Annotated in this window: 93 protein-coding genes and 1 pseudogene (1 of these 94 running past the window's edge); 66 read left to right on the top strand and 28 right to left on the bottom strand. The window is 46.9% G+C overall.

Features of this window, described 5'->3' with window-relative positions:
* Together AC58PV_RS05510 and AC58PV_RS05505 are read left to right on the top strand one after the other, a co-directional pair.
* Positions 1–1,646: the 3' portion of a 3-oxoacyl-[acyl-carrier-protein] synthase III C-terminal domain-containing protein gene (locus AC58PV_RS05510; protein ID WP_497431265.1), read on the top strand. 223 nt of this gene lie to the left of the window's left edge; only the last 1,646 of its 1,869 coding nucleotides appear in the window; its start codon lies off the left edge, out of view; it ends in the stop codon at positions 1,644–1,646.
* A complete protein-coding gene (locus tag AC58PV_RS05505; protein WP_497431264.1) occupies positions 1,643–2,518 on the top strand; it encodes a DUF6999 family protein in 876 nt (291 codons plus the stop codon). The genes AC58PV_RS05510 and AC58PV_RS05505 overlap by 4 nt, the downstream gene beginning before the upstream one ends.
* 79 nt (positions 2,519–2,597) lie before the next feature.
* Here the strand turns inward: AC58PV_RS05505 and AC58PV_RS05500 are convergent, their stop codons facing one another.
* The 3 genes from AC58PV_RS05500 to AC58PV_RS05490 all read right to left on the bottom strand — a co-directional run bounded on the left by AC58PV_RS05500 (position 2,598) and on the right by AC58PV_RS05490 (position 5,347).
* Entirely contained in the window at positions 2,598–3,620 is a 1,023-nt protein-coding gene (locus tag AC58PV_RS05500) for an aliphatic sulfonate ABC transporter substrate-binding protein (RefSeq protein WP_497431263.1), read from the bottom strand.
* A 22-nt stretch (positions 3,621–3,642) separates the two neighbouring features.
* Positions 3,643–4,566, bottom strand: coding sequence for a TauD/TfdA dioxygenase family protein (locus AC58PV_RS05495; protein ID WP_497431262.1), 924 nt, complete (start codon positions 4,564–4,566; stop codon positions 3,643–3,645).
* Between the two features lie 178 nt (positions 4,567–4,744).
* Complete coding sequence (locus tag AC58PV_RS05490) at positions 4,745–5,347, bottom strand: TetR/AcrR family transcriptional regulator (RefSeq protein WP_497431261.1); 603 nt, start codon at positions 5,345–5,347, stop codon at positions 4,745–4,747.
* A 300-nt stretch (positions 5,348–5,647) separates the two neighbouring features.
* On the opposite strand from AC58PV_RS05490, the gene AC58PV_RS05485 reads away from it, so the two are divergent.
* Together AC58PV_RS05485 and AC58PV_RS05480 are read left to right on the top strand one after the other, a co-directional pair.
* Entirely contained in the window at positions 5,648–6,418 is a 771-nt protein-coding gene (locus AC58PV_RS05485; protein WP_497431260.1) for an ABC transporter ATP-binding protein, read from the top strand.
* Positions 6,419–6,448: 30 nt separating this feature from the next.
* Positions 6,449–7,300 carry an ABC transporter permease gene (locus tag AC58PV_RS05480; RefSeq protein ID WP_497431259.1) on the top strand — a complete coding sequence of 284 codons (852 nt, stop codon included), beginning with the start codon at positions 6,449–6,451 and terminating at the stop codon, positions 7,298–7,300.
* An 82-nt stretch (positions 7,301–7,382) separates the two neighbouring features.
* On the opposite strand, the gene AC58PV_RS05475 is transcribed toward AC58PV_RS05480, so the two are convergent.
* The 3 genes from AC58PV_RS05475 to AC58PV_RS05465 all read right to left on the bottom strand — a co-directional run bounded on the left by AC58PV_RS05475 (position 7,383) and on the right by AC58PV_RS05465 (position 12,697).
* Positions 7,383–10,538: a S8 family peptidase gene (locus tag AC58PV_RS05475; RefSeq protein ID WP_497431258.1), complete on the bottom strand. Its 3,156-nt coding sequence runs from the start codon at positions 10,536–10,538 to the stop codon at positions 7,383–7,385.
* A 103-nt stretch (positions 10,539–10,641) separates the two neighbouring features.
* Positions 10,642–12,042 (bottom strand): MFS transporter, encoded by a 1,401-nt coding sequence (locus AC58PV_RS05470; protein WP_497431257.1) that lies wholly within the window; start codon positions 12,040–12,042, stop codon positions 10,642–10,644.
* A 64-nt stretch (positions 12,043–12,106) separates the two neighbouring features.
* A complete protein-coding gene (locus AC58PV_RS05465) occupies positions 12,107–12,697 on the bottom strand; it encodes a TetR/AcrR family transcriptional regulator (protein WP_497431256.1) in 591 nt (196 codons plus the stop codon).
* Positions 12,698–13,071: 374 nt separating this feature from the next.
* Here AC58PV_RS05465 and AC58PV_RS05460 point away from each other — a divergent pair, with 374 nt between their 5' ends.
* The 8 genes from AC58PV_RS05460 (at position 13,072) to AC58PV_RS05425 (ending at position 26,078) form a co-directional block, all read left to right on the top strand.
* Positions 13,072–16,761 carry a polysaccharide lyase family 8 super-sandwich domain-containing protein gene (locus AC58PV_RS05460; RefSeq protein WP_497431255.1) on the top strand — a complete coding sequence of 1,230 codons (3,690 nt, stop codon included), beginning with the start codon at positions 13,072–13,074 and terminating at the stop codon, positions 16,759–16,761.
* Between the two features lie 146 nt (positions 16,762–16,907).
* Entirely contained in the window at positions 16,908–19,205 is a 2,298-nt protein-coding gene (locus AC58PV_RS05455; protein ID WP_497431254.1) for an AraC family transcriptional regulator, read from the top strand.
* A gap of 202 nt (positions 19,206–19,407) precedes the next feature.
* Positions 19,408–20,400 carry an ABC transporter permease gene (locus AC58PV_RS05450; protein ID WP_497431253.1) on the top strand — a complete coding sequence of 331 codons (993 nt, stop codon included), beginning with the start codon at positions 19,408–19,410 and terminating at the stop codon, positions 20,398–20,400.
* Between the two features lies 1 nt (position 20,401).
* Positions 20,402–21,280 carry a carbohydrate ABC transporter permease gene (locus AC58PV_RS05445; RefSeq protein WP_497431252.1) on the top strand — a complete coding sequence of 293 codons (879 nt, stop codon included), beginning with the start codon at positions 20,402–20,404 and terminating at the stop codon, positions 21,278–21,280.
* 95 nt (positions 21,281–21,375) lie between these two features.
* Positions 21,376–22,923 (top strand): type 2 periplasmic-binding domain-containing protein, encoded by a 1,548-nt coding sequence (locus tag AC58PV_RS05440; RefSeq protein WP_497431251.1) that lies wholly within the window; start codon positions 21,376–21,378, stop codon positions 22,921–22,923.
* 81 nt (positions 22,924–23,004) lie between these two features.
* The gene (locus tag AC58PV_RS05435) at positions 23,005–23,409 is read left to right on the top strand and encodes a glycoside hydrolase family 95-like protein (RefSeq protein WP_497431250.1); all 405 of its coding nucleotides are present in this window, start codon (positions 23,005–23,007) and stop codon (positions 23,407–23,409) included.
* 12 nt (positions 23,410–23,421) lie between these two features.
* Complete coding sequence (locus tag AC58PV_RS05430) at positions 23,422–24,603, top strand: metallophosphoesterase family protein (RefSeq protein ID WP_497431249.1); 1,182 nt, start codon at positions 23,422–23,424, stop codon at positions 24,601–24,603.
* 41 nt (positions 24,604–24,644) lie between these two features.
* A complete protein-coding gene (locus tag AC58PV_RS05425) occupies positions 24,645–26,078 on the top strand; it encodes an alpha-L-fucosidase (RefSeq protein WP_497431248.1) in 1,434 nt (477 codons plus the stop codon).
* 70 nt (positions 26,079–26,148) lie between these two features.
* Here AC58PV_RS05425 and AC58PV_RS05420 read toward each other — a convergent pair whose 3' ends face one another.
* From AC58PV_RS05420 to AC58PV_RS05410, 3 genes are read right to left on the bottom strand one after another with little or no spacing between them, the layout of a single operon-like run.
* Positions 26,149–26,982, bottom strand: a complete 834-nt coding sequence (locus AC58PV_RS05420; RefSeq protein WP_497431247.1) for an alkaline phosphatase family protein — start codon at positions 26,980–26,982, stop codon at positions 26,149–26,151.
* A gap of 18 nt (positions 26,983–27,000) precedes the next feature.
* Entirely contained in the window at positions 27,001–27,864 is an 864-nt protein-coding gene (locus AC58PV_RS05415) for an EamA family transporter (RefSeq protein WP_497431246.1), read from the bottom strand.
* 26 nt (positions 27,865–27,890) lie between these two features.
* Positions 27,891–28,832 carry a metallophosphoesterase family protein gene (locus AC58PV_RS05410; protein WP_497431245.1) on the bottom strand — a complete coding sequence of 314 codons (942 nt, stop codon included), beginning with the start codon at positions 28,830–28,832 and terminating at the stop codon, positions 27,891–27,893.
* 243 nt (positions 28,833–29,075) lie between these two features.
* Here AC58PV_RS05410 and AC58PV_RS05405 point away from each other — a divergent pair, with 243 nt between their 5' ends.
* Positions 29,076–29,846: a DeoR/GlpR family DNA-binding transcription regulator gene (locus AC58PV_RS05405; RefSeq protein WP_497431244.1), complete on the top strand. Its 771-nt coding sequence runs from the start codon at positions 29,076–29,078 to the stop codon at positions 29,844–29,846.
* A gap of 152 nt (positions 29,847–29,998) precedes the next feature.
* Here the strand turns inward: AC58PV_RS05405 and AC58PV_RS05400 are convergent, their stop codons facing one another.
* On the bottom strand, positions 29,999–30,928 hold the full coding sequence (locus AC58PV_RS05400) for an AraC family transcriptional regulator (RefSeq protein ID WP_497431243.1): 930 nt from the start codon (positions 30,926–30,928) through the stop codon (positions 29,999–30,001).
* Positions 30,929–31,093: 165 nt separating this feature from the next.
* On the opposite strand from AC58PV_RS05400, the gene AC58PV_RS05395 reads away from it, so the two are divergent.
* The 11 genes and pseudogenes from AC58PV_RS05395 to AC58PV_RS05345 all read left to right on the top strand — a co-directional run bounded on the left by AC58PV_RS05395 (position 31,094) and on the right by AC58PV_RS05345 (position 42,721).
* Positions 31,094–32,857 carry a glycoside hydrolase family 35 protein gene (locus AC58PV_RS05395; RefSeq protein ID WP_497431242.1) on the top strand — a complete coding sequence of 588 codons (1,764 nt, stop codon included), beginning with the start codon at positions 31,094–31,096 and terminating at the stop codon, positions 32,855–32,857.
* Between the two features lie 426 nt (positions 32,858–33,283).
* Positions 33,284–34,711: a spore germination protein gene (locus tag AC58PV_RS05390; RefSeq protein ID WP_497431241.1), complete on the top strand. Its 1,428-nt coding sequence runs from the start codon at positions 33,284–33,286 to the stop codon at positions 34,709–34,711.
* On the top strand, positions 34,708–35,778 hold the full coding sequence (locus tag AC58PV_RS05385; protein WP_497431240.1) for a GerAB/ArcD/ProY family transporter: 1,071 nt from the start codon (positions 34,708–34,710) through the stop codon (positions 35,776–35,778). The genes AC58PV_RS05390 and AC58PV_RS05385 overlap by 4 nt, the downstream gene beginning before the upstream one ends.
* Entirely contained in the window at positions 35,775–36,887 is a 1,113-nt protein-coding gene (locus tag AC58PV_RS05380) for a Ger(x)C family spore germination protein (protein WP_497431239.1), read from the top strand. The genes AC58PV_RS05385 and AC58PV_RS05380 overlap by 4 nt, the downstream gene beginning before the upstream one ends.
* 148 nt (positions 36,888–37,035) lie before the next feature.
* On the top strand, positions 37,036–37,584 hold the full coding sequence (locus AC58PV_RS05375; protein WP_497431238.1) for an NADPH-dependent FMN reductase: 549 nt from the start codon (positions 37,036–37,038) through the stop codon (positions 37,582–37,584).
* A gap of 423 nt (positions 37,585–38,007) precedes the next feature.
* Positions 38,008–38,151: pseudogene (locus AC58PV_RS05370) on the top strand (iron chelate uptake ABC transporter family permease subunit); the annotation flags it as partial.
* Positions 38,152–38,283: 132 nt separating this feature from the next.
* Positions 38,284–38,829 carry a nucleoside/nucleotide kinase family protein gene (locus tag AC58PV_RS05365; RefSeq protein ID WP_497431237.1) on the top strand — a complete coding sequence of 182 codons (546 nt, stop codon included), beginning with the start codon at positions 38,284–38,286 and terminating at the stop codon, positions 38,827–38,829.
* A gap of 109 nt (positions 38,830–38,938) precedes the next feature.
* On the top strand, positions 38,939–39,700 hold the full coding sequence (locus AC58PV_RS05360; protein ID WP_497431236.1) for a sulfite exporter TauE/SafE family protein: 762 nt from the start codon (positions 38,939–38,941) through the stop codon (positions 39,698–39,700).
* 96 nt (positions 39,701–39,796) lie between these two features.
* Entirely contained in the window at positions 39,797–39,940 is a 144-nt protein-coding gene (locus tag AC58PV_RS05355; RefSeq protein WP_497431235.1) for an RAxF-45 family protein, read from the top strand.
* Between the two features lie 110 nt (positions 39,941–40,050).
* Positions 40,051–41,955 (top strand): ribosomal protection-like ABC-F family protein, encoded by a 1,905-nt coding sequence (abc-f, locus tag AC58PV_RS05350; protein ID WP_497431234.1) that lies wholly within the window; start codon positions 40,051–40,053, stop codon positions 41,953–41,955.
* 403 nt (positions 41,956–42,358) lie between these two features.
* Positions 42,359–42,721: a response regulator gene (locus AC58PV_RS05345; protein ID WP_497431233.1), complete on the top strand. Its 363-nt coding sequence runs from the start codon at positions 42,359–42,361 to the stop codon at positions 42,719–42,721.
* An 8-nt stretch (positions 42,722–42,729) separates the two neighbouring features.
* Here AC58PV_RS05345 and AC58PV_RS05340 read toward each other — a convergent pair whose 3' ends face one another.
* Complete coding sequence (locus AC58PV_RS05340) at positions 42,730–43,392, bottom strand: response regulator transcription factor (RefSeq protein WP_497431232.1); 663 nt, start codon at positions 43,390–43,392, stop codon at positions 42,730–42,732.
* Positions 43,393–43,500: 108 nt separating this feature from the next.
* Between AC58PV_RS05340 and AC58PV_RS05335 the strand changes: the two genes are divergently transcribed.
* The 9 genes from AC58PV_RS05335 (at position 43,501) to AC58PV_RS05295 (ending at position 54,626) form a co-directional block, all read left to right on the top strand.
* The gene (locus AC58PV_RS05335; protein ID WP_497431231.1) at positions 43,501–45,579 is read left to right on the top strand and encodes a sensor histidine kinase; all 2,079 of its coding nucleotides are present in this window, start codon (positions 43,501–43,503) and stop codon (positions 45,577–45,579) included.
* A 104-nt stretch (positions 45,580–45,683) separates the two neighbouring features.
* Positions 45,684–46,382, top strand: a complete 699-nt coding sequence (locus AC58PV_RS05330; protein ID WP_497431230.1) for a pirin family protein — start codon at positions 45,684–45,686, stop codon at positions 46,380–46,382.
* Between the two features lie 34 nt (positions 46,383–46,416).
* On the top strand, positions 46,417–46,746 hold the full coding sequence (locus AC58PV_RS05325; RefSeq protein WP_497431229.1) for a hypothetical protein: 330 nt from the start codon (positions 46,417–46,419) through the stop codon (positions 46,744–46,746).
* Positions 46,747–46,759: 13 nt separating this feature from the next.
* Positions 46,760–47,860 carry a nitric oxide synthase oxygenase gene (locus AC58PV_RS05320; RefSeq protein WP_497431228.1) on the top strand — a complete coding sequence of 367 codons (1,101 nt, stop codon included), beginning with the start codon at positions 46,760–46,762 and terminating at the stop codon, positions 47,858–47,860.
* A gap of 803 nt (positions 47,861–48,663) precedes the next feature.
* A complete protein-coding gene (locus AC58PV_RS05315; RefSeq protein WP_497431227.1) occupies positions 48,664–50,454 on the top strand; it encodes a sensor histidine kinase in 1,791 nt (596 codons plus the stop codon).
* Positions 50,455–50,471: 17 nt separating this feature from the next.
* On the top strand, positions 50,472–51,281 hold the full coding sequence (locus AC58PV_RS05310; protein WP_497431226.1) for a response regulator transcription factor: 810 nt from the start codon (positions 50,472–50,474) through the stop codon (positions 51,279–51,281).
* Between the two features lie 94 nt (positions 51,282–51,375).
* Positions 51,376–52,740 (top strand): extracellular solute-binding protein, encoded by a 1,365-nt coding sequence (locus tag AC58PV_RS05305; protein WP_497431225.1) that lies wholly within the window; start codon positions 51,376–51,378, stop codon positions 52,738–52,740.
* Between the two features lie 100 nt (positions 52,741–52,840).
* Complete coding sequence (locus AC58PV_RS05300) at positions 52,841–53,722, top strand: carbohydrate ABC transporter permease (protein ID WP_497431224.1); 882 nt, start codon at positions 52,841–52,843, stop codon at positions 53,720–53,722.
* Positions 53,723–53,744: 22 nt separating this feature from the next.
* Positions 53,745–54,626, top strand: a complete 882-nt coding sequence (locus AC58PV_RS05295) for a carbohydrate ABC transporter permease (RefSeq protein WP_497431223.1) — start codon at positions 53,745–53,747, stop codon at positions 54,624–54,626.
* A gap of 89 nt (positions 54,627–54,715) precedes the next feature.
* On the opposite strand, the gene AC58PV_RS05290 is transcribed toward AC58PV_RS05295, so the two are convergent.
* From AC58PV_RS05290 to AC58PV_RS05270, 5 genes are read right to left on the bottom strand one after another with little or no spacing between them, the layout of a single operon-like run.
* Complete coding sequence (locus AC58PV_RS05290; protein ID WP_497431222.1) at positions 54,716–55,840, bottom strand: Ger(x)C family spore germination protein; 1,125 nt, start codon at positions 55,838–55,840, stop codon at positions 54,716–54,718.
* Positions 55,837–56,937, bottom strand: coding sequence for a GerAB/ArcD/ProY family transporter (locus tag AC58PV_RS05285; RefSeq protein WP_497431221.1), 1,101 nt, complete (start codon positions 56,935–56,937; stop codon positions 55,837–55,839). The genes AC58PV_RS05290 and AC58PV_RS05285 overlap by 4 nt, the downstream gene beginning before the upstream one ends.
* 22 nt (positions 56,938–56,959) lie before the next feature.
* The gene (locus AC58PV_RS05280; protein ID WP_497431220.1) at positions 56,960–58,081 is read right to left on the bottom strand and encodes a Ger(x)C family spore germination C-terminal domain-containing protein; all 1,122 of its coding nucleotides are present in this window, start codon (positions 58,079–58,081) and stop codon (positions 56,960–56,962) included.
* Positions 58,078–59,178, bottom strand: a complete 1,101-nt coding sequence (locus AC58PV_RS05275) for a GerAB/ArcD/ProY family transporter (protein ID WP_497431219.1) — start codon at positions 59,176–59,178, stop codon at positions 58,078–58,080. Before AC58PV_RS05275 ends, AC58PV_RS05280 begins: the two co-directional genes overlap by 4 nt.
* Complete coding sequence (locus AC58PV_RS05270; protein ID WP_497431218.1) at positions 59,175–60,713, bottom strand: spore germination protein; 1,539 nt, start codon at positions 60,711–60,713, stop codon at positions 59,175–59,177. Before AC58PV_RS05270 ends, AC58PV_RS05275 begins: the two co-directional genes overlap by 4 nt.
* Positions 60,714–60,914: 201 nt before the next feature.
* Here AC58PV_RS05270 and rarD point away from each other — a divergent pair, with 201 nt between their 5' ends.
* The 14 genes from rarD to AC58PV_RS05200 all read left to right on the top strand — a co-directional run bounded on the left by rarD (position 60,915) and on the right by AC58PV_RS05200 (position 77,067).
* Positions 60,915–61,799 (top strand): EamA family transporter RarD, encoded by an 885-nt coding sequence (rarD, locus tag AC58PV_RS05265; RefSeq protein ID WP_497431217.1) that lies wholly within the window; start codon positions 60,915–60,917, stop codon positions 61,797–61,799.
* 527 nt (positions 61,800–62,326) lie between these two features.
* Positions 62,327–63,193, top strand: a complete 867-nt coding sequence (locus AC58PV_RS05260) for a MurR/RpiR family transcriptional regulator (protein ID WP_497431216.1) — start codon at positions 62,327–62,329, stop codon at positions 63,191–63,193.
* A gap of 178 nt (positions 63,194–63,371) precedes the next feature.
* Positions 63,372–64,286, top strand: a complete 915-nt coding sequence (gene murQ, locus AC58PV_RS05255) for an N-acetylmuramic acid 6-phosphate etherase (RefSeq protein WP_068663318.1) — start codon at positions 63,372–63,374, stop codon at positions 64,284–64,286.
* A gap of 67 nt (positions 64,287–64,353) precedes the next feature.
* Complete coding sequence (locus AC58PV_RS05250; RefSeq protein ID WP_497431215.1) at positions 64,354–65,790, top strand: ABC transporter substrate-binding protein; 1,437 nt, start codon at positions 64,354–64,356, stop codon at positions 65,788–65,790.
* Between the two features lie 90 nt (positions 65,791–65,880).
* Positions 65,881–66,783 (top strand): carbohydrate ABC transporter permease, encoded by a 903-nt coding sequence (locus tag AC58PV_RS05245; RefSeq protein ID WP_497431214.1) that lies wholly within the window; start codon positions 65,881–65,883, stop codon positions 66,781–66,783.
* Between the two features lie 18 nt (positions 66,784–66,801).
* Positions 66,802–67,662, top strand: coding sequence for a carbohydrate ABC transporter permease (locus AC58PV_RS05240; protein WP_497431213.1), 861 nt, complete (start codon positions 66,802–66,804; stop codon positions 67,660–67,662).
* A gap of 25 nt (positions 67,663–67,687) precedes the next feature.
* A complete protein-coding gene (locus tag AC58PV_RS05235) occupies positions 67,688–68,656 on the top strand; it encodes a GNAT family N-acetyltransferase (protein WP_497431212.1) in 969 nt (322 codons plus the stop codon).
* Positions 68,656–69,360, top strand: coding sequence for a PIG-L deacetylase family protein (locus tag AC58PV_RS05230; RefSeq protein ID WP_497431211.1), 705 nt, complete (start codon positions 68,656–68,658; stop codon positions 69,358–69,360). Before AC58PV_RS05235 ends, AC58PV_RS05230 begins: the two co-directional genes overlap by 1 nt.
* A 106-nt stretch (positions 69,361–69,466) precedes the next feature.
* A complete protein-coding gene (locus AC58PV_RS05225; RefSeq protein WP_497431210.1) occupies positions 69,467–70,606 on the top strand; it encodes an exo-beta-N-acetylmuramidase NamZ family protein in 1,140 nt (379 codons plus the stop codon).
* Between the two features lie 34 nt (positions 70,607–70,640).
* A complete protein-coding gene (locus AC58PV_RS05220; RefSeq protein WP_497431209.1) occupies positions 70,641–71,555 on the top strand; it encodes an N-acetylglucosamine kinase in 915 nt (304 codons plus the stop codon).
* 26 nt (positions 71,556–71,581) lie between these two features.
* Complete coding sequence (gene nagZ / locus AC58PV_RS05215) at positions 71,582–73,204, top strand: beta-N-acetylhexosaminidase (protein WP_497431208.1); 1,623 nt, start codon at positions 71,582–71,584, stop codon at positions 73,202–73,204.
* Positions 73,205–73,549: 345 nt separating this feature from the next.
* Positions 73,550–74,620 (top strand): serine hydrolase domain-containing protein, encoded by a 1,071-nt coding sequence (locus AC58PV_RS05210; protein WP_497431207.1) that lies wholly within the window; start codon positions 73,550–73,552, stop codon positions 74,618–74,620.
* A gap of 245 nt (positions 74,621–74,865) precedes the next feature.
* Positions 74,866–76,053, top strand: a complete 1,188-nt coding sequence (locus AC58PV_RS05205) for an anhydro-N-acetylmuramic acid kinase (RefSeq protein ID WP_497431206.1) — start codon at positions 74,866–74,868, stop codon at positions 76,051–76,053.
* Between the two features lie 177 nt (positions 76,054–76,230).
* Positions 76,231–77,067 carry a tetratricopeptide repeat protein gene (locus AC58PV_RS05200; RefSeq protein ID WP_497431205.1) on the top strand — a complete coding sequence of 279 codons (837 nt, stop codon included), beginning with the start codon at positions 76,231–76,233 and terminating at the stop codon, positions 77,065–77,067.
* A gap of 115 nt (positions 77,068–77,182) precedes the next feature.
* Here AC58PV_RS05200 and AC58PV_RS05195 read toward each other — a convergent pair whose 3' ends face one another.
* The gene (locus AC58PV_RS05195; protein ID WP_497431204.1) at positions 77,183–77,761 is read right to left on the bottom strand and encodes a hypothetical protein; all 579 of its coding nucleotides are present in this window, start codon (positions 77,759–77,761) and stop codon (positions 77,183–77,185) included.
* A gap of 236 nt (positions 77,762–77,997) precedes the next feature.
* Between AC58PV_RS05195 and AC58PV_RS05190 the strand changes: the two genes are divergently transcribed.
* Together AC58PV_RS05190 and AC58PV_RS05185 are read left to right on the top strand one after the other, a co-directional pair.
* Positions 77,998–80,157, top strand: coding sequence for a GAF domain-containing sensor histidine kinase (locus tag AC58PV_RS05190; protein WP_497431203.1), 2,160 nt, complete (start codon positions 77,998–78,000; stop codon positions 80,155–80,157).
* Between the two features lie 33 nt (positions 80,158–80,190).
* Positions 80,191–80,835, top strand: a complete 645-nt coding sequence (locus tag AC58PV_RS05185; RefSeq protein WP_497431202.1) for a response regulator — start codon at positions 80,191–80,193, stop codon at positions 80,833–80,835.
* 352 nt (positions 80,836–81,187) lie between these two features.
* On the opposite strand, the gene AC58PV_RS05180 is transcribed toward AC58PV_RS05185, so the two are convergent.
* Complete coding sequence (locus AC58PV_RS05180) at positions 81,188–82,831, bottom strand: hypothetical protein (protein WP_497431201.1); 1,644 nt, start codon at positions 82,829–82,831, stop codon at positions 81,188–81,190.
* 34 nt (positions 82,832–82,865) lie between these two features.
* Positions 82,866–83,252, bottom strand: a complete 387-nt coding sequence (locus tag AC58PV_RS05175; RefSeq protein WP_436240786.1) for a DUF4280 domain-containing protein — start codon at positions 83,250–83,252, stop codon at positions 82,866–82,868.
* 222 nt (positions 83,253–83,474) lie between these two features.
* Here AC58PV_RS05175 and AC58PV_RS05170 point away from each other — a divergent pair, with 222 nt between their 5' ends.
* From AC58PV_RS05170 to AC58PV_RS05125, 10 genes are all read left to right on the top strand, one after another.
* On the top strand, positions 83,475–86,891 hold the full coding sequence (locus AC58PV_RS05170; protein WP_497431385.1) for a stalk domain-containing protein: 3,417 nt from the start codon (positions 83,475–83,477) through the stop codon (positions 86,889–86,891).
* Positions 86,892–86,906: 15 nt separating this feature from the next.
* Positions 86,907–89,675: an adenylate/guanylate cyclase domain-containing protein gene (locus AC58PV_RS05165; RefSeq protein WP_497431200.1), complete on the top strand. Its 2,769-nt coding sequence runs from the start codon at positions 86,907–86,909 to the stop codon at positions 89,673–89,675.
* 54 nt (positions 89,676–89,729) lie between these two features.
* Positions 89,730–90,233: a GNAT family N-acetyltransferase gene (locus AC58PV_RS05160; RefSeq protein ID WP_497431199.1), complete on the top strand. Its 504-nt coding sequence runs from the start codon at positions 89,730–89,732 to the stop codon at positions 90,231–90,233.
* Between the two features lie 30 nt (positions 90,234–90,263).
* Positions 90,264–93,323 (top strand): MFS transporter, encoded by a 3,060-nt coding sequence (locus tag AC58PV_RS05155; RefSeq protein WP_497431198.1) that lies wholly within the window; start codon positions 90,264–90,266, stop codon positions 93,321–93,323.
* A gap of 17 nt (positions 93,324–93,340) precedes the next feature.
* Positions 93,341–93,772: an ATP-binding protein gene (locus tag AC58PV_RS05150; RefSeq protein WP_497431197.1), complete on the top strand. Its 432-nt coding sequence runs from the start codon at positions 93,341–93,343 to the stop codon at positions 93,770–93,772.
* Positions 93,769–94,104 (top strand): STAS domain-containing protein, encoded by a 336-nt coding sequence (locus AC58PV_RS05145; protein WP_497431196.1) that lies wholly within the window; start codon positions 93,769–93,771, stop codon positions 94,102–94,104. Before AC58PV_RS05150 ends, AC58PV_RS05145 begins: the two co-directional genes overlap by 4 nt.
* Before the next feature lie 48 nt (positions 94,105–94,152).
* Positions 94,153–95,586: a PP2C family protein-serine/threonine phosphatase gene (locus AC58PV_RS05140; RefSeq protein ID WP_497431195.1), complete on the top strand. Its 1,434-nt coding sequence runs from the start codon at positions 94,153–94,155 to the stop codon at positions 95,584–95,586.
* A 129-nt stretch (positions 95,587–95,715) separates the two neighbouring features.
* Positions 95,716–96,810 (top strand): eCIS core domain-containing protein, encoded by a 1,095-nt coding sequence (locus AC58PV_RS05135; protein WP_497431194.1) that lies wholly within the window; start codon positions 95,716–95,718, stop codon positions 96,808–96,810.
* Between the two features lie 43 nt (positions 96,811–96,853).
* Positions 96,854–98,884, top strand: coding sequence for a hypothetical protein (locus AC58PV_RS05130; RefSeq protein ID WP_497431193.1), 2,031 nt, complete (start codon positions 96,854–96,856; stop codon positions 98,882–98,884).
* A gap of 14 nt (positions 98,885–98,898) precedes the next feature.
* Complete coding sequence (locus AC58PV_RS05125) at positions 98,899–99,420, top strand: YbjN domain-containing protein (RefSeq protein WP_497431192.1); 522 nt, start codon at positions 98,899–98,901, stop codon at positions 99,418–99,420.
* A 70-nt stretch (positions 99,421–99,490) separates the two neighbouring features.
* Here AC58PV_RS05125 and AC58PV_RS05120 read toward each other — a convergent pair whose 3' ends face one another.
* The 3 genes from AC58PV_RS05120 to AC58PV_RS05110 all read right to left on the bottom strand — a co-directional run bounded on the left by AC58PV_RS05120 (position 99,491) and on the right by AC58PV_RS05110 (position 102,284).
* Complete coding sequence (locus AC58PV_RS05120) at positions 99,491–100,069, bottom strand: hypothetical protein (RefSeq protein WP_497431191.1); 579 nt, start codon at positions 100,067–100,069, stop codon at positions 99,491–99,493.
* Between the two features lie 216 nt (positions 100,070–100,285).
* Complete coding sequence (locus tag AC58PV_RS05115) at positions 100,286–101,014, bottom strand: hypothetical protein (protein ID WP_497431190.1); 729 nt, start codon at positions 101,012–101,014, stop codon at positions 100,286–100,288.
* A 397-nt stretch (positions 101,015–101,411) separates the two neighbouring features.
* A complete protein-coding gene (locus AC58PV_RS05110; protein ID WP_497431189.1) occupies positions 101,412–102,284 on the bottom strand; it encodes a pentapeptide repeat-containing protein in 873 nt (290 codons plus the stop codon).
* An 85-nt stretch (positions 102,285–102,369) separates the two neighbouring features.
* On the opposite strand from AC58PV_RS05110, the gene AC58PV_RS05105 reads away from it, so the two are divergent.
* The 4 genes from AC58PV_RS05105 to AC58PV_RS05090 all read left to right on the top strand — a co-directional run bounded on the left by AC58PV_RS05105 (position 102,370) and on the right by AC58PV_RS05090 (position 106,028).
* Positions 102,370–102,795, top strand: a complete 426-nt coding sequence (locus AC58PV_RS05105; protein ID WP_497431188.1) for a GTP pyrophosphokinase — start codon at positions 102,370–102,372, stop codon at positions 102,793–102,795.
* 114 nt (positions 102,796–102,909) lie between these two features.
* Positions 102,910–104,130, top strand: a complete 1,221-nt coding sequence (locus tag AC58PV_RS05100) for an ATP-binding protein (protein WP_497431187.1) — start codon at positions 102,910–102,912, stop codon at positions 104,128–104,130.
* Between the two features lie 241 nt (positions 104,131–104,371).
* Positions 104,372–105,460 carry a low temperature requirement protein A gene (locus tag AC58PV_RS05095; RefSeq protein ID WP_497431384.1) on the top strand — a complete coding sequence of 363 codons (1,089 nt, stop codon included), beginning with the start codon at positions 104,372–104,374 and terminating at the stop codon, positions 105,458–105,460.
* A gap of 25 nt (positions 105,461–105,485) precedes the next feature.
* The gene (locus AC58PV_RS05090; RefSeq protein ID WP_497431186.1) at positions 105,486–106,028 is read left to right on the top strand and encodes a GNAT family N-acetyltransferase; all 543 of its coding nucleotides are present in this window, start codon (positions 105,486–105,488) and stop codon (positions 106,026–106,028) included.
* 54 nt (positions 106,029–106,082) lie between these two features.
* Here the strand turns inward: AC58PV_RS05090 and AC58PV_RS05085 are convergent, their stop codons facing one another.
* Together AC58PV_RS05085 and AC58PV_RS05080 are read right to left on the bottom strand one after the other, a co-directional pair.
* The gene (locus AC58PV_RS05085; protein ID WP_497431185.1) at positions 106,083–108,083 is read right to left on the bottom strand and encodes a hypothetical protein; all 2,001 of its coding nucleotides are present in this window, start codon (positions 108,081–108,083) and stop codon (positions 106,083–106,085) included.
* Between the two features lie 309 nt (positions 108,084–108,392).
* On the bottom strand, positions 108,393–109,733 hold the full coding sequence (locus tag AC58PV_RS05080; RefSeq protein WP_497431184.1) for an MFS transporter: 1,341 nt from the start codon (positions 109,731–109,733) through the stop codon (positions 108,393–108,395).
* Between the two features lie 168 nt (positions 109,734–109,901).
* On the opposite strand from AC58PV_RS05080, the gene AC58PV_RS05075 reads away from it, so the two are divergent.
* Positions 109,902–110,180 carry an autorepressor SdpR family transcription factor gene (locus tag AC58PV_RS05075; RefSeq protein WP_497431183.1) on the top strand — a complete coding sequence of 93 codons (279 nt, stop codon included), beginning with the start codon at positions 109,902–109,904 and terminating at the stop codon, positions 110,178–110,180.
* Entirely contained in the window at positions 110,177–110,815 is a 639-nt protein-coding gene (locus tag AC58PV_RS05070) for an SdpI family protein (protein ID WP_497431182.1), read from the top strand. The genes AC58PV_RS05075 and AC58PV_RS05070 overlap by 4 nt, the downstream gene beginning before the upstream one ends.
* Before the next feature lie 49 nt (positions 110,816–110,864).
* Here the strand turns inward: AC58PV_RS05070 and AC58PV_RS05065 are convergent, their stop codons facing one another.
* A complete protein-coding gene (locus AC58PV_RS05065) occupies positions 110,865–111,848 on the bottom strand; it encodes a bile acid:sodium symporter family protein (RefSeq protein WP_497431181.1) in 984 nt (327 codons plus the stop codon).
* Between the two features lie 54 nt (positions 111,849–111,902).
* Positions 111,903–112,334 (bottom strand): Lrp/AsnC family transcriptional regulator, encoded by a 432-nt coding sequence (locus AC58PV_RS05060; protein ID WP_497431180.1) that lies wholly within the window; start codon positions 112,332–112,334, stop codon positions 111,903–111,905.
* A 128-nt stretch (positions 112,335–112,462) separates the two neighbouring features.
* Between AC58PV_RS05060 and AC58PV_RS05055 the strand changes: the two genes are divergently transcribed.
* A complete protein-coding gene (locus AC58PV_RS05055; RefSeq protein ID WP_497431179.1) occupies positions 112,463–113,209 on the top strand; it encodes an MBL fold metallo-hydrolase in 747 nt (248 codons plus the stop codon).
* A 98-nt stretch (positions 113,210–113,307) separates the two neighbouring features.
* Here the strand turns inward: AC58PV_RS05055 and hflC are convergent, their stop codons facing one another.
* The gene (hflC, locus tag AC58PV_RS05050) at positions 113,308–114,180 is read right to left on the bottom strand and encodes a protease modulator HflC (RefSeq protein WP_497431178.1); all 873 of its coding nucleotides are present in this window, start codon (positions 114,178–114,180) and stop codon (positions 113,308–113,310) included.
* Entirely contained in the window at positions 114,177–115,184 is a 1,008-nt protein-coding gene (hflK, locus tag AC58PV_RS05045; RefSeq protein ID WP_497431177.1) for an FtsH protease activity modulator HflK, read from the bottom strand. The genes hflC and hflK overlap by 4 nt, the downstream gene beginning before the upstream one ends.
* Between the last annotated feature and the right edge of the window lie 159 nt (positions 115,185–115,343).

Raw genomic sequence — 115,343 nt, 5'->3', positions numbered from 1 at the left:
CGCTCGAGCGGAATCACGACGATTTATTTAACCAAGTAGACTTTCTAGCTGTTGGTACGACGCAGGGCGACTTATTGGTGCCTGGTTTTGCCAGCATGGTTCATGCCGAAACCGGTCTGCCTGTTATGGAAATTGCGTCACAACATGGCGTCTGCGGCAGTGGGATGCAAGCTATCAAAAATGCGTACCTGCAGGTGCAGACAGGTGAGAAGAAAGCCGCGATCTCTTGTGCCAGCGAGTTTCCAAGCCGCGTTTTTAAACATACGCGCTTTGAAGCGCAGGCCAAATTCATGGATCGACCGATTCCATTTGATACGGATTTCCTTCGTTTCATGTTGTCTGATGGCGCGGGTGCCGCCGTGCTGCAGCCGAAGCCAAGCGATCAGGGTTTATCCCTCAAAATTGAATGGATCGACAATAAATCGTACGCCAATCTCTACGATACTTGTATGTATGCAGGCATGAACAAAGAGGATACGAAGGAAAATCAACTAGGTTGGCTTGATTATGCTTCTATTCACGAGGCGGCAAATGATGGGGCTATTAATTTGAAACAAGATATTCGCCTAGTTAATGAAATGCCGAAGGTGGGGGTGAAACGGTTTTTTGAACTCGTCGAAGAGGGGAAAGTAGATCCTTCCTCCATTGATTGGATGGTTTGTCACTACTCTTCCCATTATTTCCGTGACGAAATTTTCCGTCTTATGCAGCTTGGCGGCATGACCATTCCGGCAGACAAGTGGTTTACGAACCTATATACGAAAGGCAATACAGGGGCCGCCTCTATCTATATTATGTTGGAGGAACTGCTCAACGAAGGCCATCTGAAACCAGGCGAAAAAGTGCTGTGCATGGTACCGGAGAGCGGGAGATTTCAGACTTCGTATATGCTATTAACGGTAGTCGGTACAGGTAATGAGACGGCTACTGAGTCCATGGAGAGACAGCCAGAAGCGCCACATTTGGAATATGATCATGCGAATCTAGTACAGTCTCATTTGGTCCGGCAGTTAGTCAACATTTGGATTGATTTTGAACAAAAGCTTGCTCACGTTCCCATTATTCATAAATTGTACAGGGGCAAATTTACACTGGAAGATTACATGCTGCTCATGGAAAATATTCGTCAACAAGTGATTGACGGGTCACAGTGGATCGCACGTGCAGCTTCGTACATCACGATAGATAACATTGATCTGCGCTCTATGTTTATTGCCCATGCCCGCGACGAGCATCGCGACTTTCAAATACTAGAACGCAATTACGTGGCCGTCGGAGGAAATCTTGCGGATATTCAATCCGGTGAGAAAAATATTGGCAGCGAAGCACTATCCGCCTATTTGTTTCAGCGGGCAAGCCGCGAGAATCCTGTGGATCTGATGGGGGCGATGTGGATTATTGAAGGCTTGGGATGTCGAATGGCGAGGTACTGGGGAGAAGCTATTCGTGATCAACTCGGCTTAAACGATGATCAAGTATCATTTCTACTCTATCATAGCGACTCTGACGAGAAGCATTTCGAGCGCCTAGAAGCAGGGATTCAGCATCCGATGCTCACAATGGAAATTGCTGAACGGATTATAAAAACGGCGAAAACGACAGCACGATTGTATCTATTACAATTAGAGGAGCTGGGGAACATATGAGTAAGGCCGATTATTTTAATCATATGCCGCATGATAAGCAAGATCCGAATCCATTCCTTGCGATCTACCTTGATCAAAGCATTCCCTTTAACGAAGAAGCGAAAGCCTCCTATTTAAAGGATTGCTCGAGTCGATCCAGGCAATTCCTGCTTCCTGTTCTAAGACCGCTTTCTCGGCTATTGATTATACTTTTCCAACTATACAAGATCATTTTCCCAAAAGCCTTTACGTCATCTAAAATGCTGCATCGTTTCTTGTACTGGGGCATGAAAACATTCGTGAGTCCAGACGCCAATTATATGATTCTACGTCATTTTTATCTGGGATCTGAAGTACTGCAATTTATCCGTGATAACATTCCAGGTGTTCAAGTAGAGATGAATCCACTGAAGCCGACGAATCTTGAACCGATCAAAGACGATTTGTTTCTCATTCATGATCTCAATTTATACAATTTTGTCATCAATCTTAATAAACAATTACGCGAGAAACATATTGAGGTGATGAAGCAGGAGCGGCTTAATTTCGATGCGATTACGTCAAGTCGCATTCCTATTGAAGAGATGCCTAATAGACGGTCCAATTTTCTCGATCTCATGACTGCTATCGAGTGCTTTACGCCTGTCTACCAGTTTTTTCTGACAGATAACGATTTCTGGCGAGCAACGAATTCGTTACAACTCGATGAGACGATTGGGATATTAGCCTCCAAAGTGATCGGTAGTAATGACAGGCTGGCTTTGATCAACAATAAGCACCCGATGGTTCCGCTCTCGACGCTTCGAGCCGGTTTTCGATTAGTGCTTCATGGGCTTGCGACAGAACAACTTCATGCCTTACTCGTGGAGTTAAAGCACAAACAGGCAGCCTAAATTGGGAGCCTGCACATAGATTAGGAATAGAGGCCGATGCGATTACGCAAAGGCCTCTATTCATTTACTCTTGGGAGTGCTATTTCAGCGCGTCTTGGACAAGCTTGTTGTTTACGAAGTTTTTGAAATCGACAGATTTCTTAATGAACCCATTGGAAAGCAGTAATTCAGCTGTTTCTTGCTGCGCTTTCTCTGTTTTGTCTGAATAAGGCTGAAGATCAAGAGTAGAGTTGTTTAATAGTGTTTTCATCGTATCTACAGGAACTTTCTTCAGGTCGGAGAAAAGTTTGGCCGCATCATTCTGGCTGTCTTTCATCCAGCTCGCTGCTTTCTTGTACTCCTTGAGATACGCAGTGACAAGGTTCGGATGCTTGGATAAGAAGTCGTTTTGTGCGATTAAGGATACTGGCGATAGAATGCCTTCATTATCCCATGCAATAGATCGCGCCTTGCCGCTGCCTAGTTGAATAGTGGTGTTCGGATCCCATGCCACCCAAGCATCCAATTGTCCGCTTGTGAAAGCAGCAGCTGCGTCGTCTGGTTGTAAATTAACGATCTCTACGTTATTCGGTTGTAATCCATGTGCTTTCAGTAACTTTAGCAAGTAAACGTGAGCAGTCGTGCCTTTCGCTAGAGCGACTTTCTTTCCTTTCAAATCTTCCACACTCTTAATTGGGCTATTCGTAGGTACAATAAGGGCATTACTCTTGCTGCCTTCCGAAGTTAAACCAATGATTTGGAAAGGTAGACCAGAGGACAACCCACTGAGCGTAGCTCCATCACCTAAGAAAGACACATCAACGCGTCCCGCAACTAGCGCTTCTAGAAGAGGCGGACCGCTTGGAAATTCACTCCAAACTACTTCGGCATTCTCCTTCTTGAAAGCCTCTTGTAACCAACCTTTTTCTTTCAATACGATGAGTGGAGAAATGCCTGCATTAATCGCAACATTGACTTTTATTGGATCCTTAGCCGCTGCTGTTGCAGCAGCGGATGCTTCCTTCGCATCACTGCTTTTTGAAGCGCAGCCTGCCAGTAAGGAGAGTGAAAGAAGAGCAGCAGCAGCTAGATGAATTGGTTTACGAAATGGAAATGTGGACATAGATGAACCCCCCGTTATTTGTCTAAAATGGTGCGTCGCCAACGATAGATACACGTTCGACAACACGGCGACTTGGGAAATAATCCGAAACGGCATAATGCTGTGTTGCACGGTTATCCCAGAAGGCGATGCTGTCTTTCTCCCAACGGAAGCGAACTTGATACTCGGGCACATGCGCTTGGGCAAATAGATAAGTCAGTAATTTTTCACTCTCTTCCGCTTCTAAACCTACGATTCGAATGGTGAATGCGGCATTGACGAATAGTGTTTTGCGTCCTGTCTCCGGATGGATACGAACGATGGGATGTTCCGCAGGCGGCAATTCAATCTGCCGTGCTGCTAATATTTCTGGCGAAAGTCTACGTCCGAAGGTTGGTGTAAAATCATGAATTGCAGTAAGTCCATCAATTCTGGCTTTCACATCATCCGGCAAATTATCGTAAGCGGCAGCCATATCTGCCCAGATGGTATCACCGCCATGGGGAGGCACTTCAATCAACCGTAACACGGCGCCATGGGCAGGATTTAATCGCCAAGTGACATCGGTGTGCCAAATATTTTCCATACCCACAACTTTCTCGTCTTTAGCAAAGCGCGTGATCTCCTCTTGGTTGCCTTGTGGCAAGAACGGATGCGTCTCTAGTTCACCCCACTGTTTAGCAAATGTAAGATGTTGTTCACTTGTTATGGCTTGATTACGGAAGAACAACACTTTCCATTCGAGTAATGCACGATTGATTTCTTCTTTCAAATCAGCGCTAATGGGTTGGCTCAAATCTACGCCTTCAATTTCAGCCCCAATCAGCGGCCCAAGCGGGTTTACTTGAAATAAGGTATAAGGAAGTGTCGATGCACCTTCGGGCAAACGATTTAAAGTACGAGCACCACTGCGAACGCCTCTGTTCGGGAAATAATCGCGGGAAACATAGTCAATTGTTGTAGTCATGAGTCATCTCTCCTTGGCATAAATGATTTGGATAAAGCAAAAAGAGATTCAACACAAGGAATACATCCTTGCATTGAATCTCTGGTGGTCCAGTCGATTCTGCTTATCATTCACTGACTAACAGGCCTGTTAGTTTGTCATGAGCAGATCTTACCAATCCCGAGTTCCTTTGTCAACATTAATTTATAACATGGTTTGTTCGGATCATTCGCAGTGCCACTTCAATGTCCTCATCCTGTAAAGCGGTGAATCCTCTTAACGGCAGTAAGGATAAATTTTGCATGAGGGTTAGGAACAACGTTGTTAAGAGTTGCGGGTCTTCCAGGCGAATATCACCTTCCTGCTGTCCTTGTTCGATGATGGTGGTGAGGATGGCAAGATTGCTTCTGGCTTTTACACGCATGTTCTCTATGGCTTCCTGCGGGAGCAGATCGGTTGCCTGAGCTTGCAACATAACTAGATAAATCTCAGCTCTATGGTCAGCCAAAATATATTTGCGCAATAAAATGCGCAACTTATCTAATGCGTTCGTAGGAAGCTCGTTCGTAGCATGCAAGAGATGCTCATAAAGCGTCTGCCCATTATCGATAATCTTCAGGAGAATTTCTTCCTTGGATGCAAAATAGTTATAAATATGGCCATGGCTAAGCCCGGCTTCTTCTGCGATATCTTGAATCTTCGTCAGCAATCCCCTTCTAGCCAGTACGTGCTGTGCAGCCTTCAAAATCTGTGCTGTTCGCTCCTCGCGATTCTGCTGATCTTTCTCTATATTCCTTGGCATGTGAGCCTCCTCTTGGTTGTGGATTGTTGATATAATATGCCCCTTATTGTACACAGCAAAGAAAGAATAATCTACCTATTTCCGATGAATTTACTTTGATATTGACAGGAGGGAGGAAGCGATGGTACGATACCGATCAAACAGACTGACTACTTAGTCATTGTGAATGAAATGAACGATAGATGGAATCGACTAGACGACTAGAGATTCAACAAGATTAGCCTATGCTACTAGCAGCAGGTTGTCTATGTTGGTCTCTTTTTTTGATATTAGCTTATATGACCAAAGGATGTGAGCGAAATGACCACGGCAATTCTAGCCATTGAATCACTGCACAAAACCTTTCATTCGCAAGAACGCGACACGCATGTACTTAACGAAATTAACCTGCAAATTCATAAAGGAGAGTTCGTGACAATCATTGGTCCCAGTGGATGCGGAAAAAGTACATTGCTCAAGATTATTGCAGGATTAGATACAGATTACGCCGGCATTGTTTCACTTAGTGGTGAACGTATCGAGAAACCGTCGAGGGATAAGGGTTTTATTTTCCAAGAACATCGATTATTCCCATGGTTAACGGTCGAAAAGAACATAGCAGCAGAACAATCTCTGAAGGATCCAGAAGTTCGCAAACGTGTTAATGAATTAATACAACTCGTCAAACTGCAAGGTTTTGAAAAGTCCTATCCCAAACAGCTTTCCGGTGGTATGTCACAACGGGTAGCGATAGCTAGAGCGCTGCTACGGAAACCAAAGGTGCTTCTACTAGATGAACCATTTGGTGCTTTGGATGCGTTCACTCGAACGCATATGCAGGATGCGCTGCTTGAGATCTGGCAAAATAATCAAACGACGATGGTATTCGTGACCCATGATATTGATGAAGCTCTATTCTTATCGAACCGAGTTATCGTGATGGATGCGAAACCAGGTAGAGTGAAGGCGAATATCACGATTGACTTACCCTATCCTCGCAAACGTTCAGGACGTTCCTTCCAAGAACTTCGCGGGAAGTTGTTGGGTTTACTTGAGCATGATGCGCCTGATCAGGAAGAATGGCATATTTAGCTACATTTGAGAACATGGAAGGTGATGAAAATGAGTCAATCTATCAATACGTTACCGACACCTGCGGTAAATGCTCTTCCAGAGGTAAAAGCTCCGATTCCCCGCAAAGCCAAAGCGAGAAGATCACGTGGTGCCATATGGAGAGCCTTTGTGCTTCCAGCGATTATCATTATTGCTTGGCAATTCTTAAGCGGCACTGAGTTGATTAATCCGAGGCTGTTTCCGTCGCCATTGTATATCTTAGAAACATTTTTCTCCATGCTAGCATCCGGAGAATTGCTGCATCATTTGCGTATAAGTGTGGTTCGTGCTTCTCTGGGCTTTGTGATCGGCGGGGGAAGTGGACTCCTCATCGGATTACTTGTCGGTATGTTCCGACGTGCAGAAGAGTATCTGAATCCAACTGTACAAATGCTCAGGACAATCCCATTACTTGCGATTACACCACTATTCATCTTGTGGTTCGGTTTCGGCGAGTTGTCCAAAGTGTTGCTCATTTCGATGGGTGCCTTCTTTCCGATGTACGTGAATACGTTTCTCGGCGTGAGGAATGTCGACATCAAGTTATTCGATGTGGCCCATGTCTTGGAATTTAACCGTGTTCAACAGGTAACCAAACTTATTCTGCCCGCGGCTTTGCCTAATGTGCTATTAGGTCTGAGACTCTCGCTCAGTGTGGCATGGCTGGTCCTAGTTGTCGCTGAATTAATGGGAGCTGATGCTGGTGTAGGTTACCTTATTCAAGATGCACGCTCTTTCATGCGAACAGAGGTTGTTTTCCTCGGAATTGTCATCTTCGCTGCAGTGGGTAAGCTTTCAGACTCACTCGTCCGTATATTGGAGAGTCGCTTCCTTCGGTGGCAAGATAGTTACCGTGGTTAAATACTTATGCAAATCGCCCTGTCTCTTCATCCAATGGATGGAGGGACAGGGCGATTATCGTTTACATATAAGAGTGCTTAACTTATTGTACTTTGTCCAACAGTCGGTAAATCACAACCGCCGCCTGTGCTCTAGAAGCGTTATCCGCAGGAGCGAATTGCCCTCCCGTTGTACCGCTGAGTAGACCTAAGGCAGAAGCGATTCGTACATAGGACCTCGCCCAAGTACTAATCGAGCCTTCGTCAACATATTTGACTTCTTGTGTGGTGACGATGTCTTCAAGCTTTTTACCTGTTGCATGCAAATAGGCATTGACCATGGTGAGGGCCATTTGTTCCCGCGTTATAGGCGCATCCGGAACAAAGGTTTGCTCGCTCATACCGCTAATAATGCCCGCAGAATAGGCAGCGTAGACGGAATTGCGGTACCAAGCATCCGCGGATACGTCTTGGAATATGGCAGCATCGCTACTTTGTTGTAATTGTAACGCCTTAGCGATGATGGTGACGAACTGTGCTCTTGTTAATGTTGCATCAGGTTGGAAGGAGTCTTGATCGATACCATCGATAATGCCTTGGCCAGCTAAGTCCTCAATTTCTTTTTGTGCCCAATGATCTTTAATGTCCTTAAGTGTCGTATCGTTTTGCTTCTCGAGAACTGCATATTTGGAGAAGTGGTCAAGTGAAGCTGTCATGGTGCCATTCGAATTGAGCGTGCCGCCGATTGGCGTCCATGCACCTTGCGCTTCATCATAGAAATAAACGCTTAGTTTATGGACATCTTTGACTTTGGAAGTATCATAAGGAATGGACACCTTCACAGGTGAAGCGAATGAACTGAGTTTCGTCCCATCCTCGGTGACAGAGAAGTCATAAATAGCGGAAGCTGATGTGAAATTCGGAATGGCTGTAGTTGATTTGCTCGATGTAAACAGGATTTTACTAGTCGAAAGCTTGATCGGCCAAGCATTCGGTGGAATCTGCATGTTAATATCATTAGCCGCGATCACAATCGGTCTGTTCATTTGCGAAGCTTTTTGAACAATATCAGCCTCCATCTCGACAGAAAGGATATCCACGTTTTCCTTCGTTGTAGCATCCAAGGTTAAGTCGGACAAAGCTTTATTTAATAGGATTAATAAATCAACGCGTGCGGGTTTGAATTCATAGACCATTTTTCCATCGGCATTGCGAGATGGAGGTTGTTGGGAGCTGCCGCCGCCGCCTCCGCCACCACCACCGCCGCCACCGACTCGGGGTGCTGTAATCGTATATTGATAGACAGCATCTTCACTGAAAACATTGTTATGCAAAGTAGCAACGGTTAACTGAGTATTCGTGCTTATCTTCAGCGAGACACCTGAGTAATTGAAATAAGCGTATTTGGATTCATCTTTCGTAGTAAGTTCGACATAGATGGAACCTTCCTGATAAGGAGATGTGATTGTCACATTTTGTTCACCCACATAGGTGCCCGAAGAAAGGTTAACAACAGGTTTAGACGGTAGACCCAGGAATGTATAAGAATTGGAGTGGTGATGATAATATGTGCCTCCTGGAACAGGCTCACTCCATAATCCACGAATATTAATATGATGGACAGGATTACTAGTGTTAAAAGCAGCTGTTAATCTGGCTTTACCATCTTGCAATTGACCTGATGAAAGTGCGCCAAGGGAATAACTTCCATCACCAACCCTATCATAGGAAGTCTCATTATAAGCTTTGGCTTCAAGTGCAACATTATAAGTAGCGGTTACTACTGAATTATGGATGTCTAATAAGGATAAATCATAAGTTACATTTGGATTCGCTGGATAATTCACCCCATCAGGTGTAGGAGTTATTTTCAATCTAGGAATTTGAAAAGCTCGACTTCCATCGATTAAACCATCACCATATGCAGCGGAGTAGGAAACATGTGCACTTGTAAAAATGGTATAGGGAATGGAATTATTTATGGTTCCATTTAGTTTTAATGAAAGCAGGCTACTTTGATATTTAGAAGATGAGGTTTGAAGAATATTTCGAATATCTTCTTCATCTAATTCTTTATTGGTTGCTTTCAATAAAGCGGAAAGTCCTGTAACAAACGGAGTCGCTTGAGACGTCCCAGACATGTACATATAGTTGCCACCCATGGCAGTGCTGTAAATATTGACACCAGGCGCAACTACATCTACCTTCCCTACATTAGAAAAATCTGCAATCGCAAAGCTTTTATCTGGGAGTTGTCCGATAGCTCCCACACTAATAACTTCATCATAAGCAGCGGGATAATCAGTGTATCTAGCATATCGAATGGTGTCACTTGCAGTAGGTATGTCCCATTGGCCTGGCTCTGTACTAATCCAATGATTACTCTCGTTCCCAGCAGCGGAGACAAGCACAATATGCTGAGCGTGTGCTTTTTTAATGATCTCGTGCAGCGCTTTGCTATTACCACTTGAGCCCAAGCTCATATTAATAAGATCAACATGATTATCGATCGCGTATTGAATGGCATCAATTAAAAGGGATGTATCTCCCTTGCCTTTATTATCAAGAACTTTAAGTGGCATGATCTTGACGCCTGGAGCGACAGCGATTTGTAGGCTGCCTTGAGATTGTGCGGCTATAATGCCAGATACATGGGTTCCATGGCCATGATCATCTTGGGGTGCAATTTGAGTGTTAACAAAGTTGCGTCCCGTAACAAGGGCATTTTGAAGATCTGGGTGAGTCATATCCACACCTGTATCCAAGACAGCTACCGTGACTTCCTTATTCTTATTGGGATCCGAGTAAATCCCCATCTCGTCAATATGTGCCGCGATTTGTCCCCAATGCTGCATGTAGGACTCATCACCGGAATAGATGGTGGTAGTAACCGAGGCTGTACGGGGTGCTACATCCGTCGCAATCAAATGCACCTTATAAACCGGCTCGGCATATTCCACATTCGGATCTTTCTGCAATTCAGCAAGCTTATCCGAGACAGCAAGATCGTTGTTGAAATTAAGCGTTGTCCATGAAGAAGCGGAGCGCGCGGACAATGCCTGCATGTCGTCAGAGCCGGGTTGTTTGTATTTCACGAGCACCTTCCCCGGAACAATGTCGTTCTCATTGAAGGAAGGCACTGTAGATGTATTGGCTCCATCATTCGGCTCCTGAGCGAAGCCCAAAGTTCCAAGGGAAAGATTAAAGACGGTAAAGAGTGAAACGAGAACAACAAGTAACTTTCTTTTATGCAAAACCATTTGCTTCCCCCTACTAAAATGTAATATAAATACGAAAATACAGATGCATTTCATATTTTACATGCTGAGAGAGTGTATTTATGTCGAATTATGTCGATGAGTTCTAAATATTCGATAAAACACTAGGTTGAGTCGCGTTTAATCGACGTTGTCGTCTTCCGAAAGACATGTAATATAGACCCAGAATGATAAGCTGTGAACCTACTAACACGACATAGATATTGCTAAAAATAACGCCAGATCCCTGGCTGAATAGTGGATTCCAGCTCGAAATCGAAGCCGATCCGAGATCGACGGCCTTGCTGTACAAACCGATGGCGATCCCTTGCCCAATGAAATTGGCCATCGACAACATCCCCATACCTACGCCGACCTGATCCGCCGGAAGTGTGCGAGAAACCGAATTATTCACCGCAATGACGATGAAGGACTGGCCCACATTGCCTAGAACAAGGAATACGGCAATGAGCAGCGGTGAACTGCCAGTAAACGTGGCGAGCAGAACGAAACAAGCCAGCAATAAGCTGGAAGCGATGTAGGCAACATAGGCGTTGCCTTTGGCATCAGCGAGCTTGCCGCCTCTGCGGCCAAATAGGGCCGAAGCAGCAGCGGCAGGAACCAAGACAAAGCCAATCCAGACGGAAGGCAGCTGCTGAACATCCGTTAACAGCAAGGGACTGAGGACATAGAGTGAGCAGCAGCTTCCGCTAATGAGGAACGAGAGGGTAAGCCCGAACGTGTATTTCCGATTGTGAAATAGCTTCGGTGCAATGAATGGCTCGCCTGCGGTGCGAATCCGCACGATGAATAAGCCAAGAACGAGCAGTGCGCTGAGTAAAAGCCAGACGCCATTCGTCACGCTGAGCAGCAGCAAAGCAATGGTGACACCTAACAAACCGCCGCCAATCCAGTCGAACTTGCTTGAACTTACTGGCTGTTCATTGCCTAGATATTTGCGGTAGAAGGGAAGCGCGGCCAGTACGATGAGAGATACAGCGAAGAGCCAACGCCATTGAAGTGTACTAATAAGTAAAGCCGCGACAACGGGGCCCAATGCGTTACCGAAGGCTAGACCGACAGCTGTCATCCCGAGGGCAGCCCCTCGTCGTTCTAATGGGAAGAACCGTAAGGGTACAATCATCGACATTGCCGGTATGACTGCGGCGCCAGAAGCTTGCAAGCATCGGCCGACGAGCGCCATGGCGAACGTTTGTGAAGTTAAACCGATAACTGAGCCTAGCGCAAACACAAGGAGACCGAAGGTGACTAAATCTTTTAACCTGTAACGATCTGCGAGCTTGCCATACGTGACTGCGCCGATCGCATATATCAAGATATAAGCGGAAGAAAGCCAGCTTACCTGAGAAATCGTTAGATGAAATTCAGTGCTAATTTTGGGGAGGGCTAGGTTGAACATCACGCCGCTCATCATGGATAAGGTCATGGTGAACATGAGCACGCGCATTAATTTGTCAGCGGTTTGCAGTGGTGCTTTGGTGGTCATAAAAAGGGCACTTCCTTTCTAGGAAAGACTGTCAGTACTTACTGTCATATAGGTGAGAAAAAAACTAGGGCCGTAAAGCCCTAGCAAATAACTGGATACTCTCTTGCACGAAGGGGGCTAAAGTAATGCCTGGATAGCTCTTCTGACTATCTAGATCGTTCATGAAGGCTCCGAAATGCATAATAATGAAGGTGAAAGCATGCATTTCGGGATTCGTTGCGATGATTTTCCCTTTTGCGGCCATTTCAGTGAAATAATGGGTCAATATCTCAAGCAACTGTTGCGGATGCTTCTGGGTACGAGCGCGAAAGCCGGGCAATTGGCCCTCATCTTCTTTGAGGGAGATTTGAATCATTTTACGATTCCTATTCATGATCTCATGATAGGTCGTGCTCACGAGAAGCAGATCCTTCTCCAGATCCCAGACGAGCTTCTCGGCGAACAGCTTCTTCATCTCTTCCGCATAATGATAGCGGTCGAAAGCCGCTTCAAGAAGTTTCTGTTTGGTGCCGAAATGGCGAAATAGCGTCTTCTCGCTGAGGCCAGCCGCGGTGGCGATTTCCAGCGTCGTTACCCCGTTGTATCCCTTTTCCGCGATTAAATGGAGTGCTGCTAATAGTAGTTTATCGCTGCTTCCCATCTTGCTGTTGCCCATAGCGTATCCCTCTTCCGATCGAAATGTCAGTACTCACTGACATTTATTTTAAACCGGTTAGTCATTATAGTCAATGATGATTTCAGATTAGGCTTGCTGCCGTGTATCCGTCGCAGAAGAGAATGCTCATAAATGGATATGAAGGATCCTCGTAGGTTAAAAAAAGGGCATAGAATCGACGGAGAAACCAGTAACAACGGGCTTCTCTTTTTTGTGTCACTCCTTAGAAACGAAGCAATAATTGGTCATTGTCACGGAAGAAGCGGTCAGGTACGATCGGAGTTGTGCAAGGCCACTAGACGTAACCTACATAAGGAAAGTAAGTTGTTCCATAGTCATGATGATCGATAGAATGTGATCGGGAGGATGAATTCATGAAGAAGGTCAAAAAGAAAGTGAGCATGCTATTAGCTGCTAATTTGCTTTGGAGTGTGGCTGCCTCATCTGTTCCATTTTTTGAAAGCGCAACCAATCGGGTAGAAGCTGCCGCGGTGAATATGATGACGAACGGAAGCTTCGAACAGGCGACAACGGCCACCGATGCGAATTGGAGCAGCGTAAATGCACCCGTGGGCTGGGGGTTATGGATTCCTACTGGAAGCGGGAAGGCTCCCAACAAAACCGTCAATGTCACGCTGGATACGGCGATAGCCCATGAAGGAAATAAGTCCGTATTGATAGATGCATTTGCAACAAGCAGAGTCTCGATTAATCAGACGGTAACACCAGTGACCGCGGGGAAATCCTATCGATTGAAAATGTGGTTGAAAACAGAGAATGTGACGGGTACGGGAGCATACTTCAGAACCCAATTTTATAACGCAAGTAAAGTTGGAGATGGACCCTCAACCTCCAAATTGGTAGGTACGAACGATTGGACGATGCAGCAAGTTTTTATGACGATCCCAGCGAATGCGACCAAGTTGGTCATCGAACCTTTTCTGGAGACTGGCATGGGGAAAGTGTGGTTCGATGAAGTAAGTCTAGAGGAATATAACGGAGTCACAGGCATAGCTTTGGATCCAAGCGCGATATCCCTGACTGAGGGTACAACGTCGACGCTTACTGCGGTACTCACTCCGACGAATGCTGTAGATAAAACTGTGATATGGACATCAAGCAATCCGAATGCAGTCACCGTGGATAGCAATGGAAAAGTGACGGCTGTAGGGGTGGGGATGGCAACGATTACCGTTGCGACACCGGATGGGACAATTTCAGCCCAATGTACAATCAACGTGGAAACAGCAGAAATGGCAGCAGCGTACAGTGCGCTTCGTCAGAAATGGAGTGATAAATTAACTGGCGGTGCCCTGTTCAATCCTGCTGATCCCGATATGGCTGCTAACCTCACGGCATTGGCCGATAGTGTATCCAATGCAGCTCACACAGGATTGTGGGATCGCGTGAACAAAGCTAGCAATCGGACCAATGTCTGGAGCGATATGACGAGCACAACCGATTCGAGCCAGATCAGCACCGCCTACGCTCGCTTAAAAACAATGGCATTGGCCTACAACATGCAAGGGACGCCCTTGTATCACAACACAGCGCTGCGCGACGATATCGTAAGTGCGATGGAATGGATGTATACGAATCGATACAACGAAAACAAGAGTCCCTACGGGAACTGGTTTGACTGGGAGATCGGTGTCCCGCAAGCCTTAAATGATCTCATTGTGCTTATGTATGGGCAATTGACGCAGGGGCAAATTACCAAGTTCATCAAGCCGATTGATAAATTTTGTCCAGATCCGAAGGCAGGTTCCGTTCTTGGCGTCAAAGGAGTCAAGATGACGGGGGCTAATCTGCTGGATAAAGCGTTGGTTGCTACGGTCCGAGGTGTGATCGGAAATAATAGTGCAAAGATCATACAAGGACGCGATGCAATCGGTCCGGAATTTGCTTATGCCGATCATGGAGATGGCGTGTATCGAGATGGTTCTCTTGTTCAACACACGAATATCGCCTATACAGCGGGATACGGAGCCGTGTGGCTAAGCCGAGCCGCGGATATGACATTCTTGTTGAAGGGCTCCCCTTGGCCCGTAACAGATCCCAATGTCAATAACGTCTACCAATGGGTGTCAGATACGTTTGAGCCGGTCATCTACAAAGGTCTCTATATGGATATGGTCAATGGCAGAGGCATGTCTAGGCAAACTGCAGGCAGTGCCAGGGGAACGATTACAACCTTGCTTCGCTTAGCTGAAGGAGCTTCAGCAGATGAGGCCTTATCCATTAAACAGATGGCGAAGGCGTGGATTCTATCCGATACGACGTATACCAATTATTTCGATGGTCTATCGGTCTATGATTTGAGTCTTGTGAAAAATCTCTTAAACGATGCATCGATTCAACCAAGAGGGGAATTGATTAAGAACCAGATGTTTGCAGGTATGGACCGAGTAGTCCATCTACGTGAGGGATATGGTTTCGGCATTAGTATGTTCTCCAATCGTATCTCTGCGTTCGAAAAGGGCAATACCGAGAATTTAAAAGGTTGGTATACGGGAATCGGTATGACCTACCTTTACGATCAGGATCTGGGCCAATATCGCAATGATTTCTGGCCAACGGTTGATTCATTCCGTCTACCAGGCACGACAACGAACGGTTCTGGCAAAGGTGTAACACCCGGTGATTGGACCTCCTATATGAACGCTAAGGAATGGGTGGGGGGATCGACGATCGACGGGCTTTACGGCGCGGCCGGGATGGATTTTTCTTTGAGCAAAGTGACCGGAAGCGACCTGCAAGGCAAAAAATCATGGTTTATGTTCGATGATGAAATTGTCGCATTGGGCGCAGACATTTCGAGCAGTAACGCGGGACCGCAGCCTGTAGAAACGATTATCGATAATCGTAAGCTGAGTGATGCGGGTAATAATGTGCTCACCGTGAATGGCGCTGTCAAACCGAGCCAACTCGGTTGGTCGGAAAACATGGCGAACGTCAAGTGGGCTCATCTGGCTGGAAATATGCCGGGAACGGACATCGGTTATTATTTCCCAGAGGCGACAAACGTGTATGGGCTGCGTGAGGCTAGAACAGGCAAATGGAGCGACATTAACGGCGGCCAATCGGCGACGCCAATCACGCGGAATTACATGAGTCTGGCTTTTGAACACGGGGCAACGCCTTCCAATGTTGCATATTCCTATGTATTATTGCCACATAAAGACACCGTGGCTACGGAGCTTTACAGCCAATCACCGGATGTTCAAGTACTAAGCAATACAGCGGATGTCCATGCGGTTAGGGAGAAGAAGCTCGGTATTACGGCTGCGAATTTCTGGAATCCGGGGACAGCTGATTTCATCACCGCGCACAATCCTTCTTCCGTCATGGTGAAGGAATCCCAATCCGAATTAACCATTGCCGTATCCGATCCCACCCAGAAGCAAAGCACGATTACGCTTGAATTGAATAAGGCGGCATTATCGCTTGTACGCAGTGATGATACGATTACGATTGTCCAAACGTTGCCGACGTTAAAACTGCAGATCAACGTAGCAGGTTCCGTAGGCAAAACGCACGTCGTAACGTTCAAGAAGGATACGACAGCACCCGTTATCACGCCAACCGTATCGATGGCTGTCTATTGGACAACGGGCGGCAGCTTGAATTTCGACATTTCGGATTCTGAAAGCGGAGTGGCAGCCCAGTCGGTAGAGCTGAATGGCCAAACAGTAAGCCTCCCCTACACGTTCAGTCCTTTAAGTCTGTCAATTGGCGATCATCCCGTAGTCGTGACGGCAAGGGATACAGCGGGGAACGAAACCAGATCCGCGTACACGTTAAAAGTAGTGATGGATGTAGGTCACTTGGACGAATTAGTAAGGTATGCCTCCGGGCAAGGTTGGATTACCAACGGAGGCATAACTAACAGCTTGCTAGTCATGATCGATGTTCTTCAAAAGCATATGAATCAGACACAAGTTCAACAAGCATTCAACGCGTTAGAAAATCATATTCGTGCGCAATCAGGTAAAAAGATCGAAGCGGCATTTGCGGAGAAGCTGTTAAACGCTATTGCCTTTATTAAGTCATCAGATAGCTAAGATCATCAGAAACACATACAACCCGACTTCGTCTCTTTGATGAAGTCGGGTCATCCTTATTTCTCGAGGAACTTGATTTTATACGACGAACCGATTAGAATGCTCAGTATTCAGTCAGCGAGGTGATTGCTCTGCGCAAATTATTCATGAATGTATGGAAGCGTTTTTTCCGAGGCAAAACGATTTTTCGCAATATGGTGACCCTATCCTTGTTTGCTGCCATTATTCCTGTTCTTGTCGTTGGGATAGGTAGTTACTTATATTCAGCCTCCGCTGTACAAAGTGAAGTGAATCAATCCAATGTTCGGATCCTAAATAACGTATCCTCAACCATCGATTCTACGTTAGATCGGCTGCAGAACAATGCCATCCAAATGTTGCTGGGTACTTTTTTTAGCTCTAATTTGGTGGAATTAAAGAGCACGAATTACGCCGGTTTCTACTCCGGGATTTCACGCGAATTATCTGCGCTCATGAATGGGAATAAAGAAGCTAGCGATGTAGCTGTGTACATACCGGATGAAGGCTATTTGATATCTCCGATCTATGGGGGGAGACGCATTGAGGGCAGCGTGGAACGTGAGTCGCTTCTGAAAGAGCTTGCCTCCAATGATCAGCTTAGGTGGGTCAGCGGGCCATACCCTTTAATACCTGGCTACAACGATAATGGCATTACGTTAATTGCCAAATTGCCACTGCTGGGTAAACAGCCGATCGGGCTCATGTTTATTCGGATTAATGAAGAGCTGTTCCAGAATATTATGAAACGCTTTATAAGCTATCAAGGTGAACAAATGTTCATCCTGGACGAAAAGGGCGTGCTCGTTACCTCCATGGGTGGGACTGAGGTTCCACAAGGTCTATTTGATCGGGTAGCTCAAAAGGGTTCCGAACAGAGGTTCCAATTCGTCTTCCATGGCACTGAATATATGGTGACCCCGATTACGTCATCTCTGAATCAATGGCAATACATTAACATGGTTCCCATCGATCAATTGAATGCGAAGTCCAACGGGATCAAATTAATTACACTGATCATTGTTCTCATCTGCTTAGTATTGGGGGCACTCATAACGCTGTGGGGCACACGTCGTGTGTATCGTCCCATTCAGAATCTTGTCGCTTATGTGAAAGAGGGGCAAACGGATGAAGTGGAAACCGACGAAGTGGGCTTCGTGCACAAGCGTTGGGCGGAGCTCAGTAGCACGGCGAACGACATGCAGCAGCAGCTGAGTGACCAGTTGCCGATGATTCGTGAAATTTTTGCGCTGCAACTCTTGCAGGGTCGGTTCCTTTATTATTCCGAGGATCAGCTAGCGGCCATGCTGCGTAGATATAACGTGCCTGCCCATAAAGAGAGTATCGTCATGGTTATCGCTTTTGAATTGCAGTCGGAAGGCAAGGTGCGTTTTCAAGAGAATGATCGTGAGCTAATCGTATTTGCCGTGAAAAATATTGCGAGTGAACTATTACAAACCCATGCAATGGAAGGAATCGGCATTAATCTGCTGAATGATCAGGTAGCTGTATGGCTGTATAGGGATCCGCTGCAATCCGATGACGAAGAATCCGACATCAAACAATTCGCTGAGCGGCTGCGGCTGCTAGTATCTGACTATTTACGCCTTCAAGTGACGATTGGATTAAGTGGCAAGAGCGAGCAAATTAGCGAGCTGCCTGAACTATATGAGGAGGCGCTGCTCGCAGTCCGTTCACGTATGATCGTTGGTGGGAATCAAGTCATTGCTCACACGAGTGGTAAAAGGAATGTAGACATGCATTATCGATATCCATTGGAGATCGAGACGCATTTTGAGAATTCGTTGCAACTAGGTGATCGTGATGAAGCCGTCAGAATGATGGACGAATTTGCGAAATCCATGGGGGCCGCGATCCAGAAGCCTGAGCTCATTCAAATGTCGTATTATCGACTGCTAACCGCTGCGATTCGGACAGCCTACATGCTTGGATTGGATACGGTTCAATTATTTGGCGAAGTGAATGAGGACCCGTATCTTCATATCAGGAATATCCATACGACATTCGAATTGAATGCCTGGTTTAAAGAACAATTGGTAGAGCCGATTGTTGCCTATGTGCATGGCAAGCAGCACCAGGAACATGAGCAGTTAATTGCCAAAGTGGTTCGGTATATGGAAGAGAACTATCACTTCGATCTGTCATTGGATCAATGTGCACAGATTTGTGGACTAAGTCCGCAATATTTAAGCAAGCTTTTCAAAAAGAAAAAAGATGTCTCCTTTATTGAATATTTGACCAAGGTAAGAATTGAGAAGTCGATTGAGTTGCTTCGTACGACGGATTTATCCGTTTCAGAAGTAGCTGAACGAGTTGGGTATCAGATGAAGAACTTTATTCGCGTGTTTAAAAAGCATATGGGTGTGACGCCAGGTCAGTTCCGTGGGTCAGACGAGGAAAATTAGAATGCCCAATAATCGCTTTCTAGATGCAGGATGATGCAAAAAATGAGGAAAATAAAAGGAGAAACCCCGTAGTTACAGGGTTTCTCCTTTTTTGTCTTGACCGCAGAGCATGAATAAGAATTGGTCATTGTTCCTATGACTTCGGATCGGGTACGATCGTTTCAAGCAAAACAACGAGATGCGAACGTACTAATGAGAGGTGATGACATTGTCACAAAGTCAGGTGGAACAGTTTCAGAAAGTGATCCCTAGTGGACTTGAAGAAAGCAAGACAGCTAAGAAATCATGGGTACACGAGTGGCAGGTTGCGCTCAAGCGTGACAAATATTTATATCTACTGGCAGCGCCAGGATTACTATTTTTCCTCATTTTCAAGTATGTGCCATTATGGGGATTATTGCTTGCTTTTCAAAATTACTCTCCTTATTTAGGTTTCTGGGATAGCGAATGGGTGGGTTTGAAATACTTTCATGAGTTTTTCACGAATCCCGATTTCATGATGTTGTTTCGAAATACGATGGCGATCTCACTTCTGAATATCGTATTTTTCTTCCCGATTCCCATAGTGGTGTCCTTATTGCTGAATGAGGTTAAGAGTTTACCTTTTAAGAAAATTGTACAAACGGTCATCTATTTACCTCACTTCCTATCGTGGGTAATCATCGTCGGTATTTGTTTCTTAATTCTAGGTCAAAGCAGTGGCGTTATTAATCAATTAATCGTCGAATTTGGCGGGCACAAGATTGAATTCCTTACGGAGCCTAATTATTTCTGGGCCTTGCTAACGGCTCAAAGCATTTGGAAAGAAGCGGGCTGGGGAACGATTATCTTCCTTGCCGCACTGGCTGGGATCAACTCAGAATTGTATGAAGCCGCACAAATTGATGGGGCAACAAGATGGCAGCAGATGCGCAATGTCACGATTCCTGGTATCAAAAGCACGATTATCGTTTTGTTAATTCTACGTTTAGGCCAAGTGATGGATGTAGGGTTTGAGCAAATCTTCCTTATGGCAAGCGGACCTGTCTCGCAGGTGGCTGACGTATTTGATACGTATGCCTACCGCGTCGGTATTCAACAAGGTCGGTTCAGCTATGCAACAGTTGCTGGATTATTCAAATCAGTTGTAGGTCTTATACTGGTTGTTACGGCAAATCGTGTAGCCAAGAAGTTCGGCGAGGAGGGACTGTACTAACATGGAAAATCAGATGGGTTCTAAAATATTTAATGTCCTAAACTACACGGTGTTAACGATCATTGGTCTTGTTACTTTACTGCCTTTCATTTATGTTGTGATCATTTCATTCACGGATCCAACTGAATATTTGACGAAGTCCTTAGTGTTGATTCCTGAGAAATGGAGCTTGTCTGCCTATGAATACATTTTCTCTACGAATGCTTTCGTTCATGCGATGGGGATAAGCGGCATACTAGCGGTGTTCGGTACCTTATTGAGTCTAATTGTGACTAGCGCCTTAGCCTATGTGCTCTCTCGCAAAAGGTTAAAAGGGAAGAAATTCTTTCTTGTCGCAATTCTGATGACGATGTTGTTCAATCCGGGCATGATTCCGAACTACTTGCTTGTCGATAGTCTTGGTTTAATGGATTCGATTTGGGCACTTATTTTGCCGGCATTGACTAGTGCTTGGTACGTGTTCTTGATGAAAAACTTTTATCAGGAAATTCCTGATGAACTTGAGGAAGCAGCCAAAATGGATGGTTGTTCGGATATTGGGGTGTTCTTCCGTATTATGCTGCCGATTTCTGTCTCGGCGCTCGCCGCTTTCGGGTTATTCTACGCTGTAGCGTATTGGAACACGTACTTTAGTGGCGTACTTTATATCAATAGTGATAGCTTGCGTCCGTTGCAGGTACTCCTTCAAATGCTGCTCATTTCCGCAACGCAAATGGCTGATCCTTCGGTTGCCGCTATGTTGGAAAGTGAACGGACTGTGCCGCCACAGGTTATCAAGATGGCTGCTGTTGTGATCTCCTCCTTACCGATCGTCATGGTATATCCGTTCTTACAGAAATATTTTGTTAAGGGTATGATGGTTGGTTCTGTGAAAGGATGAGCGTAGCATACCGAGAGGGGTGATTCAGGGAAGTATTGGACATGCAGGATAAAGTTTCTGATTGTATAATAACCATATAAACGGGAGGTCTTCACATGAAACCAATGGTCAAAAAATTGGCAGTACTCTTAACAGCAACGGGTCTAGTCGCTTCTCTAGCGGCTTGTGGGAAAGCGGATGAAACAGGGACAGCAAGTTCAGCAGCGAGCACAACGGGTGCATCAGCTAAACCCGCTGCCAAACCAACCGATATTTCCATTACAACGCTTGCTTTCGCTGCAGCACCTACAGGTGAGTTGGAAGCTGTGAAACAGTTAAATGAGAAGCTCAATGTCAATCTGAAATTAAATTGGATTCCAGCAGCCCAAATTACAGAGAAATTAAATGCGCTTCTTGCATCACGTGACTTACCAGACGTGTTATTCCTAGAAGATTTTAACTATACGCCTGCATTCCTTAATGCGGTTGATCAAGGTGCTTTCTGGGATTTAAGTCCATACATTAAAAGTTATCCTAACCTGGCTAAATATCCAGACAACGTATATAAGAACGCATCTTTGAAAGGTAAACTGTACACCTTGCCACGGGTAAGACCCTTGGATGGCCACGAGTCCATGCTGATTCGTAAAGATTGGTTGGATAAGCTGGGTTTGCAAATGCCGAAAACGATGGATGAGTTGTCCAAAGTTCTCGAAGCCTTTGCACAGAAGGATCCAGACGGCAATGGGAAAGCAGATACGTATGGGGCTGCTCTTCCAGGAGCAAATGGACCTTCGAGCACGATCCTATCCATGTTCGGTACAGGCACGAAGTGGAAAGATGAGAACGGCAGTCTGATTCCGTATTGGTATACACCACAAGCCAAAGATGCGCTTGCTTTCTGGAATAAATCCTATAAAGCAGGCGGTATTCTTCCGGATTTCCCTGTACTCAAGGCAGCACAAATTAAAGATATGCTCGTTCAGAGTAAAGCAGGGGTAGCATTCGCGAATGTTAGTGATGCATATAAATATAATGTGGAGTTGCAGAAAGTAAATCCGCAAGCCAACCTCATTGCTGCTGAAATACCAAAAGCACCAGATGGCAAATTGTATTATGAGCAAGCAAGTGGTTACTACGGACAATTCCTAATCAATAAGAAATCCGTTGATGAGGCGAAATTGAAGAAGATTCTAGAAGTTTACGATTACACGGCTACTATTGAGGGCTATAATTTGGCCACTTACGGCATCAAAGATGTGGACTTCACAGTCAAAGCTGACGGAAGCGTAGAACAAACCGAAGAAGGCAAGAAAAAAGGATATTCAGGCGATACGACAGGCCAGTGGGTAACGGGGTACTTTGATAAGTATTCAAGAGCTAAGACAGCAGGTATGCCAAACGAAATTTACCAAGCAAATGCAAAAGTCATTGATACGATTTCCTCCATTCCAGATCCAACTTACGGGTTGATGAAGTCCGCGCCATATAAGGAAAAAGGAGCAGACTGGGATAAAAAGGTGAACGATATGATGGTCAATGTCATTGTTGGTAAAAATTCACTTGAAGATTGGGATAAAATGGTAAAACAGTTTAAAGATGATACAACGTTCCAACAGCATATCAAAGAAACGAACGATTTCTACAAAGAGAAATCCAAATAAATCTGATGAATAGAAGGACCCGATCGTGCCTAGGAATGGCGTGGTCGGGTTTCTTTTAGAAAGAAGAAGGGTGATCTTGATGTGTGCGCAAGAGTTGAAATTGTGGTATCGGAAGCCCGCTTTCGCTATTCTTTCAATATGGCCGCTACTTGCTTATGGGCAGCTCAAGACCAAATCTTGCTTCTGCCAGCCTTACCGAACGTATGGAGTAACGGCAGAGTAAGTGGTCTGCGCGCGCGGGGCGGCTTCGAGGTTGAGATTGGGTGGCAAAATGGACGGTTGAAAGAAGCGGTGCTGCATGCCACACAGGATGGCTTATGTACAATCCGCAGCGAGTCGCCCCTTGAGATCATGATGAAGGAAGAGGAGGGGCTAGTGGTGAACACTATAGATGGTTCGGTTTATTCCTTCCGTGCTGAGTCGGGCACTAGCTATTTGGCGCGACACGCAAACATCGATTTATCAATTCCTTCTACATCGAAGTAAGGAGAGAACGAAATGGTGAAGAAACCAATTCTCACGTTCGTCGTTTTGACAGATACCCATATTACAGCGACTTTAGAAGGGACTGAAGCCCAGAATTGGGATCGGGCACTCAAGGATATCTTGGCAACTGCTCCGAATTGTCATGGGATCATGCATGTCGGTGATATCACAGACAATGGGGAACGAGCGGAATTCGAAATCATGGAACAAATCTGGAGAGCTAACAGAGAAGGGCTGCCGCCCATTCATTTTACTTACGGCAATCATGATGTACGTTGGAAAGATCTTGAGGGGCAGATGTCGTTATTTGCAGAACATACGGGGATTCACCATGCTTACTATGATTTGTGGTTAGAAGGGTATCATTTTATATTCCTTGGTACAGAAATTGGCTTGAAAGACTGCGCATATCTATCAGATGTTCAGCTCAAGTGGTTGGATCAGAAGTTGTCGGAGCACGAAGAGACAGAGAAGCCAGCTTTTATTTTCGTACATGAACCTCTATTGAATACGGTTGCAGGTTCCCAAAGCGAGTTTGGTTGGAATGGGATCAGGCAGGACGCGGAATTAAAACAGATTCTAGCTGAGCACCCGCAATCGATTGTTTTTACCGGTCACACGCACTGGGAGCTTGGCGCAAAGGATACGATGTACAACAGGAAGTATGCGACCCTGTTTAATGCGGCTTCTGTTGCTTATTTATGGACAGATGACGACGTCTTGAAAGAGGGCTCACAAGGCTTTTTCGTAGAAGTGTATGAGGATAGGGTTATTGTAAAAGGAAGGGATTTTGCCTCGACATCGTGGGTTGCCCATGCGGAATATACGGTACAACTGCCAGTGAGTATACCAATGGTGGATCTGACGGTAGATCCGGATAGTACACTTCGTCATCCTGCCATGCAGATGGGCAAATCAGTCTTTCAGCCCCATGAACCTGTTGAGGTTACTTATGTCGGTTCGCTCAGAGAAGATGCCTTTGGCATATATCTCAGAGGGGCTCAACCGAGTGAGACAGAACGCATAACGCCTATAGTCTCTCTGCAGACCAAAATGTTCGACCAGCCGGATGGCAAGTTAGTTTTCAGTGACTTAGAGCTTCCAGTGGGGAGTTACGATATGATTTATTTGGGTGAAACGCTGAATACGGAACTCACTCGGTTGCCTTTCGAAGTAGTGGCAGAAGCGAAATAAGCGGAAGAAGAACATAACTACGTGTGAGGAGCAAGATAGAGATGGCAGTTTCCATTGAAGAAGCGGTACAAGTCGTTCCTTCTCCACGCCAATTGGCTTGGCAAGAGATGGAGTTTTATGGATTTATACATTTTGGAATGAATACATTCACGGGGAGACAATGGGGATTAGGTGACGAGGATCCTCAGTTGTTTCATCCGACAGCCTATGATGCAGCACAATGGGTCGAGTCCTGCCGTTTAGCTGGCATGACGGGGGTTATTCTGACCTGTAAGCATCACGATGGGTTTTGTCTGTGGCCGAGTGAATATACAAACCATTCGGTTAAATACTGTTCATGGAAGGAGGGGCAAGGCGATGTTGTACGAGATGTAGCTGAAGCTTGCCGTGAACAGGGATTGAAGTTTGGCGTATATCTGTCACCATGGGATCGGCATGAGCCTAGTTACGGGGATTCACCCGTGTATAATGCCTATTTCCAAAATCAATTGCGAGAGCTTCTTACGCAGTATGGTGAGATTTTTTGCGTTTGGTTTGATGGGGCTTGCGGTGAGGGACCGAATGGTAAAATGCAGGTCTATGATTGGGAAGCTTCCTATCGCATTATTCGCGAACTGCAGCCGAACGCCGTCATTAATATTTGCGGACCCGATGTTCGGTGGTGCGGCAATGAAGCGGGTCACACACGCGAATCGGAATGGAGTGTAGTACCTGCGGAGCGAAGGAGTGTCGAGGAAATTCAAGCTGAATCGCAACAAGAGGATGATGGTGCCTTCTCCCAAAAAATCAATGCGGATACAGAAGATTTGGGGAGCCGATCTATATTGGCAGAAGCCAATCGTATGATTTGGTATCCAGCCGAGGTGGATGTCTCCATTAGACCCGAGTGGTTCTATGATCCCGGTGATGATGATAAAGTGAAAACGGTCGAGGAACTGATTGATCTGTACGAGAGTACAGTTGGTGGTAACAGCGCACTACTGCTGAACATTCCACCGGACCAACGTGGACTCATTCACGAGACAGATGCACGGCATTTGCGCGAATTGGGGCAATGGCTCCGTGATACGTACGGACAGGATCTAGCTGAAGGAGCGAACGTCTGGGCTTCTCACACTAGGGATAGTGATGTTCATGCGGGGAATCTAACGGATGGCCAGTCCGATACGTATTGGTGTCCTCCAGTAGGGACTGAGCAAGCCGAGCTTGTGATTGATCTGGGCAAGGAGATGTCGTTTGACCGTGTCGTATTAAAGGAATTTATCCAATTGGGGCAACGGATTGAACGCTTCCAGTTAGCCTACAAGCGAGGTGATGCGTGGGTGAATTTGTATGCAGGCACCGTGGTGGGGTACAAGAAGATTTGCAGCTTCCAACAGACGAAGGCAAGATACATTCAACTGAGAGTGACCGAATCACGTATCAATCCTACTTTAAGCAGCTTCGGTGTGTATTGTAGTGGGCAAGAAAAGTAAATAGATGAAATAAAGCCCGACATGCCCATTGTGGACAAAGTCGGGCTTATTTATCGTTGAGTTGAGGCGATTACGAATTGGGAGATACCCTTTTAGGAAATAACCCCTCTGGCAGTTTACCCTCCCAAGAAGCAGGGGCTTCTAGTCCGAGTGCGTGCGCGACAACGGTTGCTGTGTCCACAATGTGGACATTGTCGAGTTTCGTACCAGGTGCGATGCCAGGGCCTGTGCAGCTCCAAAAAATGGTTTTGTCTAGCGGATGATCACTGCCATGATTATAAGCGTTCTCACCACCACCGCCGTGATCGGTGACGGCGATGATGAGGCTATCTTTTAACAGATCAGCCTGTTGAAGTGCTTCTAGAATAATGCCAGTGTGCTGGTCTGACTCCTCAATGACACGATGCTGTTCCGGCATGTTATACCCAAACTTATGACCAGCAGCGTCGGGGAGATCCAGTTGCACATAGAGCAGCTTGAAATCGGGGTTCTCCTGTATGTAGGCAGCTATAGCTTGGGCTAGTTCATCATCAGGCATTGAAACGGTATGGACACCGATTGAAGGCTCAATAATCCCATCGTTAATAGGCTTCCAGGCGCTGAATGCTGCTAGCTTAGCCAGTGGAAATGCTTCTCTAGCTATGCGGAAAATAGACGGATACGGCGAGTCGTCAGGGAAAGTTTCTACTTCTGCTCGGGTATTCGTAAGTCCATGTTTCACAGGATCAACGCCGTGCAGTAAGGTTCCCCAACACTCTGCGCTGATCGTAGGCGATGCCGTGTGCGCTTCAAGTGTAGAAGCGCCTAGTTGGAACAAACGGTCCAAATTCGGGGTATGCGCATCACGGACAAAGCTGCCGGCGCCATCCCAACCTATAATAATGACACGATTGTAAGTGTTCATGCATGTTCCTCCCTTTTTTCAACCCCAAAAGCTGATAATTAGAATCCCTATTAATATGAGAATAGAGCAAAGAATGCGCAATGTGCCTTGCTTCTCTTTGAGAATAAAGATGCCTAGCATGGTTGCGAAGACAGTCCCGATTTCACGCAATGGGGAAATATGGGCGACAGGTGCGAATTTCATGGCGAAGAGAAATAATAAATATGATACTGGATTGAGAATTGCCCCGAGAGCAATCGTTTTGAAGTTAATTTGCCACTCTCTACGCAGTTGTTTGGAAGCAATGACAAGCGGCGTGAGCCCTGCGACGAATCCAATATTCGTTACCTCCAATAGGGCTACTGGCGAGATATGTGCGAGATTCAGCTTATCGACAAGTACGTAGCAAGTCGTGCACAGCCCTACACTAAGCGCCATGAGGAAGGGCTTAACGGATTTGACAGGCGGTAGTCCAGTAGATCGTACACTTGTGAAAATGCCGCTGAGTAACAGGAAGCCAATGACCATGCAGAGCAGCCCCGTCCATCCGAGTGGTGATAGGGATTCCTGTAGAAACAGGACACCGACAATCGGGATAAATAAAGTGTTGGTACCTCTCATAATCGGGTAGATCTGCGAGAGATCCCCCATATTGTAGGTGCGTGAGAGCAAGAGCGCATACACAGCCTGTAAAGCGGCGGATAGTGCAAGTAGTCCATATGCTGACAAAGACAATGGAGTAAACCATAACTCTTTGATCAAAAAAGGAAGCAAGATAACAGTGGTGACCATGATGATGGACCAGAGGAAGACACCTTTGTTCAGGCTGCTTTTGGTAAACAAGCTCCAGATGGCATGGGCTAGCCCTGAGGCAATAACGAGCATAATTGACGCAGTTAACAAGTAATCAGCTCCAAACGTAAATGAGGTTATCGCGTTGGTTGATGTTCGGATTGATCACGGATGATAGTACCGTCAGCCAGGCGAAGCCATGTTTCGAACGAGCGCTCGCCTTCGCGGAGGCGAATCATTCTGGCACCACGGTGAAAGCCTTCTTGACCATAGGTGTTGTAGCCAGTTGCTCTGCCGTAGCAGAGACGAATGCCATGCAGCTCGCCCCAGTAATCGTTGATGTGGTCATGTCCACAGAAGGTTCCAACGACATTGCCCATTTCGACCATAGCAGCGAACAATCCTGAATTAACGGGAGCACAGCAGACGTTTTCGTGTTTGTTCCCATAACAGGTCGCACGCTCCCACACATCCCCGTACTCAGGAAGCGGAATATGAAAAAAAGCGAGTGCAGGCAGATCGCGCTGCTCGTTGCGGGACTGTTCGGCATACCAACTGATTTGGTCATGGCGAATCCAGTCATAGCCTGAAATCTGAGGAACAGTAGAGCGACTTCCGGAATCGAAGAAGTATAAGCTCGCTGCAGGCTGCCCGTCATGCCCATGGAGGGAGAGACGGTAGTTGCCAACGCCGCTAATATCCTCAGGGCCAGCTTGTGTCACCGTGTGAGGATAGGTAAGGACGCTGTTCATGAGTTCCTGTCTTGTGATGAGGGTTTCGGTGTCATGATTACCGAATACAACTGCCCATGGAATTTGGCGAGATTCAGCAGCTTGCACGGCGTCACGAAAAGCTTGGAGTGGCTGCTCGCAGTGCATTTCTCCTGTAGATACAGGGCCTGTATAGATAACATCACCTGTAAAAACAACGAGATCAGGCTGCTCCGCATCGAGTATTTCCTCCATTAAACGGAGCGTTTGTTGATCTTCCTCTCGGCCATCGATCCAGTGTAAATCTGTAAATTGCGTGATCGTAAACGTGCGATCCTCACGAAAAGTCAGCGGTTGCTGCTTGAACATACGTATAGCCTCCGATGTAATGGGGTTTGTGGAATCGTGTTGATTTATTTAATTATCTTGTTGTTTGTTGACAATTGTAAACGGGTTGGGCTTAGCTGTCAACGAGCAATTTTTGCAGGGGGTAAGCGGAGGCTTGAGCAGATTGACACACTAAGCTTGAACATCTAAACTAGTGAAAACAACATAAAACAACAACATGTCGACAATATAAACATACAAATTATTGGTCATTGGGAGGCCATCATGTCATTAACCTATGAAGATCGCAGGATGACGATACTGAATCATTTGGAAATGGAAGGGAAAGTCCAGGTGCATCACCTGGCTGAACTGCTTACCGTTTCAACGGAAACAGTGCGTCGGGATTTGGACCGCTTAGAAAAAGAAGGAAAACTGCGCAAAGTGTATGGCGGCGCCGTCAAAATGCGCATGGAAATGGTCGAGCCCCCTTTTCTGAACCGTGTGCAAATGATGAAACCAGAGAAAGCAGCGATCGGGAAACTAGCTGCGTCCCTCGTTCAAGATGGAGAAACGATCATGCTGGATAATGGGACAACGACGATTGAAATCGTCCCTTTTTTGAGCGACAAGACGAATGTGACGTTAATCACGAACTCCATCCCGATTCTCAACCTAGCCATGGAGACGTTCCGCGGGCGTATTATTTTTGCTGGGGGAGAAGTAAACCAAGAATGTCGAGCTGTGACAGGTACCCTGGTGGATCAGCTGCTTGATCAATTCAAAGTAAACAAAGCGTTCATTTCGGCTGGCGGCATCTCGTTAACGGATGGAATTACTGATTTCCATTTGGCTGAAGCGGTGATTTCGCGCAAAATGATGCAAAGAGCGGAAGAGTGTATTCTCGTTGCAGATCACAGCAAATTCGGCCTGTCTACATTTGCCAGAGTCGCCAAGTTAGAAGAAATCTCTATGCTGATCACCGACACAGGTTGCCCGAAAGAATGGGTGGATACGATTGAGGGGCTTGGTATTGAGGTGCGGGTATGCGAGTGATGTGGGTGGAGTGAAGAATGAAGAGTAGAGTAGAGAGTGAAAGAGTAAAGAGTAAAGATAGATTAAGGCCATTGGGGGGACGGTAGCATTGTTCTCTTATTGGCCTTTCTGTGTAAAGAATTGCAGATGAGATTGCAGCGAAACCCCGCACTCTACTCCAAAGTAGAGTGCTTGGGCCTGAACTCGCTCGGCGACTGGCCCGTCCAGCGGCGGAATTGCCGCGAGAAGTGGCTGGCAGACTGAAAGCCGAGCTTGTCGGCTATATGATTCATCGACAGATGGGTCGTAACGAGCAGCTCTTTGGCTTGTTTCAGCTTCAGCTGGCTGACATACTGGCGCGGTGATAGACCGTACACCTTGGAGAACAGCTTGCTGCACTGGCTGCGGCTCATGTTCATCTCTTTGGCGATGCCTGCGACGGAGGCATCCTCGCCGAGACCAAGCGATAGCTTCTCCTCGATCGCATGGGCGACGTCAGTTGAGAACAACGAGGCATCGCGGTTCGCTGCATTCGTATGATCACGCGTTGGCCTTAGGCCAGCGCTCTTCTGGGCGCGAAGCAGTGCGAGCACGTCGTGAATGATAAGCAGCGTGTAGGACTGCAGCAGCAGCTTGTCCTCGAATAACAGCTGCGGCGAGTCAGCCTGCTCAGTGTCTTGTTCTAACAGACGATTGCGCGCCACAACCGCTTCTAATTCACCAACGTAGCTGAGAAGCTTGCTAGTAGAGGCTTCTTTTTGACGGATCAGCCGGTAGGGTGTTGCTGCTAACAGACTGCGAATTTCCGTATCGTCGAGATCGAAGTGGACATTGAAATAGCCATAATGAAGAGCTGACCGGTTAGCGGATTGATGTCGGACACCAGATTTAATAAGCAGCCAGTCGCCAGCGAACATGGTTATCGAATGACGGTTAATTTCATGCTGAACTTCGCCCTCCGAGCAGTACAACAGCTCAAATAAATGGTGATGATGCCTCGGATAGGCCCACCCTGGGGGCTGCAGTCCAAAGTGGCAACCTACCACTTGCAGGGTCTGAATCATATTTGGAAAACGGTAAATATCCCTATACAAATCCTCCACGTTGATTGCCTCCAGTTACTGCTATTCCATTCACGTATATCATACCATCCCTTGGCACATTTGGTATAGAAATTGCGCCATTTGGAGATTGAGCATAACGGCAAGAATCAGCGATGATGAGAGGAATAGGAAAGACCACTTATACGCACATTCGGAGGGATCATCGTGGCTATTTTAACAGCAGGAAACAAGCAATTTCTACTAGATGGGGAACCTATCCAACTTCTATCGGGCGCTATTCATTATTTTCGCGTAGTACCAGCTTATTGGGAGGACCGGTTATTGAAGTTGAAAGCCTGCGGATTTAATACCGTGGAGACGTATTTGCCATGGAATCTGCATGAACCGAAGGAAGGTGAATTCAATTTCAGCGGCCTTGCGGACGTGGAGGCATTCGTTAAGTTGGCAGGAAACTTAGGTTTACATGTGATTGTACGGCCTAGTCCATATATTTGTGCAGAGTGGGAGTTTGGTGGTTTGCCAGCGTGGTTGCTGCAATATCCCTCAATGAAATTACGTTGTATGGATGCGATGTATTTGCAAAAAGTAGACCGCTACTACGATGAGTTGATTCCTCGTTTGAAGCCGCTGCTCAGTACGAATGGCGGGCCGATTCTAGCGGTGCAAATTGAGAATGAATACGGCAGTTACGGAAACGATACGGCGTATATAACCTATTTGAGAGACGGCTTAATTAGTCGCGGTGTGGATGTGCTGCTGTTTACTTCAGACGGTCCTGAAGATGGTATGCTGCAAGGTGGAACAGTACCTGGAACGCTGGCTACGGTTAATTTCGGCTCACAGCCGGAAGAAGCATTCGAGAAGTTTCGTCAATATCGTGAGGATGAACCGCTTTTCTGCATGGAGTACTGGAACGGGTGGTTCGATCACTGGTTGAAACCGCATCACACGCGGGAGGCTGGCGATGTTGCGGATGTGTTTGACCGGATGCTGCGAGCAGGGGCCTCAGTTAATTTCTATATGTTCCACGGTGGAACGAATTTCGGATTCTATAACGGTGCCAACTACCAAGAGAAGTATGAAGCAACGATTACGAGTTACGATTACGATTCCCCCTTGTCCGAGTGCGGTGATGTGACGGAGAAATATAGCGCTGTACGTAAAGTAATTGCCAATCATTTAGGAAAAACGGTGGAAGAACTCCCAGCACTGCCTGCGCCTATTCAGAAGAAAAGCTATGGGCAAATTGCTTTGACAGAAAAGGCTGATGTACTGGAATCATTGCCTTACCTGACGAAACCAATCCAACACGTCACCCCAGTATCGATGGAACATCTAGGACAAGATTATGGTTTCATCGTGTACTCAACGCGAGTGTCCGGGCCACGTGTGGGTGAGAAATTGCACATGCAAGAAGTACACGATCGTGCACAAGTCTTCTTGGATGGTGTGTACCAAGGCACGGTCGAACGATGGGATCCACGTCCACTCCAGATGGACATTCCTGCTGGTGGCGCGAAGCTGGATATTGTCGTGGAGAATATGGGGCGCGTCAATTATGGCCCTCGTCTTCGTGATTGCAAAGGCATTACAGAAGGCGTGCGAATGAATAATCAGTTTCTTTTTGACTGGAAGATTCATCCACTCCCACTAGACAATCTAGCGGCAGTTCCATTCGCGCGTGTGGGGGCGGAGGTTGAGACGAAGGTTGATCGTCCGACGCTCTATCGCGGGGAATTTCTTGTAGATGAAACAGGAGATACGTTCGTCAAGTTGGCAGGTTGGTCCAAGGGCGTCGTATGGATTAATGGCTTCAACCTTGGCCGGTTCTGGGAAAAGGGACCCCAAAACACGTTGTATCTGCCGGCTCCTCTTCTCCAAACAGGGCGCAATGAGATTATCGTATTGGAACTTCATCACACAGAGAATGCTGTCATTGAACTGATAGATATGCCTGATTTGGGTTAATGTAGAGCTAACAATGCGCTTAGTATTCATTAAAGTTTCCTTATAAACCGCTCTGGCCAAAGGCCGGGGCGGTTTTTCCTCGTCTACGTCTAGTACGCCGGCAGCAAAAATGCAAAAGAGCATCCTTTTCAGCGGAATTCACTCCATTCGTCAGTAATAGATGCAAATAGGCATCTTTTTGGGGCGAAAATGGCTTAGTAGAGCTGAAAATGCAGAAAAGGATGCCTTTTCGCATCGATTCTAGCTACAGCCGAGTATTTGATCGAAAATAGTTGCACTTTTGCACTTTTCAGCTGTTGGAAGGCCGCTGATGGTTGCACATTGGCAGCGTGAATGTAGAGTGAATTCACTTGATACTTCCCCAACTGGATAATCCACCGATACTGGTAAATACTAACGGAAATGCAGTCGGGCGGAGGGAATGAAATGGACGTAGGGCAGGATTCTTATCCCATCTCGGAGGAGATGGAAGTGAATATACAGAAGCTATTCCAGTGCTTCCACTCGTCGGATGACGTGCGAACTAGAGCGTTCACGTTGCATGGTGTGAAGGGAAGCCTTCTGTACCTAACGACGATTACAGATTCTACGAGGTTGCAAGGCGAGATTCTAGGTCCTTTGCTTCAAGCCGGGGAGGGGCAACTGGAAGATATTCTGCCTATTTTGGATATCGAGGTTGTTGGCGATTTGAAAGTTGCCGCGGACGCTATGCTTCAAGGGAAATGTGCGATTCTTCTGCAGCATCGAATGGATATTATTCTGGTGGATGCAAGTGCAAGGGTTGTGCCTAGTGTTGGGGAGCCGCAAAATGAGCAGATCATCCGAGGCTCTCAAGTGGGGTTTGTGGACGATGTTGCCATCAACGCGCAATTAATACATCAACGCTTGAAGAATGCGAACTTAGTTGAGCGTCACTTTACACTCGGATCTAACAGCCCAACGCATGTAAAGCTGCTTTATATGTGTGATGTGGCTAATATGAACGTGGTTGACGATATTATCGCTAACCTTCTCGCCAACCAGGATACGTTTATTAAATCCCCTGGTCAAATCACAAACCGCCTAGAGAACAGTCATTTATCGCCGTTTCCACAATTGCTTTTTACGGAAAGGCCAGACAGCACGGTGTCGCATTTAATGGAGGGGCGTGTGGCTTTACTGGTGGACGGCAGCTCGTACGCGACGATTCTACCTGTGACGTTCTTTATGTTCTTTCAAGCGGCCGATGATTTCAATGTCCGCTGGTGGAATGGGACTTTTTTTCGGCTCCTTCGCCTGCTCAGTGTCATGATTGGGATTGCACTTCCTTCCGTCTATATCGCGATCGTCTCGAATCACTTCGATGTGTTGCCGATTGATTTGGTATTTTCGTTGAAAGCTTCCTTGGAAAATATCCCGTTCAATCCCTTCATGGAGGCCATCTTCATGACGACAGTGCTAGAGCTTCTCAGGGAAGCGGCGATTCGATTGCCGAAATCGATCGCATCAACGTTATCCATCGTTGGAGGACTTGTTATTGGGAGCGAGGTAGTTAACGCCAATCTCGTTTCCACGGCAATGATTGTTGTCATTTCATTGACAGCCGTAGCATCGTTCAGCATACCCTCCCATGAAATGCGCCTAGCGATTCGGCTCATTTCCTTACCCATTATGATAGCCTCCTCGTTACTAGGTTTTGTAGGTATCGCCTTCAGCTTTAGCTTGTTATTCATGCATTTAAGTAAGCTGGAAACGTTTGGTGTGCCCTACTTCTACCCGTTTATGCCATTCAAACCTAGGCGAATATTGACGACGCTTGTCCAGTTGCCCAAACGGATCTTCGGCGGGAAAGCTTCGGATCGGAGGGCATCATGACACGCGTTCAATTATTTGCTTTCATCCTGCAGACGCAGATCGGCATTGCCGTACTTTCCTTTCCTTACGATTTGCATAAAGCCGCGGGCACGAATGGATGGATGTCCATTTTTATCGCGGGAGCAGGTGTGCAGCTTATTCTGACGGCTTACGTGCTGCTATGCCAAAGATTTCCGCGGCAAAATATCTATGAATTCCTCCCCCTCATCGTAGGAAAATGGCTGGGTAATGCCATCACAGTGATCATCACGGCCCATTTTGCTTTCACGACGTGTCTGATTCTTTTGCTGGAGATGACGTTCGTTGAGCTATGGATCTTGCCTTTCTCTAATCCGTGGCTCATGATCGTTGCGAATTGTGTGGTTTGTCTGTACCTTGCGAGGGAAAATATACGAATTATTGTGCGTTATCACGCCATGATTACCTTGCTGGTCATTGTTTTGGTGGCCATGCTGTTTACAAGCTATCGTACGATGGATTACCGCTTTTTACTGCCAATAGGGCACATAGGCCTACATGAGATCATCTTGGGGATCAAAAGCTCGGTACTCTCATTCCTAGGTTTTGAGGTATTGCTTGTCCTGAATTCGGATATTGAAACAAAAGGCAAGAGCATGCTAACCCCTATTCTGTGGGCAAATGGATTGGCTACCGCTTTTTTTGTGATCGTAGTCTTCATCTGCTTTCTCAACTTCAGTCCAGAGTCGCTTAATTTCATCCCTCAGCCAGTGCCTTACTACTTGAATGGGATTTCGCTGCCATTTCTGGAACGGTTGGATTTACTCTTTCTTTCTGTGTGGCTAGTGAAAGTGACGGCGACCTTGATCAGTTACTTTTATAGCGCGGGAAAAGGTTTAGGTTATCTGTTTCATCATAATGAGCACCGAAAGGTCATGTATTATTTAGTTCCTCTGGTTTGTACGACAGGGCTATTTTGGAGATCGGAGAGGCGGGTTCAGTGGTTGTCACAAGTCTCAAATGTGGAAAGTTTCGTCATTCTCGGGATACCGATTGTACTCTTGCTTTTGGCATGGATGATGGGAAAAAGGGGGCAACTACAGACATGAGAGCCCTTATGTTCGGATGTGTATTAGTACTGCTGCTGTCGGGTTGCAACTATCATAATGATCTTAAAAATCTCCAACTGATCTATGCAACGTCTGTTGATCTGAACGAGAAGAATGATGTTGTAACGACTGTAACCATTCAATCTCCTGGAGGAAAAGAGCGAACGGCGCCCGTTCATGAGGTGTTAACGGCTACTGGACCTACGTTGCAAGAATCACTATACAAAAAGATAGGCTTGCAAATTGCAGGTCCCATAGGCACTTCTAAGAATCAGGTCATGCTCATCGGAGATAAGCTGGCCAAGAAAGATATAGCAAATCTTCTCGACTCAACCTTCCGGAATGCCAACGATCCCATGCTGGCCAAAGTGGCGATAGTACGGGGAAATGCTGGTGATTTGATTCGTCTCGATCGCATCGGATCGGCAACAGCAGGAGAATATCTACGAAAGATAATTATGAGTGCTAGGTATGAAACCGTGATTCCTTCCATAACTTTGCACTCCCTTTATCCTATGTTACACGATTCGGGGCGTGATCCCGTCATCCCATTGCTTAGGAAAGAATCAGATAAAGCGGTCGTGGATGGTTTGGCTTTATTGCATGTACGTAAATATACAGGATATTCGTTAACGCCCGAACAATCTACACTGTGCCTATTAATGTATGGGGTCAAAGCTGACGTCTGTGTGATTACACGGAACATTGACCCGGAATCGCCTCAAAATGAGCCCTCGGACTATTTGTCGCTGAATATTTCGAATCTACACCGTGATAAGAAGGTTTGGATCAATGAGGATGGGCAAGTACAGGTGAAACTGGATCTGCGAATGAAAGGCTCTGTCGTTGAATTTGCCCATGAGGGTTTAGGGGACAAGGAGCAGGTCGCCCAATTGAGCCAGCGATTTTCTGAAATACTCACGGAAGAAGCGAATGAGATTTGCACATTGACACAGCGAGCGAATTCAGATGCGCTGGGCATTGCGCGGGATGTCATGGCTTTTTATCCGAATGCGTGGAAAAAGATGAACTGGGAAACGGAGTATCCGAAGGTAAATTTTCAAGTTTCCGTAAAAGTGGATATTATATCTCATGGGATTATCAATTAGTCTATGGGCTCATACGAGGCTAGATCTTAGGTATCTTAAAGTATACCAGGTACCTTTTAAGTGCCTACTTCCAGTTGACCCAATAAATCGTTATACTGATGAAGTTACGTTAAGTAAGTAATTCACTTTATTTTAGGAGGTAACAAAGATGTCGAATGAACAACTGAAAATTGGTATTATTCTTGGAAGCACTCGTCAAGGACGTGTTAGCCCGCAAGTAGGCGAATACATTAAGCAAATTGCGGATGCACGCGGAGATGCTGCTTACGAAATCGTAGATATTGCAGAATATAAACTGCCTTTCTTAGGCGAAGGTACAGGGGAAGAACCTGGTCTTGCCGCATGGAATACAAAGCTTGATAGCCTAGATGGATTCGTATTTATCGTTCAGGAATACAACCACAGCATTACTGGAGCTTTGAAAAATGCACTAGATTCAGCACGTGAGGCTTGGAACAACAAAGCCGCTGGTATCGTGAGCTATGGCTCAACAGGTGGTGCTCGTGCAGCTGAACATCTGCGCGGTATTCTAGGTGAACTATTGGTAGCAGACGTTCGTGTGCATCCAACATTCTCCTTGTTCACAGATTTCGAGAACTTCTCCGTGTTCAAACCGGCTGATCTACACAAAGATAACGTGAATGCGATGCTTGATCAAGTGAAAGCTTGGAGCGGCGCGTTGAAAACGTTGAGATAAATATAGGTATACGAAAACACTCCACAGGGATGAGCTGTGGGGTGTTTTGGTTGTCTATCTCTTGATACATTGCTATCAGCGAGCGTGGGTTATAGCGTGAATCGTTGCACTGGCCAAGCGAATAACTGGATTTTCTGCTGCTAATTCAATTGAAATCACAACATTTGGCAAACTAACTGGATTTTCTCCCGTTATTTCAGGCCAATTTCACCAAACGGGACAATTTCGAACGAAATTACATGTAGGAAATCCAGTTAAACTCCCCGAAGCTTAATTTTACACGGAAATAGATGTAGGAAATCCAGTTAATCCCTAAAGTATACGAGTGGACATTAACTTCTCCAGGTTGTTGTCTATTCCTATGTACATAACCTTAGATTGAGATTATTATGTGCATAAGTTAAGTTAAGTTAAGGAAGGCGCTCACTCATTGGTTCGCTGCTAGTCATTACCGCAGATACCATTGGGCGCTGGATTCTACAGCCGTCCGAAATCCCTACGGGTATTGTTATTGCTGTCATAGGAGGACCTTATTTCCTTTATTTGCTTACGCGAAACAAAAGATAAGTCGGGATGATGGGCTGTTAGGAGTGATAGAGGCTGCTGAGTTGATTGGCGGCTTTTTGTCTATGCCAGATTTACGGGAAAGTATATTATGTTTATATGGATAATTATTTCTGTTAATGGAGTGTGGGATATGTGAAGAAAAAGCCACGTGTAGTAGCTGTTTCAGGTGTTTCCGGTGGAGGCAAAACAACGACAATCCAACACTTGCTCCATAGATTGAATCATTCTAAGGCCCTTTATTTCGACGATTATGAGTTTGAGAATTGCCCAGATATTTGCGAATGGGTAGAAGCAGGGGCCGATTACAATGCATGGGTGCTTTCCCCGCTCATTACAGATATTCAATCTCTACAAAAAGAAGAATCACTCCAATATATTTTCCTTGATTATCCTTTTGCCTACTTGAATGATGCCGTCCGTGACTTTATTGATTTGGCATTGTATATCGATACCCCTCTGGATATCGCCATGGCGAGACGCATCTTGCGCAACGAACAGAAACAAGGAATTAGTGAATTGCAAAGTGACTTACAGAACTATTTAATCAGGGGAAGAGCGGCTTATCTAGAAATGGAAAAGTCGGTGAAAGGAAACTCGGATGTTGTCATTCCAGGTGAATTGCCCATAGAGCGTATCGTAGATCGGATTGTGGAGGAATTACGCAAGCAATCCCAGTAATCTTTTATATTTTACCAAAGGTAAATTCTTGCTTGAACGGGTTCATCGTGCGAGAATAGGTGATGGACAAACCAAACTTATTCAGACACAAGAGGAGTTCATTCACATCATGTTGCATTTGAGTTGGGAAATGATGATTTTCGTTATCGTCGGCGGGTTCTTGGCAGCCTATGTCGATTCAGTTGTTGGGGGAGGCGGGCTTATTTCGGTGCCAGTCTTACTTGCAACAGGGTTGCCACCAGCGTTGGCGCTAGGTACGAATAAATTAGCAGGGACGATGTCATCGCTGACAAGCACGATTTCGTTTATGCGGACAGGGAATGTTGATCTCAAAGCGGTGCGCGGATTGTTCGTGTTATCTTTAGCTGGAGCGGTGTGCGGGGTATTCGTGCTGCGCCAGATTCCTTCCGATTTCCTGAAACCACTGGTCGTGGTGATGCTGATTCTTATTACGATTTATACCATATTCCGCAAAAATTGGGGAGACATCTCGACCTTCAGTCAGTACTCGACGAGGACGGCTTTCTTGATGGGCTGCGCAGCGTTCCTACTGGGCTTCTATGACGGGTTCTTTGGGCCTGGAACGGGGTCCTTTCTCATTTTCGCGTTTCTGATGGTCGGTTTCGATTTCGTTAAAGCAGCAGGCAATGCCAAAATACTTAATTTCGGCAGTAACATCGCAAGTTTAATTACGTTCATGGCGCTCGGATCCATTAATTACTGGATCGGCATCCCGATGGGACTAGCGATGGTCTGCGGCGCAGTACTCGGCTCTCGCATGGCGATTCGTAAGGGATCGGCGTATGTGCGGCCGCTTTTTATAACCGTATGTGTGTTGTTGGTGGGCAAGCAGATTTGGAGTTTGATTTAGGCTTTATGCCAACTAATTGGCCCGTGTCCATTGCGAATTGACCGACGGTTATGGTACTATTTGAGCAGAGTGCAAATTGAAGGAGGTGAAGGTAGGATGAATCGAGAGTTTGCAAACAACCGTGTGAGCCAGTTACCCATTGCGATGGCTGGCATCGTTCATGCAGAAGTCAAAGACGCGAGAGGTCTGTCCACTTATGCGCATACGGTTTACCAACTCACGAGAAGACGCCTACCTTAACCCTCTACGGAATCAATGATCCGAAAGGTCGTAGGAATTTTCCTGCGGCCTTTTTGTGTTAGCTGCGTGCAGGTCGGGATCGTCTTCACAACCTAGGAGGATCCTTTATTATGTTAATTGTTAATGGTCAAAATATAAAGAAATACCACGGTGCCCAGCTCGTTCTGGAGGATGTTACATTTGAAATCCATCAGGGGGAACGTGTCGGACTTGTGGGCCGGAATGGGAGCGGGAAATCAACGCTGCTGCGCTTGATTGCCAAGCTGGAGAAGCCCGATGAAGGGCAATTAACGGTGCGCAAGGATACCGGCATCGGGTATTTGGCCCAAATCCCAAAAGCTTGGGAACGCTTCACGGTGTATGATGTGCTGGCTGCGAGTTTTGAAGAGCTGCTTGCGTGCCGAGCGACGATGCGTCAGCTTGAAGGCGCAATGTCGAGCATGGGTGATGAGAAACAGATGGATCAACTGTTGAATCGATACGCGCAGTTGCAAGAGCGCTTCGAGCGCGAAGGCGGATATGAGCTGGATGCGCGAATTGATCAAGTGGCGAATGGGCTGCGCATTGCGAAGGGTTTTTATGAGCGAAGCTTCTCCTCGTTGTCGGGGGGAGAGAAAACGAAGATCACATTGGCGTCCCAGTTAATCGGCAAGCCAGATCTGTTACTGCTTGATGAGCCGACGAACCATCTGGACTTGGCAGGTGTGGAGTGGTTGGAGGAGTACCTCAAGCAGTATGACGGCGCTTGTATCATTGTTTCCCATGATCGTTACTTTCTGGATCTGGTAGTTACGAAAATCGTGGAACTGGAAGATGGTGAGTCAACAACGTATTACAATTCCTACTCAGGCTATGTGAAGGAAAAAGAAGTGCGTCTGCTTCAGCAGTTTGCAGATTATCAAGAGCAGCAGAAGGTGATCCGCAAGATGAAAGAGACGATCAAGCAGCTGATCGAATGGGGGCGGATAGGCGGAAATGAAAAGTTCTTCCGCCGGGCGTTCTCCATGCAGAAAGCGCTGGATCGCATGGAGAAGCTCAAGCGACCTGTACTCGATCCGAAGGGGGCTGATTTCGATTTGAAGCCAGAGGATCGCTCTGGCCGCAGCGTATTGCGTTTCGAGCAGGTGTCGAAACGATACGGCGACCGAGTGCTGCTCCACCAAGCGGATGGCGCACTCGAGTACGGCGAGAAGGTGATGCTCGTCGGGCATAACGGCTCAGGCAAAACAACGCTGCTGAAGATGCTGCTCGGCGAAGTGCAGCCAGATGGCGGCGAGCTCAAGCTTGGGGCTCGCGTCGACATCGGCTATCTGGCGCAGCAAGCGTACCCAGCCGATAATAAGAAGTCCGTTCTCGCGTATTTCTGCGAGGAAGCGAAGCTGGAAGAAGGCGAGGCGCGGGGGCGGCTGGCTTCCTATTTATTCTACGGCGCGGATGTCTTCAAAGCGGTGAGCTCTTTATCCGGCGGGGAGTGGACGCGACTGCGGCTAGCGCTGCTTGTCCTGCGCAAACCGAACCTGCTCATTCTGGATGAGCCGACGAATCATATGGACATCGCCTCACGCGAAGCGCTGGAAGATGCCTTGGAAGAATTCCCCGGTACGGTGCTGGCGGTGACGCATGATCGGTATTTTATCAATCGGCTGGCGCGTAAAATATGGGAGTTGGATCAGGGGAAGATCACTGTTTATTTGGGTGATTATGATGCTTATAAGAAGAAAAGCGGAGAGCTGCGTGCCTTAGAGGTGCCGCGGGTAGAAGAACAGCGACCCATTCAGGTGAAACCGAAAACCGAGGGAATTCATCGGAATAAGGGAGCGATAACACAGGGTAAAGATGCGCTGGAGAAGATAATCGCGGGTGCAGAGGCGCAATTGGCTCTAATGGATAACCAGCTGGAGCAGGGGAGCGAAGCGTTGACAGCGGCGGAGCTAGCACAGCTGTGGGAGAAGCGAGAAGAGGTACAGCGGCAATTGGATGCTCTTTATGAACATTGGATGCAGGCGGAAGAGTGACCCGATATATGAGCTAGTCACAATAAGGCTGTATAAGAGGCTGTCCCACTGCCGCATCGCATTTAGATGTAAAAACTACAGCTAATGTGCTCGAATTTGAGGTATTTTCGTGATTAAATAGATGGAGAAAATCCAGTTAAATTACGGAAAGTCGTTTTATTATATAGGAGTTAATAACGAAAAGAGGCGTTTCATAAGTCTACATAGACTTTTGAAAAAGCCTCTTTTTCTACATGATTCACTATAATTTCTACGATATCTTCAACAAAGTTGTGACCTTTTGTCACTTAAAAGAAATGAATGGTCCATCTATAATGAGGTTAGTGGAATTAGAAGACAGACTGATTTAGCAGTCCGATTAGCGTAAGAATAACGATACAGTAAAGTGGGGGATTCACTCGTCATGAACTCGATCATGGTTGTTGATGATGCTGGTTTTATGAGATTGATGTTAAAAGATATGCTGATATCAGCTGGGTTTGTCGTTGTAGCGGAGGCAGCAAACGGAGCAGACGCAGTAAAATATTATAAAATGCTCATGCCTGATTTAGTCATCATGGATATTACGATGCCAGAAATGGATGGGATTACTGCTCTTATTGAAATTAAGAGAATCAACCCCAAGGCACAAGTGATCATGTGTTCAGCCATGGGGCAGCAAAGGATGGTACTTGAGGCCATTAGGTCCGGGGCGAAAGATTTTCTCGTGAAGCCTTTGCAGGGAGAAAGAGTCATTGAAGCCATTCATAATCTCATGAATGTATAAGGCTCTGTTCAGATGCTGGCTCTCAGCAATGTAATAGCTTCATAACGGCTAGATACGTTCAATTTTTCATAGATGATGGTTAGGTAATTTTTGATTGTGCCTTCGCTAATATGCAGTTCATCGGCGATTTCTCGAATGGATAATCGGTTTCCTAACAGAAGAAGAATATCCTGTTCCCGTGAGGTAAATAGATTGTTGGCGGTGATGGATGCTGGCAATGTCGAGATATCACGCGGAGCAGTTCGTGTATTCATGAGATAGCGTGACAGCTTGGCCGCGACTTCAGCGGGTAAAATATACTGACCATTAAGCGTACTCCGTATCGTTTCGATTAACTGTGAGAATTCGAGTCCTTTAAGCAAGTAGCCGTTCGCCCCGTGTGCCAACCCATCGATAATATAAGACTCTTCATTATAAGTTGTGAGAATAAGGATGGGCATCTCCGGATACCGTTCCTTCAATTTCTTGGTACATGCAATCCCATCCATGCCAGGCATTCGCACATCCATCAGAACAAGATCAGGTTGAATGCGATCGAGCTGAGTTAGTGCATCTACGCCGCTTGTGGCAATACCTATAACTTCCATATCCGACTGTGCCTGAATGACAATTTTGAGAGCGTTGCATATCAATACTTCGTCATCGGTGATAAAAACTTTAAAGGTCGTCACTGTTAGTAATCCTCCGGTCGGGAGTGTATGATGCTTTAGAACCGTTTAGATCAATCATACCATGGATATATTGGATTATCATCGTAAACTCCCAAATTGAATTAGAAGGTGATCTTTATCTACCGCTATGGTCTCGTCCTATTCATCTTTATGATTCCCTTATTTGCTGGAGGATCGACCGTAACAGCGAAATCCGAGCACAACGTTCTTGTTCAGAATGGAGCGGTGGATGTATCAAAAGTTAATTACCCAATAGAGGCAATCTCGCTTGAAGGGGAGTGGGCTTTTTACAAGAATCAATTGCTAACCCCCGAACAAATCACTAGTCATGCAGAGGAACCTGATTATATACAGATCCCTCAATCTTGGGACAAACAGCGGATAAATGAACACTTGTTGACAGAGGTGAAAGTGGGTACGTATCGGTTGCAACTCAAACTGTCCAAGAATGAAATTGGTCAACAGAAAGCTTTATATATAAGCGATATTGCCAGTGCGTACACCATATGGGTGGATGGGCACATGCTTGGTGGTGTTGGGGTCGTTGGAGAAATGATGACAGAGGAAGTACCGCAATCGCGGGCGAAACTGATTTTCTTTGAGCCGAAAAGCACGGAAGTGGAAGTGGTCATTCAAGCTTCCAATTATAGGTCCAGAAGTGAAGGGGCAATCAAGGAGATTAAGTTCGGGGATGGGGATCATCTTCTGGCCTACATGGTGAAGAAGAAACTGATGGCGGCACTAACCATTGGCGGATTACTTGTTATTGGGCTGTATCATTTAATTATTTATGGGATTCGAAGAAGTGATCGCGCTACCTTGTTTGTGGGCCTGTTAGCCATCGATATAGGCGTGCGGGGCTGGATTAGAGACACCTATTTGGTAGATATCCTAGCTCCCTTCATGAGTTGGGAGACGATTGTGAAGCTCGATTATTTGACAGGGCATATTGCTTATATGTTCTTAGTCATGCTGATGAATCGGATGTTTCCTCAGGAAATGAATCGAAGAGTGGCCGTCATATCCCATGTACTTACTTCCCTTTTCAGTATGTATATCTTAGTCATGCCTGCGAGTGTATATACGAAGACCCTTTCGGTTCAATTCGGCCTTATGTTACTGATTTCGATGTATACGATTGGTTATGTATGCATCTGCGCTGTTAAGCGCAGAAGAGAAGGCGCACTCATTAATATGATTGGCTATATTATCATCGTTATCGCCTGTGTCAATGATGTGATGTTGTTTCAACGCATGATTGTATCAGCTGAGATCCTATACGATGCGATCTTTATATTTGTTCTCTTGCAGGCGATTATTATCTCTTACCGCTATGCGCGATTGTTTAATCATAACGCTGCTTTATCTTCAGACCTACAGCAGCTGAATCAGACGTTGGAGCTGAAAGTAGCGGATAGAACAGCAGATCTCCATCGCAAGAATAAGGAATTGGCTCAGATGCACCACAGCAGGACGGAGATGTTAGCGAATATCTCTCATGATATGGGCTCGCCGTTAATCGGCATTCAGATGAACATGCAATTAATGAAGGATGGGCTTGTGAACGCAGCGGAACAACCAGATTTTGTGCAATCCCTGCTGGATAAAGCAGCTTACGTCAAGCGATTAAACGATGACTTGTTTGAATTGTCCTTGCTGGAGTCAGGGCAACTGCAATTTCAGTTTAAGCGATATCACCTACGCAGTTATATGGAGGACTTGATTCTCAGGATGAAAGCAGATCTCGCTAGTCAACAAATCACCTTGCGGATCGGCAGTTTAGAAACGTTGCTGGAGAAGGATGAAGTATGGATTGATGCGGATGCCAAACGAATCAAGCAGGTGTTGAACAACTACGTGGGGAATGCGGTCAAATTTAGTCGAAGCATGAATGCCATCATTGTCATTAACTGCAGGATAGTTCCTGCAAATGATAACCGATATGCCGTGCGTTATGAAGTTGTCATAGAAGTGAAAGATCAGGGACCGGGTATCGAGGAAGATGAATTATCACATGTGTTCGAACGCTTCTATCGGAAGATAGAAGGAAATGCTAGTGGCAGCGGGCTGGGATTAGCGATTGTTAAGGAAATCGTCGAGCGGCATCAGGGTCGTGTAGGTGTTGTTAGTAAAGTAGGCGAAGGAAGTACATTTTCATTCACGCTTCCGGTTTATAGGATGGAGTAATATCCGATTCTTCACACAACCAACTTAGTTCCGCCACGGTTCCGTCATGGAGTCCGTATTCCAGTTGTGATAAGCTAGAGGTACATACTAAGGAGGCGATTGCTGTGATCCAACTATTTCCGGCTAACACGCGTAATTCAACAGATTTGGGGTGGCTCAAGAGCCACAAAAGCTTTTCCTTCGGCGACTATTTTGATGAAGAAAATGTCAGCTTTGGCGTAATGCGTGTCTGCAATGACGATGATATCGCAGCAGGGCGGGGGTTCGGCCCGCATCCCCATAGCGATATGGAGATTGTCAGCATCGTGCTCAGTGGAGCGATTAAGCATGAAGACAGCCTTGGCCATGTGGCCGTAACAGCGTCCAATGGCGTGCAGCGGATGTCTGCAGGCAGCGGTGTCATTCATGCCGAATATAATGCATCGGAAACGGAGCCGATGAGCCTGTTCCAGCTTTGGTTTATGCCTGAGAAGCGAGGCATGGAGCCTTCTTTTGAAAATGTAACCTATGAGCCGGAGGCTCTAATCAACAACCTTCTGCCCGTTGTCACACCTGAAGGAGGCCCTCACATCGCCAAAATCCATCAGGATATGAGCATCTACCTCAGCAAGCTGGATGCGGGGAAAGAACTTCAATTCGAGCAAGGTGAGAATCGCCGCATTTTCCTCATGCTGGTTAGCGGGAAATGCACGGCTAATGACGCAGTTCTAGAAACGAAAGATAGCGCACGTATGCAAAATGAGTCAACCTTAACGATCCGTGCGATCGAAGATACACATTTCATGCTAATTGATCTGCCATAAAGCATAAACGAAAGAGATAGAGGAGGTTGCAGCGATGAAGGAAACTTTTCTAGTGAAGCATGCGGTGGGTGGTCGCGCGTTTATCGATACCGGCAAACATCCCGTGCCCTACACGTACGAGCAGCAAGGCGAGCAATGGGTATTTCGTGTGAAGATTGAACAGCCTGAGCGGATAGCGGAGCTTTTGAAATGGAAAGATGAGTTAAACGTATTCGTGTTCCAAGAGGTTGAGAATGAGCCAACACGGAAATTATGGTTCTATGTCAGCGATGATGGCGTTCAGTTTACTGAAGACAAGGGGGAGCTAACAATTCAAGCAACCTCCCATATTTTGTACATTCCCGACCAATTTAGTGTGAAATGATTGGAGCAACACGATGAAAGTTCAGGATCAACAACTAGAGGAAGTCATTGCGAAAGCAAGCGAATTTATTCAGGAATGTTACCAGGAACTGGGCAAAAGTCAGGCGCAAATCGCCGAGCGAATTGCTGATATCACGGACGCTATCCGCTATAACGGAGATTACGAGATCACCTTTGAAGAGCTGGAGCATGGTGCGAAAATGGCTTGGCGCAACAGTAACCGCTGCATTGGCCGCTTGTTCTGGGAGTCGCTTCGTGTACACGATGCTCGCCATATAGAGACAGAAGCTGGAGTAGCCGAAGCGCTGTTCCAGCATATCGAAACTGCGACGAACGGTGGCAAAATCCGCCCTGTCATCACGATTTTCCCACCCTCCCGAAGCGGGAAGGCGGTCGTTCAGATCAAGAATGAACAGTTGATTCGCTACGCAGGCTATGAGACGGATCAAGGTATCGTTGGCGATCCGATCTCGCTAGCTTTCACGAAGGAATGCCAGGCACTCGGCTGGCAAGGGGCAGGGACTCCGTTTGACGTGCTGCCGCTGATAATTCAAGTGGGAGAGCGCACGCCTCAGCTATTTGAAATCCCGGAGTCGTTGATTTTGGAGATCCCGATCACGCATCCGGAGTTGCCAAGCTTCGACGAATTGAAGTTGCAATGGTATGCCGTGCCGATGGTATCGAATATGGTTCTCGAAATCGGTGGCGTGATCTATCCGGCGGCGCCTTTCAACGGCTGGTACATGGGGACCGAAATCGGCGCGCGGAACTTGGCTGACGAGAACAGATACAACCTGCTGCCGCGTGTAGCGGAGATCATGGGAATCGAAACGAAGCGCGAGTCCTCCCTATGGCGGGACAAAGCGCTGGTGGAACTGAATGTCGCGGTGCTGCATTCTTATCAGCAGCATGGCGTCGCGATTGTCGATCATCATACGGCTGCGAAGCAGTTTAAGCGGTTCGAGGATAACGAGGAGACGAGTGGGCGTGATGTCACGGGTGATTGGACGTGGCTGATTCCACCGCTGTCTCCAGCCACGACGCATATTTTTCACTCTCATTACACAAATGAAGTGAAGCTGCCTAATTTCTTCTATCGCGATAAGAAATTGTAGCGGAGATATTTCACAAGTCTACACTTGTGTTCACCATTGGTGCGCACGAGCGTAGGCTTTTTTTGATAGATAAGAACGTAAGCTCCCTCTTACGTATTCAGGATGGGTTTAAGATGCTGGTGGTGAGTGTAGTCCGATATTCATTTCGGTCTAGTAGCGTTAACGCACAGGCGAAGCCGGCGCCAAGTAAAATAAGGCCCCAAAAGGGCCTTACAGAGCCCTGCCCGCCGCCGGGCCGCGCGAAAAGGCTGCGTTAACGCCCATTTTGGGCGTTAACGCACAGGCGAAGCAGGCGCGCAGTAGAATAAGGCCCCAAAAGGGCCTTACAGAGCCCTGCCTGCCGCCGGGCCGAGCGAAAAGGCTGTGTTAACGCCCATTTTGGGCGTTAACGCACGGGCGAAGCCGGCGCGAAGTAGAATAAGGCCCCAAAAGGGCCTTACAGAGCCCTGCCCGCCGCCGGGCCGCGCGAAAAGGCTGCGTTAACGCCCATTTTGGGCGTTAACGCACGGGCGAAGCCGGCGCGAAGTAGAATAAGGCCCGAAAAGGGCCTTACAGAGCCCTGCCCGCCGCCGAGCCGCGCGAAAAGGTGTGTTAACGCACAGGCGAAGCCGGCGCGAAGTAGAATAAGGCCCCAAAAGGGCCTTACAGTGCCCTGATACCTTTTCGCCGACGCGGTAGGGTTGTATGGTAAATTTTGCCCTTCAAAATTCACCTTAGTTTAATAGCCAAACTTAGTCGGATGTAGTATCATTTGCCTTACATAAAGCGCACACCATTACTCTACGCGAAAAGGGGACCTCCGCTTGTGGCAGAAGCTAGTTAACTGGAATACATTGCGCAATCAGATGTTAGCGGGATTTATTGCTGTGATGATTATTGTCCTGGTTTGTGCAGGTGCAATTACGTACAATTCGGTGTCTACCCTCCTCAATACGAAGGCAGAGACACAGATGAAGCAAATCGCCAGTCAAGCGAACGGCAGACTGGAAGCGATCATTACGCAGATCGACACGTTGACGCTACAAGCTGTAAATGATGTGTATTTGCAGCAATTATTCCTATCATCGGTTCAAGGAAAGGCGCCAAACTTCAGCGAGCGTCAGTCGCTTTTGAAAATCGCCAATCACATCCAAGCCTATAGTGGTGTGAGCAGTGTAGAGTTGTATACGACGGACTTTGCGCGTATGTTTCCGCTGGATGAGCAGAAACTAACGGAACTTGTCAAGCCGAACTGGATTGAGCAGGCGGATAAAGAGAAGGGCAGGCTGATTTGGATTGGGAGCGATCCGAAGAATCCGGAATCGGTTCTAGCTATTCGTCGGATCAATTTAATTGACCGTTGGTTCTCGAACGGCGGGTATTTGATGGTGCGGATGAATCGCAGCTATTTTGACTTCCAAAGCCAACTCCCTGATACGGGGCATCGCGAATTAATGCTGCTGGCTGACAGCTCGGCAAGGCCGATTGTCTCGGAGGGTGAAACACAAACCAGCATCAGTGAACTGATGCATAACGATGCGCAGCAGGTCACACTAGGCCAGAAGCGATATATTCTCGTGAAGCAGCTCTCGGAACAGACGAACTGGACGCTCATGATTCTGTATCCCGTGAGTGACATTACCGAAGGGGTTTCCGTGCTGCGTTGGGCGATTATCGTATCAGGGGCGATCGGGTTGGTGCTGTTTATTATCTTGTCGTTTCTGCTATCTTCAATGATAACGAGGCCGATTCTTAGGTTGATGCGCGCGATGAGAAATACACGACAAGGCGTGCTGACGCCCAACTTAACGCATTCCTACACGGCAGAGCTGAACGATTTGAACATGACGTACAACCAAATGGTGGACAATATGAATCGACTGATCAAGCTCGTATATGAGAAGGAAGTCATTCAAAGCCGAACGGAGCTTCAGGCGCTTCAAGCGCAGATAGATCCTCATTTTTTATATAACACGTTGGAAGCGCTGTACTGGTCCTTACAGGAAAAAGAGGAAGAAGAGCTAGCTGATCTAGTTGTCGCTATGTCTGATTTATTTCGCTATGTTATCGGCAATCCGAACAAGGATGTCTGGGTCAACCTATCGGAAGAACTGGAGCACATTAAGCGCTATTTAAGCATTATGAGTGTGAGATTTGGCTCGCGCCTCGTCTGGGAGATTGATTGCGAGGATGCTTACAATCACTTGAATATTCCGAAACTGCTGATTCAGCCATTAGTGGAGAATGCGATTTTGCATGGGTTGGAGGGTAAAATAGGGCCAGGATTAATCACGATTCGCACAGAGCGTTCACCGTTGGAACCTACAGAGCTGCGCATTACCGTTAGTGATGATGGACCGGGCATGAATGAACAGACCTTGCGAGCCGTGCAAGCTTCTATGGAGCAAGGCGGTGTGAGTACCTCTTCTGGTAAAAGCAAAGGCAAAGGAATGGCCATAGCCAATGTGCAGCGACGCATTCAGCTCTATTATCCGAAGCATCCAGATCGCTACCGTGGCTTAACGATTACGAGTGCTCCACAGCAAGGAACCAGTGTCTCTTTTGATATTCCGATGCAAGTAGATGCTTACGAGAATAGTTTTTCTGACGAATAACTTGGAGGAGGGTCACGATGATCCAATCGGGGAAAACGATTTTAATTGTAGATGACGAGCCTTTAACAAGAGAGGGCATTCGCAAAACCCTAGAAGCCTGGTCGATCGGGCGTTATCAGATACTCAGCTGCAGCAATGGCACCGAGGCGCTGGAGTTGTTGCAAACACGGCCCGTTCATCTGTTAATCACGGACATCCGAATGCCGGAAGTTACAGGTCTTCAAGTCGTGGAAGGCTCAAGAGCGATCGGAAACAAACCTGTCGCGATCATCATTTCAGGGCATCCGGATTTTCAATATGCCCAAACTGCTATTGAGTTAGGCGTCGTCAACTATTTGCTGAAGCCGATTCAGAAGAGCAAGCTGATCGAGGCTGTTGAACAGGCGCTGCGCATTGAGGAAGAACGAGGCCGCGTAGAGACGATGGAGAAAATGGTGGATTCTCGGCTGATGCAAGCCAAGACCGGTGGCAAAACCTATAGCCCTCCCGTCCAGCAGGCCGTGCTTTATGTGGAGGAGCATCTGCAAGATCCGCTTGGTATGAGCGATGTAGCGAGCTATATTCATCTGAATCCGAGCTATTTCAGTGCCCTTTTTAAAGAACAGACGGGTTTCACCTTCAGTGAATATGTGACAAGAAGCCGCCTTCAGAAGGCGAAAGAACTGCTGTTGCAGACAAGGCTGACCATCGCAGATATTTCCGAGCAAGTGGGATATCAGACGTCCAAATATTTTAACAAGCTGTTCAAAGAGTACGAAGGGACAAGTCCAAATCAATATCGGAAACAGACGATGGATGGGAATGATCGGATAGATACCTCGAAATAGTGGAAGTTTACCCGATAGCTGTTACTCCCTGCAACCGCAATGAAAGCGCTACAATAAATCACGTAGCACACAAATGATTGAGGGGGAAACAAACATGGTAAGAAAAACGCTTACATGGTCACTCACTACAATGCTAGGCTTATCCGTAGCACTTACAGGCTGCTCCAGCTCGACAGATACATCAACTTCATCGGCAGCACCGAAAGAGTCGGCCAAAGCAGCAGAGACAGCCGCAGCTACAACGCAACCCGCTAAAAAAGTCAACATCAAAATGATGCATCTCTGGCCGGCAGGAAACTCCGCAACGCAAAACAAAATTGTAAACGATATCATCACCGAATATACCAAGTTAAATCCTAACGTTACGATCGAACAAGAAGTGCTGGAGAACGAACAATACAAGAATAAAATGAAAGTGCTATCTACTTCGAATGCGCTTCCAGACGTAGGCTTCACTTGGGCAGCAGGCTACATGGACCCTTATGTAAAAGGCGATATGTTTGCCCCGCTGGACGATATGCTGCAAGGAGACTTGAAAGACCAATTCGTGAAAGGCACGACGGATGCTTATGCTTTCGGCGGCAAAACGTATGGTCTTCCTGTTGAGTTGAACATCGTACCGGTGTATTACAACAAAGCCATTTTCGCCAAATATAACTTGGCTCCGCCGAAGACCTATGACGAGTTCCTTAACATCGTCAAAACACTAAGCGCAGGCGGCGTGGCCCCAATCGCATTGGGTAACAAGGACCGTTGGACCGGCTCACTCTGGTACATGTACCTAGCAGATCGGATCGCGGGCTCCGAAACGTTGAAAAAAGCCATTGATCGCTCCGGAACTTTCAATGATCCAGGCTTGGTGCAAGCCGCTTCCGAAATTTCCAAGCTTGTTGACATGAATGCGTTCAATAAAGGCTTTAACGGGCTTGGCAACGACGAAGGTAAAGCGGAGTTCATGAATAGCAAAGCCGCTATGTATATGATGGGAACATGGGAACTGCCGAACTATACAACGAACAAAGATGTGCCACAAGCGTTCAAAGATCAAATCGGGTTCTTTAAATTCCCAACCGTTACAGGTGGAAAAGGAAACTTGGACAGCTGGGTTGGCGGACCAGGCGTAGGCTTGTTCGTTGCTAACAACTCTAAGGTGAAAGAAGAGTCCAAGAAATTCGTCAGCTTCTTCGTTAAGAAGTGGGGCGAGCACGCAATCACAGAGGCAGGCGTAATCCCAGCTACGAAAGTAGATACATCCAAAGTGAAGCTGCCACAAATGTATATTGATCTGTTGAATGAGCTCAATAAAGCAAGCAGCATTACCCTATTCGCCGATGTGCAAATGAAGCCTGCTTCCGCAGAAGTTCACTTGAACATGATTCAAGCTCTATTCGGTAAGGCTGTCTCGCCAGCGGATTTTGCCAAGAATCATGAAGATGCGCTAGCCAAAGAGGCGAAGTAAGCGAAACGAATAGGAACGATACGGGAAGGACATATCCCTGCAATCCTGCAAGCGATATGTCCTTTCGCTGTATCTGGCTTAGAGAAAGGGAGTGCCTGCTGTGGATAAAGTCATGTCGAATAAATCCATGATTGCTTTATATGTGATTCCCTCGTTATTCCTGCTTATAGCCTTGATCTACATGCCAATCGTGATGACTGGCTATTACGGCTTAATGAAATGGGACGGCGTTGGCAAGATGAGCTTCATCGGCTTGGATAATTATATAGAGTTGCTTCACGACAAATTGTTCTGGGGAAGCGCGAAGCATTCGTTCTTACTCGCGGTCTTCTCAGCACTCAGTCTAGTCGTCTACTTGGTTGTGGCTCTGGTGCTATCCGCAAATATTCGCGGTGCTAACTTATTTCGCAAAATTTATTTAATCCCCATGCTGCTTTCTTCCGTTGCTATCGCCCAACTATGGTTGAAAATTTTCCACCCGACGAACGGGGTATTGAATGCTATCCTAACGTCGCTGGGGGTCACGCATACACCGGAGTGGTTGTCCAATCCATCGATCGTTTTATACGCAATTTTCCTGCCAATTTTGTGGCAGTACGCTGGATTTTATATTTTGATCTATTACGCTGCCTTGAAAAATGTCCCGACCTCGCTGATCGAAGCAGCGCGCATTGATGGCGCCAGTCCATGGCGCATCGCTGTATCCATTCGCGTTCCGCTAATCGCGGAAGTGATGAAAGTAACGGTTGTCCTGGCTGTTGTTGGATCATTGAAATATTTCGATTTGATCTATGTTATGACAGGCGGCGGACCTAACGGATCCAGTGAAGTGATGGCTTCCTATATGTACCGCAAGGCGTTCAAAGGCTATGATTTCGGCTATGCCAGCGCCATCGGTTTTATGTTGCTCTTGATTTGTCTCGTTGTCACTTGGCTGATTCGTAAAGCAACAGCGGCCAAAGACGATATCCAATATTCGTAAATGAAAGGAGATTCCGATTCCGATGCAAATCGAAACGACCCGTCGCAGCACACAGACGTTAGCCGCGCGCAGCAAGCTGCCCGCGCAGATCGGCTATGGCGTCCTGTACATCATGTTAACGATTGTCGCCGTGATTCAGATTTTTCCTCTCTTATGGTTGATGCTGTTCTCTTTGAAAAATAATGAGGAAATTTTCAACTTGGCTCCGTTCGCTTTTCCAGAAAGGCTGCGTTGGGAAAATTATGAGAAGGTATGGACGCAGGGCCATATTAACAGCTACTTTTTCAACAGCGTCTGGATGACGTTAGTGTCGGTGGGGGTTACGGTGCTACTCGCCAGCTTCGTTACGTTCGCGTTAACTCGGATGAGATGGAAGCTGCAGTCGTTCGTGCTAGGATTGTTTATGGTGGGTCTGATGATTCCCGTGCATTCTACGCTCATTCCGTTGTTCAGTCTATTCATGAAAATGCACTTAACGAACCATCCGTTATCGTTGATTCTGTCTTATATTTCGTTCAATCTGCCGATTACGATTATGATTTTGCTCGGTTTTTACTACACGCTCCCGCGTGAAGTGGAAGAAGCAGCCGTTATGGATGGATGCTCCATTAACCGTATTTTCTTTAATATTACACTGCCGATGACGGCATCCGTGATATCGACAGCAGTGATTATTAACATCATTTACAATTGGAATGAGTTCATTTTCGTGAACACGTTCATCTCATCGGAAAAATATAAAACACTAACCGTCGGCGTTCAAAACTTCATCGGTCAATACACAACCGATTGGGGCGCTATTGGCGCTACCTTGATGATCAGCATTTTGCCAATCTTGATTGCTTTCGTCGTGCTCAGTAACCGTATCGTAGAAGGGATCGCAGCGGGTTCTGTCAAAGGTTAATGCCGTAAAGGATCCCCGAGCAATCGGGGATTCTTTCCAATAGCCGCGCTCCATTCATCGCTTCGAAACCACATTACCTCTAAGCCCAGTCATTTCATGGGTCCCATACCGTTTATTTTAACCTTAACCGCAAGATGAATGTCAGCCTCTGACAGAGTTTCTCCCCAATGCTCCTCCACTTTCTTGTATTGACGGTATTCATGAGCCCGCGCATAAAGTCCTAGTCCAATCGGATCTATTTGATTCTGCTGTATCTTCTTGATCAGGTTATTGAATTGCTGTTGCGTAAGTTCAGAAATCATTTTCTCTAACTCTTGCTTATTCTTTCGTACATCAAAAGGGAACAGGAGTTCTGTGATTGCGGCAGGCATAGTAATATTGATATCGAATCGAAATTTGTTCTGTTGGTAAGACGTTTTTATTTTCGTTTTCATGCCTTGAACCGATAGACTTAAATGGTCTGTATGAATTGGACCGCTTTTCTCTTGACCAGGAATGGGAAGTGTGAAACTAACAGGCTTCTTGGCGTTTTTATTTAATATTTGAAGTAAAATGGTTTCCTCCGCGCTGAGCGAAGTCATGTATTTCCCTTTATGATTAAGCAGCGTTGTGCCAACCAGCCTAATCTGTTTGGCATTGTCCAACTGGATTTCGGAGAGATAGGGTGTCACTCCCTTCTCGGACATTTGCCAATGCAGCTTCTGCAGTGTTGTTTTTGTCGTTTCCGATCTTGTGCTTTTCGTGTCAACCATCCCCCGCAACAATAAAGGCAACATCGGTTGATCTTTCGGATGCAGGAATATGATGTCTGAGATAGGCCCATCAATAGCGATGACTCTAGGTGTTAAAGGATTCTTCATATCACGAAAGTAGACGTCAAACAGGGGGAACCAGCCTTCATTTTCTAGGATGCGCTTCCCGATAAGTAAGACCTGAACTTTTCTGCCTGTAATAACGCCAGGTGCAAATTGATCTTCTTCCCCTCTCGCTTGACGAAGTGTTTGTGACTTCACTACGATATCTTGTGTTGTCTTTTTGATATCTCTACCGAACGAAGGGCTGTTTACATAGACAATTAAGTTATTTTCATTATCGAGATCCAGACCGAGTGCAAGGTTGCTTGTGGATTCTTCCAAATCCAACCGGTCACTACAGCCCGGAATGATTAGCACGCTTATAATGATGAAAATAGTGAATAGAAGCCGTTTGTTCATAGGTGCTTCCTCCACCCCAAACGATTATGCAGCCATATGTATAGGAGTAAACAAGAAGGAAACATATACTCGACAACAAAGCCGATCTGACCAAGCAAAGTGTTCATCCGTTCACTCTGAAAAAAAGTAGGCATGAAGAAGTACGTGCCTACAGCGATGAATAGCCAAAGCAGACGCAAATGATTGCGATGATCCTGCTTTCCGAATAACCAAGTTGTGCAAAAAACGCTCATGTACATCGTCGGTATCCAGGATAATGAAAAGATAAGTAAATAAAATGCAATAAATAACACTTCGATTCGTGCTATAAACTTAAACTCAATCGCTTTCAGTACATTGATCGTCGGTTCGTTGTACGTCAATATTTCATCTGGACTGAAATACACGAAACAGATAACGGTAATGAACAAATACATGAGCATCGTCAGTCCATACGAGATCACAATCCCGGCTGATGCCATCTGCTTATTTTTAAGAAATGGATAGAGAATAAAGGTGGTTGAAAAACCTATATGATAGTAGAAAGTGCTAGGTATCGCGGAGAGTACAGGATGCCATCCTTCCTGGAGCACAGGAAGCAGACGGAGCCAGTGAGCATCTTTGAGCGGAATCAAATAAACGAATGGGATCCATAAGGACAGGAGGATAATTAATTCCACGTATCTACCTAAGATGCGCGGGCCGTTACGCACAATGACATAAGTGGGAATGAGCAGCAGAAGCATAACGATATACGCCGGAGTTTGCGGTAATAGATATTGTTTGGTAATCAATATGGTATAGATAAGACTGGTATATCCACAGTAAAAAAGATAAAGAGCAAATAAGACGGCGCCCACTTTGCCTGCCCATTTGCCCATATACGTCGTCAGTAAATCTAACAAGGTACCCTCAGGGTACTTCTTCATCACCTGTATGACGATCAAACTCGCTCCAGATGTGATCAACCAGACGATGATGAGCGCGATCCAGCCTGACGTACCTGCATGTTCGGCTAATACGCGCGGCAACGACAAAAAGCTGAAGCTCACTACCATACCAAAGTTGAGAAAGATATACTGCATGATGGTGATTTCATTCATTGTATATTTATTCACTTGCTGTCCTCCTTTAGAGCTTTTATTTCACTCTTCCCATAGCGCCTATGATTGTTTTCACGGATACATGAATGTCAGCTTTGGACAGCGTTTCCCCCCAATGATCTTCCACATTCTTGAAATGGCTGTATGCGTGCGCCCGAGCATGGAACCCAAGCCCAATCGGATCAATTTTACCCCTTTGTATTTTCGCTATGAGACTTTCCAACTGCTGTTGGATTTGCACGGTTATCTTATTTTCCAGCTCAGTCCCGTGACTTCGCACGTCGTAAGGGAACATAAGCTCCGATAAGCCAACTCGCATGGTAATGTGCATATCGAACTGAAAGTTATCCTTGAGGTAGGATGTCTTGATTTTCACCTTGATGTTATCAGCGTTTAAACTTAATTTGTCTGTATGAAATGGTCCGACCTTTATTTCGCCGGGAATGGGGATTGTTAAGCTGACGGTCTTTTTCGTACTGTTTTGCAGTATTCGCAGTAGAATGCTTTCCTGTATGTTCAGTGAATCAGCAAAATGCCCTTTATGATCTAGCAGTGTTATACCAGTCATCGCAATTTGTTTATCGCGAACGCGAACCTCTGAGACGAGGGGAGTCTCGCCCGTTTCACTTAATTGTTCGTGAAGCTCTTGCAAAGTCGTATTTACCGTTTCCGATCTGACGTCCTTCGTATCGATCATTTCCCGAAGCAATAAGGGCAGTATCGGCTGATCTTTCGGATTTAGGTAGATGATTTCAGAGAGAGGTCCGTCGAAAGCAATGATCCTTGGCGTTAACGCATTTCTCGGATCACGAAACCAGACATCCGTTAGTTGGAACCAATTTTCTTGCTGCAGGATGCGCTTAGATAACAAGATGACTTGGATACTTCTGCCTTGAAAGACACCCTCTGTATAACTGTCATTTTTTTCTCTGGATTGACGATTCGTCTGTGGTTTCACCATGAGTTCCCGTGTTTTTTTCTCTACATTTTTACTGAAAACGGGAGATGTGCTATAAGCAATTAACTCGTTTTCTTTATCGAGATCAAAACCGACGAGTAAAGGAAATGAGGTATTTTCTAAATCTAATCTGTCACTGCAGCCGGGAATGATGATGATATCTATCGCGATAAGCAGAATAAAGAGGAATCTTTTGTTCATATGCGCTTCCTCCACGGTAAGTGATCATACATCCATAAATAGATAAGTAAGATACTAGGGAAAATGTATTCAATCGCAAAGCCAACGCGAGTAAGGAAATCACTCATGCGATCGCTCTGGTTAAAAGTTGGCATGAAGAAAAATGTAGCTGCAGCAAGGAAGAACCACAAGATCCGCAAATGATTGCGATGGTCATCCTTTCCCAGCAACCAGCTCGTGCAGAACACGCCCATGTAGATCGCGGGTATCCACGCTAATGAAAAAATAATCAAAAAAAATGCGATAAACAGCACGCCTATTCGTTCTACAAACTTAAACTCGATAGATTCTAAGATACTGATGATGGGTTCGTTTAAATTCTGAATTTCATCAGGGCTGTAATAGGCAAAACAGATAATGGTAATGAACAAATACCCAAACATTGTCAGTGTATCGGAGATCACAATAGCGCTAGAAGCCTGTTGTTTGTTCTTCAAGAACGGATACAAAATAAACGTAGTAGCGAATCCAATATACGAAAAGAAAGTTGTAGGCACCGCTGAGAATACGGGCATCCATCCTTCCTTTAAGAGAGGAAACATATTGAGCCAGTTGGCGTCTTTGAGCACTAGCAAATATACGAATGGTATCCAGCAGGAGATCATAAAAACGATTTCCGCATATCTGCCCAAGACGCGAAGTCCATTACGTGCAATCACATAAGTGGGGATGAGCAATAACAGCATGACGATAGATGCTGAAGTTTGCGGCAAAAGCCATGCTTTCGTAAGCAATACGGCCTGTACGAGACCCGTGTAGGCGTAATAAAAGAGATAAAGGGCATACAAGAAGGCGGCTGTCTTGCCTGTCCATTTGCCCAAATATCGTGAGAGTAGATCAAACAATGTTCCATCGGGGTACCTTTTCATCACCTGAATAACAATCAAGCTTGCTGCTACCGTAACAGCCCAGCCGATAATGAGTGCGATCCAGCCATCGGTACCTGCCTTTTCGGATAGTTTGCGTGGCATCGAGAAAAAGAAAACACTAATTTGAATGCCGCTATTGAGAAAAATATATTGCATAGAGGTGATCTCGTTAAATGCGTATTTCTTCATTTCCCATCACCTTTTGGACGATTTGATCCTTGCTTCTTCGCTTGCGTTGCTCTTGTGCTTAAAGGTCGCTTGCCCATTGTCCACAGTGGTAAACGGAAGAACGTATCTTTCCAATCGGCAAGTCTTACCGGTGCAAACGGAGTACCGTATGGTGTACCAAGTGATTCGAGCGCAATCAGATGACCGATCATGGTCATCAATGCAATAATGATGCCAACAAAGCCGAACATGGAAGCAGCTAGCATCATGACGAAGCGGATAAGCCGGACGGCTGCGACCATATCATAATTAGGCAGGATGAAAGAGGCAATGGCTGTAAATGCAACGATAATTACCATGGTATTGCTAATGAATCCTGCCTGAACGATGGCCTGTCCAATCACGATGCCTCCGACTATGCCAACAGTTTGCCCAACGGGTGCAGGGAGACGTACCCCAGCCTCACGCATCATTTCTAGCGTTAGCTCCATGATGATCGCTTCCACAAATGGCGGGAAAGGTACGCGACCTCTGAACTCGCCAATCGTTAGCAATAATTTAACGGGAATGATCTCGAAGTTATAGGAAATGACGGCAATGTAGAACGCTGGCAAAAAGATCGCGACGCAAAATGCGAACATCCGCAGCAACCGTATAAAAGTAGCGATCGACCAGCGGGTGCTGTAGTCGTCGATGTTTTGAAAAAATGCTGCAAATGCTGCCGGTGCTATCAATACGCTGGGTGAACAGTCTACGACAACAGCGATCCTTCCTTGCAATATTTGTGAAGCTGCAGCATCTGGTCTTTCCGTTGTAATGAATTGAGGGAATGGCGAATACGGATTATCCTCGATAAACTCTGCTAACTCGCCTGTATTAAGGATGGCATCGACATCAATTAGCGCAATGCGGTCTTCCAGTTCCTGCAGCACCTCAGGGTGAGCAACATCACTTAAATATAAAATAGAAACTAAAGTATTTCCTCTTTGCCCTACGATCATTTCCTTAATTTTTAATTCTCGATTTTGAATATAGCGACGGATTAAAGCAATATTCTGACTGCCCGTCTCAACAAAGCCTTGATGCGCTCCTTTTAAAGAAGTCTCAATCTGTGAGTCCACAATCGACCGCTGCGGCCAGCCTTGCGTACCTAGTGCGGAGGCTTTGGTCCACCCGTTCACGAAGAGTACACTATTGCCTTGCAAGATGGCATTCTCGACATGCGGCCAAGTAAACAAGCTTTGAACTTGGCCAACATTTACCGTCATATCGTCAAGCGCACTCCCGTTTCCCGTTTCAGTTTGCAGTGGGCGGAGCACATTGTTATTAATTGCGTTTTTATCTACAAGTCCATTTAAATAGACTAATGCTGCCTGCTCCTCAGACTTCTTAATGATAAAATGCCGCACAACCAGATCAGGGGTTTGACTGAATTGACTATTTAAATAGGTTATATTTTGCACCAAAGACGTGCTTATGGTGTTGCTAGGCAGCTGATTAACTTGCTCTTGAACCGAACGATACTTCTTCTGGCCGAACAAGTTTGAAAATAGCATCGATCTTCACCACGCTCATCCCATATTTTTCTTTTATTATCCAAGATTTCAGGGAATTTATTCATGCAGATGACATGCGAACATAGAGGTGGCATATACAAAAGCTCTACACTACATTACAATGGAACAATGTAATTAACCGATGGACAGATTATATGTTCATTGCATGATGTGACTTGTACATGAAGTGGGGTTTTTCGTATGAAAAAAGGTCTTGGCTATGCCATTATTGCTTACATTGCGTGGGGTTTGTTGCCCGTGTATTGGAAGCTTTTTGGATCGTTGAAGGCTGGGGAAATTTTATCGCATCGCGTGATTTGGTCATTCGTATTTATGGCAATTCTGATTGTCGTTGGAACAGGCAAATGGCAGCAATTTCGCAGCCTTGTCACCAATCGCACCAGTTTATTGCTGATGGGGGCAAGCAGCCTGCTCATTAGCACCAATTGGCTCATCTTTATATGGGCCGTTAATAACGGCCATGTGATCGAGACGAGCCTCGGGTATTACATTACGCCGCTCTTCAACATTATGTTGGCGGTGCTGTTCTTACGGGAGAAGCCGACGGGTAGACAATGGCTGGCTGTGGTTTTGGCAGGAATTGGTGTTCTTATTGCAACGATAGATTATGGTCGATTTCCGTGGGTATCACTCACGTTAGCAGCTACTTTTGGCTTATACAGCCTGGTGAAAAAGAGAGTCACCTACGATGCCGCAACCGGGCTCGCGGGGGAAACCGCATTCGTTTTTCCTATCGCCGTAGTCTACGTTGTCTACTTATCTGCTACGCATCAGGATGCCGCTTGGACCCTGCCGCCGATCACGCTGATCTTGCTATTGCTGGCAGGTGCAGCCACTGCGTTGCCCTTGCTCTGGTTTGCCAAGGCTGCTGTACAACTGCCGCTGTCTATGCTGGGCTTCATTCAGTATATCGGACCTTCGATTACGCTGTTGCTTAGTATCTTCGTGTTCAAAGAGCAATTCTCGCTCATGCTTATGATTAGCTTTGCGTTCATCTGGAGTGCATTGATCGTCTATGCATTCGCATCAATTCGTGTAGCGCGAACGGTAGCCGTTACGGATTAGGACGAAATTTGAGTAGAAGTGTGTGCTCAGTTGAGTAGCTAATTTTTCAATTAGATGTAAAAAGTACATCTATTTCATCCGTTTTACGTGAGATTTAGTGAATAGATGTAAAAAGTACAGCTAATTTGAGGCAGATTGCCGGATTGGTGAGTAATGGAGCAAATTAACTGTAGAATATCCATCTATTGCTCCAAAGTGGAGAAAATCAGCAGAAATAACAACATAAAATCCATCTAATTTGTTTGTGGCAGCGGTGGAGGAGTTAAATTTCCATATGGCCCAAAAGCACAAAGAACCCCGCTCGAGAGCGAATCTCGAGCGGGGTTTTTCTATGTCACGCGCCGCGATATTTCCAGACACAAATGGCGGAATTTAATTTCATTAATTTAGTAATTGTTGAAATAAAATTTCCATAATCGCCTTGAATTTTACAATAAATTTACTTCAGCATCTTGTTTTTTCACCTAATTATCCGTATGATGGAGGTGATTTCAGCTTGGATAATCTATGGTGAGTAGGGAACCTATATGTCAATAAATGATAATATTTTGATCAAAATTCGCGATATGAAAGACAGCCTAACGCCCGTGGAGAAGTTAGTGGCCGAGTATATATTAGATCATGTGGAGGAGATTCCACATCTCTCGATCAAGAGCCTCGCGCAATTCACCAAAACGAGTGATGCATCTGTCCTGCGCTTTTGCAAAACGATGGGGTATAAGGGCTATCGCAACTTTATCGTGAGCATTTCAGCTTCGCTGGGATCGATGGATGAGGAGCAGAAGGACCAATATACCGATATTCAACCTGGTGATGATCTCTCTACGATTATCTCCAACATTTCGCATAATAATAGCAAATCCATTGAAGATACGCTCAGCGTGATTGATCGCAATGAAATTGCCCGCGCGGTCAAAGTGTTAGTCGCTTGCAATCGTATTGTATTCTTCGGCATCGGAGCATCGGGGCTAGTTGGCATGGACGCTGAGCAGAAATTCTCACGCATCAATAAGATGTGCCACACATACACAGATGGTCATAGTCAATTAACTGCAGCTACGTTGCTTGGAAAAGGTGATGTCGCGATCTTCATTTCCAATTCGGGCAGCACGATTGAAATTCTAGATACGCTCGAGATCGCCAAGAAGAACGGCGCCACAATCATAGCCATTACGAAGTATAATAAAAGCGCTTTAGCGGACAACGCGAATATCGTTCTTAGCATTTCGACACCGGAAGTGACGATTCGAAGCGGCGCTATGGGTTCGCGCATTGCGATGTTGACGGTCATCGATATCCTTTTTGCAGGGGTAGCGAGCAGCGAATATAAGCATGTGAAGAAGTATTTGGCCAAGACACATGATATTATTGCCAGCTCCAAGCATAGAAGATAAATGTTACGAACACACTAACGATGTCCTTTCAGGCATCGTTTTTTTGTCGAAATATAAGAAATAAAAAATCAATATTTTATTTTACTGTAAAATAAAATTTCAAAAAGTATTGACCAAGTTGAAATTTTTCGTTAGTATAAGAGGGGTAAAGAGTACAGCAGGCAGGAGGACAGCAGCTATGGATGAGTATCTATCGGGTTTAACTACGGAAGAGATTAATGATAAGACACAGACAATTGACGAAAGTTCAACAGAGCAAATGCTCCGAATGATGAACGAACAGGATGCATTGGTTCCAGCAGCAGTCGGAGCCGAGATATCACAGATCGTGAAAGCGGTTGATATTTTGCATGGAGTTCTCAAAAACGGTGGCAGGATGCTCTACGTAGGAGCTGGTTCTTCTGGCAGACTCGGTGTGCTTGATGCATCTGAATGTCCTCCAACCTTTGGCATTGATCCCCTGTTGGTGCAAGGTCATATCGCCGGTGGCGATGGGGCGCTGCGAACAGCAGTGGAAGGTTTTGAAGACAACGCTGAGGAGGGGGTCGCCCTCATTGAACGATGCGGAGTAACAGATAAGGATGCGGTAATTGGGATTACAGCCAGCGGAAGTGCACAATTCGTAATTGCTTGCTTGAAGAAAGCGAAAGAAATTGGTGCGGCAACGATTGGTGTCGTGAATAACAAGAATTCCAAATTGGTAGCTGTTACAGATGTGTGCATCGCACCAGTAGTTGGGCCGGAAGTTATTATGGGATCTACTCGTCTGAAGGCGGGTACAGCACAGAAGCTGGTCCTTAACATGCTGACTACAGGAACAATGGTTAAGCTTGGAAAGACGTATAACAATCTCATGGTCGACATGAAGGCTAGTAATATTAAGTTGTACGATCGCTCTATTCGTATCATTCGAATAGCGACGGGAGTGGATGAATCCACAGCGATTGCCCATCTTGAGAAAGCGTCCATGAACTGTAAACTTGCCATTATGATGATTAAAACCGGCATGGAAGTGAAGGAAGCGATCGATGCATTAGAACAGTGTGAGGGTAGTTTGAAGAGAGCCATACGTACCTTTGTAAAAGTTGTTTAATCATTTTAAAACAAAAGGAGAGACTTGATTGTAATCAAGGATCCCTAACCTAGGAGGTTTGTTTTTCATGAAAAGAAAAATGCCCGTATTAGCTTCTGTTGTAGCTTTAACAATGGCACTAACAGCTTGTGGCAGTAATTCTGGTACGAAAGAAACAACTACACCAGCAGGTTCTGCAGCTCCTGCAGCTACAGCCAGCACTGCGAAAGACACGATCACAGCTTTGCTTCCTCCCGTTTCACCGAACTATCAGAAGAATTTTGAGCAAATTTCCAAAGACTTCACGGCGCTTTATCCGAATCTTACGTTGAAAATCGAACCAGCTAGCTGGGAAGATGTGAAACAGAAGCTAGATACACAAGTGAATGCAGGCAGCCCGCCGGATATCGCTTTTGGTGGTTCTGATGGCATTCCGAAGTATATCGAACAAGGCTTGTTGATGGATATTACGAGCACTGCAACGCCAGAAATGATTAACGATTACGATAAAGCTCCGCTTGAATATATGAAGAACGGCAAAGGCTTGTACGGCTTCCCGGCCTATATGGAAGTTCATGCACTTGGCGGTAACAAAGAGTTCTTAGAGAAAGCCGGCATTGATTGGAAAAAAGTACAGACCAATGGCTGGACTTACACGGAATTCCGCGATGCGATCAAAAAAGGCGTAGTTACGGAGAATGGCAAGACGAGATACGGCTTCGTATTCGCTGTTAAAGGTGTAGCCGCTGTGGATTACCTAGGGATTATGGCTAAAAATGCAGGCATGCCGCATGCGTTTAATAAAGATTTGAAATATGCGTATACTAGCAAAAATTACTTAGGCTTGCTGAAGGATCTTCGTGCCTTGATCGACGATGGTTCCATGCCGAAAGAGCTTAGCTCTGTTGATGCGGGTAAACGTTGGAACATGTTCTTGACCGGACAAACGATGATCACAGGTAAAGGTCTTGCAACATTCGAGAACTCTGCAAAAACGAATAATGCGAAGATTAAAGCGGCTGATGGTTCCGCGGTTAAAGACAGTATCCCAGTTGACTACGTCGTACTACCAGCACCAACGTTCCAAGGCGCGAAGCCTTCAGCTGCAACTGTTGTTGATGGTTACATGACGTTCCGTGGTAAGAAAGAACCGACTGCAGAACACAAAGCAAATGTCGTGAAAGCCGCATACTTCCTAGCTAGCGGTAAAGTTGCAGCAACGACGAATAACGATTTGTTCGCGGCACATATTACACAAAGCGCTAAAAAAGAAGCAGCTACTATGAAAATTGACAGAAACCCTGACAACGTTGCAGCGGTAGATAACATGCTTAAAAATGCAACGCCAGCTCGCTCTGACATTCCATCTGAGTTGTCTGCTAAAGCAATCAAGCTAGAAACAGAAGTGATCGTTCCTAAATTCCAAGGACTAATCGCAGGTGAAGTTACACCTGAAGCGATGTATGAAGCTGTTAAAGCTGCTGCCATTGCTGCCTTCGGTGCTGACGGAATCGTTAAAGACTAAGAATATGGCATAATCCTCGGATAGTCGGGCAGCACATTGCACGACTATCCGAATCATTTTAAGCAAGTTGTGAAAAGAGGGTTGAATCGTATGGCAGTAATGGCGAAGTCGATAAAGCGAAAAAGAATTAAGGGAGATGGTACCTGGGGATATATCTTTATTGCTGTGTCCTTACTTGTGTTTGCCATGTTCACAGCCTACCCGGTCGTAAGCGCGTTCATCATAAGTTTGCAGAAGTACAAACCACTAGGCTCCACCTATGTCGGATTTGATAACTATGCAAGCTCATTGAAGGATGGCCTGTTCTGGCAAGCTATGAAGAATACGCTTGTGTATACGGTATTGACTGTACCGGTTAACCTGTTTCTCTCAATGGCGATTGCCATCTTGATTCTACCGCTTAGAAAGAAAACACAGTCCTTTTTTAAAGGGATTTACTATTTGCCTGTTGTAGCTTCAGGTGTTGCTTTATCTGTTGTGTGGCTATGGATTTTCGATCCTTTAGAGGGTGGAATTCTAAATCAATTGATTCATTTCTTTGGCTTTGAGAATCAGAACTGGCTGGGTTCCAGTAAAACAGCTATGTTTTCATTAGTATTGATGTCCTGGATGTCCAGTCACGGTACCAGCATCATTATTTATTTGGCCGGCTTGCTCGGAATTGATGATACGTACTATGAAGCAGCGGAGATTGATGGCGCGAATTTTCTCCAGAAGCTGTGGCACATCGTCGTTCCTAGTCTTAAACCAGCAACTCTATTCCTGCTAGTAACTGGTGTGATCGGTTCCTTCCAGGTATTCCAGAACGCTTATCTCATGACAGGTGGCGGACCTAACAATGCAACGACGATGGTGGGGTTACTCATCTTCAACAATGCATTCACGTATTTTGAATTTGGCAAAGCAGCGGCACAATCTCTGATTCTAGCCGTCATCATAGCAGTAATTTCCGTCATTCAATTTAAATATGCAGGGAAAGACGTTGAGTACTAAGAAAGGGGATGATAAAAAATGTCTTTATATAGCAATCACGCAGGCAATCCAAAAGTAAAAACAATCCGTAACTCCATTATTTTTATCGCCCTTCTTCTTTTTGCTCTGGCGACGATTTTCCCAATTTACTTTATGTTCATTTCTGCACTCGGAGATCCCGTAGAAGCGGGTGCGGTTAGTTATTCGATTTTTCCGACCAAAGTCTCCTTTGCTTCTTTCAAATTTTTCTTTGACTATAGTGATTACTCCTACCGGTGGTTACTGAATTCACTGATCGTGGCAGTAACGGTAACGGTGTCGAACGTGATTTTCGCCAGTATGGCGGGGTATGCCTTCTCGAAGCTGCGCTTCAAGGGAAGAGGCTTTCTATTCGGACTGTTACTGATGTCCATGATGATCCCTTACCAAGTGACACAAGTACCCTTGTACATTTTAGTTGTAAATGTATTCCATTTGCAAGATACGTACAGTGCGTTAATTATGCCAGGGCTTGTAACGGTCTATAATATTTTCTTGGCGAAGCAGTTCATGAGCAGCATTCCGAACGAGATTATGGAAAGTGCCAAGATTGAAGGATGCAGCCAGTTCCAAATTTATCTCCGGATCATTCTGCCTCTATCCAAAACGGTTATGGCCGTTATGGCGATTCTGACCTTTATGGATAGCTGGAACACCTTCTTCTGGCCGCTTCTCGTTACCAACACGATGGAAATGCAAACCATTCAAGTTGGACTGAAGAACTTCCGTTTTGCCAACACGACGTACATCGCGCCGATGATGGCAGGGGCTACGATTTCAGCGTTGCCGATGTTTATCTTGTTCTTCAGCCTACAAAGATACTTCTTAGAAGGTGTTACCGTAGGTGCGGTGAAGGGCTAGTTTCGGGTCAAAAGGAGGCAGCAGCATGCTGATAACTTGGGATGCTTCGTATCAGCAAGCCGTTATCGCGTTATGGAATGATGCCGCGGTGAAGGATGGCTATAAGGAGCTTACAGAGCAAAGCTTTGATGTGATTTTTGCGGGGAACCCCTATTGGGATAAGGAAAATACATTCCTTCTACTTGAAGATGATGTTGTTATCGGCTTTGCCTGTGGATGTACGGGGGATGATCTCCCCCTTGGCGATGCAGCCGGATATATCACATGTATTGTGTTAGCTGGCGGTTATGATACCGATGACAATTATTTAATGCTATTAACTGCTTTGGAGAACCGTTTTAAGCAACTGGGCAAGGTGCAAGCCGATATTCTCTTTTTCAACCCGATGCTATTGCCGTGGTATATCCCGAATACACCGAAGCATGAGCATAATAATGCGCCGGGCGTACCCGTAGAGAGCAAGTTATATGGATTTCTGCTCGGTGCAGGTTATATCGAACGTGCGAAGCAATGCGCTATGTATCTCCATTTGTCAGCGTTTACGATGCCCAGCGAATATAGCGTGAAAGAAGCGAAAGCGAGCGCAGATGGGTATACTCTCGAGAGGTTCGACCCAGGTAAACACGTTGGTGTGGAAGATATGCTGGAGGGCTTCGGAAATCCATTGTGGGTTAGGGAGATCGGTGGCGCGACGGCGCAAGGTGTGCCCGTTGTCATTGCAGCCCATGGAGGCAAGGTTATTGGTTTCGCAGGGCCCGTCATTCGTCAAGTGAATGGACGAGGGTATTTTGCTGGTATCGGTGTGCTTCCTGACCATGAGGGGCATGGCTTAGGCAGTCTTTTATTTTATAAGCTATGCGAAGCATTTAAGGAAATTGGAACCGAATACATGTCGCTATTTACGGGGATGTCGAACCCAGCCATCCGCATTTATGAACGAGCAGGTTTTCAAACGGTGAAACATTTTGCTGTCATGAGAAGGGAGTTTGCCTAATGAGCGAGCCAAAATTGACCATTCTAGCTATCGGAGGTCACGTCGGAGATGCGGAATTAACAGCAGGCGGCGTGCTAGCCCATCACTCTTTGAAAGGTGATCGAATCGTTACTTTAGCATTAACGGCGGGGGAACGCGGTGTTCCTGCTGGACAAGACATGAAGGAATATCGTGTGCAAAAAGTGAATGAAGCCAGAACCTTTGCCGAGATGCTTGGCGGGGAGTCCATCGTCTTTGACATTCCCGACGGTGAACTGCAAGATAACGAAGAAATGCGCTATCGGGTATGCGATGTCATTCGCGAAGTGAAGCCGAACGTGATTATTACACACTTTAAAAATAGCATGCATAAGGATCATATGACGACACACCGTATTGTGAATGATGCGCGCTTTTTCGCTGGGCTAGCTTCGTTTGAGAGAGAGAAGCCCGCGCACTTTGCGGCTAAACTGTATTACGCTGAGAACTGGGAGGATGCTGTTGATTACGTTCCTTATGTCTATGTCGATTTCCCGAAAGAGGCGTTTGATCTCTGGGTAAAGGCGGTTTCGACACATTGGTTCGTAACGGGCAGCAAATCGTTCCAGTACCTAGAATATTACAAGCATCTAATGCGTGTACGCGGTCTCGAAGCGAGAAAAGAATATGCGCAGACGTTCATGGTGCCAGAAGAAACGATGCGAATTCGCCAATCGGAATTATAACATTGATGTATATAACTGAATGACATACATGCATACCAATGACTGTAACGAGGCTTGAGCTTGTTGCAGTCATTTTCAAATCAAGGCATCTATGGGGGAGGCAGCCATGATCTTCAATGGTATTGATTGTATAGATAAGTATGCTCACTTGTTCACGGGGAAGCGTGTAGGGCTGATTACGGCACCTACGGGTTTAAACAAGGATTTCGTCTCAACGATACAAATCTTTCACGAGAAGTTCAACTTAGTGGCGTTGTTTTCGCCAGAGCACGGGGTTCGAGGCGATTTAGCAGCGGGTGCGCTGGTTGACACCTACCAGGATCCGCAGACGGGAGTTCCCGTGTATAGCTTATATCGGAAGGATTCCAAACGTCTAACTCAGGAAATGCTCGATGAGGTCGACATCATCGTCTACGATATCCAAGATGTGGGAACCCGTTATTATACATTCCTTTATACGATGCTTTATGCCTTGGAAGACTGTGCGCGGGCTGGAAAAGAATTCGTCGTGCTGGATCGCATCAATCCGCTGGATGGGGTAACGGTTGAGGGCAATGTGCTGCAAAGCGGCTTTGAATCTTTTGTCGGCAACTACCCGCTTAGTGTTCGTTATGGCATGACGCCGGGTGAGGTCGCGCTGATGGCGAACGATGAGAAGGGGTGGAATGGCAAGCTGCATGTTGTCCGCTGTGAAGACTGGGACCGGAACATGCTCTTCCCGGAAACGGGACGTCCATGGATTATGCCATCCATCGGCATTCCGCGATTTGAGACCGTGGTGCTGTATCCTGGCACTTGTATTATAGAAGGAACGAATCTGTCCGAAGGCAGAGGAACGACAGCCCCGTTCGAGATTATAGGAGCTCCGTTCATTGATGCACAAGAGTTAGCGAATGAAATGAATGCGAAGCAATTGACAGGTGTCGTGTTCCGTCCCGTGTATTTTAAGCCGTCATTTTCCAAATTTCAGGGAGAACAATGCGCTGGTGTGCAGATTCATGTGCTCGACAACCGCACGGTTCGTCCCATTGATATTGGCGTTACACTCCTGTACACGATTCGGGACAGGTATGAGCAATTTTCATTTTTGCCCCCTCTGAGAGAAGGCTCAAGACCGTTCATTGATTTGCTTGGCGGCGGAAGCTATTATCGTGAGACTGAGGTTAACGTTCCAGCTCTGCTAGAACAATTCCGTGAGGAGAGCTATGAATTTGCTCAAAGGAAGCAGAAATACCATCTGTATTAGAGTGCATTAAAGCTTGTGGAGGTGACATGGATAGATGAAGCGATATGCAGTGGGACTTGATGGCGGAGGTACGAAGACCGCAGTTACCATCGTCGATGAGCTCGGTAACGAGGTTCACACGTTTACATCAGGGGCCATTAACTATAATGGGCAGGACCAGGCAAGTGTTGGGGCTAGTCTGGCGGAGATCTTCCGGACAATCGATCGCGTATGCGATGGGCTTGGGCATTGTGCGCAAGTGTGCATCGGGGCTGCTGGCGTTAGCAATCCAACGGTTACGACCCGATTGGAAGCGAGTGTTCGCGCATGCGGGTATGAGGGCGGATTGTTGATCACAGGTGATCAAGATACGGCGCTTTGCGGCGCGCATAACCGGGAACTCGGGATTATTTTGATTGCGGGAACAGGTTCGATTTGTTATGGCAAAAATGAAGAGGGAGCCACGCATCGCACTGGCGGCTACGGCTACCTCATAGATGATGAGGGCAGCGGCTACAGTATTGGAAGAGATCTGCTGTCTGCCGTCGTGCGGGCTCATGATGGGCGATTGCCTGCGACTGTCGTTACTGGAATGGTGTTTGAGCAATTAGGCATGACTTCGATTGGGCAAATTATCGGGTTTGTCTATGACAAACAGACGAATAAGAAGGATATCGCAGCTTTGGCGCCTATTTTATCAAGGGCGTGTGAGCTTGGGGACCAAGCGGCACTGGCCATTGCTGACAAAAGTGCACGCTCGTTGCTCGAACTAGTCGTACCTGTAGCGGAAAAACTGTCCATGCAGGACGGTGTTCTTGCTATGGCAGGGAGCGCGCTGCTGAAGAATAGCTTCATACAAACAACGTTTGTAGCGTTGCTCAAAGAACGTTATCCAGCCATGACTTGTATAACACCGAAGAGTGATGCGGCGAGTGGTGCTGCTTTGATGGCACTAAACCGTATGCTGTAATTAAGGAACGAGAGAAGGAAACAACGATGAGAGATATTCATGAGATGTCGCTGCAGGAGAAAATCGGACAGATGCTTCTTTGCGGTTTTGAAGGCACGGAACCGTCGGAGTCGCTGGAAGCACTCATTGCGGAACAACGCATTGGCGGTGTTATTTATTTTGCCCGGAATGTACAGAATACAGAGCAGATTGCTGAGTTATCCGGCAGTTTGCAGGCGATTGCGGAGCGTAATGGCACGTTGCCGCTATGGATTTCCATTGATCAAGAAGGTGGCATGGTAGCTCGGATTACCGAAGGCGTTGCTCTCATGCCTGGGTCGATGGCACTGGCTGCGGGAGATAGTGGTCCAGAGGGAGCGTACGAAGCGGCCTTTATTTCGGGTAAAGAGCTGCGCTCGCTTGGAATTAATCTGAACTTTGCACCGGATCTGGATGTGAACAACAACCCGGATAATCCGGTTATTGGTGTGCGGTCTTTCGGCGAGTCGCCGGAAAAAGTCGCACAATATGGTCGGGAGGCTGTACGAGGCTTCCAAGATGCGAACGTTGTTGCGACGGCGAAGCATTTTCCTGGTCATGGGGACACGAATACGGACTCGCATCTGGATTTACCGACAATTACCCATGCTGAAGAGCGGATTCGCGCGGTGGAGCTTGTGCCTTTCATAGAGGCAATTAAGGGCGGAGTCGATGCGATTATGTCTTCGCATATTTATTTCCCAGCTTTAGAGCCTAATAAGCTGCCGGTTACGCTCTCCAGGACTGTGCTAACAGGGCTGCTTAGAGAGGAGCTTGGCTATGACGGCGTCATCATGACCGATTGCATGGAGATGAACGCCATATCCGAGCACTATGGCACAGTTGCAGCTGCCGTCATGGCCGTTGAAGCAGGAGCTGATCTAGTGTTGATCAGCCATCGTCGTGATCTGCAGGTTGGTGCTATAGCTGCGATCGAGCAAGCAGTGCGCGAAGGGCGTGTTGCCGAAGCGCAAATCGATGCTTCGGTGCAGCGCTTGCTTGCGCTGAAAGCGCGGCGCGGGGTGATTGCGGAGCAGCCTCATCGCGAGGCTGCTCTTGAGGTGGGGACCGCGGCGCATTGCGCGGTTGCCGCGCGCCTCAGCGAGGCGAGCATCACGCTCGTCAAAGACGAGCAGATGCTGCTGCCGCTGCCGCGCGTGCGGACGCTCGCGGTCACCGTGGCCGCGGCCGTTTCGTCCGGCGTCGACGAAGCGTACGCCGGCGCTGCAAGCTTGGGCGCTGCGCTGGCCGAGCACGGCTTGGACGTGCTCGACCGCGTGCTCCCGCTTGCGCAGGTGAGCGAGCTCCGCGCAGCGGTGCTTGCGGAAGCCGCGACCGCGGAGCAGATCGTCATCGGGACGTATAACGCCCGATTCCATCCTGCGCAGGTCGCGTTGGTGCGCGAGCTGCAAGCGCTCGGCAAGCCGCTGGTCGTTGTCGCGCTGCGCGTGCCGTACGACCTGCTGGAGTTCCCGGACGTAGCGACGTTCATCGCGGCCTACGAGAGCCGACCGCTGGCGCTGCGCAGCACGGCGCGTGCCCTGCTCGGCATGGTGACACCGGAAGGCCGTTTGCCGGTGTCGCTTGGCGCGGACTATCCAGCGGGCTGGAGATGGACACGTGGGGATTGATTCCCTTTCGATTTTCATCAGAGACATGTGTATATAGTCCGATTTCTCCGACTTAAATCGAGGATTTCGCATATAGAAAGGCCAATAGTCCGATTTTGCCGAACTAATTAACCATTTTCCTTGCGTGAGCCTGGTTTTGGTTAATTTAGTTAGGTTTTTTAGGACTAATTTAGAATTTACAGTAGCGTTAAGTGGATTAGTTGGGCAATTCCTGACTAAATGGGCTAGTGGAGGTGCGTAGCCCAGGCTTTTCTGTTCCGTAAGTCGATTTTTTCGACTTACACCTCATCCAGAAGCTCTTCCCAATCCATTCCAAAGCAACACAATGAAGGGAGCTCAACCACCATGTCCAACTGGGATGTCGCTCAGATAAGCAACTTCATCGAACAAGAAATTGCCGCAGGGCATCTGCCTGGTGCGGTTCTTTATATCGCGCAGCGAGGTACGGAGATAATGAAGCAAGCATACGGGAACCGGGTTACGTATCCGGAGGCTGCCCCGATGAGCGTAGATACAGTTTTTGATCTGGCTTCGCTGACCAAAGTGGTGGCAACACTGCCAGCGGTGCTTCAATTGCTAGATCAAGGAAAGCTCTCTTTGGCTGATCCAATTGAAGTCTTTTTACCGCAATTTCGCTGCCTGCAAGAAGAACCCATTCGGATCGTGCATCTGCTTACACATTCGTCGGGTCTTAGGGCGGATATCCCTGGCATAAGGTCAATGATGCATCTATCCCGCGACGAGTTGGTGGAACTCATTTTAAATGAACAGCCACTACATCCTCCGGGAACAAAAGTCGCCTATAGTGACATCGGCATGATTGTACTCTACCTGATCATTGAAATCGTGACGGGTGAGGCGTTTGCTACCTATATCAAACGGGAGCTATTTGAACCGCTCGAGATGTCCGATACAGGGTTTTGTCCGAACTTCGAACCATCGCGCTATGCCGTTACCGAGTTCTCGGAACACCGCCAAGCCTACAAGTCAGGCCTTGTTCACGATGAAAAAGCGGAGCTCATGCAAGGCGTAAGCGGTCACGCAGGGTTATTCTCGACCGTGCACGATCTGGCAAATTTCGCTGAAATGATTCGGCGGAAAGGCGTCTTTAAGGGACGTCGACTTATTTCCAGCGCTGCTATCGAGCTGTCATTCCGCAACTTTACGCCGTACGCTCAAGAATTTCGTGGTCTCGGCTGGCTGCTGAGAAATCCAAACAGCTTCCAGTTTAGTGGTGACTATGCATCGGAACAAGCCTTCGGGCACACGGGTTTTACAGGGACGAGCCTATTGTTCGAGCCTGAGCGGGATCTGCAAGTCATTTTACTTACTAACCGGGTTCACTTTGGGCGAACGGACCACATCTTGCAGATGCGGCCAAGGCTGCACAATCTCATTCTCGCGCAATCCAATTAGTTTTGGTGAAAATAAAATAGAGCCTCCCAACCGGGAGGCTCCACGCTATTCCGCTGATGAGGCGGCTTCTTATTTCTTCGTTCTCTCAATGCCATCTGCGTAGATTGCATGATGATGTGTAGTGGATGCTTCATGGAGCACCATTCGTAATCATCAGCTCCCTGTAGAAATTTGTAATATTTTGTCGAATGACGTGGCAAGAGATTGTTGTTATGACCTAACTGATAAGAATGGGGATAGTAAACATGCTTCGCACACTATTGAATAAAACTTCTTTAACGATAGCGGGCCTCATGTCTGGGACCTCCTTGGACGGCATTGATGTAGCTATTGTCCACATCGCCGGCCGAGGTGCAGAGACGAGCATTAAGCTGCTTCACTTCGAGAGTCTGCCTTTCGATGAAGAAATGCGTGAAAAGCTAAAGCTATTATGCACGATTGAGCATTCCGATGTCGCCCAAGTGTGCGGGATGAATTTCGCCATAGCGGAGCGTTTCGCAGATGCAATACGCCAAACAGCCCAGGCAGCCAACATGAGCATGGATGAAATCGATCTGATTTCAACGCATGGGCAGACGATCTGGCACATTCCAGTAGCGGATGAAACGGACCGATTCCTTCCCAAATCAACGCTGCAAATTGGGGATCTATCCGTGATTGCCAAACGAACAGGCAAACCGGTTGTCGGCGATTTCAGGACGGCGGATATGGCCGTAGGTGGGCAAGGCGCGCCGCTTGTGCCTTATGGCGACGATCTGATGTTCAGAGATGTGAACAAAGGCCGCATCCTTCAAAACATCGGCGGAATTGGCAACTGTACAGCACTGCCGTCCGTTAAAGCGGATGGCGGAATGATTGCCTTTGATACCGGCCCAGGCAATATGGTGATGGATCAGGTTGTGTATGAGCTATCCGCAGGAAAGCTATCGTATGATGCCAATGGCGATTGGGCTGCGCAAGGTACAGTCCATAACGAATTGCTTGCGGACATGCTTGCGCATCCGTATTTCCAAGAGGCGCCTCCGAAGACGACAGGCCGCGAAATGTTCGGCAAAGCTTATGCGTCGGCATGGTTGGCAAAGGCGCTATCGCAGGGGGTATCGCACGCGGACATCGTGGCAACGGCGACTGCCTTTACCGCACATACGATTGCTCGCGGATATCAGGAATATATTTTGCCTCACAGCGACATTGCGGAAGTGATTGTGAGTGGGGGTGGTGCGCATAATCGCACACTGCTGCGTATGCTTGGAGAACTGCTGCCAGCGCAGACCATTCTCACGTCGGATGAATTGGGCATTTCCTGTGATGCGAAGGAAGCGATATTGTTTGCCCTGCTCGGCAATGCATTCATTCAAGGAGAACCTAACAATGTACCTGCGGCGACAGGAGCAGAAAGACCCACGATCCTAGGGAAATTAGCTTTGCCATAGCTGCTATTTGCACCTGGAATTATTTGAGTAGACACATGCCTCTCTACCTCTAAACTAAGTCGCACATCATGGGATGGCCGCCTCGATTAGAGGTTTTCTCATTTTGGTTAGGAGAAATGCCTACTTTTTTGTTACAATATTCCTAACTTACTAGAGTTGTAAAGGAGAGATGTATGCATGCCGCCTATTCTCAAGAGTATTCTTAAGCTAATCCTTGTCATCGTCATCATTATTATGGGGTTCCAAGTTAATTGGATCGTTGGGGTAGCTGCGATCTTAGCTATTCTTGGGTATTTCGTTTACGTAAACCGATCAGCTATGTACGCGCAAAGAGGCAATCTAGCTTATATGAGAGGTGATCGTGAGCAAGCGTTGATTTGGATGGAGAAGGCGTATGACTCCAAGGCCTTTCTGCCGAAACATCAGATTGGCTATGGTTATCTGTTAATGAAGACTGGTGATCTTGCCAAGGCTGAGCAAATGTTCGAAGAGGTCCTACAATCAGCGAAAGCTTCTGATATCCGTATACAAGCGAAACTCAATGTGGCAACCGTGTATTGGCTGAAAGGTAAGCGGGATGAAGCTTTGAGCATCTTGGAGGAGCTTGCAAACGAAGTCAAGAACACGTTGGTCTATGGGAATTATGGGTATTTTCGAATCCTACAGGGAGACTTGGATGAGGCACTTACCTATAATCTTGAGGCATACGCCTACAATGATAACGATATCACCATTATGGATAACTTAGCGCAAAACTATTATATGCTCGGTCGCCTGGATGAAGCCGCTGAGATGTATACGAAAGTTGTAGCCAAAACGCCTAAACATGCAGAGTCGTATTACTTCTATGCGCGAACGCTTCAGCAACTTGGGCAAACCCAAGCGGCTCGGGAGCAGATAGAAACGGCTTTAGGCAAAGACCTTGCCCTCGTTACGCCTTTGACGAAAGAGGACATTGCCTTATTTGCAAGTGATTTAGGTGATGGCGGGGTTGAGCATAAGGATAGTGAGTAGGCCGAAGTGTAAAAAAGAGCCCGTTCGAGTGATGAAACTCGAATGGGCTTCTTTTGGTTGGAGCTGAATGCTGAGGTACGCTGCCGTAGGCCAACTCGTTTATTTTAACCAGATATCAATTCATCGAAATGTGATGGGACCTTGGTGTAGCAGCGTTCACTAACTTATTCGTCCAGATGCAATAACCCATACCGACATATGACAGTCCCCAGAACAAAGCAAAATATTTGTTATCAGCAATAGGCAGGAACATAGACAGAATCATAATCAGCATAAGTGCGGGAACCCAGCGAGGGAAAACTTTTGCCAAGAAAGTCAGAATCATGAAGATCAGGGTACCACCGAGGAAACCAATCGTCCCGAACATTTGTGAAATATTAAACAGTAACCCTTCCGGTTTGTCCGCGACTGCGCCGCCGGTAGCAAACTGCGACCACAGCATCGATGTTGTCAAAATATTTCCAATGATGATAGCCAAGATGGTGATAAATCCGGTGACACCTGTTTCGCGGGACTGTACTTGATAAAAAGCGATGGATCCAACAGACATTAGAATGCAAGCGATTAATCCTGTCGTTAATTCTTGTGTGCTATCCGTTCCCCAAATGAGTGAGGCGGGGGTCATCCCCATTCTTGCAATTCCTGCCCAAATACAAATCATACCCAGCCATTTAACTACGCTTTGCTCCGTCATTGTCATTCATCCTCCAATTGAGTTATGTGTGTTGCTCTTGCTTTTAGATTACTGGAAGGGAAATCACGGAGAACAGAGCAGCGCGTTCCTAGTTTTCGGGAATGTTTTCGGGAACAATTTAGGAATTGACGAGCCAAGTCGGGAAATTGTTCCACATCCATATTCAGCTATCGACCCAGCAAGCTATAATACTTAGAGGTAAACATTCATGCAGGAAGAATGGCGGTGTGTGAGAAGTGTTACATCTGAGCAAAACAGGTGCTCCAGAAGCTGTTTACAAGCGGCAAGTGTTGTGGTCGATGCGGATTGCTCAGTTCATAGTACTCAGCTTCAGTCTTCTGACAGCTGCATTATATGTAAGTTTAATTCCACAGTACTACAAGATGCTTGTTGGAAAATGTATGCTATACGGCTGTGGTAATCTCGTTCCAGCCATGCCTTTGCCGGTAAATGGATTCACCTTAGAACAACTTGGGCTATTATTCGTGTTTATTGATGTTGTGTTTACATTCGTTTTTTATATGACATCGGCAATTGTGCTTTGGAAAGGATTCCAGGAACCAATGGGGTTGGTGGCAGTCGTCGCGATGGTCGCTTTCGGCTCGACATTCCCATCGTTAGTGATGACAGCATCGGAAGGAACTGTGTTTGCACAGCACTGGTTCTTAGGCGTCTCCATGCTAAGTTGGGTTTCCTTGTCCTTGTTTCTCTTACTGTTTCCGAATGGTAAGTTTGTGCCAAGTTGGTCACGTTACGTTTTTGTACTCATCGTAATCGTGGACGTGATGACCCTCGTGTATGAAGGGCAGATGTGGGAAAGGTTTCACATTCCAGCCTTGTTTCAGTTTCTCTGGTATGGCTTATCCACGATGATTTTGATCTATGCCCAAGTGTATCGCTTCCGATACAAGGCAAGGGCTGCCGAACGGCAACAAACCAAGTGGGTCGTGTATGGGGCTTCCATTGCTATTGTTGGATTCATCGGCATGAGTGCGTTGTTTGACCCTAGTCTTAATAATGGAACAGCGCTGACTTATGTGTATTTGAACGCAGTTTTGAATGCTTCCCTGACAGCGATTCCCATTACATTAATGTTCGCCGTGCTGAGACAAAGGCTGTGGAACATTGATCCGTTGGTCAAACGAACGCTCGTTTATGGATCTTTGTCAGTATGTATTCTGCTTATTTATACAGTGACCGTTCTATATTTAAGCCGTGTCTTTCAATCTCAGGATCATTATGTCGCTTCGTTGCTGGCAACTGCGATTGTGGCGGTAGCTTTCGCTCCTCTGAAACAATGGTTGCAGCGACAAATCAATCGGTTAATGAAAGGCCGCCACGACGATCCATATGCGGTTCTACTTGAATTAGGCAATCAGTTGATTCAACCTCAGAATCCTGATGCCATGCTGAATGCTGTTGTACAAACCGTGAAGGATGCGCTGCGTATTCCCTATACGGCTATCTATACAGGTATCGGCGGGCAGACAACATTAGTTGCTTCTGCGGGAAGCCTTCTTAATGAGGAACATGTTCTGCCGATTATTCATCGCGGGATCGAACTCGGAACCTTGCATATTACCAGTCGATCCCCAGGGGAAGTATTCACGGCGGAAGATAATAAATTTCTAGATGTTCTTCTCAGGCAAGCGGGACCTATTGTGGAGAATTGGCATATGACGCAGGGGATGAAGCTGCTCGCACAGGATCTGCAAGAGTCCAGAGAAAAGCTAGTGCTAGCGAGGGAAGAAGAGCGTCTATACATTCGAAATAATTTGCACGATGATTTGGCGCCTAGGTTAGCTGCGCTTGCGCTCAATGCAGCGACAGCTCAGATTTATGTTGAGAAACAGCCAGAAGTAGCGATTGAAATGCTAGCGGACTTGCGTAAAGTCATCCGCTCTACAGTGGATGAAATTCGTACGCTGGTCCATGACCTGCGTCCTCCAACATTGGATGAACTGGGGTTAATCGGAGCTATACAGGAACGGATTACGCTCCTATCCAAACCTGCGGCGTTGCTTGCAGGAGAGAAAGGTGCTGAGGTGCTGGATATTAGGCTACATGCAAGGGGTGCCCTGCCTACGCTTCCAGCAGCTGTTGAAGTAGCCGTATATCGAATTGTTACGGAAGCTCTAGTGAATGTCGTGAAACATACCAAAGCAACTACCTGTACAGTCAGGCTGGAAGTCTCTGAAACTGGCCAGCTTCAGGTCGAGATTAGGGATAATGGTGCGCACGTTGATCCTGTTTCGGTTAACCCATTTGCTGGGGGAAAAGGAGGGATTGGGCTGGCTTCCATGCGGGAAAGGGCTGCTGAATTAGGGGGTCACTGTACCATTGATCGGCCTGCGGGTGGTGGTACTCGGGTATGGGTAGTCATCCCTCTGTCTTAAACGTACATAAATCGCTGTAGAGGAGAAGTCCAGATGATGAGAATAATGATTGCAGATGATCATCCCATATTTCGAAGCGGTGTTCGGAATTTGCTACAAACCACAGAGGACTTAATCGTCGTAGGAGAAGCGGCTTCTGGAGATGAAGTAATGGGGCTTGTGGAACAATGCCAGCCTGATTTGATATTAATGGACATTCGCATGCCAGGGCTCAACGGGATTGAAGCAACGCGGTTAGTCAAAGAGAAATATCCGCACATCCATGTGCTGATTCTCACCATGTTTCGCGACGACCAATCCGTCTTTACGGCGATGCGCGTCGGAGCCAAGGGCTATGTACTCAAAGACGCTGACGAAATCGAATTGCTTCAGGCAGTTCGCATGGTCGGCAATGGAGGTGCCGTATTCAGCTCAGATATTGCGGCACGCATGATGCATTTCTTCTCCGAACCAAGAACGCGCAATCCTTCGGAACACCCTTCCTTATCGGAGCTGTCCAAACGTGAGATGGAGATTTTGGAGCGCATAGCGGAGGGGCATACCAATGCCCAGATCGGTGCACATCTATCCATCAGCGCCAAAACCGTTGCCAACTACGTTTCGATGATCCTAAATAAGCTGCAGGTGGAAGATCGCAATGAAGCCAGCCGAATCCTGCAAGAATTTCGGGAAGGTTAGGCAACACCTAGCCCCGTTAAATATGAAGTGAGTTAACAACTCTACAGTGCTCCACAGGCAGGCAAATAGATGGATTTTATACAGGTAAATCTCAAGATTTGCCCATCAAATACGCAATAGATGGAAAACCTACAGCTAATTGGTATACTGTTGGCCAATATGGACGAAAAAAGCTAGATTTATCTACATATTTTACAGTTAAATCGAGTTTTCGAAGGGATTCCTCTTAAATAACTGTATATTTTCCAGTTAGTGGATAGGGTGGTCTGTAATCAGCATAGAAGTTGGGGCAGGTATTGAAAAATTGTCCAAAAAAAAGTAATACGCCCTAAAAGGACGTATTACATTGTGATTATTTCGTTGAGCTCACCTGTAGAAGGTGAGCTTCTTTGGTTCTATTGAAATGGGTGAGAGTGAAGAGGAAATCATCCTTAAAGTAACTATTTTTGTATGCGCCAGCACCTGCGCCAACTTCCAGTTCCATAACACTGTAGCCAGCGTCGTTCGGCTCATTCAGCTTCTTGAACGTCTCCAAGCCAGGCTGGAGCAACGCCAACGGCTTCGAACCCCAAATGCTAAGCGATGTGACCACCGCTTCCTTCGGGTTCGTCTTCGACGGCTCTACCAGCAGCGACATCTGGTAGGCCGGGTAGCTCAGCAGCAGCTTCACGCCTGCTGCCGGAGCAGCCCCCGCGCCTGCCGCGTCGGCAGCAGGCGCAACATCTGCGGCGTCTGCGACCGCCGCCTCCTGGCCCGCGAGCATGACGCTGTCATCCTGCAGCGTCACTTCCGCCGGTTTGCCCAGCAAGTCTTCGACTTTCTTGCTGGACAAACCGATGAAGCCCTGCAGGCTGACGGCGCCGCCTGCCCAGAAGCTACGCAGCAGCGGAGCGCCGTCTGCGTCAAACAACGTGCCAAGGCCCTCGTAGACGCTGGCCTTGAAATCCCCTTTGTAGACGAGTTTGCCCAACTCGTCATACGCTTCCCCGGCGCCGGTCAGGGCGCCGTTCTGGAACGCGCCTTTGAGGCGCGGTACACCTTTTTCATCAAAGGAGGTGCCCTCGCCATTATATAAACCTACAAGAAATTGGCCTTTATACTTCATCATGCCGCTTGGGTAGAATTCTGTGCCTTCGCCGGAGTAGCTGCCATTTTTGAAGCCGCCCTCGTATAAGAGAATGCCCTTCGCATCAAAAAGCTTACCAGCCCCATTATATAAACTTGCGGAGAATTCTCCCTCATATTGGGTAATGCCTCCGGAGGAGAAGAGCTTGCCCGCGCCATTATACATGCCGCCATTGAAGGCTCCTTCGTAGAGCAGGTCACCACTGGGTACGAATAACTTGCCAGCCCCACCGAATTTACCATTTTGAAATTCACCGGTGTAGATAATTCTCTGCTTCTCATCATACAGGGCGCCAGCGCCATTGTAGATATCAGCTGTGAAAGCACCTTTATAGATCAAATGTCCTAGATCATCATACAGTGAGCCGTTCCCATTCTTGAGACCTTTCTCATACTCGCCCTCGTACGCAAGGACACCGTTGTCATGGTAGAGCTTACCTTTGCCAGAATAGAGACCATCTACCAAGTCGCCGACATAGCGGGCATCTTTTTTATCTTTTTTGGGATCAGCAACAACTTTCCCATTGCCTGAAAAGGTGCCCAGTTTAGGTGAATTTTCTTGAAGGATGGGAACACGGTTAAGCCATTTGTTTACGATTGCAGGCGGACGTATGAAGATGAAGTAAGCGAGAACGAGCAGGAATAACAAGATGAAGATGAGCAGTCTCTTGGAGAAGTAGTAGGAGCCGATCAAAACGTAGTTTTTCAAAGAGGATTCACGCGTTTGCAACATGACTCGCATCATTTGCTGAAATTTAATAATCGCTAGCTTAGGCAGCCTTCCTACGGTCAGGATGGCTTTCATAATATGTCCGATGAAAGGTGCTACGATAGGCTTTAGCACTTTCTCAATCGTTTTAATCGGCTCCAATGCTCTCACTCCTTATTTCAATCATAAAAAGAATTTATGGGACCTGAATCGTCATCTGACCAGGCTGCTGAACAGAAATAACACCGCCCCAGTTACACATGCATTTGGAGCTATTGTTAAGCGCGGGCATATTCGCGACAAGTACAGTCGGTGCTCCGGGTACCCAAGGGGCCGCTGTAACGGGGATGCAGGGCATGGGTGTCAACACACCAAATGCCGCGGCTGTTGCCGCTGCAACCATCGGATTGGATGGGGAGTTACACATACCAAACGGCAGTATATTCACCATAGGTTTATTATCCATAATGTTGGCAATAGGCATCGCGGTCATGACCATATTTGCAGGAAGCACCATTAACGAGCTAGGTGCAGCTCCGAACGTGCATTGCAGCATCGCGCCGCCGCATACGATATTCCCCATGCTTCAAGCCCCCTTAAAATTATTTCCCGTGCAATATTTCGGCAAAATATGCATTCATCTTTCTTTTATACTACTAGAAAAGGTTATATGCGGCAATCTAATCCTATATTCGCTAGATTTCGCTATTTTTCTCCAAAGAATGGATGCGTGAGTGGTAGAGATATTGTACTATAAAGAGAGAGAGTTACGTGAGCGGAGGGGTTTGTTCTGAATGGTTTGAAAATGGTGAAAATAGGGCTTGTAGGCATCCTTGCGACATCCTCGATCTTGATAGCAAGTACTCAGGTAGAAGCTGCTGGGGTGAAGGCTTTGACCCTGGGAGATGCGATCAAACAAGGGCTTCAGAAGAATACGCAGCTGCGCGATGCCAGAACGGATGTCTTGAAGAAAAGAATCGAGCTGGAACAAGCGCAGCACACGGTTAACAATGAGGCAGCCAAAGCTGCTGGTTTATTCGCTAGGCCTCGTAATTTAAGCCAAGATATCGGTACTCGAATGAAGGTGCCAGATGCCAGGTCTCAATTGTATATGGCTCAGGAAACTTTGCGGCAGCAGGGAGATTCAGCTCGATATGAGATCGAGAAAAGTTATTTAACGGCGTATCAAGATGCGGTGGCTGAGGAGCATTCTCGCATGAAAGTGGAAGAAGCGAAGGCGTCTGTCGATACCGTATTGAAGAAACGGAAATTCGGTCTTGCCGATGCGGCTGAAGTGGACAAAGCGGACAAAGCGCTGGAGAAGGCGAACTCGGACTATAAACAAGCGCAATTGACGGCAAAGTCTAGTCGTTTGGCACTAGGGAAATTACTGGGGCTCGATCTGGAAAATAAAGTAGAGCTTTCGTTTCAGCCGGATTACGCGGATTTGAATGAGAAAATGCTTCCTACCTTCCTATCGATGGGGCAGAAGACAACATTAAGCCTGTTAAGAGATACGGAGGCTCGTCGTTTGGCGGATGAGAAGCTGAACACGACCCGTGATTTATATAGCGGTAAATTCGGCCCAGCCCGCATGAGGGTGATGGATGGTTTATTTAAAGAGCAAGAAATCGATATGGAGCTCTTCCAGGCAAGCTATGACGAGACACTGGGGCGGGTGAAGGAGGATTGGCAGGGATTTTTTATGCTGCTCGGGTTCATTCCGATTCCGAAATCGTTGTTGCAAGGCGAGTATGATGGACTGCGCTATTTGGATGACTTGACGAATGCCCTACCACTTGCAACCATGGAGCAGAATAAGGCGCAGCTGCAGGAAAAAGAAAGCCGAAATGCTGTCATTGCAGCTGTGCGGCAATCTTTCTTGGAGGCGAAGGGAGCGGAAGAAGCTTACGCGCAAGCCTTGCGTGATAGGGATGGCGAGGTATCCAATCTATCGAAGGCGAACCAAAAGGTGAAGCTGAGCTTGATGAAATCAGAGGAGCTTCAGCCTTATAAAGATGCGGTTGATCAGGCAGATCAACAAATTGTGTCTGCACAAATTGCCTACAAAATGGCCCTAGGCAAGCTCGATCAAGGAACAGGCGGAGCTGTGAATCGTACGCTTCGCGAAGGGATTCTGCCGTATCGCAATCTTGATGATGGCTTGACGCCGATGACACCGCAGAAACCGAAAGCGCCCTTGGGTACTTGGAAGGTGAAACCCGCAGTTGGACAGTTGCTCAGCGATTTCAGTATAAATGTAAGCAAGAAGCTGGGTGCAACGGACTACGCCGTATTTACACAAGACGGTAAACGCATTGGGAAGCGTACGAAGATCACGAAGTCAGTACGGAACTTAACGCTAAAATTTAGTCAAATAGACCAACTGAAGGTCGTGCTTTATAACAAAGGTAAAGTCATTCAGACGCTGCCGCTGGATGGAAAAGGGAGTACGGGACAGCTTATTGGAGCTACCGCTGCGGACGGCGCGACTTCGGGAGACGCGGGCGGTGGTGCTGGTCCTAATGGTACAGATGGCAGTGCTGGTACGGACGGACAGGCAGGAAGTGATGGCAATACAGGTACCGGCGGCACCAATGGTGCTGGAGCTGGTAGTGGCTCATCGAATGGGCAGGCAAGCACTGGGAACGGTGACGGAAACGGGACAGATGACGACGCCGAGAATGCAGGACAGGGTGAGAATGCTGGCGGTGAGGACGAAGGTCTAGGAACGATCATTATCGGATCGTACAAAGTGAAGCTAGAAGCGTTGACGCCGGAGGCTTTGAATGCGGCAACTGCTACAATGGCGTCATCGGGACAAGGGATGGTGTATCAATCGGATGCGCAAGGAGCTCCTTGGATCGGTATGGAGGATATCTTAGATCCTAGCGCATTAACCGACCCGCCAAGCTCAGCTGTTCTTTCTCTGAAAGCCGTTGATGCGATCAAGTTGACCGTTGAAATCAAGGAACCGGGCACGATTGCTTCCCTTGAGACGCCTGAGCAGCTTCAAGGCAAGATAGATACGCTGAAACAAGACATAGAGAAACTGGAAGCTGCCAAAACTACCGCAGTTGCGGCTATGAAGCTCAGCGAGATCGCAGATCTCGCCGTGCAGATCAAGGACGCACAAGCCCAGCTCGGCATGATGGAGGCGCTGCTCAAGGGCGATACCAAAGCCGCGCTCGCACAGATGGCGCTCGTGAACAACCCGGACGCGCTGATCGCAGCGCTGTCCGACGAAGCATCGCCGGCTGAACCTGGCGATGGGTCAACGGGCAGTGGCGGCGACGGTACGCCCGCCGCCAACGGCCAGGCCAGCGAAGACCAGCTGGCCGCCCAAGCGGAGCTCCAGCAGCAGAAGCTGGAGCAAGCCCTCGCCGCCGGCGAGCGAGAAGCCGCTGCAGCCATGCTGCAACAGCTTCTCGCGACGCAGGCGCAGCTCGCGGATGCGCAGAGTGGCGCATCTGAGGGTCTGGCTTCGCTCGAAGCAGCGAAGGGGAAACTGCAGGCTGCGCTGAGCGCAGCGCAGGCGCAGAAGGACACGGAGCGGGTGGCGACGCTGACCCGCTCGATCGAGGCCGTCGACGCAGCGAAGCTGTCGACGCAGAAGGCCGCGCTGTTCGCGAAGCTGGACGCGGTACAGGCTTTGCTGGCGGAATTGCCAGCGGGTGGGGCTATACAAGCGCTGCTGGAACAGCAGGTGGAGAAGCTGCTAGGCGATCTGCAGCTCCAGGAGAAGGCGAAGTACGCGCCGGAGGAACAGCAGGAACTTGCAGCAGTGGCAGAAAGTCTGGCGAGTATTTCATCGATCCCAGCTGCGGCTGGTTCTGCTAATTCGGATGAGGTTCCTGTCACCATTCAACCGCTTTCGGCAGAAAACGTGCTTTCTTCCAATATTTCTATCAAATTTGCCGCTCCGCCTGTTATAATAAATGGACAAGCCTATTTACCTATTAGATCCGTCTCCGAATCGTTTGGAGCGGCGGTAGATTGGGACCCGGAGAGCTTCACAGTCACGGTGAGTACGGAGTATACAACGATTACAAGCTCTATTAATCAAGTCACTGCTTACATAGATGGACAGCCTATTGAGATAGATGGACCATCCTTGCTGCTAGATGGTAGGACCTATGTGCCATTAAGATTCATATCCGAGTCCTTAGGCCTAGGTGTCGACTGGAACGCAGCTATGCAAATCATTCAGATTACAAATTAAGAGGAGATACAAGCGATGAAGAAATCGATTGCGGCATTGCTGCTCGTCTTGCTGCTACTGGGTGCTGCAGGTACTTACCTGAGCACACACCAAGAAAGCATCCAGCTGTGGCCATGGAAGAAGAGCATGCCTTTCGACGGATTATCGAAGGCCATCTCAGACTCGCAGAATAACTTATTCGTCATTGATAATGCCAAGAAAACAATACATAAACTGGATGCCCAAGGTATTCTTCAATTCTCCATTACGAGTGAAACGGGGAAGAATGGTGAAGTCTATCGCTTTAACGATATGGCGGTCGATGATCAGGGCTATCTGTATACGATTCGTACATTACTAGATCCCTATGGAATTGCTGTCAAATCGGAACAAATTGTTCGGTATAAGCCGAGTGGTGAATTTGATCGCAGTCTTTTCACGCAGGAATATGGTGACGCTCAGTTTAAGAGATACCGGCTCGGCTCCTTGCGCAATGTGCAAGTGCATGAGGGTATGGTGTACTTTTTCAATGATGAAGTGAAGAAGTTATCCTTATACGAAACACCAGTTGGCAACAGTACAACTGCTGATCCTACGCTCAAATATACGATTACCCTTCCAGAGAACAAATACGTTTCGGAAGCAGACGGATTTAAGCCAGGTGAAATTTATTATTCCACGCGAAGCGGTGAAATTTATCGTGTTTGGAGTGATGGGCGGTCTGAGCTAGTCTATCCGCTGCCTGGCATCGATCGCACACGACGCAATTTCCCAGAGAGCTTCCACTTGGACCATGAGGGACGGTTAATTTTCATAGATTTTAACTCGCATATGATTACAAGACTGGATCCGAAACAACCTTATCTATTAGAGGGGCTTGTTAACGACGAGAAGGCCAAAGCGAGCGGTGTGGAGCTGGCTTTTGACGCGACTACGAGCAGTATTGGTCCCGATGGCAGCCTGATTATCGTCGAGTCCGCTCAAATTAATCGCCGACTTCCCGATGGTACGATTACGCCTTCCTTAATTGAAGCGAAATTTAGTCGATCTGATCAAAATCATGCAATTTTCGTATGGGCACTTGCCGTAGTTTTCATTTTACTGGTGCTGTACGCGATTAGAATTGTGTTTGTTCACCTATTCAAGAGGCGCTTGCCGCTCATGATGAAACAAGTTTTCATTCTTATACCGGTCGTTACTGTCGCTATGATTCTTCTCTCAACGGTCATTTACAATAGTTTCTCTAAGAAAATGGAAGAAGAGACGTTTAGCGAGCTGATTTTATTGGCCAAAAACGGGCAAAACCTTGTGGATGGCGACAAATTGGAAAGCCTCACATCTCCATTGGATTACAGAGGTACGACGTATCAAACATTCCGCAAGAAGATTCAATCTGTCTTCGAGAATAATGCATCTGATGATAATCAAGGCTTTTACAAGGCTGTCTATAAATATGAAGATGGCGTCATCTATCGGATTCTGGAAGACGATGATGGCATGCATATGTTTAATCCATTCCAACAAACGCCTGAGAACCAACAGGTAGTATTGGAAGGCAAACCAGCAACAGGTCAATGGGAGGATTTCTCAGGAGAATGGCGCTATGCAATTGCACCTATTTTTAATTCAGCGGGTAAAATTGTCGGTGTTTTCGAAACGAGTAAAAATCTAGATGGCTTGCTCAAGCACCGCCAATCGGTCTTAAACTCCATTATTCGCAATATTGCCTTTATCTCTGTAGGCTTACTGCTTGTGCTAGTACTGATGACATATGTTCTTCTCTCTTCGATTCGGAAGCTTCGCAACAGCGTAGGCGAAATTGCCAAAGGGAATTGGGATACCGAAGTGAAAATCAATACACGGGATGAAGTGTCAGACCTTGGCGACAGTGTTAATATCATGGCTGCGCGTATTCGGGACTATATCACGAAGGTGGAGAATTTCAGTCAAGCGTATTATCGCTTCGTACCACAACAGTTTCTGCGTTTCCTGAACAAAGAGAGCATTCTGGATGTCGAGCTTGGGGATCAAGTGGAACAGCACATGTCTATTCTGATTTTTAACATTCGCGGTTTCTACCAAATATCCAAAAGGCTGACACCAGAAGAAAATTTCAACTTCGTCAATTCGTTCCTCAAACGATTCGGTCCGTATGTGCGCAAGCATGAAGGACTAATGAATAAGTATTTGGGCGCAGGCTTCATGGCCTTATTCCCGAATCAGACAGATAAAGCGTTGTTCGCTTGTGTGGAGATGCGGAAGGAGCTAGATATCTATAACTCGCATAGATTGAGTGTAGGTTACTCGCCGCTTGATTTCGGAATCGGTCTACATAAAGGCCCTCTTCGCCTGGGAATCATCGGGGAGGAGCAGCGATTAGAAGGAAATGTGATCTCTGACGGAGTGAACTTAGCAACGATGCTGGAGAAGATGACAGAGCCGCTAGGATCATCCATTCTGATCACGGATTCCGTGGTTGAGACTTTGCAAAGACCCAAAGATTTCCTCTATCGCGATCTTGGTTTGATCCAAGTGGACGGCGTGAAGGAACCTCTTCACTTGTTCGATGTGTATCAAGGTGATGCAGATACGATTCGTGCTCTGAAAGAGAAGACGAAAGTCCTGTTCGAGCAGGCGGTCACTTACTATCAGGTGGGACGGTTCTATGATGCACGCGAAGCGTTCTTGATGGTTATTAAACAGAATCGCCAAGATAAAGCCGCGCAATTATATTTCTATATGTGTGATGAGTACTTCCAAAAAGGCACAACCGGTGAATGGAATGGTACACTTTCCGTATCTTAAGACAACAAGCATACGAAGTTAGTTTTCTAACGAAAACGTTAAGGAGATTGTGAGATGGAAGTAAGTAACTGGACTGTGCATGAGTTAACCAATGAGAAAGATGCATTACGGATTACAGATTTCTATCTTTCACCCCTTTCTTTCGATGACCAACGTCATACACCGGGTGAGTTAGATCATTTCCGTCATGCACCACTGCTTAGCTTGTCTCAGCGCAATCACCGGCATTGGTATATTGAGAACGAGTCGGGTGAGATTATCGCCGTGACGAGCTGCAAAGAGAATGAGCATCAATCTGGTGGATTTCTCTGGGATTACTTGGCTGTTCACCGTGAGTATCGCCGACATGGATTTGCCAAGATTTTATTTCAAACGTTAGAAACATTTGCCCGTTCAGCTGGTGGACGTTACATTTTGACCTACACGTGCGATTTGCAGGAGTATCTTCCTATTCAAAAAATGTTCCATGCCAATGGCTTTGAACGCATTGGTACCTATCCAAATTATTACTATGAAGGTGAAGCTAGACTAGCATTTTATAAACCACTGTCCCCTTGACAGATAGACTAATAGATTGGACCTGATGATATGCAAGGAACCTTAAAAGGGTGGATGGGGCTGCGCACAGAAGACAGTCGTAAGCTTTGGATGATGCTGCCGATCTTTTACTTTAGCGGTATTGCGGAATCCTTGAATTACACGGCGTTCATGGCACTTTTTAATCAGCGCTTCGGTGTGCAATACTTGCCCTATATTTATATGGTTGAAGCTGCTATCATGCCGCTCGAAGGCTGGCTCCTAGCCAAATTGGCGAATCGATTGCCGAAAGCTAAGATGATGACGACGCTCTACCTTATTATGATGGGACTTCTCTTCCTGAATGGTGTTGTGCTCCTAGGATTTAAGCTAGGCAGCATCGACTATCGCTACTATTATCCGATTCTTTTTCTCTCTTCTAACTTTGTTGTAAGGCAGCTAACCTTGCTCCTGTGGAGCACAGCGTTTGACTTGTGTCCGACCCAACAGGCGAAGCGACTTATGCCCGTTTTCATTGCTGCTACAACGACGGGTGGTATTACCGCAGGTTTGCTGGCGCATCAATTAGGCAAACTGCTTGGCACGGAAGCCGTGTATGCACTCGCACCGATTCTCATGGTGTTCGGTTTCGTTTTCTTCCGAAGAGCACTCCTGCGATATTTAGTTCCGCTCACCTTGAAGGAAGATAAGAGACTGGATAGGGTTCAGTCCGTCTCCCCCTCAGAGGAAGAGAAGCAGCCAACTTCCGGCTACTATGCAAAACAGATGCTGCGCAGTCCCTTCCTGCTGTGTGCGGTTGCCCTGATGACATTGATGCCGGCCGTTTATTTTATGATGGAGTATCAATATTTTACGGCTGCTGAATATAAGTTCTCTAATGAAGGAGATTTGACTTCGTTTTATGGCTTAATCACAGCGATTCAATTTACCTTCTGTTTATTGATACAAACGGTGTCCACTCGCTTAATGAACTGGTTAGGTGCCAGTAATATGCTGTTGGGCATCACGGTCATCTTCCTTGGCGGTTTTGGCTTCACAGCGTTATTCATGAACCATTCGCTCGGATTGGTCATGGTTTCGGGGTCATATGCGGTGTTTTATATTTTGCTGTACTACATTGCAGAGCCGTGTTATCAGCTCTTCTTCAAAATGATGCCAATCTCCAAAAGGGATGGCTATCGTTATTTCGCGCAAGGGGTTGCAGCTTCTGGCGGTATTCTCATTGGCTCGCTAGTCTCGATGCTATACTCGTTTGGTCTTCTACAATTGTCGCCCCTGGCGTGGATAGGTGTGGGAATTGCCGGAGTTCTAGTCGTCGTAGCGTGGTTCGGCCGGAATTTATACATTCGTGAATTGGTCAAAAGCGTTCAATCTCTACACGGGGATTTATCCGAAATTGCGGGCTCTTTTATCGGGGGCATTCGCAGCTCCAAAGCCTTATCGGCTATTCTCGCCTATCTGAAGCATCCGAATGATTATGTGCGAGAACTAGCGCTAGAAATTATCGGAAAAGCGAAGGATTCCGCATTCTTGCCGCATTTGATCCAAATGATTGGGGAAGAGAGCTCGCGGATTCGCATTGCCGTATTACGTGCGATGAACTTGCAAGGTGCCACGATTCAAGATCTCGTGCAGGTCGCCTCATTCTTGGAGGATGAGGATCCAGAGGTTCGTGCGGAGTGCGTGAAGTTGATTTCCAAGGCAACGCATTTGAAAAGTCAGTCCCATTTCTTTATCCGTGTGAAGCTATTGGATACGCACCCGAAGGTCGTGCATGAAGGTGTCAAAGCGCTGTATGCGCTAGAAAGTGAAGAAAGCTTCGCGGCTTGCGACGAAGCGATTATCAAAATGCTAGATACTGGCGGCGAATGGGCCGTCTATGGGTGCCATACCGTAGCTGATTTGAAGCTGCATACGTACGCTGCATGGGTTGTTACTTTACTTGATGAAGAGCGTCCTGCTGTTAAGGTGGCAGCTGCGCATTGCATCGGTAAGCTTCAGCATGTGGAAAGCATCCCCATGATGCTGGGAATGGTGTCTATGGCGGATCAGGAGTTGCGTAAAGCCATACTGCAAGCGTTTGTGGATATGGGAGATAAAGCACTGCCGACCTTACTGGAGTATAGTCACCATCCGAATCCATTCATTTGGAACGCGGTTGTAACTACACTCGCTGAGCTATTGGATGAAGGCAGACTGCATTCCTTGCTCGTTGAGCTATGTGCCCAGCGGCTGCAGGCATCCACCCAAGAACGTGCATTGCCTGCTGCGCTTGAGAAGCTTGGCCTAACAGGTCTAGCTGAATTGGCGAAAGAACGATGCGGCGAGTTGCATGAAGCACTCATTGACGGAGCCTGGGCAGTCATGGCTAAGCTCGTTGACGAGCGGATCATCATGACGCTGCGTGAAGCTATTTCAGACGAGAACATCGAACTTCGTGAGAACGGCTTAGAGGTTCTTGCGGAAGGGCTCGGAGATCGTAAATTAGCCTATGCGTTATTAGATCAGTTGAAGCAACAACGCATGACTGAGGTTATGGAGGAATTACAGCCGCTGGTGCTGCTTCAAGAGGCAACAACATGGTCGGATAGCTGGCTCAAGGATATTTCCATCTACGCACTAAGCGCATTGGAGCGTGCCCATATGAAAGAAGAACGTAAATTTTTAACCATGTTAGATAAAGTGATTTTCTTGAAGCAAGTCAGCTTATTCGCGGACTTGTCTGTCGATGAGTTAGGCTTAATTGCAGGTATTGCGACCGAAGAAGTCCACGAGGATTTAACATACTTGTTGCGGCGGGGAGAATCAAACGCAGCCATGTATCTCATAATTGAGGGGCATGTTGAACTAAGCAATGAGACAGGTGTTGGAGAGACGTCGACGATTGGCGTTCTGGGACCTAAGCAAGCGGTTGGTGAAACGACTGCGTTAGATGGCTCTCCGTCATCTGTTACCGCACAGGTTATTTTTGATGAGGTACGAGTTCTTACCATGCAAGGAGAGAGCTTGTCGCGCTTAGTGAGGTTGTATCCGGAGATTGGAATCGGGATGCTTCATGCATCAAGTGCAAGAGTACGATTGCTGGAGAACATGCTGTTGAAAATGTCGTAGGAGTGATCGTCTTGGGTATGGAGTCCATCGTATTGCGCAACGATTTACAGGAGCTAGCGCGTCTAGCAGCCTTTATCCAAGGCTTATCAGGGCCATTCAGCATGGATGATAAAGCTTTGTTTCAAATCAATTTGGTTTGCGATGAGCTCATAACAAACATTATTCTATACGGCTACCCATCTGATCAAAAAGGGATGCATACGATTCGCCTTGATGTTGAGCAAACCCTCGATGGTTGGGAACTTTGTTTGAGTGATCAGGGAATTCCTTTTAACCCACTTCTTAAACCGAGTCCCCGCACCGACCAGAGCATCGAGGAACGCGGGATCGGGGGTCTCGGTATCCACTTTGTTCGACAAGTCATGGACGAACTTCGGTACGAACGTTCGAATGAGGAGAATGTGCTTCTAATGAGAAAAAATCGGATTCAAGAGGAGGGTGTTTCATGATAATTACTGAGCAGGTGCAAGGTGACATTGTGGTAGTAAGCTTACAAGGCAGATTGGATGGGAATACATCAGCAAGCTTGGAATCGGCGTTCGCTAAGTTGGTGGAGCAAGGCAAAGGCAAGTTCGTGTTTAATCTGCAAGGACTGGATTATGTCAGCAGTGCAGGACTAAGAAGCTTACTGTCCGCTGCCAAGATGGTTAAGGTCATTCAGGGCAAGCTTGCGCTAGCTCATATGAATGAGCAAGTGAAGGAAGTTTTTGATATGTCGGGTTTTAGCAGTATTTTCAAGCTGTACGACACGGAAAATGAAGCAGTTAATGCTATTAATTAATTCGTATGTGTAAGTAAGACATGAGACAACACAAAGGAGCTGAGCTGGATGGAGATCGTCATAGGCGTGCTTGTTATCCTGTGTCTAATGGCTGTCATCCAGTGGCAGCGTGCACAGCGAAAGCATCAAGTCGCCGAGCTAGAGCTTGAGCGGACGATGCAGCTTTTTGATGTAAGCTTGGAAGTGAACTCAACGATTCGCAAACAGGATTTGTTAGTCAAAATCATGGAAACCTCTTCCCGCATTATGAACGCGGAAGCTTCGTCCGTTATTTTGGTCGATGAGGAGAAGGGGGAACTGTTTTTCGATCTAGCTCTTGGCGCCAAAGGTGACGAGGTACGCGAAATTCGCCTCAAGATCGGCGAAGGTATCGCAGGCTGGGTCGCACAGACAGGGAAGTCGGTCAAGATCGACGATGCTGCGCGTGATGAACGCTGGTCGTCCAAGGTTGCGAAGCGTGTCGATTATCCTACTCGCAACATGCTCTGCGTTCCACTTGTCAGCAAGGGGAAAATCATTGGTGTGCTGCAGGTGCTAAACAAACGAGGCGATACACCGTTCACGGAACGTGACTTGCAGTTGTTGGAATCGATTGCTTCCCCAACAGCAGCCTCACTAGAAAATGCCATGCTGTATGATGCGCTTGAGAAGTCGGTACATGCCTTGAAAGTTACGACAGCAGCGAAAGAACGCATGGAGAGTGAACTGCGTATCGCAACGGATATTCAGATGGGATTTCTACCTCGTAAGATATTAAGTATGCAAAGTCGTTCTGCGGATGGTGAAATCGGAGACCTTGGCGGTGAGATGCTTATTCGTGTTCAAGCGGAGGCGCAGGCAACGATTCGACCCGCGCGTGAAGTAGGCGGAGATTTCTACGATTATTTCCGTATCGACGAGAATCGATTGTTTTTCGTGCTTGGCGATGTCTCGGACAAAGGAATTCCAGCGGCTCTCTTCATGGCGGTAACGATGACGCTGCTCAAAGGAAAGATGTCTGTGGAGTTGACACCAGGGGAGTTGCTTACGGCTGTCAATCAAGAGCTGTATAAGGATGATTCTACCATGTTTGCGACAATTTTTTGCGGTGTATTAAACGTAGCTACCGGTCAGCTGCGATATAGCGATGGCGGTCATTGCCCACCATACATTGTAAGGGCGAATGGTGAGGCTGAGCTTTTGAAAGGGAAAAAGGGTCTTCCGCTCGGTGTTATAGACGATATGTTATATATGGATAACGAGACTATGTTAGCGCCAGGAGATCGCATTATTCTGTATACGGATGGTATTACAGAGGCGGAGGATCACATCCAGAACCAGTATGGCTTTGTCCGCCTTAAGGATGTATTGGAACGAGAGAAGTCAAGTAAGCCTGAGCAATTGCTGAGTCAAATGGTGCAAGATGTGGATCGGTTCGCAGACGGGGCCGTGCAATCCGATGATATTGCAGTACTAATTATAGATCGCAATTTAATTCCATAGTAAACTCCGCTGCATAGCGTTGTGATATAGTTAATGAATAGACTTCTTGCACGGAGGGACGGACATGTAGACGTGCAAATCAGGGTTGAATGAAGGTTTCCATCAAAAGTTCGCTAGGAGGGTTATGCCATGCAAAAATCCCATATTAACCGGCAACCAGATTCTTCTTTGCATACAAATCACAAAAGTACGAAAACAAATACACCTGCATCATCCGATCTGATGAACATCCAACGAGCTATTGGCAATCGTGCTGTGGGCAATATGTTGAACATCCAGACCAAAATGACCGTTGGTCCAGCTGGAGATGCCTATGAACAAGAAGCGGATCAAATGGGGAAACAAGCGGCGGACCATATTGCTGCTGCAGAGAGTGGTGGCGGATCAAAACCAGATGTACAGCGCTCAGAAGGCGGAGAGTCAGAGGATGAGGAACTGCAGATGAAGCCATCGACCGAGTCGATTCAGCGCTCAGAGGGCGGGGAGTCGGAGGATGAGGAGCTGCAGATGAAGCCATCAACCGAGTCGATTCAGCGCTCAGAAGGCGGCGAGTCGGAAGACGAAGAGCTGCAGATGAAGCCATCGACCGAGTCGATTCAGCGCTCAGAGGGCGGGGAGTCGGAGGATGAGGAGCTGCAGATGAAGCCATCAACCGAGTCGATTCAGCGCTCAGAGGGCGGAGAGTCGGAGGATGAGGAACTGCAGATGAAGCCATCGACCGAGTCGATCCAGCGCTCAGAAGGTGGAGAGTCAGAGGATGAGGAGCTGCAGATGAAGCCATCAACCGAGTCGATTCAGCGCTCAGAAGGCGGCGAGTCGGAAGACGAAGAGCTGCAGATGAAGTCATCGACCGAGTCGATTCAGCGCTCAGAAGGCGGGGAATCGGAGGATGAGGAGCTGCAGATGAAGTCGTCGTCCGAAGGCGGCTTTGAAGCTGGTGAAGGAATTGAGTCGCAGATTAAGGCGAAACAAGGCAGCGGGAGTAAGATGGATGCAAGCATTCAAGCGAAGATGGAATCAGCGTTCAAAACGGATTTCAGCAGCGTAAATATACATACGGATTCAGAATCAACAAAGATTAATAGATCTTTAGGCGCAGAAGCATTTGCTACGGGAAATGATGTGTTCTTCAGGGAAGGCCGATACAATCCAGATTCACGCGAGGGGCAAGAACTGCTTGGTCATGAATTAACGCATGTTGTGCAACAGCGAGGCGGTAAGTAAAGCGAATAAGCAAGAATTTATATCATGAAGGAGCTTGGTAGAGATGCCGCAAGGAAAACAAGTCCAGACCAAACCAGTGAGCCCCTCGCATCAGCAAACGCAGCAAACACTATCGGCTCCAACAAGTACGAGTACCTCACAAATGTCTCCTATGGGGACAAACATCTTTATGCAGATGCAGCGTACGGTTGGCAATCGCGCAACACAAGCTTACGCGAATCAGGTTATTCAGCGTAATCCTGCTCCGCAAACACAAGTGCCGGCGCCCACTGTGGCGCCGACAGTGGCCTTCCATCGCCGCAGGTCAGGTACAGCCATTCCGCCAAGGCCTATGGCACCTACTACTAAACCGACTACAGTGGCGCCGCAACCGCAGACAACGACCCAGACCCCAACGCCAACAACGGTAGTTGCGCCAACGGGAACGACCCAGACCCCAACGCCAACAACGGTGGTTGCACCAACGGGAACGACTCAGACTCCAACGCCAACAACGGTGGTTGCACCAACGGGGACAACCCAGACACCAACACCAACAACGGTGGTTGCGCCAACAGGGACTACCCAGACCCCAACACCGACAACGGGGACTACCCAAACACCTACACCAACAGTGGTTACCCCAATTGTGCCTTCTGCTTCTACATTGCATCCGACAGGTGACGATACCAAGGATAATGCAGACATGATTTCAGGCGTTGGCGGAACTTTCTCCGACAGCTTCGGTAAACGTTCCGATGATTTTAAAGAATCCTACGATAAAACGAAGGATGCAGGAATGGCTCAACAGTCGGCTACGATGGGTGCAGTAGCATCGACTGCAGATCTTGTGAGCGGGCCTTTCCAAATCATGAGCGCGATTCGAGAGACGCTCTCTGTCTCAGGAGATACGAACCGAACGGGTCATAACAAACGTTGGCAGTATGCAGGCACAGGAACGTCAATGATCGAATCAACCGGTAAAATGGTGAGCGGTGGAACTGGTTTAGTGGATAAGGCTGCCAAATCAACAGGGCATACCAAAGGGATTGGCAATTCTTCCACTGCCAGCGATTATACGGGTACCGTAGCCGAAGCGATCTCCGCAGTGAAAAATACCATTATGGCTGTCAAAGCCATTTACGATATGTACAGTAAGCACTCCGAAAATGGCGGCCTCGACAAAGGCGAGAAATCAAAAGGCGTTCTCGAGATCATTAGTAACGCAGTCCAAGCTGCCCAATCTGGTGTCAAAGTGGCGAAAGGCATCATGGAAATCATGGAGACGAGTACGGCTAGTTTGACTGCTGTTATACCGGGTGTTAGCATTGCCGTAAGCGGTGTGAAAATCGCCATTAAAACAATTGACGTAATCAAGGCAGGCTTAAATCGCAGAGCCATGACGGCGGTGAAACGTGATTTTAAAGGCAAAGCAGAGTATGCTGATATTCTCAAAGAAAAACGCTGGTATACACGAAATGCAGGAGTAGACGCAGCGAAGCTAGCTGCGAAGAAACTTCAATTGAACAATGATATTGCGACAGGTGATCCAGCTAAAGTAGCAGCAGCTAATCAGCAACTCGATGAAATCGCTCAATATGAGTTAGCGAAAGAAATGAAAAAAATTAACGTGAAGCGGACGGACCGAGGCGCTATTCAAATTGGGCTTGAACTTACGAAGATTGCTGCGGATATTGCGACACTCACTGGGGTAGGTGCTCAAGTAGGTACGCCGCTGAAAATCGTTGCTTCAGGTATCGGCGCTGCTATGCCAATTGCCAGATCCTTGAAGCAAGCTGGGCGTGATCGCGCATCGAAAGCAGGCGCTTGGGGAATTACTAAGGCAGTCTTCAATGCGGATAAATCAACCGAGAAGAAGTTGGAAAAGCGTGCGCATGATACGGATCTTATTTTTGATATGTTCTCGAAGCTTCCATTATATGACGAAAACGATACAGCTGTCGTTGCACGTTACAAACACGTAGAAACCTTTGTAGAAGCTGCTGGTATCAGCATTAAAGCTTTGTATCAGTTTGAAAATGATCCAGCTAAACTTAAAGGCGCCATTGTTGAAGCAATGGGCAAGAGAGAATAGGAGATTGAAGCGATATGTTGACTGAGCTTGCACATGCGCGCCATCTGGCGCAATTAGGGCAATTGAAAGAAATTCTGGATGGGGCAGAGCTAGCTACGAATTTGCTAGAGAAATCCGAAGCGATCCCGCTGCATGTACTGATGGCAGGATTTCAAGAGGATAGTCAAGGAAGAGATCGTTTCCTTCATTTTAGCTTTTTGCCATTAAACGACGAGGAAATCGTTGCGATTCAACTTCTTCAAATTTACAGCACAATGCCATTTCATCTGCAAGCAGGTTCCCGTGAAGAGGTAGCCGCGCTCTTGCTCGAAATAAATACACGCTTGCCAATCGGTCACTTTGGGGTGAATGAAGAAGGCGAGATCCACTATCGTTATGTGTATAGCCTATCGGCTTCACGCACGTTCGAAAGTGATGAAGTGTTAGAAATCCTCACGTTATTCGTCTATATGTGTGATATGTTCGGTGAGCACATCGAGCAGGCTGCTAGCGGTGAAGCCAAGGCAGAGCAGGTTATTCAGGCATTAAGAGCATAGCTATGGACTAGATAAAGACCTCCAAACCAATAATTTGTGGTTTGGGGGTCTTCTCTATGTGGACATGGACTTACAGAAGTGAGCTGAGTCGAATATCCAGTCTTGCTGCCACGCCTGCGGGATTGCCTACACTGCGGGGTCCGCCAAAGTTGAAGGCGATGATGACGATATCATTACGGCCGCGTCGTAGAAATCGCCTTACATTGAAGCTGCGTCCAGGGTTGAAGAAAGAAGGCGTGTTCTGTGGCGCGTCATAGACCAAGGGTACGCCGTTGATGATGACAACTGCGTAGTTATCAACGGATAAGAAAAGAGAAGCGCTCAGAATAGATCTTCGTTGCGATAGCGTGAAACGTGTCGAAATGACCGCATTCTCACTGCTAAGGTTGCCAGAATACCAAACATAGTTGGCGTTGGCAACTGGTATCCATCCGGGGTCACTCGGAATAACTTGAGCATTGAACCAAGAGTTATCTGTACCAATTGAGATGGTTGTTTGGTTCGGAAACAAGCGGCCTGCTCCTGTTTTGCTGTGCTTCTTCAGTTGAGTATGGTATAACAGCATAGCTTTCGTTTTCGGGATACCTGCGCTTCTCGGAAGTCGAACAATTCTACTCGGTTTTCCTGCGATACGTTGTTTTTTATTCATCTCGCCATCTCCTATCAGGATAATAATGCTTACCAAACTATTCTATGTTTGATGGATAGAATTGCATGGGTTGATAGATGATAGAGATATTAAAATGTATGAGAACCCAATTATCACGAGCGCAGGTAGAGGTATTACGAGCGTATATGCTAAGTGAGGAAAGCCCTAAGTCCAACCGGACTCAGGGCTTTATCATTTCCTAGGAAATATTTCGACTTATTTCACCTTGTTTTGCAGCAACTCGACGAACTGCTTGCCCACATCTCCCATTTGACCGCCGCCTGCAGGTCGATTGCCGCCACCGAAGCCGCCGCCACCATTTTGGCCACCATCTCCTGTATTACCGCCACGACCAGCACCATTCGGTCTTTGGCCGCCAGCTTGTTGGCCTGCTCCGTCTGTGGTATTCGCTTTAGGCGTAGCAGAAGCATCTGGCGCAGGAGATGCAGCCCCATTGTTAGAACCACCGGTACGATTGCCTGCTCCCTGGCCATTTTGCCCACCATTGCCTTGTCCGTTTGGACCACCGAAGCCGCCGTTACCACGATTACCCATGCGAGTTTCAGCATCCGTTAGGAAAGTCTTCTGGGCATCTGTCAGATTTGCTAGTAGTTTCGTTTTATTGTCGTCGCTGAGTTCATTCTTCGTGACGATTTCTTGAGCGACAGGAAGCATAGCTTGCGCTTGTTCCTTCGTAATGGTCAAACCATCTGATTTGTCCATCATGGTTAGCATTTGAAACGTGCTGAAGAGTTGCCTTTGTGCAGGATCCATCGCAGGGCGATTTTGTTGGTTATTCTGTTGGCCATTACCTGCCGCATTCTCCGTTTGCTGTACAGGCTGTGAGGTGCTAGCCGCAGCGCTTTGAGTGTCAGATTGATTCCCGCATCCTGCGAGAAGAATGGGGATCAAGATGCATATGCCTGCTAGTTTTTTCATTTTCATACGTGTATGTATCACTCCTATTTTGGGTTTGTCCACGTTGCCATTGTACGCTGTTAATATGAAAGAATAGCGAATAAATGCTGAAAGATAGCTTAAAATTAGTGATTATAGATTAGTCTTCCGAATAGTCCGAAATCGCCGAACTAAATCCACAGTCTGCTTCTATAAATCTCAATTAGTCCGAAAAAACCGAACTAAATGGCTCGAAACAACTCTCCCACAAGAAAAATACGTAAATAGTTCGGTAAAATCGGACTATTTGTACCTTTTCGCAAGAAGTTCGCGATTTAATTCGGATAAATCGAACTAATTGGACGTAGAGGCACCAAACCAAATAACCCCCCAAGAACGTCGAATATTCCGACGTTCTTGGGGGTTCCAATAGACCGCCAGAAGGCTACTCGCGACTGAAGTGCGCAGGACGTGCTAAGTGTGACGGCAGCTTCGTGTGCATGTCCCCTTTGGCGGCGTTCACTTGAAACTGAGTAAGGAACAAACTGTCGCTCAAATCTGCCCCGCTCAAGTCGGTGTCTCTGAAATCGGCTCCGATCAGGTCAGCTTTTCGCAGATTGGCACCTCTTAAATCAGCTGCTATGAGATAGGCACCACGCAGATTGCTGGCCCTTAGATCAGCGCCTTTCAACTTGGCGCCGATGAGGTCCGCCCCTCTGCCGTAGGCCTTACGGCGGCCTTTGGGGATAGCCAACTCACGCAGACCTGCTTCGCGTACAAGCTCGCTAGCACGAAGCAGCAGAACATTCACAGCGGCTCGATGCTCGTTAATGTTCACACCACATAAATCCTCTGGCGTGAGGTTCGTGAGCCGTTCGGTTTCTGTCAGCGCAGCACGAACATCCTCGTGGACGGGACTAGCTGCCTGCAAGGTCAAGGCTTCTGTCAAATACCAGAGCAGCTCATGAAGCTGGCGCATCAGCGGAAATACTTCATACATCTGCTTCGCGGTTTCAGGCGCTTGGCGCCAGTCCTGGCCACCGAAGGTGCTCTGCGAAACCTTCTGTCCCGCACCGAAGCAGTCATACACGGTGCATCCGCGGAAACCAATCTGGCGAAGCTGGGTATGCACACCGCAACGGAAGTCGGCTTGCAGGTTCGTGCAGGGCTGTCCAGCAGCTTTATCATTAGCGAAATCCGTTGAAGCCGCGTAAGGCAGTGCAACACAACATAAACCAAAGCAGTTCTCGCAGTCTCCTTGCATATGTAGGCGGGTATCCGCCGTTGTGATTTCTGAAAATTTTTCATTTTCCAGCATAAATGAGATTCTCCTTGTTCGTTATCCTTTTTACATTATACAATGAGGAGAGCAAATGTACGAGTAAGGTGAGAGGGTGACACCCATGAGCACATTAACGAAAGCTATTTTAATCGCATCGAAGGCCCATGATGGTCAGGTAGACAAAGGGGGCAGCCCCTACATTTTACACCCCATTCGTTTAGCTAGCAGGGCTAAATCCACAGAAGAATCTATTGTAGCTGTCTTACATGATGTTGTGGAAGATTCGAATGTTACCCTATTTGATTTGAAGAAAGAAGGTTTCAGTCTACCAATCCTTGAAGCGCTAGATTGCCTTACGAGAAGGGCAGATGAGCCGTATGAAGGTTTTATTAAGAGAATCAAAGTAAATCCATTAGCTTCGGTTGTGAAGCTCTTAGATTTAGAAGATAATTGTGATCTTAGTCGAATTGAACATCCTACCCGTCAAGACTATGAACGAATTGATAAGTACAAAAAAGCGATAGCCGAATTAAAATATGGAAGCTGACATCTTAGGATGTCGGCTTTTTTTGTCGAAAAAGACTTGGAGAAGAGGGACACCAATCGACATACGAAATGAGCTATATACAATATGATAAACGTATGAGTACGAGCAGACCATATGAAGAAAGGGTTGATCGCCATGAACAACATCAGAATATCCTCAAAAGGTATCGAAAAAGCGCTCCGTAAGTTTGATTATTTGCAAGCTATTGCCGAATACATTTGGAACGGTTTCGACGCTGAGGCTACGGCGGTAGATATAACTCTTCATAAAAACATACTAGACGGCGTGGATCAAATCGAAATTGCAGACAACGGTTATGGGATTAAGCTCAAAGATTTAGAGGGGAAGTTTACGCCATTCTATGAATCGGAGAAAGCTGTGGATCCAGATAAACGGGGGAGAACAACTTCGGCGATGCATGGTAAAAATGGAATAGGACGCTTAACGTTCCATCATTTTGCTTCGGAAGCGATCTGGCAAACCACGTACGAGGATGGTCTCCTGCTCAAGAATACGTACAAGATTCATATTCAAGCCAAACAATTGGATGCCTATCACGTGACCAAGTCGGAACTAACTGACAAGGAGAGAGGGACGACCGTCACATTTAATCATATCATCAAGGAGTTCGTGATTGAGGATTTTCTAGCATTTTTGAGCAGAGAGTTCGGGTGGTTCTTAGAACTGCATGCGGACAAGCCCTACACAATTCGTATTGATGGTGAACCGTTGAACTACGCTAGCTTGATCGCTGAAAAGGAAACCTTCCTATCTGTGCATCCGATGTCGCAGACGAAATTTCGAATTACGTATATTCGTTGGGAAGATCGTATGAATCATGAGTATTCGAAACTGTATTTCATAGATTCGAAGTTGAATGAGCAGCATAAGCAGCCCACTACGTTTAACAATAAAGGGGATTCCTTTTACCATAGTGTCTATATTCAGAGTAAGTTATTTGATCAATTTGATTGGAGTCATGAGGAGTTGAGTGGGCAGCAGTCGTTTACATTCGGAGCGAGCCGCAAAAGTGATGCTTTTCAATATCTGTTGGATGAGCTGGGTACATTCATTAGTGAGAAAAGGAAGCCGTATCTGCGGAAATTATCCGATGCTGTCATCAAGGAATTTGCGGAAGCGAAGGCATTTCCGACGTTCACAGGTGATCCTGAGGCGGCAAACCGCCGGGAGGAGCTCGAAGCTGCGATTCGTGCGTTGTGCCATGCGGAGCCCAAAGTATTTGCGCGATTAAATCCCGAACAGAAGAAAGTGCTTGCTCACCTGATCCACGCCGTAGGGGCCGAAGAACGACAATGGTTGATGGCTGCGCTGTGAGGTATAATGTGGTGATGAGGTGGTATAAACTGTGAGATGAAGCTGCGTCCTCAAAGGGGGCGGCTTTTTTCCATAGGCGGTCTGACGACGGATTCTACAGGATTCTACAGGTTTGATCTCGAATACATGGATACAGCATGTTTGTCGGACAGATAATGGCTGCATTCCGACCTGCAATGATAACGAGTAAAGGAGCCTTACCATGAACAATCCCGCAACAGGGCTGCATCACATCAAAGCTATGGTTGAGAAAAAAGTGACCTGGCTTGAGCTATTCTACGACCTGCTCTTTGTTGCAGCGGTTTCCAAAGCAAGTCATGTCTTGGTACATGTGCATCACGGTACGATTCCGCTGGAGTACTTAAGCAAATTCGTTCTAATTTTTGTCCCGATTTGGTGGGCCTGGGTGGGGCAATCCCTATTTGTCAATCGATTTGGAAGGGACAGTACCTCGCACCGCGTGTTCCTCATTCTGCAATTATTTTTCGTATTAATTATGACGGCGAGCCTATCGGTCGATTTTGATAAGCATTTCGTTCCTTTTCTCATTGGCTACCTAGGTTTGCGAGCGATGACGGCGATTCAATATTTGGCTGTACACAAAAAAGAAGAAGATCATCGACGGAACACTGCCCGTTATCTAGGCAGCCGTTTTTGGATCGGGTTGGCGATTTCGGCACTTTCCCTCTTTTTCGACTCATGGATTCGCTACGCGGTGTTGTATGCGGGTATTATGGTGGATATTGTGCTTCCCTTATTGGGGAGGAAATACTTGGTAAGAAGCCCGATCAATACACATCATTTATTAGAGCGGTTCTCGTTATTTACGCTGATTCTACTCGGAGAATCGGTCATTAGCATATTGACCGTCTTGCAGTCGAGTGACTGGACATGGCGATCCGTCCTATTTGCTTCAATGACCTTTCTACTCATCATTGCGATGTGGTGGCAATATTTCGAGAACGTCGAGAAGAAAGTGAACAAAGACCTTGAGACGGCAGGGCAGACGATCATCTATGGCCATTTATTTATCTATTTATCCCTGTGCATGATGGCTGCTTCCATCCAGTTGTTATTCTTGGAACAGCTAAACTATGGGTTTATGTTAAGTTTTATTTTCGGTTCTGTGCTTCTGTACTTTTTCTCAACATCTCTTGTCTTTCACAAATACAGACATCCACATCAACGATTAAAGGTAGGGCATCTAGCCGTATTTCTAGGATTACTGGTTGTCTTTCTTGGCCTGGATTTGATATTCCAAATGCCGAATTACGTAATTATCGGAGAAATGATGTTATTTTTTGCCGTATATGCGAAGGGAACGACTTAAGAACATATCTGGAGGGGAAGTAGAGATGCGCATTGAACTGGATGCTGATCTTACACTTAAAACGCTTGAACCCAAGGATGCCGAGGCGCTATTTGCTCTCACCGACAGCTGTCGAAATTACTTGAGAGAATGGTTGCCTTGGGTGGATGCGACGCAGCATAGCGATCATTCAAGAGGTTTTATCCAGCACTGTCAAAATCAAGAGGCATCCAATCATGGTATCACTGCTGGCATTTGGTTCAAAGATCAGTTTGCAGGCTGCGTTGGATTTCACCCGATTAGTTGGGCTAATCACAGTGCTAGTCTAGGCTACTGGTTAGGAGAAGGATTCCAAGGTCACGGTATCATGACACGGGCTTGTCAGTGGCTAGTAGATTATTCGTTTAACGAATTGGGCCTGAACCGAGTTGAAATTAGATGCGGAGATACCAACTTCAAGAGCCGAGCCATTCCAGAGAAGTTAGGGTTTACAAGAGAAGGTCAGATTCGGGATGCCGCATGGCTGTATGATCATTACATCGACCTTATTGTGTATGGCATGCTGAAGCGTGAGTGGAGGCAAGGTTAGTTGTTGGTATGAAAAAGCAGGTTGCCTCGGCAACCTGCTTTCTTATACATCCGGCTATTTCGCTGTATTCATGACATCCCAATCCTGCTGTAAAATTATTCGCTCAGCGACTTGGAAACTAATCGTTACATGATTCATGCCTGGCTGAAGTGGATGGTCCAATGACAGATCATAGAGTCCATTGTTATAGCTCAAGTCATAAAGGAATTTCATCGCAGCGCCTGATTCAGCTGCTGGGGTTTCGTCCATATCTCGGTTCTTAATCTTAATTTGCAAAGTTGGTTTGATGCTATTGTACTCCAGGTACCTATTTTCATAGACAAGCCCTGATAGATGAAGTTGATGATCAACAGTTTGAGAAGGTAGTTGTGAAAGATGTCCAATTTTATACAACTGAGAACTTAGTGTGACAACTTTGTTATTATCGTAGCCCATGGTGACGCTCGTGGTTGCCCCAAACAATGTCCTTATATCAGTAAGACTCAGATAGGGCGAGCCTTGATCATTAGGGGAATCCGGTGAAGACGCGAGCTTCAACTGTTTAGCTAATTTACCGTCCCAGAGAGTTCTAACTTGCGGCTCACCTGCTTTTATTTGAAAAGCATAGCGGGATTCGTTCTTTAACGTCCACCAGCCCGCGACATCTGGCCCAGTTAGATCGAAGTGATAGATGCGTGCCAGAAACGCAGTATCTAGGAACGGTTCACCTTGCTTATTATCGTATCCGATAGATTCATTGCCGAAAGTATAGGCACCTGCCTCGTTTTGATAGAAAGCACCTTGGTAGGAAGTATCACTCTGGATAACCATATCCGATTCGCGATCCTTCAGAGTCACCTTATCCATATAGGTTGAAAGTTGGATCCAAGCTTTACCGACGAATGAATTAATTTGGAACCAACGGACGCCATTCGGGTCGGTCCATGCAGCAAGGGGATGAAGCGTTTGTGGGCCGATCTGTCCATGGTTGAGTATGATTCCTGTATTCGGATATCGAAAAAGCGTCGTGACAGGAGAGTTAAGCTGTATCGTTGCGGTCTCCGCGACAGCATCTTCTGGTTCAGCAAACTTAGGATTAAACCAACCCTCACCCTGCGCGGTGCGAACGTGATACCAATCGCCGTCATAGCCATAGTTCGTGATGTACTCGTTGTACGTTTTCTCAAAGGCAGGTAAGTCTCCTGTAAGAATCAACTTGGGCTCATCTTCGTACTGGGAGGAAGGATACGTATATATCGCACTTGGTTGTGTTCGCCGAATGATTGTCGTGTCGGCTACAATCGGTTGTCCGGCACCTAGTGCCCATTTCACGCCACCATCTGTGTCAAGCTGATAATAAGTTCCGAGCAATGAACGGAATTTACCAGTTACATGGGCAAATTGTTTCGATAGTGTCCCATCTGTTCGATACGTCAGATAATCTGATTGAGGCTTAAGGTTATAGTAGGTATTTGCATAATAGCTCATTTGATCTGCTGGATGGAGGGTACCGATCTGGTCTAGATTCAAATGAATCCATTGATCCCCTAACCAGGTTGTGTGGATTTTGAGCCACTTCTTCGGATTATAAACTTCGCCTGTACCCGAGCTATTCCGGAACCAGCCTTTTTCCGCGTCAACGACGTTGACCTCTTGTGGGGAAAGAGCTGCTGTACGTTGACTATTTTCCGACGGCTTCGCATAAAGAGGCGTCTCGCTCATCAAATTGATTGTTGTTGGGGGCGGGGCATCAAATTGCCATGGAGCGGTTTTAATCCATCGATCTCCCATGTCGGTATGAATTTTCCACCAATTCCATCCCCCTGACCAGTGAATCTCAGCTTCAATGACCTCAACGGTCTGGGGAGCGAGTGCCCCCTCCGCTTTATTCAGCAAAGCATTCGGTATGGCATAGTAGGGGATATCCTCGAGTAAGGTTAGCTGTTTGGGGATATGGATCCCATCTGCGACTTCCGTTGGTGTATCTTCATATTCATAAGCGTTTCCTGTAGGAGCTCCAAGACTACTTTGTAAACCAATAGCTACAATACCTAGTGCTATCATCTTTTTCCACATCGTCTGTCACTTCCTTATTTCGATTATTTCAATCACCTAGTATGTTTTACTATAAAATGGATAATAAGTTGTGCAGATGCGCTCAAAAAGGCACCATTACTCCCAAAATGGAATGAAGATGCCTATATTCAACGGGTCAGAGAGTTTAGATGGAAAAACTACATGTAATAATGATTTTTTTGTCTAATACGGCGCAAAAGTAGGGGATTTAACTACTTAATTTACAGTTAAAACAACTTTTCGAAGGAATTACGTATAAATAGATGTACTTTTTCCAGATAATTCCTCCTAGTACGCATCGAGCCCCAGCTAGTTAGCGGCTGAGCCACCCTCCGCACTCATCCGTATCTCCGATAGCCGATACCACAGCAGCATGCCGAAAGAGCAAAGTCCAACGACGATCAACAAACCATAAACATGCTTGTACGACTGTAGGAGCGAGGTATTCCGCTGAACTTCAAGTAGAATGCCGCATATGGCGACCGAAATAGATCCTCCAAAAAACTGGATCAGCTGCATGAGCCCCATGCCAGAGCCAATTAATGGCTTCGGCAGCATCCGTGATGTCTCGTTATTTAACGATGCCATTGTCGCGGAGAAGGCCGGCGAGAAACAAAGGTAGCCGATCATGACGACGTGAGGGGAAGCGCCAAGCAACGTTGCGAATAGAATCATGACCAGAATTAACAACCCGTGGCCAAGAAGCAGAAATCGCAGATTGCCGAACCGATCAATCCAGCGGCCGACGAAGCGGGTTAGGAACGCAGATAGAATAGCTCCTGGCGCAATCGTTAAGCCGATGGTCATGGCAGATTGGTGGAACACCTTGGCAAGAACAAGTGGCATTAGAAATAGATTGCCAAGGTTCAGGACTAGGATGCAGAATCCGATGACCACAAGCTTCCGAAAGGCCGGATTCACCAATAATAACGGATTAATGAACGTGTCACTGGATCGACGCAAGTGCCACGCGTGTACACCAAAGGAGATGCCGCTAATCGCCAGCCACACACCAGAAATCTGCGTAACTGCGAGCAGTAAAGATGCGGCATTCGCTACGGTTAGCAGCGCTCCTAGCATGTCAAAGCGGAACGAAACAGGCTCTTCTTTGGGAAGCAAACGCAAAAGAATGGGAAGAATGACTAACACTAGGCAGGTAATGGCGAACAATCCATTCCAACCCCAATATTCGCTGATGATGCCGCCAACGATCGGGCCGAGGCCGAAGGCCATCGCGCTTCCAGCAGAAATCATCGCAATCGCCGATCCTCTTCGCTCAATGGGGATGTAGCGGCTGGCGAGAACCAAGCCAAGTCCTGCCATCACGCCTGCGCCTGCAGATTGAAGAATTCGTGCCGCTAATAGCGTATGGAACTCCCTGGCGAACAGTCCAAACACCGAGGAAAGTCCAAGTATCATCAGACCTATGGTGAGGAGTTTACGTATATGGACTACATCCGAGAGTCTACTGTAGATAACCGTAGATAAGGCGTAGCCAATGGAATAGCTGGAAATAACCCAAGATCCGAGATCTGCCGTGATGCTAAGATCTTGAATAATACTAGGAATCGAGACGTTGAACATTGTCGTATTCATAACCACAATGAATAAGCCGATTGTCCACACGGGCATTACAATTTTATCGTTCATGCGAATCCATCCTGTCTGATGCGTGAAGTAACATATGAACTTTATTATAAACCTACATGGGCCAATAGCCAAAATAGATGAGGCACATGACAGTTGACAGGCGGGGAAAATGGAGGTAATATTTGATTATACATTTAGACAAATATCTAAATAAGGAGGAGCTTCCATTTGAATGAGGCATTTAAAGCGCTAGCGGATCCGACTCGTCGTGAAATTCTACAACTGCTGCGAGAAAAGAGTATGAATGCTGGAGATATTGCTGATCATTTCAAGATTAGTAAGCCGAGCATATCGCATCATTTGAACCTGCTCAAACAAGCAGGACTCGTCATGGATGAACGCCATGGTCAACATATCCTATATACCTTGCACACGACAGTGGTTGAAGACGTCATCGGATGGATGTTTAACATACTTAACAAAAAAGATGAGGGGGAATCGTCATGAAAAAATGGAAAGAGATTGTGTTGCTTGTAATTAGCCTTTCACCAGCGATAGGGGGCTTTATCTTTTATAATCGTCTTCCGGATACGATGGCGAGCCATTTCGGCGTGAATAATGAAGTGAACGGAACGATGAGCAAAGAAATGTCGCTGCTCATGCTGGTTCTGCTGGGTCTGCTGCCGCTGTTGATGCGGGCTATGAGAGCGATCGATCCGAAGAAAGCCAATTTCGAGAAATTTCCAGCGGCATTTGAGGTAACGCGATTCGGCGTAACCATTCTCTTGGCCATTGTCGGCTGGGCAATCATTTTCTTTAATCTAGGGTACAGCCTGGACTTTAAGAAAATCACGATGATTCTGCTGGGCGTGTTGTTTGCTGTGATGGGGAACTTTTTGACGCAAGTGAAGCCTAACTATACGTTCGGTATTCGGACACCTTGGACACTCGCAAATGAAGAAATATGGAGAAAGACGCATCGGTTAGGCGGACCGCTGATGATGGTGGGAGGCATTGTCGCTTTCATTGCAGCGTTCTTAGCGAGCTCGGTCGCCATCGGCATATTTATTGCCGCTATCCTCATCTCTTCCTTCATTCCGATTATCTATTCGTATGTGATGTTTAGTCGCCTTTCGAAATAAATAGGCCCAAATTAAAAAGATTGCTCAGCGAGTGCTGAGCAGTCTTTTTTCACATTTGCTTAACACCATTAACGTTTAAACTGGGCGAATCACTTTTTAACGTATACGTTCGATTTAACAGATAGCCGAAGAGAGAAGCAAGCGACTGTTGAAACAACATGCCGAGCACGACAGGAATAGCCACAGGTGGCGGGAAATAAGCTACAGCAAGGACTGCACCCGCACTAATATTACGCATACCACTGTTAAAAGTAAGAGCAACCACGACATCTTGTTCCCATCGGAACAACCTAGCGACAAGCCAACCGATCATGTAGCCCAGTGAGGCCACAACAAGTACAAAACCTGCCAACCCGAGCAGCTTCGCATTGAAATCGCGGAGGTATGGAGCGATGACAGAGCTATTAATTGCTACGACGATACCCATGCATATTTTAGAAAAAGGACTTAAACGGCCTCCCCATTGCTCCTTAATTTTACCCCGCGTCCACTGATTGAGCCCCATCCCGATGAGTGAAGGAACGACGATCATGAAGAACAAGCCTTTCATCATCGCGAACGTATCCAGCTGCACTTTGGTGCCGACCAGCAGAGAGAGTGTATATGGCACGACAAAAGGAGAGAGGATCGTATCCATCAGGATGATCGACAGCGTTAGTACGATATTGCCGCGATAAATGGCTACCCACACGAAGCTTGTAATCCCCGTAGGAATGGCTGCGGCTAGAATAAGTCCCGTAATTGTCAGCGGTTCGTGACCATAGACAGCATGACCGAGTCCGAGTGCGATGAGGGGCATCCCGACTTGCAGAATGAATAAGGTGGTCAGAAGTGGCAGCGGCTGAACAACGACCTTGATGAATTCTCTGAAGCTGGAAGCGATGCTCCCCGAGAACGTCATGAAGGCAAACAACCATGGCGACAAGTAGGTGAACCCAGATAAGTGACTTCCGAGCAGAACACCGATAAGAACACTGAGAGGTGTGATGAGCGGCAAAATCTTTTCTAATTGGCGATTCAACTGAGGCAGCATCTAGGTGAACATCCTTTCGTGACAGCTTGAAGTGTAGTCTGCTATTTAATTCTGCTATTTCACTTGACCGATGGAAAGACTGACTTTGTAATTGCCATATGTGAGAAGCTCATCCAGGAAGGCATTCAATTCAAGGGGCGTACGGACGCGAACTCGCATCCAATAGCACCCTTCGCCGCTTACGCGGTGCGTCTCAACGACACTCTCCTGATGCCCGATGTAAGAGAGGAACGCTTGATGAGCGGTGTTAGATTTCATGAAAACAACGATAAAGGCATGCACGACTTGCCCTATTTTCTCAGGATTCCAGTTTACGGTATAGCCGGTTATGACCCCGAGATCCTGTAATTTACGAATGCGAGAACCAACAGCTTGTCCCGTTAAATGGACGTGCTGCCCAATGGCTTTGTGCGACTGAGTGGCATCTTGCAGCAAATGGTGCAAGATACGTAGATCGATCTCATCGATCGGTGGGTTGCTTAGCACGTTATATAAATTCCTTTCAGAATGAAATGGAAATTCGATTTTTCTTTTCATCAGATGGTATGAGTTGCACGTCAACTATTTTACAATTGTAGCAGATCAACAATTATAAGATAAGAGGTGCTAGAAGAATGAATCTTCAATTAATTCGCCATGCTACAATTTGGCTGGAATACGCAGGAATTAAAGTTTTAATCGATCCGATGTTTAGTGACGCTGGCGCCAACCCGCCGATCGTGAATACAGCCAATCCGAAAAGGAACCCGCTCGTGCCTCTGCCATTTCCGTTAACTGAAATTGGTCAACCTGACGTGATCATCGTGACCCACCTGCACGGGGATCATTGGGACGGGGCGGCCGCGCAAGCGCTGCCTAAATCAACACCTATCCTGTGCCAACCAGGGGATGAAGAAGCCTTTACTACTGCGGGGTTTACGTCCGTAACGGCGATCCAGGAGTCTTATAAGCTACGGGGAGTAACCTTGTTCCGAACGGGTGGACAGCATGGGACTGGTGAAATAGGGAAATTGATGGGGCAAGTATCCGGCTTTGTATTTACAGCGGCGAACGAGCCGGCATTGTACCTCGCGGGGGATACGATATGGTGCGACGATGTTCAGCAAGCGCTGGAAGAACATCAACCAGCTTGGACCGTTGTCAATGCGGGTGGCGCTCAGTTCGAAGTCGGCGATCCCATTACGATGGATGCGAACGATGTGGTAAGCCTATGCAGATACGGACCTTTCACGCGAGTCGTTGCCGTTCACATGAATGCGATCAATCATTGCCACGTGACGCGTGCGGATTTGCGAGATAGATTGACAGTAGAAGGGTTGTTGGAGCAGGTTGTGATTCCAGAAGATGGGGAGTGGGTTTGAGAGCAGAAAGGAAAGAAGGTTAACCACATAAATAAAAAGCATGCCATCCTAAGATGAGCATGCTTGCTTTGGTTGTACCTAGTTGTGGCGTAATAATATTATTTACCAAGTAAAATTTTGGTGTACGGGGAATCAATCGGCAGCATAATGACGGGCTCCCCTTGAAATGACACCAAGTAACTATCCAACGTACGGTAGAAATTGTAAAAAGCAGGGTCCTGGCCGTAAGCGGAGTTATAAATTTTAGCCGCTTCTTGCTCGCCTTCGGCTACAATTTTCTTCGCATCCGCTTGCGCTTGTGCGATCAATTCGCTTGCTTGGCGATCGGCTTTGGAGGTGATTTTCTTCGACTCCTCATCGCCCTCGGACAAGTACTTCGCCGCAATGGATTGACGGTCAGAGATCATCCGTTTGTACACGCTTTGTTTGTTGGACTCAGGTAGATCCGTACGCTTGATGCGCACATCAACGATCTGAATGCCGTAGTTATCGCGCTCCATCAAATCCGAAACTTCCTTCGTAATCTCATCGTTCAAATTCCCGCGCTGCGTATTTTCGCTGATAATATCGCTGTAATTGATCTCCGACAACTTCCGTCGGACGGTGTTGTACACAGCGGCATCAATCCGCTCTTCCCCGCCAGTGATCGATTGAATCGTGCGCAAGAATTGCTGCGCATCATCAATGCGCCATACCGTATAGTTATCCACTTCGATCGGCTTCTTATCTTTGGTCAGAATGGAAGTAGGTTTGCTGTCATACACCATCTGATATTTAGGAAGCGTGCGGACCGATTCAATGAACGGAATTTTAAAATGAATACCAGGTTCTGTCTGGATACGAACAGCTTCTCCGAATTTAAGAACGACGCGGTATTGGCCTTCTTTCACAATAAAGATGGAAATCAGGAAGAAAATGACGAGAACGACACCAAGGATGGATCTCAGAATCCATTTATTTTGTACGGTCATTTCGCAGTCCCTCCAGTCGTACCTGTTGCAGCAGCAGGTGTACGCAACAGCTCATTGATTGGTAAATATTTAACGGTTTCGCCAGTGCTGTCACTGATGAAAATTTTGGCATTCGGCAATATTTTCTCTAACGTCTCGATGATAAGCCTGCTCTCGGTTACTGATTTATTATTGGCATACTCCGCATAGAGGGCATTAAACTTCGCAACATCCCCCTGTGCATTCAAAATCCGTGATTTCTTCTGAGCTTCGGCATTCTCGATCAGTGCCTGCGCGTTACCGCGCTCCCGAGGAAGGATATCATTCTCGTATTTTGTTGCCACGTTTATCTTCGTGTTTTTCTCTTCACGTGCGTTCGTTACATCCTTAAAAGCATTCTGCACATCGCCCGCTGGCGGCTCAATATCTTGGAATTTCAAATCGATAATATGAATGCCCGTTTGATATTTCGTCTGCATTTCAATCAAACGCTCCTTAACCTTGCCTTGGACCTCAGTTTTTCCTTCAGTAATGGCAAAGTCTAGCGCCGTCGCGCCGATTACCGAACGAATCGCTGCACTTGCCGAGTTGCGTAAGAACAATTCAGCATTATCAATATTGTACAAATAGTTCTGCATGTCACTGATATTCCATTCCACTACGGCATCAGCGGATAAAATATTTTCATCCCCCGTAATCATCATCGCTTCTTCATCTACGGGTGTAATTTTACCACCAGCTTCACGGAAGCCGATTTGGATGCGTTGTGTCTTTTTGGCAGGTAATACAATCACTTGTTGAATGGGAAAAGGGAGTTTAAAGTGAAGCCCAGCCTCCTTCTCGGTCGTATATTTACCTAATGTGAGAATAGCCGCCTTCTCATGCTCCTGTACTGTGTAGAAAGTGGAAGATCCGAAAATAAGAACGAGAACGATGACAAGGCCGATTACAATTTTGGTCATCAAGCCTGGCGGGAGGGAGGAGGGTCTTCGTCGATCAGATTCTGGCAGTACAAACGGTTCCATGGCAAACACCCCTTAATATAAGTTTTACTTATAGTCCTATACGGGAAGTATTGGAAATGGTTTCAGGGAGATGAGGTTAATTCTCAATAAATTGAGAAAGGTTAGGGCACTGCCAATGAAAATGGAAAATTGGTATTTCCAAGAGTTGGCTGTCATGCT

It is taken from the genome of Paenibacillus sp. J22FR83 (genome assembly GCF_059691955.1).
The sequence above is the reverse complement of the archived record's forward strand: the minus strand, read 5'-3'. Positions and strand labels throughout refer to the sequence as shown.

What these genes read in the sequence shown, in the direction of transcription:
- AC58PV_RS05220 (WP_497431209.1), top strand. Translation starts at nt 70,641, where the DNA reads ATGAAGCGATATGCAGTGGGACTTGATGGCGGAGGTACGAAGACCGCA.
- AC58PV_RS05485 (WP_497431260.1), top strand. Translation starts at nt 5,648, where the DNA reads ATGACCACGGCAATTCTAGCCATTGAATCACTGCACAAAACCTTTCAT.
- AC58PV_RS05195 (WP_497431204.1), bottom strand. Translation starts at nt 77,761, where the DNA reads ATGACGGAGCAAAGCGTAGTTAAATGGCTGGGTATGATTTGTATTTGG.
- AC58PV_RS05235 (WP_497431212.1), top strand. Translation starts at nt 67,688, where the DNA reads ATGCTGATAACTTGGGATGCTTCGTATCAGCAAGCCGTTATCGCGTTA.
- AC58PV_RS05420 (WP_497431247.1), bottom strand. Translation starts at nt 26,982, where the DNA reads ATGAACACTTACAATCGTGTCATTATTATAGGTTGGGATGGCGCCGGC.
- AC58PV_RS05455 (WP_497431254.1), top strand. Translation starts at nt 16,908, where the DNA reads ATGAATGTATGGAAGCGTTTTTTCCGAGGCAAAACGATTTTTCGCAAT.
- abc-f (WP_497431234.1), top strand. Translation starts at nt 40,051, where the DNA reads ATGTTAATTGTTAATGGTCAAAATATAAAGAAATACCACGGTGCCCAG.
- AC58PV_RS05250 (WP_497431215.1), top strand. Translation starts at nt 64,354, where the DNA reads ATGAAAAGAAAAATGCCCGTATTAGCTTCTGTTGTAGCTTTAACAATG.
- AC58PV_RS05115 (WP_497431190.1), bottom strand. Translation starts at nt 101,014, where the DNA reads ATGAAAATGAAAAAACTAGCAGGCATATGCATCTTGATCCCCATTCTT.
- AC58PV_RS05145 (WP_497431196.1), top strand. Translation starts at nt 93,769, where the DNA reads ATGATAATTACTGAGCAGGTGCAAGGTGACATTGTGGTAGTAAGCTTA.
- AC58PV_RS05130 (WP_497431193.1), top strand. Translation starts at nt 96,854, where the DNA reads ATGCCGCAAGGAAAACAAGTCCAGACCAAACCAGTGAGCCCCTCGCAT.
- AC58PV_RS05110 (WP_497431189.1), bottom strand. Translation starts at nt 102,284, where the DNA reads ATGCTGGAAAATGAAAAATTTTCAGAAATCACAACGGCGGATACCCGC.
- AC58PV_RS05080 (WP_497431184.1), bottom strand. Translation starts at nt 109,733, where the DNA reads ATGAACGATAAAATTGTAATGCCCGTGTGGACAATCGGCTTATTCATT.
- AC58PV_RS05305 (WP_497431225.1), top strand. Translation starts at nt 51,376, where the DNA reads ATGGTAAGAAAAACGCTTACATGGTCACTCACTACAATGCTAGGCTTA.
- AC58PV_RS05085 (WP_497431185.1), bottom strand. Translation starts at nt 108,083, where the DNA reads ATGTGGAAAAAGATGATAGCACTAGGTATTGTAGCTATTGGTTTACAA.
- AC58PV_RS05380 (WP_497431239.1), top strand. Translation starts at nt 35,775, where the DNA reads ATGAGAGCCCTTATGTTCGGATGTGTATTAGTACTGCTGCTGTCGGGT.
- AC58PV_RS05375 (WP_497431238.1), top strand. Translation starts at nt 37,036, where the DNA reads ATGTCGAATGAACAACTGAAAATTGGTATTATTCTTGGAAGCACTCGT.
- AC58PV_RS05155 (WP_497431198.1), top strand. Translation starts at nt 90,264, where the DNA reads ATGCAAGGAACCTTAAAAGGGTGGATGGGGCTGCGCACAGAAGACAGT.
- AC58PV_RS05320 (WP_497431228.1), top strand. Translation starts at nt 46,760, where the DNA reads ATGAAAGTTCAGGATCAACAACTAGAGGAAGTCATTGCGAAAGCAAGC.
- AC58PV_RS05275 (WP_497431219.1), bottom strand. Translation starts at nt 59,178, where the DNA reads ATGAAGAAATACGCATTTAACGAGATCACCTCTATGCAATATATTTTT.
- AC58PV_RS05120 (WP_497431191.1), bottom strand. Translation starts at nt 100,069, where the DNA reads ATGAATAAAAAACAACGTATCGCAGGAAAACCGAGTAGAATTGTTCGA.
- AC58PV_RS05065 (WP_497431181.1), bottom strand. Translation starts at nt 111,848, where the DNA reads ATGCTGCCTCAGTTGAATCGCCAATTAGAAAAGATTTTGCCGCTCATC.
- AC58PV_RS05200 (WP_497431205.1), top strand. Translation starts at nt 76,231, where the DNA reads ATGCCGCCTATTCTCAAGAGTATTCTTAAGCTAATCCTTGTCATCGTC.
- AC58PV_RS05165 (WP_497431200.1), top strand. Translation starts at nt 86,907, where the DNA reads ATGAAGAAATCGATTGCGGCATTGCTGCTCGTCTTGCTGCTACTGGGT.
- AC58PV_RS05360 (WP_497431236.1), top strand. Translation starts at nt 38,939, where the DNA reads ATGTTGCATTTGAGTTGGGAAATGATGATTTTCGTTATCGTCGGCGGG.
- AC58PV_RS05280 (WP_497431220.1), bottom strand. Translation starts at nt 58,081, where the DNA reads ATGAACAAAAGATTCCTCTTTATTCTGCTTATCGCGATAGATATCATC.
- AC58PV_RS05440 (WP_497431251.1), top strand. Translation starts at nt 21,376, where the DNA reads ATGAAACCAATGGTCAAAAAATTGGCAGTACTCTTAACAGCAACGGGT.
- AC58PV_RS05070 (WP_497431182.1), top strand. Translation starts at nt 110,177, where the DNA reads ATGAAAAAATGGAAAGAGATTGTGTTGCTTGTAATTAGCCTTTCACCA.
- nagZ (WP_497431208.1), top strand. Translation starts at nt 71,582, where the DNA reads ATGAGAGATATTCATGAGATGTCGCTGCAGGAGAAAATCGGACAGATG.
- AC58PV_RS05160 (WP_497431199.1), top strand. Translation starts at nt 89,730, where the DNA reads ATGGAAGTAAGTAACTGGACTGTGCATGAGTTAACCAATGAGAAAGAT.
- AC58PV_RS05245 (WP_497431214.1), top strand. Translation starts at nt 65,881, where the DNA reads ATGGCAGTAATGGCGAAGTCGATAAAGCGAAAAAGAATTAAGGGAGAT.
- AC58PV_RS05055 (WP_497431179.1), top strand. Translation starts at nt 112,463, where the DNA reads ATGAATCTTCAATTAATTCGCCATGCTACAATTTGGCTGGAATACGCA.
- AC58PV_RS05310 (WP_497431226.1), top strand. Translation starts at nt 50,472, where the DNA reads ATGATCCAATCGGGGAAAACGATTTTAATTGTAGATGACGAGCCTTTA.
- AC58PV_RS05325 (WP_497431229.1), top strand. Translation starts at nt 46,417, where the DNA reads ATGAAGGAAACTTTTCTAGTGAAGCATGCGGTGGGTGGTCGCGCGTTT.
- AC58PV_RS05460 (WP_497431255.1), top strand. Translation starts at nt 13,072, where the DNA reads ATGAAGAAGGTCAAAAAGAAAGTGAGCATGCTATTAGCTGCTAATTTG.
- hflC (WP_497431178.1), bottom strand. Translation starts at nt 114,180, where the DNA reads ATGACCGTACAAAATAAATGGATTCTGAGATCCATCCTTGGTGTCGTT.
- AC58PV_RS05410 (WP_497431245.1), bottom strand. Translation starts at nt 28,832, where the DNA reads ATGTTCAAGCAGCAACCGCTGACTTTTCGTGAGGATCGCACGTTTACG.
- AC58PV_RS05100 (WP_497431187.1), top strand. Translation starts at nt 102,910, where the DNA reads ATGAAGAAAGGGTTGATCGCCATGAACAACATCAGAATATCCTCAAAA.
- AC58PV_RS05450 (WP_497431253.1), top strand. Translation starts at nt 19,408, where the DNA reads ATGACATTGTCACAAAGTCAGGTGGAACAGTTTCAGAAAGTGATCCCT.
- AC58PV_RS05240 (WP_497431213.1), top strand. Translation starts at nt 66,802, where the DNA reads ATGTCTTTATATAGCAATCACGCAGGCAATCCAAAAGTAAAAACAATC.
- AC58PV_RS05390 (WP_497431241.1), top strand. Translation starts at nt 33,284, where the DNA reads ATGGACGTAGGGCAGGATTCTTATCCCATCTCGGAGGAGATGGAAGTG.
- rarD (WP_497431217.1), top strand. Translation starts at nt 60,915, where the DNA reads ATGAAAAAAGGTCTTGGCTATGCCATTATTGCTTACATTGCGTGGGGT.
- AC58PV_RS05125 (WP_497431192.1), top strand. Translation starts at nt 98,899, where the DNA reads ATGTTGACTGAGCTTGCACATGCGCGCCATCTGGCGCAATTAGGGCAA.
- AC58PV_RS05105 (WP_497431188.1), top strand. Translation starts at nt 102,370, where the DNA reads ATGAGCACATTAACGAAAGCTATTTTAATCGCATCGAAGGCCCATGAT.
- AC58PV_RS05500 (WP_497431263.1), bottom strand. Translation starts at nt 3,620, where the DNA reads ATGTCCACATTTCCATTTCGTAAACCAATTCATCTAGCTGCTGCTGCT.
- AC58PV_RS05295 (WP_497431223.1), top strand. Translation starts at nt 53,745, where the DNA reads ATGCAAATCGAAACGACCCGTCGCAGCACACAGACGTTAGCCGCGCGC.
- AC58PV_RS05425 (WP_497431248.1), top strand. Translation starts at nt 24,645, where the DNA reads ATGGCAGTTTCCATTGAAGAAGCGGTACAAGTCGTTCCTTCTCCACGC.
- AC58PV_RS05135 (WP_497431194.1), top strand. Translation starts at nt 95,716, where the DNA reads ATGCAAAAATCCCATATTAACCGGCAACCAGATTCTTCTTTGCATACA.
- AC58PV_RS05205 (WP_497431206.1), top strand. Translation starts at nt 74,866, where the DNA reads ATGCTTCGCACACTATTGAATAAAACTTCTTTAACGATAGCGGGCCTC.
- AC58PV_RS05405 (WP_497431244.1), top strand. Translation starts at nt 29,076, where the DNA reads ATGTCATTAACCTATGAAGATCGCAGGATGACGATACTGAATCATTTG.
- AC58PV_RS05290 (WP_497431222.1), bottom strand. Translation starts at nt 55,840, where the DNA reads ATGAACAAACGGCTTCTATTCACTATTTTCATCATTATAAGCGTGCTA.
- AC58PV_RS05480 (WP_497431259.1), top strand. Translation starts at nt 6,449, where the DNA reads ATGAGTCAATCTATCAATACGTTACCGACACCTGCGGTAAATGCTCTT.
- AC58PV_RS05185 (WP_497431202.1), top strand. Translation starts at nt 80,191, where the DNA reads ATGATGAGAATAATGATTGCAGATGATCATCCCATATTTCGAAGCGGT.
- AC58PV_RS05345 (WP_497431233.1), top strand. Translation starts at nt 42,359, where the DNA reads ATGAACTCGATCATGGTTGTTGATGATGCTGGTTTTATGAGATTGATG.
- AC58PV_RS05150 (WP_497431197.1), top strand. Translation starts at nt 93,341, where the DNA reads ATGGAGTCCATCGTATTGCGCAACGATTTACAGGAGCTAGCGCGTCTA.
- AC58PV_RS05490 (WP_497431261.1), bottom strand. Translation starts at nt 5,347, where the DNA reads ATGCCAAGGAATATAGAGAAAGATCAGCAGAATCGCGAGGAGCGAACA.
- AC58PV_RS05505 (WP_497431264.1), top strand. Translation starts at nt 1,643, where the DNA reads ATGAGTAAGGCCGATTATTTTAATCATATGCCGCATGATAAGCAAGAT.
- AC58PV_RS05495 (WP_497431262.1), bottom strand. Translation starts at nt 4,566, where the DNA reads ATGACTACAACAATTGACTATGTTTCCCGCGATTATTTCCCGAACAGA.
- AC58PV_RS05095 (WP_497431384.1), top strand. Translation starts at nt 104,372, where the DNA reads ATGGTTGAGAAAAAAGTGACCTGGCTTGAGCTATTCTACGACCTGCTC.
- hflK (WP_497431177.1), bottom strand. Translation starts at nt 115,184, where the DNA reads ATGGAACCGTTTGTACTGCCAGAATCTGATCGACGAAGACCCTCCTCC.
- AC58PV_RS05260 (WP_497431216.1), top strand. Translation starts at nt 62,327, where the DNA reads ATGTCAATAAATGATAATATTTTGATCAAAATTCGCGATATGAAAGAC.
- AC58PV_RS05445 (WP_497431252.1), top strand. Translation starts at nt 20,402, where the DNA reads ATGGAAAATCAGATGGGTTCTAAAATATTTAATGTCCTAAACTACACG.
- AC58PV_RS05175 (WP_436240786.1), bottom strand. Translation starts at nt 83,252, where the DNA reads ATGGGGAATATCGTATGCGGCGGCGCGATGCTGCAATGCACGTTCGGA.
- AC58PV_RS05230 (WP_497431211.1), top strand. Translation starts at nt 68,656, where the DNA reads ATGAGCGAGCCAAAATTGACCATTCTAGCTATCGGAGGTCACGTCGGA.
- AC58PV_RS05270 (WP_497431218.1), bottom strand. Translation starts at nt 60,713, where the DNA reads ATGCTATTTTCAAACTTGTTCGGCCAGAAGAAGTATCGTTCGGTTCAA.
- murQ (WP_068663318.1), top strand. Translation starts at nt 63,372, where the DNA reads ATGGATGAGTATCTATCGGGTTTAACTACGGAAGAGATTAATGATAAG.
- AC58PV_RS05210 (WP_497431207.1), top strand. Translation starts at nt 73,550, where the DNA reads ATGTCCAACTGGGATGTCGCTCAGATAAGCAACTTCATCGAACAAGAA.
- AC58PV_RS05140 (WP_497431195.1), top strand. Translation starts at nt 94,153, where the DNA reads ATGGAGATCGTCATAGGCGTGCTTGTTATCCTGTGTCTAATGGCTGTC.
- AC58PV_RS05475 (WP_497431258.1), bottom strand. Translation starts at nt 10,538, where the DNA reads ATGGTTTTGCATAAAAGAAAGTTACTTGTTGTTCTCGTTTCACTCTTT.
- AC58PV_RS05465 (WP_497431256.1), bottom strand. Translation starts at nt 12,697, where the DNA reads ATGGGCAACAGCAAGATGGGAAGCAGCGATAAACTACTATTAGCAGCA.
- AC58PV_RS05430 (WP_497431249.1), top strand. Translation starts at nt 23,422, where the DNA reads ATGGTGAAGAAACCAATTCTCACGTTCGTCGTTTTGACAGATACCCAT.
- AC58PV_RS05225 (WP_497431210.1), top strand. Translation starts at nt 69,467, where the DNA reads ATGATCTTCAATGGTATTGATTGTATAGATAAGTATGCTCACTTGTTC.
- AC58PV_RS05170 (WP_497431385.1), top strand. Translation starts at nt 83,475, where the DNA reads ATGGTGAAAATAGGGCTTGTAGGCATCCTTGCGACATCCTCGATCTTG.
- AC58PV_RS05090 (WP_497431186.1), top strand. Translation starts at nt 105,486, where the DNA reads ATGCGCATTGAACTGGATGCTGATCTTACACTTAAAACGCTTGAACCC.
- AC58PV_RS05355 (WP_497431235.1), top strand. Translation starts at nt 39,797, where the DNA reads ATGAATCGAGAGTTTGCAAACAACCGTGTGAGCCAGTTACCCATTGCG.
- AC58PV_RS05385 (WP_497431240.1), top strand. Translation starts at nt 34,708, where the DNA reads ATGACACGCGTTCAATTATTTGCTTTCATCCTGCAGACGCAGATCGGC.
- AC58PV_RS05470 (WP_497431257.1), bottom strand. Translation starts at nt 12,042, where the DNA reads ATGACCACCAAAGCACCACTGCAAACCGCTGACAAATTAATGCGCGTG.